Here is a 110,732-nt window from a genome sequence, read left to right as displayed (position 1 = left end):
GGCCGCCGAACAAGCCCTTGAGCCCTTCGCCCAGCCGATCGCCGATGTTGGCGCCCGCCCCGGTGCCCACGCCCGGCATCACCGCCGTGCCGATGGCCGCGCCCAGCAGCGCCGCGCGCGTGAGCGTCACCTGAGGGTCGTCCAGCGTGCCTCCCACCGCCAGCGGCACGCCCACCACGCCGGCCGTGGCCCCGCGGGTCACGTCCACGCGCACGCGGCCCGACAGCGCCCGGCCCGGCGAGATCGCCACCTCGCCCGTGGCCGCGAGCAGGCCCGAGTTCGCCACCAGGTTCGACAGCTGAATGGCCTTGCCGCGCGTGTTCACCTGGCCGGCCAAGGTGTCGAGTTCGGTCAGCCCGCCGCTGGACAGGCCCACGGTGCTCGCCGCCTTCAACAGGTCCAGCCCATGCAGCGTGGCACCGCTGACGGTGAAGCGCGTGTCGCTGTGCAAAGCGTTCACCAGCGCCTCGGCGCTCACGCGCTCGGGAAAGCGCGCATCCAGCGTGGTGTCGGCCTGCAAGCGGCCCGTGAGCGTCTTGCGCGGCGCGGTCAGCGCCGACACCTCCACGCCCTCGGTGCGCAGCCGGCCATCCAGCACCACGCGCCGATCCTTCGCGCCGGCGCCGGGCAAGGTCACCGCGACGGGACCCCGCACGCGGCCCCCGCCCACCCGCGCATCCAGCGCCCAGGTCGTAGCCTCGCCCTCGCGGCGCAGCGTGGCCGTGGTGCCGCGCAGCGCGCCGCCCACGATGGCCAGCTCGGCCTTGGCGGGCCAGCCGTCGTCGGCGAAGCGCAGTTCGGCGTTCACCGTGGTGCGCGCGCCGTCGGCCGCGAGCCAGCTCACCTCATCGAGCACCAGCTCGCGTGGCAACAGCGAAAAGTCGATGGCCTCGCCATCGGCCGGCGCGGGCGCCGGCGCGGCCCGCGCCCGCGCACCCAGCAGCGCGACCGTGGCCTCGGGCAGCACCGCCTGCCGCACCACCAGCGTCTGCACGCGCAACCGACCGCCCAGCAAGTCCCACCAGCGGGGCCGCAGCTCCACGCGCTGCAGCGACAAAGGCGTGCGCGCCTGGATGCTCAGCCCATCCACCGCCACGCCGGGCACCGGCCACAGCGCCAGACCGATGGCCTGCGCGCGCACCGGCGCGCCCAACACATCGCTCGCCTCGGCCGCCAGCCGCTCGCGAAAGGCCTCGCCCGCCACCCAGCGCTGCAGGGCCAGCAGCAGGGCCGCGAGCAGCAGCAGGGGCAGAAGGCACCAGAGGGCGATTCGAAGGGGTCGGCGCATGCCGAAATTGTGCCCAGCCTGTGGCGCTTACCCGGCGCGCGAGCCGCCGCTCACGCCACCGCCCCGCCCTCACAGCGGCCGCTGCCGCCAGGCGAACGCGGCCCCCAAGGCCAGCGCCGCGGACGAGAACACCAGGCCACGCGCCAGTCCGCCGGGGCCGTCGCTGATGAAACCCGTGAGCACCGGACCGACGATGTGCCCCACCGCGAAGCAGATGGTGAAGCCGCTGATGCCGCGCGCCCACTGGGTCGCTGGCAGGTTGTGGCGCACGAAAGCCGTGGTCGAGGCCACGACCGAGAGGAAACTCAGACCGAACAGCAGCCCCGAGGCCACGGCCACCATCCAGCCGCTGGCCAGCGCCGGCAGCAGCGCCGCCACCGCCAGCAGCGCGCTCAGGCGCGCAAAAGCCCCGCCACCGCGCTCGCGGTCGAACAGGCCGGCCCACACGCGCGGCGCCACGAACACCGCCACGCCCAGCAAGGTGAAGTAGCTGGTGATGCCCGCTGCCGACAGGCCCTGCTCGCGCAGCAGCGCGACGGAGAAGGTCATGTAGCCGATGTAGCCGGCGCCGAACAGGCCGTAGCCGAGCAGCAGCCAACCCATGTCGCGCAGGCGCGCGGGCGGCCGGCCCGGCGCCGCCGGGGCCGCGGCGTTCGACGGCCCGGACCGCTCGTCCAGCACCCGCGCGGGCCAGGCCATGAAGACCGAGGCCAGCGCGCACAGCAGCGCCAGTCCCCACCACGCCCAGGCCCAGGCATGCGCCTGCGCGGCGGCCGCGTGCAGCAGCGGTGGCACGGCCAGCGCCGAGGCCACGATGCCCAGTCCCGCGCCGCCGTAGTACAGGCCCAGCAGCAGGCTGCCGCGTTCGGCGTCGCGCGCGGCCAGGCGGGCCGCGAGCAGGCCACCCGAGATGAACTGGAAGGCGCTCAGCACGCCCGCCGTCAGTCGCTGCGCCAGCAGCGGCCCCGGCTCCACCAGGAAACCCGCCAGCGCCATCAACAGCGTGGCCAGCCAGCTCCCCCACAGGAACAGCCGCGACGGCCCCAGGCGGCGCATCAGCACCGGCGTCAGCAGCGCGCCCAACAGGTAGCCCACCGCGTTGACCGTGTTCATGGTGCCCGCCAGCGTGTAGCTCCAGCCCAGGTTGTCGCGCATGGGTGGCAGCAGCAGGCCGTAGGCGAAACGCGTCACCCCCAGCGACACCGCGGCGCCCAGCGACAGGACCAGGGCCAGGCGCATCAAGGGCAGCGGGTTTGGCGAAGGCATGGCGGGCATTGTGGGCGCAAGCCTTGGCGGGCCCTGTCGCGCCGGTCCTCCAGGCCCGCCGGTCACTGGACCTGTGCGGGCCGCGCCCCGCGCCGTAGAGTGACCCCATGAACGCCTTCGCCATTCCTTCCGAGCGCCTCGCGGCGCTCCACCGGTCCGAATCCGAGCGCTTCATCGCCACCCACCCGCGCTCCATGGCCCAGGCCGAAGCGGCACGCGCCCACTACCTCTTCGGCGTGCCCCTGCACTGGATGCGCGACTGGCCCGGCCCCGCCACGCTGGCCGTCGAGCGAGCGCAAGGCGCCGCGCTGTTCTGTGCCGACGGCCTGCGCTACAGCGACTTCTGCCTCGGCGACAGCGGGGCCCTCTTCGGCCACAGCCCCGAACCGCTGGCGCAGGCCATCGCGCAGCAGGCCGAGCGCGGCCTCACCTGCATGCTGCCGTCCACGCACGCGCTCGCCGTGGGCGAGGCCTTGCAGCGCGTGTTCGGCCTGCCGGTGTGGCAGCTGGCGCTGTCGGCCAGCGACGCCAATCGCTTTCTGCTGCGCTGGGCGCGCGCCGCCACCGGCCGGCCCCAGGTGCTGGTGTTCGACGGCTGCTACCACGGCGCGGTGGACGACACCCTGGTCGACCTCGACCCAGCCTCGGGCACCACCGTGCGCCGCCCTTCGGTGCTGGGCCAGGTGCACAACCACCACGCCTTCACCCGCGTGGTGCCCTTCAACGACCTGGCCGCGCTGGAGGCGGCGCTGTCGCGCGGCGACGTGGCCTGCCTGCTGGCCGAACCGGCGCTCACCAACTTCGGCCTGGTGCCACCCAACCGGGGTTTCTGGCCCGTCGCGCGCGAGCTCTGCCGCCGCCGCGGCACGCTGTTCGTGGTGGACGAGACGCACACGCTTTCCACCGCGCTCGGCGGCTACGCGCGCGCCCACGAACTGAACCCCGACGCTCTGGTGGTGGGCAAGGCCGTGGCCGGCGGCCTGCCCTGCGCGGTCTATGGCGTGACGGCCGAGCTCGCGCAGCGCATGGCGCGCGCCAAGGACAGCGCGCCCGAGGGCCACAGCGGCATCGGCACCACGCTGTCGGGCAATCCACTGACCCTGGCCGCGCTGGAGGCGGCGCTCACCCACCTGCACACCGAGGCCAACTACGCCCACATGCTGGCCATCGCCGCGCTGTTGCAGGATGGCCTGCTCAAGCGAGTGCACGCCGCCCACCGGCCCTGGACCGTGACGCGCCTCGGCGCCCGTCTCGAGCTGCAGTTCATGCCACGCACCCCGCGCCAGGCCCAGGACGTGCGCGAACACGCCCAGGGCGCGCTCGAATCCTTCACCCACCTGTTCATGCTCAACCGCGGCGTGCTGCTCACGCCCTTCCACTGCATGATGCTCGCCAGCCCGGCCACCACGCCCGCCGACGTGGAACGCCTGCTGTCGGTGTTCGACGAGCTGCTCGCGGCGCTCGCCGCCTGACCTCAGCCCACGCCCACCGGCGAGGGCGCGAGCCGCACGATCCGCGTGAACAGGCGATCAAAGGTGGGGTCTCGCTGGCCCTCGGGGCTCAGCGGGTCCACATGGCTGGAGAAGGCGGCATCCAGCGCGCGGCGGTCGGCTTCGTCCAGCAGTTGCTCCGCCGCCGGCAGCACCACCTGCTCCTCCAGCTTCATGTGGGCCAGGTAGAAGCGCACGTAGGCCTGGGCCTCGTCCACGAAAGCCTGGCGCCGGGGCTCGCCCAGGTACTCCCAGGCCATCAGCAGGTGCACCAGCTCGCGCACGCGGTCCTCGCCGCCCATGTGTTCCTTCTCCAGGCGCTGGATGGTCTCCAGCGTGTGCGGCGCGGCGCGCGCCACGCGTGGGAACAGCAGGTCCGACTCCTTCGGGTGGTGCAGCTTCTCGGGAAACTCGCCGATGTAGAACAGCATGGCCCGCAGCACATCGAAAAAGCGCTCGGGGCCATCGGTCTCGGGACCCCGATCGATCATCACCAGCATCGAGCGCAGCATCGCCGACAGGCTGGCGTGTTCGTCCCGGACGGTGCGCAGGGCGTCGGATTTCATGGCGGATCTCCTCGAGGGTGGAACCCCCGCAGCTTCCCACGCGGCGCCCGAACGCGCCTTGATGCAGGTCAAGGCCGCTCCGCGCCCCCAAACCCGTGCGCTTGACCTTGACACCGTGTCAAGCTTGAGAATGCCTCTACCCCAACACAGGAGCCTCTCCATGAACCAGACCTTCACCGTGCAAGGCATGACCTGCGGCCACTGCGAACGCAGCGTCACCAACGCCATCAAGCAGATCGACCCCGAAGCCGAGGTGCGCATCGACCGGCCGCAGAACCGCGTCGAGGTGCACAGCAGCCAGTCGCGCGAGAAGATCGCCGCGGCCATCCGCGAAGAAGGCTACGCGGTGGCGGGCTGATGGACACCCACACCACCGCCTGGCCGGTCAACATCGGCCAGGCCGCGCAGCTCAGCGGCATCTCGCCCAAGATGCTGCGCCACTACGAAGGCCTGGGCCTGCTCGGCGAGGTGCGGCGCACCGACAGCAACTACCGCCAGTACGCCGAATCCGACGTGCACACGCTGCGCTTCATCCGCCGCGCGCGCGACATGGGCTTCACGCTCGACGAGATCCGCGACCTGGTGAACCTCTGGCACAACCGGCGGCGCAGCAGCGACACCGTCAAGCGCATCGCGCAAAAGCACATCGGCGACCTGGCCGAGCGCATCGCCGCCCTGGAGGCGATGCGCCGCACCTTGGAAGACCTGGTGGTCCGCTGCCCCGGCAACGACCGGCCCGACTGCCCCATCCTGGACGACCTGGGCGGCGGCGCCGACAAGGATCTTTACAAGAACCACACAGAGCCTGCCACTTTGCTGCACAGATCCCGCCCACAGTGAGACCCACGCCACCAGCCGGTGGTCCCACCGTACCAAGGAGTGCCCCATGAAACCCTCGTTCAGCCGCCGCGCCTTTGCCGTGACCGCCGCTGCCACCGCCATCACGGCCCTGTCCTTCACCGCCGTCGCCCAAGGCGTTGGCGCACCGGCCCAGCCGGCCGCCGCCGCCAGCGCCGCCCAAACCCAGGCCCAAGCCCCCCGCCACGACCCGCAGCGCCACGCCCAGCGCATGGAACGCCTGCAGCAGCGGATGGCCGAGCACCAATCCCGCTTGAAGGACAGCCTGCAGCTGCGCCCCGAACAGGAAGCGGCCTGGAACGATTTCGTAGCGAAGATGAAACCCGCCCCCCAGCCCGCGGGTGAACGCCCCAACCGGGAGGACTGGGCCAAGCTCAGCACCCCCCAACGCCTGGACCGCCTGGACGCCATGAAGGCCGAGCGCGACCGCCAGGTGGCGCAACGCCACGACGCGATCCGCCGCTTCTACGCCCAGCTCACGCCCCCGCAGCAAAAGGCCTTCGACGCGCAGCGTGGCATGGGCCTGGGCGGCATGCGCCACGTGGGCCATCGCGGCCCCATGGAGCGTTTCGACCGAATGGGACACGGCGGCCAGGGCTTCAAAGGCCATGGCGAACCGCGCCAACCCCGCCTCTGACTTCTTCCTACTGAATCAATTTCTTAAATTAGTAGTAGTAGATAAGGGGCGCTGTCTTCTGTGGACAAGCGCCCCTTGTCCTTTGGCGACAAGGATTTTTCGATCCTGACAAGTCTGTGTGAAGCACCCGGCTGAACGCGGGTCGTGAATGGGGACAAACCGCGGTCACCCGCTCCTTCTGTGGACAAGTCATGGCTTGTTCCAGAATTACCCACAGCTTTGTTCCAAAGTCTGGTGACAGTTGCTCACGAAAGGCCTTGGCACCCGCTGCTACACTGCGCGGCTTTCGCCCGCCCGCCTTTCGTAATGCCCGTGTCCCTCGGCGGCCAAGCGCCCGCCAGCTTCGATCTCAAGAGCGTTCACCTGCCGCTGCTGGCGCTGCTGCTCAAGTCGGGCGACATGGAGTTGCTGCGCCGCGAGTTCGGCCAGCGCTACGGCGATCAGCCCGAGTTTTTCGACCACGACCCGCTGCTCATCGACCTGCAAGGCCTGAGTGGCGAGCAGGCCCTGCCCGATCTGATGCAGGTGAGCGAGTTGCTGCGCGCGCACCGCCTGCGCCCGGTGGCCGTGAACGCGGCCAGCGAGGCCCAGCGCGCCGCCGCCCAGGCCGCCGGCCTGCCGTTGGCCGACGCACCGCTGCTCACCCGCCAGGGCCACGCACCGGCGCCGTCCGCCAATGCGGCCCCGGTGGCCGCGCCACCGCCACCGCCGGTGCCTGCGCCGGGCGCCCTGGTCATCGACAAGCCCCTGCGCTCTGGCCAGCAGGTCTACGCGCGCGGCGGCGACCTGGTGGTCATGGCCATGGTGAACCCCGGCGCGGAGGTCATCGCCGATGGCCACATCCACGTCTACGCCCCGCTGCGTGGCAAGGCCATGGCCGGCGCACGCGGCCATGCGCAGGCGCGCATCTTTTCCCTGGCCATGGCGCCCGAGCTGATTTCCATCGCGGGCGTGTACCGCACCAGCGAGGTGCCGTTGCCCGAGGCCCTGCTGGGCCGGCCCGCCCAGGTGCGCCTGCACAGCACCGCCGACGGTGACCGCCTCGTCATCGACGCCCTGTCCACCTGAAACCGAACCACCGAATCTACGGAGCCATTCCATGACCCGAATCGTCGTCGTCACGTCCGGCAAGGGCGGGGTGGGCAAGACCACCACCAGCGCGAGTTTTGCCACCGGCCTGGCCCTGCGCGGCCACAAGACCGCGGTCATCGACTTCGACGTCGGCCTGCGCAATCTCGACCTCATCATGGGTTGCGAGCGCCGGGTGGTCTACGACCTGATCAATGTCATCCAGGGCGAGGCCAACCTCAACCAGGCGCTCATCAAGGACAAGCAGGTCGACAACCTGTACATCCTGGCCGCCAGCCAGACGCGCGACAAGGACGCCCTCAGCCAGGACGGCGTCAAGCGCGTGCTCGACGAGCTCTCAGGCATGGGCTTCGACTACATCGTCTGCGACTCGCCGGCCGGCATCGAATCCGGCGCGCTCATGGCCATGCACTACGCCGACGAGGCCCTGGTGGTGACCAACCCCGAGGTGTCCAGCGTGCGCGACTCCGACCGCATCCTGGGCATGCTGTCCAGCAAGACGCGCCGCGCCATCGAGGGCAAAGAAGCCATCAAGGAGCACCTGCTCATTACGCGCTACAACCCCAGCCGCGTGGCCGACGGCCAGATGCTCTCGCTGCAGGACATCCAGGACATCCTGCGCATCCCGCTGATCGGCGTGATTCCCGAGAGCGAATCGGTGCTGACCGCGTCCAACCAGGGCACGCCGGCCATCCACCTCAAGGGCAGCGACGTGGCCGAGGCCTATGGCGATGTGATCGACCGCTTCCTGGGCAAGGACAAGCCGCTGCGCTTCATCGAAGCCGAAAAGTCCGGCTTCTTCAAGCGCCTGTTCGGAGGGAAATAAGGCATGTCCCTGCTGTCTTTCCTGCTGGGTGAGAAGAAAAAGACCGCCTCGGTCGCCAAGGAGCGCCTGCAGATCATCCTGGCGCACGAGCGTTCCGGTCGCAGCGCCGCCGAGCCCGACTACCTGCCCGCGCTGCAGCGCGAACTGGTGGCGGTGATCGGCAAATACATCCGCATCAATCCCGACGACATCAAGGTCCAGCTCGAGCGCCAGGACAACCTCGACGTGCTCGAGGTCAAGATCGAGCTGCCCGAGCACCGTTGAGCCCAGGCCGGTAGAATCCTCAGGTTTCGCGCGCTCCGCAGCGCGCCCCGCCCGGACTCCCGCCCCGGGCCTGCCGCTGGCCATCGCCCTGATGGCCTTTTTCACGCACCCCTGCCCCGTGGCCGCCCGGCGGTCGCGCGATGGTTTGTTGGCGCGTGGCCGTCTCTGGAAAGGAACCGCATGGCCAAGGAAGAACTGATCGACATGATGGGTATCGTCAACGAGGTGCTGCCCGACACGCGTTTTCGCGTCACCCTGGACAACGGGCACCAGCTCATTGCCTATTCCGCCGGCAAGATGAAGAAGAACCACATCCGCATCCTCGCGGGTGACCGCGTGTCGCTGGAGCTGTCGCCCTACGACCTGACCAAGGGCCGCATCAACTTCCGCCACCTGGAAGGACGCGGCCCGGCGACGCCGCGCCGCCGCTGAAACCAAGAAAGTCATCAGCATGTCACGGTCGGGCCGTACAGCGCCCGATCGGCGGCATTCAGCGCACCGCTTGATTGGCCGAGAACATGGCCAGGGCTCCGCCGGAGCCGCCGTGTTCGAGGTCAGCCATGTGGGTGCGTTTCTCCCGTTTTTCTGGTCGGTGCCCAGCCCGTTCGGTGCTGCTGCTGGCCCTGGGCCTGCCGCTGCTGGCCTCTGCCGCCCCGGATGAGGCAGCGCCCCCGGCACCGGCCACGCCGGCGGCCCAGATCTGGATCAACGTGGGTGGCTTTTCGCGCCACTTCGACCGCAGCAAGCACCACAACGAGCGCAACTTCGGCTTCGGCATCGAGTGGCGCACCTCGCCCGAGCTGTCGTACATGGCCGGCGTCTACGACAACAGCGTGGGCAAGCATTCCCAGTACCTGGCGGCCAACTGGCAGCCCTGGAGCCTGGGCCCGGTCAAGCTGGGCGCGGCGGTCGGCCTCATGAACGGCTACCCGGCGATGAAGCGCGGCGGCACCTTTTTCGCCGCCCTGCCCATGGCCTCCCTGGAAGGCCGGCGCTTCGGCATCAACCTGGGCCTCATTCCCTCGATGAAGGACGTGGACGGCGCGGTGGTGCTGCAGTTCAAGCTGCGCCTGCACTGAATCGGGCCCCGGGCGGCGACCCGCGGCGGCGTGGGGCCGCCCGCCTGGCGCTAGCATTGCCGGCTTCGCCTTTCCCACCGAGCACCCACCATGGAATTCGCCACCTGGCTCGCCTTCTTCGCCGCCTCCTGGGCCATCAGCATCTCGCCGGGCGCGGGTGCCGTGGCCGCCATGAGCGCCGGCCTCTCGCACGGTTTCCGCCGCGGCTACCTCACCACCCTGGGCCTGGTGCTGGGCATCTGGACGCAGATGCTGGTGGTCTCGGTGGGTCTGGGCGCGCTGGTCACGGCGTCCGGCACGGCCTTCCTGGTCGTCAAATGGGCCGGCGTGGCCTACCTGGTGTGGCTGGGCATCCAGCAATGGCGCGCGCCCGCGCGGCCCCTGGCCAGCGGCGATGAGGCGGCCACCAGCCGGCGCGCGCGCGACCTCATCGCGCGCGGCTGGATCATCAACGCGCTCAACCCCAAGGGCACCGTCTTCCTGCTGGCCGTGGTGCCGCAGTTTCTCGACCTGGCGCAGCCGCTGGCGCCGCAGTACCTGGTGATTGGTCTGACCCTGGGCTTCACCGACCTGGTGGTGATGGCCGGCTACACGGCGCTGGCCGCGCGCCTGCTGCGCACGCTCAAGTCGACCGCGCACATCCGCGCGCTCAACCGCGTGTTCGGCACGCTGTTCGTGGTCGCGGGCGGCCTGCTGGCGATGTTCAAGCGCAGCGCCTGAGCGCCGCCCCACCGCTCAGTGCAGCTTCACCAGCGGTGTCGCCCGCTTCACCAGGAAGCGCGCCACCGCCAGCGTGGCCGTGCGCGCCGTGCCCAGCACCGCCTGGTGGTGCATCAGGTGCAGGCTGGTGTACATCACCCGCGCCAGCAGGCCCTGCACGAACCAGCTCGGGCCGAACAGCTTGCCCATGAGGCTGCCCACCGAACTCTGGGTGCCCAGCGACACCAGCGAACCGTGGTCGTGGTAGCGGTACGGCGTCGGGCTGGGTGGACGGCCTTCGGCCAGCTGGCGCAGGCGCTTGGCCAGGTAGCTGGCCTGCTGGTGCGCCGCCTGCGCGCGCGGCGGCACCAGGCCGCCGCCCGGCAGGGCGCAGGCCGCGCAATCGCCCAGGGCATGGATGGCCTCCTGGCCCTTCACGCGCAGGTCAGGTTCCACCTCCACCTGGCCTGATCGAGTGACCGGCAGGCCCTGCTCGCCCAGCAGCGCCGGCGCCTTGATGCCCGCGGCCCAGACCACCAGGTCGGCGGGAAAGCTCCGGCCCTCGGTGTCGGTCACGGCGTCGGGCGTCACGCCGGCCACGCGGCAGGACGTGACCACGTTCACCGCGCGTTCGCGCAACAGGGCCGTGGCCGAGGCCGACACGCGCTCCGGCAGCGGCGCCAGGATGCGGTCCGCGCCCTCGATCAGGGTGAGTTGCACGTCGCGCAGGCCGTCGAGGCGGCGAAAGCCGTAGCGCGTGTGCACCTGGCTGGCCTCGCGCAGCTCGGCCGCCAGCTCCACGCCGGTGGCGCCGCCGCCGATGATGACCACGCGCACCGCCGCCTCCACGCCCGCGCTCTTGCGCAACTCGGCCGCCGTCAGCAGCTTGAGCATGCGCTGGCGGAAACGCTCGGCGTCGGCCGGCTGGTTGAGTGACATGGTGTGCTCGGCCGCGCCGGGCACGTTGAAATGGTTGGCGGTGCTGCCCAGCGCCAGCACCAGCTGGCCATAGACCAGCGTGCGCTCGGGGATGAGCAGCTCGCCGTGCTCGTCGCGCACCGCGTCCACGGTGATCAGCCGCTGCCCGGCGTTCAGGCCCTTGAACGCGCCCAGGCAGAAGGTGAAGCGGTTGTCGTGCGCCAGCATCTCGTACGACAGACCCTCCTGGTGGATGTCCAGCGTGCCGGCGGCCACCTCGTGCAGCGAGGGCTTCCAGATGTGGAAGAGCTGGCGGTCGACCAGGGTCACGCGCTCGGGGCCAAGCTGGCGGCCCAGCTTGCAGGCGAGTTCCAGGCCGCCGGCGCCGCCGCCGACGATCACGATGGGGTGGTTCATGCCAAGGTCCTTCGCGGCAAAGGGCGCCGCACTGGGCCCATCATGCCAAAGGCCCGCCGCCGCCCATTGGCGCAGCAGCAGGGTTTTCATCGGGACCGGGTGCGAAGGGCCGGTCCCGATTGGACCAGAGCGCCCGCGGGGCCTTGAAATGCCCCGATCCACCCTGAAGTGGCTACAGTGTCGGCCACCGCCCGCCACACTGCCTCCAGGAGCCCGGCCATGCAGATCAAGGACCTCTCCCGCGCCACCGGCGTCGACATCGAAACCATCCGCTACTACGAGAAGCAGGGCCTGCTGCCCGAGCCCGCGCGGCGCGACAACGGCTACCGCGACTACGCCACCGAGCACCTGGAGCGTTTGGCCTTCATCCGCCACTGCCGCGCGCTGGACATGCCCCTGGCCGACGTGCAGCGCCTGCTGGGTTTCCTGGACGACCCCGATTCGCACTGCCGCCACGTGGATGGCCTGGTGGACGAGCAACTGGCGCGCGTGCGCGCCCGGCTCAAGAGCCTGCGCGCGCTCGAAAAGCAGCTGCTGCGCCTGCGCGAGCGCTGCCAGGACGGCGAGGGCGGCTCGAGTTGCGGCATCCTGGACGAGCTGGTGTCGGCCGCGCACGGCGAGGCCTGCGCCTGCCACGCCCAGGCGGCGGGGGCCTGAGATGGCGGCCCCCACCCTGCGCCGGCTCGGACCGGAGGACCACGCCCTGCTGTTGCGCCTGAACGCGATGTTCGCCGTGGCCTTTGGCGACGACGAGACCTACACGGGCGCCCCGCCCGACGAAGCCTGGGCGCGCGAGGCCCTGGGCCGCCCTGGCCTGATCGCACTGGTGGCGCTCGATGGCGAAACGGTGGTGGGTGGCCTGGTGGCCTACGAGCTCGACAAGCTGGAACGCCGCCGCCGCGAGGTCTACCTGTACGACCTGGCCGTGGCCGAGGCCCAGCGCCGCCGGGGCATCGCCACGCAACTCATCGACCATTTGCGCGCCATCGCGCGCGAGCGCGGGGCCTGGGTGGTGTACGTGCAGGCCGACCACGGCGACGAGCCCGCGATCGCGCTGTACACCAAGCTCGGTGTGCGCGAGGACGTCATGCACTTCGATCTGCCGCTGGACTGAGCGCGCGGCCCGGGGGGCTCAGACCCGCGAGCCGGTCGCCTGCTCGATCGCGTGCATCGCGGCCTTGAAGATGCGCTGGCGGTCGGCCAGCTTCACCTTGTGTTGCTCGTGCAGGTCGTTGAGGGCGATCGTCAGGTCCAGCATCAGGTTCTTCAGGGCCTTGCGGTCCAGCTCGTGGCCGATGCGGCCGTTGGGCAGGCGCACGCCCGGCCCCAGCGGCAGCAGGCACAGCAGCAGCACCGTCCACAGCTCGGGCACCGGCGCCAGGAAGTGCAGCCAGTACGGCCAGCGCTCGTGCAGGGCGCGCAGCATGTCGCGGCACTCGGGGATGGTGTGCACCTGGCGCGGGTCGCGGTCCAGTCCGCTGAAGGCGAAGTACACGCCCGCGGTGAGCTGCTCCACGCGGATGGTGTTGTCCGACAGGTGCAGCAGGTCTTCCACGCAGCGGCCCAGGCCCTCGCCGCTGCCGTCGGCCAGGTTGAGCGTGAGCACCAGGCGGTGCAGCTCGGTGGGCAGGGCGTCCAGCCCCGAGCCCAGCGCCAGGCGCTGGGGGGTGCCGTCGGGATCGTCGAGTGCCATGGGTCGCGATTCTGCGCTGAAGCCGGGCGCGCCCGGTCAGCGCCGTCCCGCCAATGGGGGAGGCAGCGGGTCGCCGGCCTGGCGGCGGCGAAACAGCGCCGCGCGCGCCAGCACGATGGTGGTGACCGGCGCGGTGATGGACAGCACGATGATGATCAGCCACACGTGCAGGGCCAGGCCCTCGGCGTGCGCGGTGAAGTGCACGATGGACGCCAGCGTGACGATCCAGGCCCCCAGCGTGGAGGCCAGCGCCGGCGCGTGCATGCGCAGGAAGAAGTCGGGCAGGCGCCACAGGCCCAGCGCCGCCACCAGCACCACCACGCCGCTGGCCAGCAGCAGCGCGGCGACCAGGATCTCGGTCCAGGGGGGGATGTCGGCGGCGCTCATTCGATGACCTCCCCGCGCAGCAGGAACTTGGCCAGCGCCACCGAGCCGACGAAGCCGAACAGCACCATCAGCAGCGCGCCCTCGAAGTACATGTCGCTGTCGTAGCGGATGGCCAGCACCAGCATCACCAGCATGCCCACCACGTAGAGAAAGTCGACCGCCAGCACGCGGTCCTGCGCGCTGGGGCCGCGCAGCAGCCGCGCCAGGCCCAGGCCCATGGCCAGCAGGTACATCACCACCGTGGCGGTGATCGCCATCGTCAGCAGGGAACTCATGGGGACACCTCCGCGCAGCGCGCCGCGGTGCGGGCCCCTTCGGGCGGCCGTGCCTTGCTCATCCAAAAACCTCCTTCAGGGGCAGTTCGTAGTCGGCCTTGTAGTGGGCGATGAAGGCCGCCTCGTCGTCCAGGTCGAACACGTGCAGCAGCAGCGCCGCGCAGTCGGGCGCGAGTTCGCACCACACGGTGCCGGGGATGACGGCGGTGATCATGGACAGCGCCGCCAGGCCGTGCACGTTGCGCAGGTCCAGAGGGATCACCACGAAGCGCCCGCGCGGCGGTTCGCGCCGCGAGCGCGCGACGCCCAGCGCCACGTCGATCGCCGAGCGCACCACGTCGCGGCCCACGCGAAGGATGAGGCGGATCAGCGTGCCCCAGTGCCGCAGCGGGCCGGGCGTGGGGCGCAGCGGCGCCATCAGCAGCGGCACCACCACCGCCACCAGCAGGCCCAGCCCGATCTGGCCCCAGCCCAGGCTGCGCGTGAGCAGCAGCCAGCCGCCGAACAGGCCCAGCGACAGCCAGGGGGACGGCAGGATCGCCGCCCGGACGCCCGAAGGCGCCCGCTTCGGGGCCGCGGGCGGCGCTGCATCGGTGAGGCGCTTCATGGCGTGCCTCCGCGAACGCTGGGGTGCGGCACGGTGATCGCGCCGCGCACCGCGTCGATGTAGCGCTGCGGCTCGTGCAGCGAGTCGGCCGTGGCGCGGGTGTAGCCCAGCACGGTCTCGGCCTGGCCCACCATCAGCAGGGCGGCGCCCAGCAGCGCGGCGATGGGCAGGGTCTCGGCCACGCGCAGGCGCGGCGCGGGCCGGTCCTGCGTGGTCCAGAAGTGGCGCATGCCCACGCGCATGAGCGAAATGGCCGCGAACAGGCCCGACACGATGAGCAGCGCGAACAGCGTCCAGGCGGCGGCGCCGCGCAGCTCCAGCAGCGCGCCCAGCATGGCCAGCTTGCTGACGAAGCCCGAGAACGGCGGCAGGCCGGCGATGACCATGGCGCACAGGGTGAAGGCCACGCCGAGGAAGGCCAGCGCGGCCGGAATGGCGCGGCCGATGAGTTCTTCCTCGTTGTCGTCGAGGTTGATGCCGCGCGGCGGCTCGGCGTCCAGGAAGGCGGGCAGCGCGTAGTTGCCGTCGTCCCAGTCCTCCGGGCCCTCCGGCACCTGGCGCGCGCGCTCCAGCAGCTCCACCAGCAGGTACAGCGCGCAGCCGGCCAGGGTGGAGCTGGCCAGGTAGAACAGCGCCCCGCTGCTGAGCGCGGGCGCGTCGAAGCCGATGGCCGCGACCAAGGTGCCGGAGGACGCGATCACGCTGAATCCGGCCAGCCGGTTGAGCTGCTGCGAGGCCAGCATGCCGATGGCGCCGAAGGCCAGGGTGGCCAGGCCGCCCCAGATCAGCACCGTGCCGCCAAAGCCGGCCGAGCTGCCGGCGTCGGCGGGGAAGCACAGCGTCCACAGCCGCAGCACGGCGTACACGCCCACCTTGGTGAGGATGGCGAACACCGCGGCCGCCGGCGCGCTGGCCGCGCCGTAGGCCGGCGGCAGCCAGAAGTTGAGCGGCCACAGCGCGGCCTTGGCCAGGAAGGCGATGGCCAGGATGGCCGCGCCCGCGTGCAGCAGGCCGCGGTCGCGATCGGCCACCAGGCTGAGCTTGTCGGCGATGTCGGCCATGTTCAGCGTGCCCGTGACGCCATACAGCAAGGCCACGCCGATGAGGAACAGCAGCGAGGCGAACAGGTTGATGGCGATGTAGTGCAGGCCGGCGCGCACGCGCGCGATGCCGCCGCCGTGCAGCAGCAGGCCGTAGCTGGCGGCCAGCAGCACCTCGAAGAACACGAACAGGTTGAACAGGTCGCCCGTGAGGAAGGCGCCGTACAGGCCCATCAGCTGCAGCTGGAACAGCACGTGGAAGTACACGCCCGCGTGCTGCCAGCGCGCCAGGGCATAGAGCAGCGCGGCCAGGCCCACCGCCCCCGCCAGCACCGCCATGAAGGCGGCCAGCGGGTCGGCCACCAGCACGATGCCGAAAGGCACCGGCCAGTTGCCCGGCAGATAGACGCCAAAGGCGGCCGGGCCGCCGGCCTGCACGCGCAGCAGCAGCCAGATCGCCAGCGCCAGGCCCAGCGCGGTGGAGGCGGTGTTGATCGCGGCCTTGGTGCGCCGGCGGCCCTCGCCCAGCATGAGCATGAGCGCGGCCGTGCCCAGCGGCAGCAACACGGGCGCCACCAGCAGGTGTTCGGTGGCGGCGATCATCGGATCACCCCCGCGCGGCGCATTGCGGTGCGCCCCCCTTCGAGCGGTCGTGCGGCGTTCATGGGCCCTCCTCCCGGCCATCGACGTGGTCGCCGCCGGACAGGCCGCGCAGCGCCAGCAGCACCACCAGGAACAGCGCCGTGGTGGCGAAGCCGATGACGATGGCCGTCAACACCAGCGACTGCGGCAGCGGGTCGGTGTAGTGCTGCAGGTCGGCCGGCAGGCCGGGGCGCACGATGGGTTCGGCGTCCACCGACAGGCTGCCCACGCTGAAGATGAACAGGTTGACGGCGTACGACAGCAGCGACAGGCCGATCAGCACCTGGAAGGTGCGCGGCCGCAGCACCAGCCAGACGCCCGCGCCGGCCATCACGCCAATGGCGATCGAGACGATCAGTTCCATCAGGGGGCTCCTTTCTCTTGCGCCTGCCCGGCGTCGTCGTCTTCCTGCGCCGCCTGCTGGCGGCGCGCGCGCAGCGACTGGTGGGCGATGGCCGTGAGCAGCAGCAGCGTGGAGCCCACCACCACCGTGAACACGCCGAGGTCGAACAGCGCCGCGCTGGGAACGTGCACCTCGCCCACCAGCGGCCAGGTCAGGTGCGCGGTGTGCGTGGTGAGGAAGGGGTAGCCCAGCGCCAGCGAGCCCAGGCCGGTGGCCAGTGCCACGGCCAGGCCGAAGGCGATCCAGCGCGGCGGCACCAGGCGCATGCGGTCTTCCACCCAGCGCGTGCCGCTCACCATGTACTGCGCGATGAAGGCGATGGCCACCACCAGACCGGCGACGAAGCCGCCGCCCGGCTCGTTGTGGCCGCGCATGAAGAGGTGAAAGGCGAACACCGCGGCCACCGGCAGCAGCAGGCGCACCAGCACGGCGGGCACCTCCAGGTAGCGCTGCGGCGTGTCGCCGTCCTCGCGCGTGACCAGGTCGCTTTCGATGTGCTGCGGCACCGCGCGCTGCTGCGCGGGGCGGTCGATCACCTCCACCGGCGGGCGGAAGCGCCGCAGCAGCGCGTACACGGTGATGCCCACGATGCCCAGCACCGTGATCTCGCCCAGCGTATCGAAGGCCCGGAAGTCCACCAGCATCACGTTGACGACGTTGGTGCCGCCGCCCTGCGGCAGCGCGTTGTCGATGAAGAAGGGCGAGATCGACATCGGCGCGGTGCGCGTGAGCATGGCGTAGGACAGCACGGCCAGGCCGGCGCCGATCAGCACCGCCACCACCAGGTCGCGGCGGCGGCGCCAGAAGGTGCGCCGCAGGTAGAGCGGGTCGTCTTCCTGCACGCGTTTGGGCATCCAGCGCAGGCCCAGCAGGAACAGCACCGTGGTCACCACCTCGACCGCGAGCTGGGTGAGCGCCAGGTCGGGCGCCGAGAACCAGGCGAAGGTGATGCACAGGCACAGGCCGACGACGCTGAGCATGATCAACGCCGCCAGGCGGTGGAACTTGGCCTGCCACGCGGCGCCGACGGCGCAGGTCACGCCGATCGCCCACAGCAGCACGAAGCCGGGCGTGGCCGGGATGCGCGGGCGGTCGCCCCAGCTCAGCGGCACCACCAGGGCCGAGCCCAGGCCGGCGAGGCCGGCGATCAGCACCATCCAGAACAGCTGCGGCTGCAGCCGCTGCGTGCCCAGCAGGCGCTGCAGCCAACGCGCCAGCCGGGTCAGCCCGGTCAGGGCGCTGTCGAACACGGCGCGCCCGTCCAGCCCCAGCAGGCCCGGTGCGCGGATGCTGTCGCGCCGCTTCAGCCACTGGCCGAACAGCAGGTAGGCCACCACGCCGCCGCCGGTGGCGATCAGGCTCATCACCAGCGGTGTGTTGAAGCCATGCCAGACCGCCAGGCTGTACGCCGGCAGGTCGCCGCCCACCACCGGCGTGGCGGCCATGGCCAGCAGCGGCCCCACGGACCAGGCCGGCAGCGTGCCCACCACGATGCAGGCCAGCACCAGCAGCTCCACCGGCACGCGCATCCAGTGCACGGGCTCGTGCGGCTGGCGCGGGCAGTCGGGCGGCGCGCCGAAGAACACGTCGTGCGCGAAGCGCAGCGAATACACCACCGCGAACACGCCGGCCAGCGTGGCCAGCGCGGGCAGGCCATATTCGATGACCGGGCTGGCGCTCACGAACACCGTCTCGGCGAAGAACATTTCCTTGGAGAGAAAGCCGTTGAGCAGCGGCACGCCCGCCATGGCCGCGCAGGCCACGATGGCCAGGGTGCCGGTGATGGGCATGGAGCGGAACAGGCCGTCCAGGCGGCGCATGTCGCGCGTGCCGGTCTCGTGGTCGATGATGCCCACCGACATGAACAGCGAGGCCTTGAAGGTCGCGTGGTTCATCATGTGGAAGACCGCCGCCACCGCGGCCAGCGGGCTGTTGAGACCCAGCAGCAGCGTGATCAGGCCCAGGTGGCTGATGGTGGAATAGGCCAGCAGGCCCTTGAGGTCGTTCTGGAACATGGCCGCGTAGGCGCCCAGCAGCAGCGTGGCCAGGCCCGCGCCGCCAACAATCCAGAACCACTCCGGCGTGCCCGCCAGCGCCGGCCACAGCCGCGCCAGCAGGAAGACGCCGGCCTTGACCATGGTGGCCGAGTGCAGGTAGGCCGACACCGGCGTGGGCGCGGCCATGGCGTGCGGCAGCCAGAAATGGAAGGGGAACTGCGCGCTCTTGGTGAGCGCGCCCAGCAGGACGAGCACCAGCGCCAGCGTGTACAGCGGGTGCTCGCGGATGCGCTCGCCGGCCGCCAGCACCACCTCCAGCTCCAGGCTGCCCACGATGTGGCCCAGCAGCAGCACGCCCGCCAGCAGCGCCAGCCCGCCGGTGGCCGTGACGGTGAAGGCCATGCGTGCGCCGCGCCGCGCGTCCTTGCGGTGCGTCCAGTAGCCGATCAGCAGGAAGGAGAAGACGCTGGTGAGCTCCCAGAACACCACCAGCTGCACCAGGTTGCCCGAGAGCACCACGCCCAGCATGGCGCCCATGAAGCCCAGCAGCAGCGAATAGAAGCGCGCCGCCGGGTCTTCGGCCGAGAGGTAGTAGCGCGCGTAGACGATGACCAGCAGGCCCATGGCGCTGACCAGCATGGCGAACATCCAGGCGAAGCCGTCGATGCGCACGATGAGGTCGATGCCCAGGGCGGGCAGCCAGCTCAATCGCTCGATCAGCACGGCGCCGTCGCGCACCTCGGGGTAGATCAGGACCAGCGGGATGGCCACCCCCAGGGCCACCAGCGCTGCCCAGGACGATTCGAGGTTGCGTGCGTTCGTCGGCAGCAGCGCCGCGACCACGCAGCCCACGAAGGGCAATATCAGCAGGAAAAACAAGGACATGGCCCAAGTCTAGGGGACGCCCGCGGCCCTCACGCGAAAAAACCGGGCGCGCGTTTCCCCTGTGTCAGACCGCGCCGCCCTCGCCGTCGCCGCCCTGCAGCTTCTTGCGCCGCTTCCACAGCGTGGTGCGCGAAACGCCCAGGCTCGCCGCGGCCTCGGCCAGGCGCCCGCCCGACTGTTCCAGCGCGCGCTCGATCTGCGCCAGCTCGGCGCGCTCGCGCGCGTCGGCCAGCGTGGCCGCGGGCCCGGGCTCGTCGAGCGCTCGCTCGGGGAACAGCTCGGCCGCGCCCAGGGCCAGTGCCTCGCTCAAGGCCATGGCGCGCTCGATGCGGTTGCGCAGTTCGCGCACGTTGCCGGGCCAGGCGTGCGCGCGCAGCGCGGCCTCGGCCTCGGCCGTCAGCGGGGGCGGCGCCAGGCCCTGGCGCTCGGCGGCCTGGCGCAGGAAGCCGCGCGCCAGCGGCAGCACCTCGTCCGGGCGCTCGCGCAGCGGCGGCACGCGCAGCTCGACCACCGCCAGGCGGTAGTACAGGTCCTCGCGGAAGCTGCGTTCGGCGATGCGCGCGCGCAGGTCCGCGTTGGTGGCGGCCACCACCCGCCCGCGGAAGCGCTGGTCCTGGCGCGCGCCGAGGCGGCGGAAATGGCCGTCCTGCAGCACGCGCAGCAGCGCGGTCTGCAGGCGCGGGTCGAGTTCACCGATCTCGTCGAGGAACAGGGTGCCGCCGCCGGCCTCCTCGAACCAGCCGGCGTGCGCGCCGCTGGCGCCGGTGAAGGCGCCGCGCTCGTGGCCGAAGAACTGGCTCTCCATCAGTTCGCGCGGCACCGCGCCGCAGTTCACCGCCACGAAGGGCTCGCCCGCGCGCGCCGAGCGCTCGTGCAGCTGGCGCGCCGCCACCTCCTTGCCGACGCCGGTCTCGCCCAGCAGCAGCACCGGCACGTCGCGCGCGGCCAGCCGCTCCAGGTCGCCCGCCAGGCGCTCGGTGGCGGGCGACAGGCCGAAACCCAGCGCCGGCCCGTCGCCGCCGGCCGCGGGCACCAGGGCGCGGATGCGCTCGACCAGTGCGTCGACATCGAAGGGCTTGGTGAGGTAGTCGTCGGCGCCCGCGCGCACCAGGCGCACGGCCTGGCCGACGTCGGCGAAGGCGGTGGCGAAGACGATGGGCGTGCGCCCCAGGTAGGGCAGCGCGCGGCGGTACAGCGCCTCGCCCGAGCCGTCGGGCAGGCGGATGTCGCTGAGCACGAAGTCGGGCCGCGCGCGGCGCAGCGCGGCCAGGGCCTGCGCGCCGTCGCTGGCGTGGACCACCTCGAAGCCCTCCAGCCGCAGGCGCTGCACCAGCGCGCCGCCGAGCACGGCGTCGTCCTCGATCAGCAGCACGTGGATGGCGGGGGGGGCGTGGGTCATGGCGCGGGCGGTGGGTCGGCGGGGCCGCCGCCGTCGAACGGCAGCTCGAGCGTGATGCGCGTGCCCCGGCCCGAGTGTGCCTGCACCGCCACGCGCCCACGCAGGCGCTGCACCAGGCGCACCACCACGGCCACGCCCAGGCCGGCGCCCGGCGCGGGGGCCTCGCCCCGCTCCAGGCTGGCGGCCAGCGGCCCCGGCAGGCCCGCGCCCTCGTCGGCCACCTCCAGCCACAGGTGGTCCTCGCGCGGCTCGCAGCGCAGCGTCACGCGCGCGCCCTGGGCCGAGGCCTGGATGGCGTTGAGCAGCAGGTTCAGCAGCACCTGGCGCACCTCGCCGCCGGCCAGCGGCACGGCCTCGCTCAAACGGGATTCGAGCACCAGCGCCACGCCCGCGCGGCGCGCCTGCGGCGCCAGCAGGCGCTGCACGTCCTGCAGGTCGCGCGGGTCGAAGGCGGGCTCCTTGGCGCTGGGGCGGTGCGTGGCCAGGGTGGCGTCGACCACGCCGCCGATCGCGCGCAGGCCGCGTTCCATGAAGTCCAGCGCCTCGGCGCGCGCCGCGGGGCGGTCGCCGAAGCGGCGCAGCGTGTCGACGGCGGTGAGCACGCCGGCCAGCGGGTTGCGCACCTCGTGCGCCAGCGTGGCCGACAGGCGGCCCAGCACGGCCTCGCGCTCCTGCTCGGCCAGGCGCGCGATCAGGGCCTCGCGCTCGCGCGCGGCGCCGGCCATGCGGTTGTAGGCGCGCAGCAGCCGCGCGTTCTCGCCGTCGTGGGGCGGGATGAGCGTCTCGGCCACTGGCTCGGGCCCGGCCTCGCCGGTGCGCTGCAGGTGGCGCGTGAGCAGGTCCAGCGGGCGCTGCAGCCGGCGCATCACCAGCACACCCAGCAGCGCGCAGACCGTGCCCAGGCCCAGGTTGAACACCACCACGCGCCACCACAGGCGCTGGCGCTCGGCCACGTAGTCGGCCAGGTCCAGGTTGGCCACGACGGTGAGCGCGCCCGCGCGTTCGCCGGCCAACAGGCGGTCGTCGCTGAGCGGGCGCCACACCCAGTAGCTGCCGTCGTTCGTATCGATCTTGTCGCCGCGTGTGTCCTCGGCGATGGCCTTGGGCAGCGGCGCCTCGGGCAGGCCCACGCGGTCGGCGCGCGCCAGGATGCGGCCGTCCGTGTCGAGCAGAAACAGGTGCCGGTCCACCAGGCCCTGGTGCATGCGCAGGGCTTCGTCGAGCGCGCGCTGGATGCCGGGTGCGTCGTTGGCGATCACCGGCGGCAGCAGCGCGGCGGCCAGGCCGTCGAGGTAGATCTGTCCGGTGCGCTCGATCTGGCGCTCCACCTGGCGCAGCAGGCCCTGCATGGCGATCTGCGTGGTGCCCAGCGCCGTGACCAGGATGACGGCGACGACCGCGAGGGACAGGCGCGCGGTCATGGGCAAGCGGTGGATCCAGCGGGTCATGGGCGATCGGGGCATGGAGCCCCCGATCGTAGGCCCGCGCTCAGCGCAGCACGCGCGGCGGCCGCAGGCCCGCCAGGTCCAGGCGGCTGGCCACGTCCACGCGCAGGTCCAGCACGCCCTGGTCGAACCAGCCCTCGGCGGCCACCGCGAGCACGGTGGCGTCGTCGCAGCAGGCGCGCAGTACGGTGTGCGGGCGGCCCTCTTCCAGCCGCGCCGACCAGGCCAGGCCGCTGGCGCGGGCGGCGGATTCGAAGCGCTCGATCACGTCGGCCGCCGCGTGGCGGGCCTGGGCGATGCGGTGCTCGCGCAGGCGCTGCGCGTGCCAGCCCGCGCCGATCGGCACCGGCCCCACGTTCTGCAGGCGCGGCAGGTCGATCACCGCCACGCCGCACAGCTCGGCGCCGTGGCGCCGCGCCAGCGCCACCGACTGAGCGATGGCGGCGTCGACGTGCGGCCCGGCGGCCAGCGCCAGCACCACGCGCCGGACCGGCGCCGCGTCCGCGGGACCCTGCTCGTCCAGGCCGCCGCGCGGCAACACGCCGCGCAGCGCGTCCTCGCGCGTGCCGCGCCACAAGGGCACGCCGCTCACATAGCCCGCGCGGCCGATGAGGTGGCCCGCCACCGGCGTGGTGAGCAGCAGGAACAGCACCGCCAGCGCGGCCTTGACCCAGGTCGCCGTGTCGCCGTGCAGCGCCGCCACGCCCAGCAGCACCAGCCCGCTGCCGGCCACGCCGGCCTTGGTGGCCGCGTGCATGCGCATGAAGAAGTCGGGCAGGCGCAGCACGCCCAGCGCCGCGAGCAGGCACAGCAGCGCGCCGCCCAGCAGCAGCGCCGATCCGATCCACCCGCTCATGGCCGTTCCTCCTCGGTGGGCCGCGCGGCGCGCGCGATGAAGCCGGCGAAGGCCACGGTGGCCAGGAAGCCCACCAGCGCCACGCCCAGGGCGATGTCCACGAAGGCCGGCGCGTCCGCCACCAATGCGGCCAGCCCGGCGGCGGCCACGCCGATCAGGCCCAGCATGTCCAGCGCGATCACGCGGTCGGCGGCGGCCGGTCCGCGCACGATGCGCACGCCCGCGGCCAATACCGCGCCCGCCAGCAGCAGCGCGCTGAGCGTCAGCACGCCATCGAACAGGGTGGGGTTCATTCCAGACACTCCTTCACGCGGCGCTCGAAGCCGCTCTGGATTTGCGCGACCGTGTCGTCGCTCAGGTTCATGGCGTGCACGTAGAGCACGCCCCTGTCCTCGGACAGGTGCAGGCTGGTGGTGCCCGGCGTGAGCGTCACCAGGTTGGCCAGCAGCGCGATGGCGGTGTCGCCCTGCAGGCTCAGCGGCACGGCGACGATGCCGCTGCGCTGCACGCGCGAAGGCCGCAGCACGGCGCGCAGCACCTCGTTCACCGACAGAGCGAGTTCGCGCGCGAACAGGCCGGACAGCACCAGCCAGGCGCGCGCGCGGCGCAGCAGAGGTTTCATGGGGCGGCTCCTTCGGGCAAGGGGGGCATGGGGGCCGGGGCGGGCGTGGCGGCGCCCAGCACGGCCTGGACATAGGCTTCGCGGCCCAGCATCTGCTCGGCCGCGCGCAGGGAGAAGTCCACGAAGGGCTCGGCCCACAGGCCGATCGTCAGCGTGATGGCGGTCAGCGCGGCGATGGGCAGCAGCATCACCGCGCGCGCCGCGCCGCGCGCGCGCCATTCGCCCGCGGCGCGCATCGACAGCTCGCTCGGCGCCTTCCAGAAGGCCTCGTTCCAGATCTTGAGCATGGAGTACAGCGTGATCGCGCCCACCACCAGCGCCACCGCGGCCAGCACCGCGTGACCAGCCTCCAGGCTGGAGCGGATGACCAGGAACTTGGCCCAGAAACCGGACAGCGGCGGCAGCCCCGCGAGCGACAGCGCGGGCACCACGAACAGCAGGGCCAGCAGCGGCGCGCTGCGGTGCAGGCCGCCGATGCGCCTGAGCTCGTACGAGCCGCCGGCCAGGCGGAGCGCGCCCGCGATCAGGAACAGGTTGGCCTTCACCACGATGTGGTGCAGCACATAGAGCACCGCGCCCGCGATGGCCAGCGGCGTGGCCACGGCCAGGCCCACCAGCATGTAGCCGATCTGGCTGATGATGTGGAAGGACAGGATGCGCCGCACGTCGTAGTGCGCCGCCGCGCCCAGCACGCCCGTGACCATGGTCAGCGCCGCCAGCGCGCCCACGATGGGGCCGATGAAGTCCAGCGTGCCGCCGAACACCAGCGTGAAGCAGCGCAGGATGGCGTACACGCCCACCTTGGTGAGCAGGGCCGCGAAGATCGCCACCACCGGCGCGCTGGCCGTGTGGTAGGCCGCCGGCAGCCAGAAGAACAGCGGGAACACCGCCGCCTTGGCGCCGAAGGCCAGCAGGAACAGCAGCGCCAGCGTGGCCACCAGGCCCTGGTTGCGCACCTCGGGCAGGGCCAGCGACAGGTCCGCCATGTTGAGCGTGCCCGTGAGTCCGTAGAGCAGGCCCACGCCCAGCAGGAACAGCGTGGTGACCAGCAGGTTGAGCACCACGTACTTCACGCCCGCGTCGAGCTGCGCGCGCGTGCCGCCCTGCACCAGCAGACCGAAGGACGCGATCAGCATGATCTCGAACCAGACGTAGAGGTTGAAGATGTCGCCCGTGAGGAAGGCGCCGGTGACGCCCAGCAGCAGGCCGTGGTACAGCGGATGGAACCAGGCCCGCTCGCGTTCCTTGGCGCCGCTGGCCAGCGCGTAGACCGACACCGCCACGGCCATGAGGCCGGTGATGACCACCATGGCGGCGGCGAAGCGGTCGGCCACGAAGCTGATGCCGAAGGGCGCGGCCCAGCTGCCGAACTGGGTGGCGAGCACGCGGCCGTCGAGCACGGCGCGCAGCAGCAGGCCGCTGGCGACCAAGAGGCCGGCGCTGCCGAGCAGGCTGATGGCGCGTTGCAACGCGGGCCTGGACTGCAGCAGGGCGCACAGGGCCAGCGTGGCCAGGGGGATGGCCACGGGCAGGGTGAGCAGCAGGTGGGGCGTCATCAGGCTCATGGCGCGGCCTCGCTGCGCGGCTCGGCCTCGCGCATGGCGTCGGGGTCCAGGGTGCCGAGGGCGCGGTGGGCGCGCTCGAACAGCACCACGGTGAAGGCGACGAGCGAGAAGGAGATGACGATGGCGGTGAGGATCAGCGCCTGCGGCAGGGGGTTGGCGCTGGTGGCGATGGCCAGGGCGCCCTCGGGCACCAGGGGTGGCGTGTTCGACGACAGCCGGCCGGCGACGAAGATGGCCAGGTTCACCGCATTGCCGAGCAGCAGCAGGCCCAGCACCATGCGCAGCAGCTGGCGCGACATGAGCAGGTACAGCGCGGCGGCCAGCAGGGCGCCGAAGCTCAGGGCGTAGAGGGTTTCCATCTCGTGTTCTCGTTGTTCGCGGGCTTGATGAACCGGCGCGTGTCCACACGGTGGTGGGCTTGAAGGGCAATGGGCTTGGGGGGCTGGGGCGATGTCTGGGGCGCTGAGCAAGGCAGGCTTGGGGCAGGCGCGCGCAGCGCGCTTCGTGAACGGATTGGCGGCGGCTGTTTGAGCGGAGTGGGCGAAGCCCACGCAGCGAGTTCCGCCGCACTGCCCCAAGCCGAGTAGCGCAAGGGAGTCGGCTCGCAGAGCCGACCGCGCCAGCCTGAGCCCTGGCCCCCCAAGCCCATTGCCCTTCGAGCAGAAGAAGCTTCGCGAGAGTAACGCTCAGACATCCGCGCCCTCCCCCAGGTAGTAGCCCACAAACGCGCACACCGCGCCCAGCACCGCGAGGTACACGCCGATGTCGAACACCAGCGCCGTGCCCAGCGCGAGACCGTTGTCCCAGAACTGCCACTGGTGCGTGAGAAAGGGCGTCTGCAGAAACAGCGCGGGCAGGCCGGACACCAGCGCCAGCAAGAGACCGCCACCAGCGATCGAGGCCGGTGGCCAGTGCAGCGCCTTCAGCAGGGCCGCGCGCCCGCGCGGCAGCGCGTGCACCGTGAAGCCGGCCGCCGCCACCAGGCCGCCGACGAAGCCGCCGCCGGGCGCGTTGTGGCCGCGCCAGAGCAGGTACAGCGAGAACAGCAGGGCCAGCGGCAGGAGCAGGCGCCCGGCCACGTTCAGGATGGGGGAGTTCATGCCGCGCCCTCCTCTTCGTGGGCGGCGTCGGTGGCCCGCGAGCGCCGCGTGCCCGCCAGCACCGCCGCCGCCGCCAGCGCGGCCAGCGCCAGCACCGTGATCTCGCCCAGCGTGTCCAGGGCGCGGAAGTCCACGATGATCACGTTCACCAGGTTGCGGCCATGCGCCTCGGGCACGCTCGCGGCGCGGAAGAAGTCGGACAGGCGCTCATCGAAGGGCGTGGCCAGCACCGACAGCAGCAGCAGCGAGGCCACCGCGCCGAAGCCGATGGCGATGGCCGCGTCCACCCGGCGCTGCGGCGCGGTGCGCGCGTCCTCGCGCGCGAAGGGCAAACGCCCCACGACGGCCAGCAGCACCACGATGGCCACCGCTTCCACCGAGAACTGGGTGAACGCCAGGTCTGGCGCGCCATGGAACAGGAACACCAGCGCCAGCCCGAAGCCCACCATGCCCGCCGCCACCACGCCGCGCAGGAAGCCGCGCGCCCGCACCACGGCCCAGGCCGCCAGCAGGAGCAGCGCCGGCAGCAGCGCGTACAGCGATGCCGCACCGTCCGGGCTGGGCCAGGCCAGCGCGCCGCGCGCGAACGCCGTCAGGCCCACCGCCCCGCCCACCACCACCAGCGTGGCGCCCAGGTAGCGGCGCAGGCTGCCCGACTGAATGGCCCGCGTCTGCCACAGGGCCAGACGCTGCAGCGCGGCCATGGCGCGGTCGTAGGCCGCGTCGGGGCCGTGGGTGGCGATGGCCTCGCGCGCCGCCAGCGCGCGGTGCAGGCGCTCCCAGCCGCGGTAGATCGCCAGGCCCAGGGCCAGGGTGAAGGCGCTCAGCGCCAGCATGGGCGTGAGGCCGTGCCACAGCGACAGGGTGGCCGCGGTGGCGTGGCCGGCCACGGCGCTCGCGGCGGCCTGCACCAGATCGCCGGCCAGCCCGGGCGCCAGGCCCAGCAGCAGGCCCAGCGCGGCCAGCAGCGCGGGGCCCAGGCCCATGGCCAGTGGCGGATCGTGCGGCGTGTGGGGCGTGGGGCGCAGCGGTCCCCAGAACGCGCGCACCGTGACCACGCCGGCCACCGCCACCATCACCGCATTGGCCACGATGGCCACCGCCACCGGCAGCCAGGACGCGCTGCCGCTGAGCTGGGCCTCGTACACCAGTTCCTTGGCCACGAAGCCCACGAAGGGCGGCAGCCCGGCCATGGACAGGCCGGCCAGCAGCGCCGTGGCCGCCGTCAGCGGCATGCGCCGCGCCAGGCCGCCCAGGCGCGTGCTGTCGCGCGTGCCGGCCTCGTGGTCCACGATGCCCGCCACCATGAAGAGGCAGGCCTTGTAGAGCGCGTGCACGATGAGGAAGGCCACCATGGCCGTGGCCGCCAGCGGGTGCGGCAGCGCGATCAGCGTGACCAGGGTGCCCAGCGACACCACCGTCGAATACGCCAGCACGCGCTTGAGGTCGGTCTCGCGCAGCGACAGCAGCGCGCCGGTGAGCATGGTGGCCAGGCCGGCCGTGAGCAGCAGGCCGGTCCACAGCGCATGCTCGCCGTACACCGGGTTCAGGCGCGCCAGCAGGTACACGCCCAGCTTGACCATGGTGGCCGAATGCAGGAAGGCCGACACCGGCGTGGGCGCCACCATGGCGTTGGGCAGCCAGGCGTGCAGCGGCACCTGGGCCGACTTGGCGAAGGCGCCCAGCGCCACCAGCGCGATCACCCAGGCCGCGTTCGGATGCGAAGCGAGCCCGTCCATGGCCAGGATTTCCGAGAGCCGGAACGTGCCCGCGGCCTGCCCCAGCAGGAGGGCGCCGGCCAGCAGCGCCAGCCCGCCGCCCACGGTGATCAGCAGGCCCTGCTGGGCCGCGCGCCGCGAGGCCGCCTGCTCGGGCGCGAAGCCGATGAGCAGGAAGGACGCCAGGCTGGTGAGCTCCCAGAACACCAGCAGCGCGATCAGGTCGTCGGCCAGCACCGCGCCCAGCATCGCGCCCATGAAGAGCGTGAGCCGCGCGAAGAAGCGCGCAATGTCCGCGTGCCCCGCGAGGTAGCGCGCGGCGTACAGGAAGATGAAGCTGCCGATGCCGGTGATCAGCAGCGCGAACAGCAGCGACAGGCCGTCGGCGCGCAGCGCCAGGGCGACGCCCAGGCTGGGAATCCAGGGCCTGACCTCCACGCGCGCGCCGCTGGCCAGCACCTCGGGCAGCAGGCCGGCAAAGCCGGCGCACAGCGCGGCCGGCAGCAGCCAGGCCAGCGCGGCCAGGGGCGCGCGCCAGCGCAGCAGCGCCCACAGCAGGGGCGCGGACAACAGGGCGGTGAGGACGAGCAGGGTGAGCGGCATGGGCTGGCGGGGTGAAGTCCCTGCCGGCTCTTGCGCAAGGGGCGTGCCGGGGCGTTCAGGGGGCCATGGCCCTTGTGAATCAAGCACTTGCGCGGGTCGTCGGCCCGCGGGTGTTCAGGAAACGGAACGTCGGCGCCGCGCCGCGTCGTTCAAAGTGAACGATACGCTATATTCAGTCGAATACAGCGAAACCCTCACCGAGCCACCGCATGAAGCACCGCCTGATCCGCCCCCTGGGCCTGGCCCTCGCCGCCGGCCTGTGCCTCGCCGCCCAGGCGGCCGACCTCACCGTCTCCGCCGCCGCCAGCCTGACCAACGCCTTCAAGGACATCGCGCCGCTGTTCGAAGCCGCCCACCCCGGCACCCAGGTGCAGCTCAACTTCGCGGCCTCGGGCGTGCTGCTGCAGCAGATCGCCAAGGGTGCGCCGGCCGACGTGTTCGCCAGCGCCGACCAGGAGACCATGGACCAGGCCCAGGCGCAGAAGCTCGTCCAGCCCGCGCAGCGCCGCGACTTCGTCTCCAACAGCCTGGTGGTCATCGTGCCCGCCACCAGCGCCAAGGCGCCCCAAGCGGTGGCCGACCTCACCCAGCCCGCCTACGCCCGCATCGCCATTGGCCTGCCCGCCAGCGTGCCCGTGGGCCGCTACACCAAGGGCGTGCTCGAAGGCGCGAACCTGTGGGGCGCGATCGAGCCCAAGATGGTCGGCGCCACCAATGTGCGACAGGCCCTGGACTACGTGCAGCGTGGCGAGGTCGACGCGGGCTTCGTGTACGCCACCGACGCCGCGCTGATGGCCGACAAGGTCAGGGTCGCCCTCACCGTGCCCACGCCCAAGCCCATTCTTTACCCCGTGGCGTCGCTGCCCGCGGGCCCGAACGCCGCCATGGGCGAGAAGTTCATCGAGTTCCTGTTCACGCCGCCGGCGCAGGCGGTGCTGGCCAGGTACGGCTTCGGCAAGCCCTGAGGCCGCGCGGCGGTGCCTGTCATGGCCGAGGCCTGGACCCCCCTGCTGCTCACCTTGAAGGTGGCGGGTTGGGCCACCGCGCTCAACCTGTTCCTGGGCACGGCGGTGGGCTACGCGCTGGCGCGCCTTCGCTTCCCCGGCCGCGACGTGCTGGACGCCGCGCTCACCCTGCCCCTGGTGATGCCGCCCACCGTGCTGGGCTACTACCTGCTGGTGGTCATCGGCAGCCAGGGCGTGATCGGCGCCTGGCTGCTGCAGCACTTCGGCGTCCGGCTCATCTTCACGGTGGAGGCGGCCATCATCGCCGCCACCATCGTGGCCTTCCCGCTGGTGTTCAAGGCCGCGCGCGCCGCCTTCGAAACGGTGGACCCGCAACTCGAAGACGCCGCGCGCACCTTGGGCCTCGGCGAATGGCCGATCTTCTTTCGCGTGACGCTGCCGCTGGCCTGGCGCGGCATCCTCGCCGGCCTGCTGCTGGCCTTTGCGCGCGCGCTGGGCGAGTTCGGCGCCACGCTCATGGTGGCGGGCAGCATCGTCGGCAAGACGCAGACCCTGTCCATCGCCGTCTACGAGGCGGTGCAGGCCGGGCAGGACGGCACCGCCAACTTCCTGGTGATCGTCACCTCCATCACCTGCCTGGCGGTGTTGCTGGGCGCGGGCCGGCTGGTGCCGGGCCGGGTGGTGGCGCGATGAGGGCCTGTCCATGATCTGGGACCTGTGCCTGCAGAAGACCCTGCGCCAGGGCCATTCGCGCTTCGACGTGGACCTCGCCTTTCGCTCGTCCGCGCAGCGCGTGGTGCTGTTCGGGCCCTCGGGCGCGGGCAAGACGCTGACGCTCAAGATGGTGGCCGGCATCCTGGCGCCCGACCGCGGCCGCATCGCCGTGGCCGGCCGTGTGCTGTTAGACAGCGAGCGCGGCATCCACAGCAGCGCGCAGCAGCGCCACCTGGCCTACATGTTCCAGGACTACGCCCTCTTTCCCCACCTCACCGTGCGGCAGAACGTGGCCTTCGCTGTGCGCCGGGGTCTGCGCAACCCGGCGAAGGACGAAGCCCACGAGGACGTGGACCGCTGGCTCGCCAGCTTCGGCCTGGAGGCCGTGGCCGGCCACTACCCGCATCAGGTCTCGGGCGGCCAGCGCCAGCGCACCGCGCTGGCCCGCGCCCTGGTCTCGCGGCCCGCGGCGCTGCTGCTGGACGAGCCCTTCGCCGCCCTGGACAAGGGCCTGCGCCAGCGCCTGCGCGATGAACTCAAGGACCTGCAGGCCGAGCTGCAGCTGCCGCTGCTGCTGATCACCCACGACGACGACGATGTGCGCCACCTGGCCCAGGACGTGGTCTGCCTGGACGCCGGACGCACCGTGGCCTGCAACGCCGCGCTGCAAAGCCGCTGATATCCTCGCCGCGGGCCCGAGGGGCGCAGGAGCAGCCACGATGGCGACGAAAAAACACAGGAGCAAGGACCCGCTGGAGGTGCATGGCGCCCTCTGGCTGTCGTCCGGCGGCGCAAGCCTCGCCGGCCATGGCCGCATCGAGCTGCTGCAGGCGGTGGCCGAGCACGGCTCCATCACGCGCGCCGCCAGGGCCTTCGGCATGAGCTACAAGGCCGCCTGGGACGCGATCGACACCATGAACCAGCGCGCCAGCGCGCCGGTGGTGGAGCGCGTGATCGGTGGCAAGGGCGGCGGCGCCACGCGGCTCACCGACTTCGGCCGGCGCCTCATCGAACGCTACGGGCAGGTGCACGCGGTGCATCAGCGCTTCCTTCGCCTCATCGAACAGGACGCCATGGACCTGGACCAGGAGTTTTCGCTGCTGAAGGTACTGAACATGAAGACCAGCGCGCGCAACCAATGGCTGGGCACCGTCGCGGCCGTGCGGGCCGGCGCGGTGAACGACGAGGTCGAACTGGGCCTGCCCGGCGGTCTGCGCCTGTCGGCCATCGTCACGCGCGGCAGCACCGAATCGCTGGCGTTGCGCCCGCAGATGGCGGTGATCGCCCTGGTGAAGTCCTCGGCCGTGCTGCTGGCGGTGGACCTGGCCGGCGCGCGCGTGTCGGCGCGCAACCGCTTCCCCGGCCGCGTGCAGTCGGTGACGCCCGGGGCGGTGAACGCCGAGGTGCTGCTGCGCTGCGACGGCGGCCTGGAGGTGGTGGCCGTGGTGCCGCAGGCCGCGGTGGCCGAACTGGGCCTGGCGCCGGGCGCCGAGGCCACGGCGCTGATCAAGGCCTCCGACGTGGTGCTGGCGGTGGTGAGCTGAGGCGGCCGCCTGGCCCCTAGCCCCGCACCGCCGCGTCCATCGCGCGGATCAGGTCCGACTGCGTGACGATGCCCACCAGCCGGCGCTCGGCGTCGATGATGGGCAGGTGGCGGTGCCCGCCGTCGGAGAACACCGGCACCAGCTCGGTGAGCGGTCGGTCGCTGCTGGCCACGCGCACCTGGCGCGTCATGATCTCGCCCACCGTGTGCCGGGGCGCCGGCCGGTGCATCTGGCGCAGCAGGGCGCGCAGGCGGAAGTTCACGCCCTCGTGCACGTCCATGTCCACCTGGCGCATGAAATCGGACACCGTGACGATGCCCACCAGGTGGTGCTGCCGGTCCACCACGGGCAGCGCCTTCACGCGGTGCTGGCGGATCAGCGCCCAGGCCTGGCGCAGCGGCATCTCGGGGCGCGCGGTCACGGGGTCGGGCGTCATCACGTCGGTGCAGCGCAACTCACCCATGGTGCGCTGGTAGGCCGCGGCCTCGGCGTACTGCATCAGGTCCTGCAGGTCTTCGCGGCTGATGTCGAGCACCTGGTTGTAGTGGGCCAGCGCGGCGTCGAGGTCGCGGCTGGTGAGGCGCGCGCCGCCGGGCTCGGTGGGCACCGGGTGGTGCACGTGCGGCCAGCGCCGCCGCGTGAGGTTGTTGTAGAGCAGGCCGGCCGCCACCATCAGCGCCGAGTCCAGCAGCACCGGTTGCAGTGCGACGCCGAAGTCGTGGCTGCCCATCAGCACCATCAGCAGGGCCGAGGCGCCACCCGGCGGGTGCAGGCAGCGCAGCGCCAGCATGAGCGCGATGGACAGGCCCACCGCCAGCGCCGCGCCCACGGCCGGGTGCGGCACCCAGAGGGCGCAGGCCACGCCCACCAGCGCCGACAAGGTGTTGCCCCCGATCACCGACCAGGGCTGGGCCAGCTGGCTCGAGGGCACCACGAAAACCAGCACCGCGCTGGCGCCCAGCGGCGCCACCAGCGCGGTGGCCAGCGCGGGGTGGCCGTTGCCGGGCGCCAGCCAGGTGGCGCCCAGGCCGGCGACGAGGATGCCCAGCGCGGCGCCGATGCAGGCGCGCCATTTCTCGCGCGCGTCGATGCCGGGCGCGGCGGGCCAGAGCGCGCGCAGCGAGAGCAGGAGTTCGGGCAACAGGCGCCGCAGCGCTTGCCGGCCCTGTCGCGCCGGCGTGTTCAACCCAGCGTGTCCGTCAGCATTTGCAGGCGCTGGGCGCAGGCGCGCAGCGCCGGGACGATGTGGCGCTCGATGTGCGAGACGCTCCAGGGCTGTCCGATCGAGCTGACGTTCAGGCCGAACCGGGCCTCGCCCGTGCACGAGGGGATCTCGATGGCGACGCCGAACAGGCCCGCCACCAGTTCGCTGTTGGCGAAGCTCCAGCCCCGCTGGCGCGCCAGCGCGAGCTCGGCGTTCAGCGCCTTGCGCTCGGTGACCGTGTGCTGGGAATGGCGGGCCATGGTGCCCGCGGGTAGGTGCTCGGCCAGCCGCTGGGGCGGCAGTTGGGCCAGCAGCGCGCGGCCCAGCGAGTGGGCGTAGGCCGGCAGGCGGTCGCCGGCCCGCAGGTCGAGCTTGATCGGCCGGTCGGCCTCGACGCGCTCGACGAACAACACGTCGGTGCCCGCCAGCACGCCGATCGCCGCCCCCACGTTCAACTGGCGCGACAGCTCCAGCAACTGCGGCCGCACCGCTGCCGACAGGCCCAGCGAGCGGAAATAGCGGTAGCCCAGTTCGATGGCCTTGGGCGACAGCTCGAAGTCGCGTTTGTCCTGGCGCAGGTAACCCAGCTCGCTGAGCGTCAGCAGGATGCGCCGCGAGGCGGCCCGCGTCACCCCCAGCAGTTCCGCCGCCGACTGGATGCTGAAGGCGCGCGTGTTCTCGTCGTACGCGTTCAACAGGCGAAGCCCGTTGGCCAGGGCATCGAGAAACTCCCGCTTGCCCTCGCTGTTGTCGTCCTGCACCTCTTTGTCTCGCATCTGCGCTCCACGCAATGAATCCGGCGCGCCGAATGTAGCGCGTTGACAGGCCGCGGCCGGTCCGGTAGATTAACTGGCGAACATTTGTTCGATAAATGAGGGTTTCAGTCCTATGCAAGTCCAGCCGCTGTCCGCGCGCTTCGGCGCCGAAGTGCGCGATCTCGACCTGTCGCGTGATTTCGACGACGAGGCGTTCGGCGCGATCCACCGCCTGTTCGTGGAGAGCAAACTGCTCTGCTTCAAGAACCAGAACCTGTCCGCCGCGGCGCAGCTGGCGTTCAGCAGCCGCTTCGGTCCCTTGGAAGTGCACGTCCTGTCCCAGTACAACCACCCCGAGCATCCGGAGATCTTCCGGCTGTCCAACCGGGTGGTGGATGGCAAGCCCATGGGCATCGCCGACGGCGGCTCGTACTGGCATTCCGATCTCGCCTTCCAGGAGCGTCCCGCGAAGGCGACCATCCTGAACGCGCTGGAGATCCCGCCGGAGGGCGGCGACACCCTGTTCGCCGACATGGAGGCCGCCTATGAGGCCTTGTCCGATGAATGGAAGGCGCGGCTGGACGGCCTGCGCGCGGTGCACCGCTACCGCCGCAAGGCGGACGCGGCGCAATCGACGCGGGTCGAGATGACCGAGGCGCAGAAGCAGCAGACGCCCGACGTGGACCATCCCCTGATCCGCACCAACCCCGACTCGGGCCGCAAGGCCATCTTCGCCCACCCGGGCATGACGGCCGAGGTGATCGGCCAGTCGCCGCAAGACAGCCGCGAGATCCTGGAGTTTCTGTTCGCCCACACGGTGCAGCCCCAGTTCCGCTACGACTTTCGCTGGAGCCCCGGCGACGTGGTGATGTGGGACAACCGCTCCACCATGCACAGCGCCACGACGCGGGACCTGCCGGCCGGCCAGTACCGCACGCTGTACCGGACCACCGTGCGGGGCGAAAGGCCGGTTTGATGGTGGACGCGCCCAGCGACGCTGGCATCCGCGAACTCGACCTGCGGCTTGCCGACGGTCGCGTGGTGCGCGCCCGCCTGGCCTACACGAGCCAGGGGCCCGAGGACGCGCCGGCCTACCTGCTGCTGCACGGCTACACCGGCAGCCACTTCGCGCTCGACCCGAGCGGCCCCGCCGCCGACGCCGGCTGGGCCGCGGCCTGGGCCGGGCCCGGCAAGGCGCTGGACACGCGGCGCCACCGGGTGATCACCATGAACCTGCCCGGCTCGGCCTATGGCTCCGGCTGGGACGGCGCCGACCGCACCCACGCCAGCGTGGCGGCCATGGCCGACGCGGCCTGTGGCCTGCTCGACGCGCTGGGCATCGCGCGCCTCGGCGGCGTGATCGGTTATTCCTTCGGCGGCTACCTCGCCCTGCAGCTGCGCGCCGCGTGGCCCTCGCGCGTGCGGCGCGCGCTGGCCTTGTGCAGCGCGCGCCAGGGCCGGGGCTCGCTGGACGGCCTCGATGCCTTGCGCCGCCTGGACGACCCGGACAAGCGCTATGCCTTTCGCGTCGAGACGCTGATGCGAAACGGCCTGACGCAATGGGCGCGCGACCAGGGACCGCAGGCGCTGGCGCGGGAGCTCGGCCGCGTGCGGCAATGGGCGCAGGAGTTCACGCCCGACGCGCTTTGGCGGCTGCGCGCCGCGGCCGCCACGTTCGCGCTGCCGGCCTGGCCCAGCGACACCACGGCGCTGCAGGCCGCGTCAGACGCGCTGTTTCCCCCGACCGCCGACCGCCCCGCGCGGGCGGCCACCGTGCCCACTCCCTATGGCCACCAGGGCCTGCTGCTCGACCCCGCCCCCTGGGTCGAGCCGATCGCCGCCTGGATCGATGGCCGCGACCTCTCTCATCCCACACACACAGGAGACACCCCATGAAACGCAAGACCTTTCTCGCCTCGCTGGCCGCTGGCCTGCTGCTGGGCAGCCACCTGGCCGCGCCGGCCTTCGCGCAGGCCGCGAAATGGCCCAGCAAACCGGTGCGCCTGATCGTGGCCTACCCGCCCGGCGGCGCCACGGACACGCAGGCGCGCCTGGTCGGCCAGAAGCTCTCGGAGCGCTGGGGCCAGCCCGTCATCGTCGAGAACCGGCCCGGTGGCAACACGGTCATCGCCACCGATCTCGTCGCCAAGGCCGCGCCCGACGGCCACACCCTGCTGCTGACCGCGATGCCCTTCGCGCTCAACCCCTTCCTGCTCGACAAGCTGCCCTACGACTCGGCCAAGGACCTCGCGCCCGTCACGGTGCTGGCGACCATCACCAACGTGCTGGTGGCGCACCCCTCGCTGGGCGTGAAGAACGTGCCCGAGCTGATCCAGAAGGCCAAGGCGGCGCCGGGCTCGATCAGCTTCGCCTCCACCGGCACGGCTGCCTCCACCCACCTCTCGGGAGAGCTCTTCGCCAGCATGGCCGATGTGTCGCTCACCCACGTTCCGTACAAGGGCAGCGCGCCCGCGCACCAGGACCTGCTGGGCGGGCGCGTGCCCATCATGTTCGACAACGGCGTGCTGCAGCACATCAAGGCCGGCAAGGTGGTGCCGCTGGGCGTCACCTCGGCCAAGCGCCTGCCCTGGCTGCCCGAGGTGCCTACCGTGGCCGAGCAAGGCCTGGCGGGTTACGAGACGGAGGCCTGGTACGGCGTCTTCACCACCGGCGGCACGCCCGGCGCCGTGGTGCAGCAGATCGCGAGCGACGTGACCTGGGCCGTGCGTTCGCCCGACGTGACGCCCAAGCTGGAGGCCATTGGCGCCAGCGCGGGCGGCGGCACGCCCGAGGAGTTCCGGCGCTACCTGGCCCGCGAGACCGAGCGCTGGGGCGCGCTCATCAAGAAGCGCGGCATCCGCATCGAGTGAGCGCCCGGGGCGTTGGCGGCGCGGGGGCGATGGCCGATCATCGCCCCCGCAGGAGCCCGCCATGAAACCCTACCTCTCCCTCATCACCCTGGCCGTCGCCGACCTCGAGCGCGCGCTGCGCTTCTACCGCGACGGCCTCGGCCTGCCCACCGAGGGCATCGTCGGCCAGGACATCGCGCACGGCGCCGTCGCGTTCTTCGACCTGCAGCCCGGCCTCAGGCTCGCGCTGTTCCCGCGCGAGAACCTGTGCCACGACGCCGGCATCCCGCCCGGGCCGCCCAGCCCATCGAGCCTGAGCCTGGCCCACAACGTGGGCTCGCGAGAGGCGGTGGGCGCCGTGATGCGCGAGGCCGAGGCCGCCGGCGCGCGCATCGTGAAGCCCGCCCAGGACACCTTCTGGGGCGGCCACGCGGGCTACTTCATGGATCCGGATGGCCACTTGTGGGAGGTGGCCTGGAACCCGGCCTGGCCACTGCCGGCGTGAGCGGCGCCGCTGGTCCATGATCGCGGTGTTTCCCCGCCCGAGGGCACCCCTCCATGACCCCCATCATCCACAGCCTGCTCGACACCGACCTCTACAAGTTCTCGATGTGGCAGGCCCTGCTGCACCGCCACCCCACCACCCAGGCCCGCTACAGCTTCGTCTGCCGCAACACCAGCGCCTACCCGCTCGCCGAACTGGTGCCCGAGGTGGACCGCGAGCTGGACCACCTGTGCTCGCTGAGCTTCCAGCCCGACGAGCTCGCCTACCTGAGGGGCCTGCGCTACCTCACCTCCGACTTCGTCGACTTCCTGCGCATCTTCCGCTTCCAGCGCGAGTTCATCGAGGTGCGCGCCCAGGGCGATTCGCTGGACATCGTGGCCCGCGGCCCGCAGGTGCACGTCATGGCCTTCGAGATCTTCGTGCTGGCCATCGTCAACGAGCTGTACTTCCGCCGCTTCGACGCCACGGCCGCGCTGGCCGAAGGGCGCCGCCGCCTGGCCGGCAAGCTCGATCTGCTGCGCGATTTCGCGCGCGAACCCGAGCGCCGTCACCCCTTCGAACTGTCCGACTTCGGCGTGCGCCGCCGCTACAGCGGCGCCTGGCAGCGCGAGGTGGTGAGCACGCTGCGCGACGGGGCGCCGCGCTTCTTCAAGGGCACCTCCAACGTGCTGCTCGCCAAGGAGCTGGACCTGGCGCCCATCGGCACCATGGCGCACGAGTACCTGCAGACCTACCAGACCCTGGGCGTGCGCCTGCGCGACTTTCAGAAGGCCGCGCTGGAAGACTGGGTGCAGGAGTTCCGCGGCGACCTCGGCATCGCGCTCACCGACGTCATCACCATGGACGCCTTCCTGGCCGACTTCGACCTCTACTTCGCCAAGCTCTTCGACGGCCTGCGCCACGACTCGGGCGACCCCATCGAATGGGGCGAAAAGGCCCTGGCGCACTACGCGCGCCTGCGCATCGACCCGGCCACCAAGCGCCTGGTGTTCTCCGACGGCCTGGACCTGCGGCGCGCGCTGGCCATCTACCGCCACTTCGCCGACCGCGCGCAGATGGGCTTTGGCATCGGCACCCACCTCACCAACGACATGGGCCTGGAGCCGCTGAGCATCGTGATGAAGCTGCGCTCGGCCAATGGCCAGCCGGTGGCTAAGATCTCGGACACGCCGGGCAAGGCCCTGTGCGACGACGCCACCTTCCTGGCCTACCTGCGCCAGGTGTTCCAGGTGCCGGCCGGCGCGCCGGGCCTCAGCCCGGCGCGCCCTGGCGAATGAGGGCGCGCGCCGCCGCCTTCTCCAGCTCGGCGACGACGAACACCCCCAGCCCGGCCGAGCCCACCGCGACCCACTCGCGCGCGCCCAGGGCCGTGGTGCCGAACACCGCCTGCAGCGGTGGCAGGTAGACGAAGGCCATCTGCAGCAGCAGGCAGGCGCCCAGCGCCCAGGCCACCACCGGGTTGCCGCTCAGGCCGGCGCGGCCCAGCGCGGGCGCCAGCACGAAGCGGCTGTTGAGCAGGTAGAACATCTCGGTCACCACGATGGTGCTGACCGCCATCGTGCGCGCGGTCTCCAGCGCGGTGCCGCGCTCCAGCTCCCACAGGAACAGGCCGAGCGCCGCCGCCATCATGAGCACGGACACCATGAGCACGCGCCAGACGAAAAAGCGCGAGAGCAGCGGCTCGCCCGGCGCGCGCGGCGGGCGGCGCATGAGGTCGCCCTCGCCCGGCTCGAAGGCCAGGGCCAGCCCGAGCGTGCTGGACGTGACCATGTTGATCCACAGCACCTGCGCGGGCGTCATGGGCAGCGTGAGGCCGAACAGGATGGCGGCGATCACCACCAGCGCCTCGCCGCCGTTGGTGGGCAGCATGAACAGGATGAACTTGCGGATGTTGTCGTACACCGCGCGGCCTTCGCGCACCGCGGCGGCGATGGTGGCGAAGTTGTCGTCGGCCAGCACCACGTCGGCGGCCTCCTTGGCGGCTTCGGTGCCCTTGCGGCCCATGGCCACGCCGACGTCGGCGCGCTTGAGCGCGGGCGCGTCGTTCACGCCGTCGCCGGTCATGGCCACCACCTGCCCGTGGCGCTGCAAGGCGTTGACCAGCCGCAGCTTGTGCTCGGGGCTGGCGCGCGCGAACACGTCCACGTCCAGCGCCACGCGCTGCAGGGCCTCGTCGTCCATCAGCTCGATCTCCGCGCCCGTGATGGCCGGCTTGCCCGTGCCGATGGCGAGCTGCGCGCCGATCGCGCGCGCGGTCTCGCCGTGGTCGCCGGTGATCATCTTCACGCGGATGCCCGCCGCGTGGCAGTCGGCCACGGCGCGCACCGCCTCCTCGCGCGGCGGGTCGGCGATGCCCACCAGCGCGAGCAGCGTGTAGCCGGCGGCCACGTCCTCGAAGGCCAGGCCCGAGCCCGCTGGGGCCGCGCGCTTGCAGGCCAGCCCGAGCAGGCGCAGGCCGCGCGCGGCCATGTCGGTGGCCATGCGCCGCCAGGTGTCGACGTCGATCGCCCGTTCGCCCTCGGGGCCCCATTCGCGCGCGCTGATCTCGAGCAGCTTCTCGGGCGCGCCCTTCACGAAGATCCAGGGGCGGCCCTCGTCGTCGTGGTGCGCCGTGGCCATGAAGCGGTGCTGCGACTCGAAGGGAATGGCGTCGGCGCGCGGCCAGGCGGCCTGGGTGTGCCCGTGCAGCAGACCGGCCTTGTGGCCCAGCACCAGCAGGGCGCCTTCGGTGGGATCGCCCACCACCGTCCAGTGCCCGGCCTCGCCGGCCATGCGCGCGTCGTTGCACAGCACGCCCGCGCGCAGCGCCAGCGCCAGCGCCGGGTGGTGATCGGCGTCGATCGCGCGCTCGCCCACGCGGAACTCGCCCTCGGGCGCGTAGCCGGCGCCGCTCACGCGCACGTCCAGTCCCGCGCACACCACGCGCTGCACCGTCATTTCGTTGCGCGTGAGGGTGCCGGTCTTGTCCGAGCATATGACGGTGACCGAGCCCAGCGCCTCCACCGCCGGCAGGTGGCGCACGATGGCCTGGCGGCGCGCCATGCGCTGCACGCCGAGCGCGAGCGTGATGGTCAGGATGGCGGGCAGGCCTTCGGGGATCGCCGAGGCCACCAGGGCCACGATCATCATGAACATGTCGGCCGCCGGGTGGCCGCGCAGCCATACGCCGATGGCGAAGGTGATCAGCGCCAGCGCCAGGATGGCCAGGGCGAGCGCGCGCCCGAAGCGGTCGATCTGGCGCAGCAGCGGCGTGGCGCCCGTGGCCACGCCGGCGAGCAGCTGGTCGATGCGGCCGATCTCGGTGTCGCGGCCGGTGGCCACCACCAGGCCGCTGGCCTGGCCGTAGCCCACCAGGGTGCCGGCATAGGCCATGCCCCGGCGGTCGCCCAGCGCCGCGTCGGCCGCCACGGCGCCGGTGTCCTTCGCCGCCGGCAGCGATTCGCCCGTGAGCGTGGATTCGTCGCAACGCAGTCCCTTGACCTGGATCAAGCGCAGGTCGGCCGGCACGCGGTCGCCCGAGGCCAGGAGCACCACGTCCCCGGGCACCAGCTCGGCCGCGTCGATGTCCTGCCGCAGGCCGTCGCGCAGCACCACCGCCCGCGGCGAGAGCATGGCGCGTATCGCCTCCAGGGCGGTCTCGGCCTTGCCTTCCTGGACAAAGCCGATGAAGGCGTTGATCAGCACGGCAACCAGCAGCACGCCCGTGTCCACCCAATGGCCCAGGAAGGCGGTGACCGCGGCCGCGCCCAGCATGACGTACAGCAGCACGTTGTGGAACTGCGCCAGCAGGCGTGCCCAGGGGCCGCGCCGGCGCGCGCCCTCCAGCCGGTTGGGGCCGTGGCGCGCCAGGCGTTCGGCCGCCTCGCGCGCGGACAGGCCCTCGCGCCGGGCCGACAGCCGCGCCAGCGCCGCCTCGGGCGTGCGGGCGTGCCAGTCGGGTGCCGCATGCGCCGGGGCCGTTCCATCTCGCCGATCCTTCACTGCCACCGCAGGTCCTCCTGCCGGCATGTTCGCCCGGTGCGCGCGGCGCCGCATCCCCAAAGGCGAGCGCCGCGCACAGTCTTTGCGCCGCCGCGCCGCCATTGCGTTATTGGTCGCGGCCATATCACGTATCCGTATTTCCGACTTGTCCCCGGCCGGGGTGGCTTCTAGTCTCCGTCGCCAATCGACACACAAGGCGGAGACAAGACATGAGCATCCCCATCCGGGCCGTGCCACTGGACGAGGGCACCGGCTACCAGCGCAAGCGCGTGTCCCACGATGGCCGGCTCACCGAGGTGGGCCGCGGCACGCCCATGGGCGAGTTGCTGCGCCGCTACTGGCACCCCGTGGGGCTGTCCTCGCACGCCACCGACACGCCGCGCGAGGTGCGCCTCCTCGGCGAGGACCTGGTGCTCTACCGCGACAAGAAAGGCCGCCCCGGCCTGCTGCACAACCGCTGCTGCCACCGGGGCACCACGCTCTACTACGGCCGCGTGGAGGAAGAAGGCATCCGCTGCTGCTACCACGGCTGGCTGTTCGACGCCGAAGGCCGCTGCCTGGACCAGCCCTGCGAGCCCGCAGGCGGCGCCGCGCACCGCGGCAAGGTGCGCCAGCCCTGGTACCCCGTGCAGGAGCGCTACGGCCTCATCTTTGCCTACATGGGGCCGCCCGAGCGAAAGCCCGTGCTGCCGCGCTACGACGCGCTGGAGGAGCTCGATCCGGGAGAGTTCATCGACGTGGACGACACCAGCATCGGCAGCGGCGGTGGCGCGGTCGCACCCTGCAACTGGTTGCAGCACTACGAGAACGTGATCGATCCGTTCCATGTGCCGATCCTGCACGGCAACTTCAGCGGCACGCAGTTCACGCCCACCATGAACCTCATGCCGCAGGTGAGGTTCGACCTCACCGAACGCGGCGTCAAGGTGTTCAGTACGCGCCAGCTCGACGGCGGCCAGGTGATGAAGCGCACCACCGAGGTGGTGCTGCCCACGCTGCGCGTGGTGCCCAACCCCTACGTGGGCAAGTACGGCAAGGTCGAGTCCATCGGCTGGACGGTGCCGATCGACGACACGCACTACCGCATCTACACCGCCGCGCGCGTGACGAAGAAGGGCGAGATCCTGCCGCGCGCGCCGGACGCCGCGACCCGCCCGCGCTGGGACCAGATGACACCCGAGCAGCGCCGCGACTTCCCCAACGACTGGGAGGCCCAGGTCGGCCAGGGCCCCATCACGCTGCACGGCGAGGAGCACCTGGCCACCACCGACCGTGGCATCGTCATGCTGCGCCGGCTGCTCGCGCGCCAGGTCGAGGCCGTCGAGCGCGGCGACGACCCTGTCGGCGTGCACTTCGACGAGGCATCGGCCTACGTCCGGCTCGAAGCGGGCCAGTACGTCGAGCCGGCCGAGCCGGCCAGGTGATCCCCGCGTTCCCGCCCCACCACAAGACACGACACGACACGACAGGAGACAAGCCATGCAACGACGCCAACTCATGGGGGCCGTGCTCGCGGCGGCCACCGCCTGCGCCGGCCTCATCGGCGCGAGCGCCGCCCACGCGCAGGGGCCGGTCACCTTGCGCTATGCCACCTTCCTGCCCCCAGGCGGCCTGTTCACCAAGGACGACGGCGTCATGGGCCGCTGGGCCAAGTCGGTGGAGGAGGCCTCGGGCGGCGAGGTGAAGATCCAGATCCTGCCGGGCGGCACCCTGGGCGCGGCGGGCCGCAACCCCGGCGCGCAGCTCAAGCTCGTCACCGACGGCATCGCCGACATCGCCTTCGTCATCCCGTCCACCACGCCGGGGCGTTTTCCCGACGACAACCTCTTCGGCCTGCCCGTGAGCGAGAGCGCGGCCGAGGGCTCGCTCACTTTTTGGAAGCTGCACGAGCAGGGCCTGATGCGCGGCTACGACGACAAGTCCTTCTACATCATTGGCCTGCTGGTGAACCCGCCCAACGTGCTGCACACCAAGGGCCCGGTGAAGAAGGTGGAGGATCTGCGCGGCCTGCGCCTGCAGGCCAGCGGCGCCGAGCAGCAGGAGCTGATCCGCGCCCTGGGCGCGACACCGGTGGGCACGGTGTCCGTGCGCGAGGCGGCCGAGGCCATCAGCCGCGGCGTGGTCGACGGCACGCCCAAGGACTGGCTGGCCCTGCATTCCTTTCGCATCGCCGACGCCACCGCGCACCATGTGAACATTCCCATGGGCGCCTCCACCATCATGTTCGCGCTCAACCGCGCCAAGTACGACAGCCTCTCGCCCAAGGCCCGCGCCGCCATCGACCGCTTCAGCGGCGAGCCCTTCGTGCGCATGGCCGGCAAGCTGTTCGACGAGTACACCGACGCCAAGCACAAGGAGACGGTGGACGACAAGAAGCGCCAGGTGATCACCCTGCCGCCCGAGGAGCGCGCGCGCTGGGACAAAGCCATGGGCACCGTGGTGCAGGACTGGCGCCAACGCGACGCCACCAACGAGCGCCTCTGGCAGGCCTTCACCAAGACCCGCGCGCAGGTGCGCGGCGAACTGGGCATGAAGTGATGGCCGCCGGGCGCGCGCCCGGCGCCGGCTCAGGCCGCCAGGGGGGCGGCGGCTTCGGCGGCGGCGGCGTGCGCCACCTGCCGGATTTCCTCGCGCAGCCAGCGCAGGCCCGGGTCCTGCTCGGTGCCCCGGTCCCAGTACAGACAGGAGCGGTAGCCCTCCAGGTGCACCGGCAGCGGCAGGGTCTGCAGCCGATCGCCGAACAGGCGGGCCAGCCGCGCGGGGAACACCGAGATCATGTCGCTGCGCGAGATCACGTCGGCCGCCTGATCGAAGCTGGGCATGGACAGGCGCACCAGGCAGTGGCGCCCGTGCCGCGCCACGCTGTCCTCCAGCACGCTCTCGATGTTGGGGTAACGGAAACCGAAGAACACATGTGGCCATTGGCAGAACGCTTCCAGCGGGTCTTCGCTGCCCGTGAACCCGGGGTGCCCCTTGCGCGTGACGAGCACGAAATGCTCCTCGAACAGCACGGCCGAGTTCAGGCCCGAGCGCATGCTCGGCTCGGGCGCGCAACCCAGGTCCACGTCGCCGCGGCGGATGCGCTCGAACAGCGTGTGAAACTGCGGCGGCTCCCAGGCGATGCGCACGCTCGCGTTGGTGGCGTGCAGCCGCGCCATCAGCGGCGCCAGGATCAGGCGGCTGCTGTAGTCGCTGCCCGCGATGCGGAAGATGCGGTCGGAACCCGTGGGGTCGAAGCTGTGGCCGTTCTCCAGCAGGCGGCCCATGCGCAGGAGCAGGTCGGCCACCGCATCGGCCATGGACAGCGCCAGCGGCGTGGGCGACACGCCATGGGGCGTGCGCTTGAACAGCGGGTCGCCAAAGGTGCGGCGCAGCTTGGCCAGCGAGCCGCTCACCGCCGGCTGGCTCAGGAACAGGCGCGCCGCCGCGCGCGACACGCTGCGCTCGCGCATCAGCGCGTCGAAGGTGCGCAGCATGCCGATGTCGAGGGCGCGCAGGTCGATGCGGGGGGGCTTGCTCATGCGGGCGCTGTCGTGTGGACCGTCGTGAGGGAGCGGCGATTCTGGACCGGGACCCCCATCGAAGGGCATAGGGCGTGACCCTGCCATCGCCCCACCACAGAACAGGAGACACCCCATGAACACCATCGACGCCGCGCTGCGCCGCTTCGCCTACCTGCTGGCGGCCGCCGGCCTGTGCCTGCTCTTTCTCAACGCCATCGCGACCGTGCTCGACGTGCTGGGCCGCACCCTGTTCGCCACGCCGATCGACCGGCTCAGCGACGTCTCGGGCCTGATCTACATCCTGGCCGCCGCCTGCTGCGTGCCCGCGGCCACCGCGCAGATGCGGCACATCACCATCAAGCCCTTCGAGGAGCGGCTCGCGCCGCGGCCCTACGCCGCCCTGGAGGGCCTGGCCGCGTTGCTGAAGCTGGCCGTGTGGGCGGTGCTGGCCTGGCAGCTCTGGGCCCACGCGGCCGAGATGGAGGCCACGCACCAGACCCTGTCGCAGCTGCGCGGCGTGCGGGTCGCGCCGTTCTGGACGTTCGTGGCGCTGGCCATGAGCTTCAACGCCCTGCTCGAAGCGCTCAACCTGCTGCGCTTCACCCGGGTCGCGCTCGGCGCGATGCCGCCCGACACCGCGGCGCCCGCCGAATCCGCCGAGCCCGCCAACATGCTTTGAGTCCAGGCCGCACACCATGTCCTCCACCACCATCATCCTGTTCGGCTTCGTCGGCCTGTTCGCGCTCATCCTCCTGCAGGTGCCCATCGGCGTGGCCATGATGGTCTCGGGCGCCGCGGGTTTCGCCGCGATCGTGGGCGTGCAGCCCGCGCTCTCGATGTTCGGCGGCGAAGTCGCGTCGTCCTTTGCCAGCGCCGACCTCGCGCTGATCCCCATCTTCCTGCTGATGGGCAACTTCGCCAGCGCGGCCGGCCTGTCCACCGACCTCTACCGCCTGGCCGACGCCTTCGTGGGCCATCGCCGCGGTGGCCTGGCCCTGGCCACCCTGGGCGGCTGCGCGGGCTTCGGCGCGCTGTGCGGCTCGTCGCTGGCCACCGTCGGCACCATGCACCGCGTGGCCTATCCCGAAATGCTGGCGCGCGGCTACCCGCCGCACTTCGCGGCCGGCACCATCGCCGTGGGCGGCACGCTGGGCATTCTGGTGCCGCCCTCCATCATCCTGGTGGTGTACTCGGTGCTGGCCGAAACCTTCGTCATCGACCTCTACATCGCCGCCCTGCTGCCCGCGCTGATGGCGGTGGCGTTTTACGGCGCGGCCGTGGTGCTGTACGGCATGACCCGCCGCGCCGCCATGCCGGCGGGGCCCCGCCTGAGCGGCGCCGAGCGGCTCGAGGCGGTGCGCCAGTCGCTGTTCGTCATCGCGCTCGCGGGCCTGGTCATCGGCGGCATCTACGCGGGCGTCTTCACCGCGCTGGAGGCGGCCTCGGTCGGCGCGGTGCTGTCCTTCGCCGCCTACCTGTGGCGGCGCGGCTGGCGGCGCGCCGAAGCCTTCAAGCTCATCGGCGACACCGCCTCCGTCACCGGCATGATCTACGTGATGGTGATCGGCGCTTCGGCGTTCAATTACTTCGTCACCGTCAGCGGCGTGGCCGACCTGTTCATGGCCGCCGTCAACGCCACCCACCTGCCGCCCTGGGGCGTGATCGCCCTCATCCTGGTGGTCTACATCGTGCTCGGAGCCTTCTTCGACGAAGTCGCCACCATGCTGATCACCCTGCCCTTCGTGCTGCCGCTGATCGTCTCCTGGGGGTACGACCCGCTGTGGTGGGGCATCGTCAACGTCACGGTCATCATGATCGGCCTGTTCTGCCCGCCCATTGGCCTGAACGTGATGGTGATGCACGGCCTGGTGCGCGACGTGCCCTTGCGCCGCATGTACCTGGGCGTGCTGCCCTTCCTGCTGGCCGATTTCCTGCGACTGGGCCTGCTGGTGGCCTTCCCGCTGATTGCCACCTGGTTGCCCGCGGCCCTGCGCTGAGCGCGCGCGGCGCGCCACAATCGCGCCGTCCCCGTTCTTCGACGCCGCCCCATGAGCCAGACCATCAACGGCCCCGATGGCCGCCCGCGCTGCCGCTGGTGCGCGGGCGCGCCCGAGTTCCTGCCCTACCACGACACCGAATGGGGCTTTCCGGTCGACGACGACCAGCGCCTGTTCGAGAAGCTCAGCCTGGAGGCGTTCCAGTCGGGCCTGAGTTGGCGCACCATCCTCGCCAAGCGCGAGAACTTTCGCGCCGCCTTCGAGGGCTTCGACTTCCACCGCGTGGCGCGCTTTGGCGAGCGCGACGTCGAACGCCTGCTGGCCGACCAGGGCATCGTGCGGCACCGCGGCAAGATCGAGGCGGTGGTTCACAACGCGCGCTGCGCGCAGGAGATGGTGAAGGCCGAGGGCTCGCTCGCCGCCTATTTCTGGCGCCACGAACCCGGGCCCGGCGAACTGGCGCCACCCCAGAGTGTCTCCACCTCGGCCACGTCCATCGCGCTGTCCAAGGACCTGAAGCAGCGCGGATGGAAGTTCGTCGGCCCGACCACCGTTTATGCCTTCCTGCAGGCCATGGGCCTGATCAACGACCACGCCGAAGGCTGCGTGGTGCGGGCCTCGGTGGACCGGGCGCGCCGCGCCTTCCGTCGCCCCGGCCGCTGAGTTCCACGTCGCGACACGCGACACCACGGGGTGTTCCAGCACGGAACACCCGGGCCTGGGGATTGCCCGAGGGTGCGCCCGCGCGGCGCCGGCGCGAACATGTCCATTCGCCCAGGAGAACCCCATGAGCGCCGCCGGCCCGTTTCCCTGGCGCCCAGCCCCGCAGTGCGCCGCACGGAGGTGAATACCATGAGCACCGAGACCGAATCCCTCGCCCGCGGCGCCAGCCAGCCGCCGCTGCGCGAAGACACCATTGGCGCCGCGCTGGACGCCACCGCGCGCGAGCACGCGAACCGCGAGGCGCTGGTGATTCCCCAGGAAGGCGTGCGCTGGACCTGGGCCGAGTTGCGCGAGCGCGCCGATGAATGGGCCGCCGGCCTGCTGTCCCTGGGCCTGCAGCCGGGCGACCGCGTGGGCATCTGGGCGCCCAACTGCAGCGCCTGGGCGCTCACGCAGTTCGCCACCGCGCGCGCCGGGCTCATCCTGGTCAACATCAACCCGGCCTACCGTGCCAGCGAACTGGCCTACGCGCTGCACAAGGTGGGCTGCCGTGCCCTGGTGCTGGCGCCCGCGATCAAGAGCAGCGACTGCCTGGCCATCCTGCGCGGCGTCGCGCCCGAGCTCGACCGCTGCGCGCCCGGCCAGCTGCAGGCCGCCGCTCTGCCCGAACTGCGCTGGGTGATCCGCCTGGGCGAGGCGCGCACGCCCGGCATGCTCAACTTCGCCGACGTGGGCGCGCGCGCCACGCCCGCGCTGCGCGAACGCCTGGCCGCCATCGGCCCGCGCCTGAAGGCGCGCGACCCGATCAACATCCAGTTCACCTCCGGCACCACGGGCCACCCCAAGGGCGCCACGCTCACGCACCGCAACATCCTCAACAACGGCTACTTCGTGGGCGAGGCCATCCGCCTGCAGGCGGCCGATCGGCTGTGCATTCCCGTGCCGCTGTACCACTGCTTCGGCATGGTCATGGGCAACCTGGCCTGCGTCACGCACGGCAGCACCATGGTCTACCCGAGCGAGTCCTTCGACCCGCAGGCGGTGCTGCGCACCGTGCAGGCCGAGCGATGCACGGTGCTCTATGGCGTGCCCACCATGTTCATCGCCGTGCTCGACCACCCGGACTTCGCCGGCACCGACCTGGGCACGCTGCGCACCGGCATCATGGCCGGCTCGCCCTGCCCCATCGAGGTGATGAAGCGCGTGCAGAGCCAGATGCACATGGGCGAGGTGACCATCGCCTACGGCATGACCGAGACCTCGCCGGTGTCCACGCAAAGCGCGGTGGACGACCCGTTGGAGCGGCGGGTGTCCACCGTGGGCCGCGTGCAGCCGCACCTGGAGATCAAGATCGTCGACACCGAGGGCCGCACCGTGCCGCGCGGCGCCGTGGGCGAGTTCTGCACGCGCGGCTACTCGGTGATGCAGGGCTACTGGGGCGACGCGGAGAAGACCGCCGAGGCCATCGACAGCGAGGGCTGGATGCACACCGGCGACCTGGCCACCATGGACGAGGCGGGCTTCGTCAACATCGTGGGCCGCCTCAAGGACATGGTGATCCGTGGCGGCGAGAACGTGTACCCGCGCGAGGTGGAGGAGTTCTACTACCGCCACCCCAAGGTGCAGGACGTGCAGGTGGTCGGCGTGCCCGACCCCAGGTACGGCGAGGTGCTGTGCGCCTGCGTGGTGCTCAAGCCCGGCCAGCAGGCCAGCGCCGACGAGCTGCGCGCGTTCGCGCAGGGTCAGATCGCGCACTACAAGGTGCCGGCGTACATCGAGTTCGTCGACGCCCTGCCCATGACCATCACCGGCAAGATCCAGAAGTTCGTGCTGCGCGAGCAGATGGCGAAGAAGCTGGGCCTGACAGCGGCGGCCACCGCCTGAACGGACCCCGCGCGCGGTGCCGCAGACCACCGACCCGCGCCGCTGACCCGGCGGCGCGGTGGCCTCAGCCCGCGCGGCCCGGCGGCTCGCGGTAAGCCTCGGCGATCAGGTCCGTCAGCAGGCGCGTGGCCTCGGCCAGGTCCGCGCGGTGCACGATGCCGATGTCGCGGTGGAAGGTGTGCGCGCCCAGGTCCAGCGCCCGCACGCCGGCCGGCCAGCGGCGCCGGTCGGTGGTCTGCGGCACCAGGGTCGCGCCCAGGCCCGCCGCCACCAGCCGCACGATGGCCTCCTGTTCGTCGAGTTCGCACACCTCCCGCACCGCCAGGCCCTGGGCGCGCAGGAAACGGTCCACCTGCCGGCCGCCGAAGGAGCTGCGGTCGTAGCGGATGAAGGGCAGGCCCGCGATCAGCGCGCGCCAGTCGCCCGGCGGCGCGGCGCGTGGCACCAGCAGGCGGAAGGGCTCGCGCGCCAGCGGCGTCCAGCGCAGGTCGCTGTGCAGCGCGAAGGGCGGGCGGATGATGAGCGCCGCGTCGAGATCGCCGGCGTCCACCGCGTTGAGCAGCGCGGTCGACACGCCGGGCACCACGCGCGTGCGGCTGCCCGGCAGCTGGCGGTGGAACTTCACCAGGGCCTGCGGCAGCACGGCCTGCTGCACCGAAGCGATGGCGCCCAGCGCCACGAACACCGCCGGCGCCTGGGTGCGCTGGCGCGAGCCCAGCTGGCCGTAGAGCTGGATCAGGGCCTGCGCCTGCGCCAGTGTCTGCCGTCCGCGCCGGTTCAGCCGCGCCGCGCGGCCGGTGCGGTCGAACAGGGTGAAGCCCAGTTCCTCCTCCAGCCGCTTCATCTGCGCGCTCACGGCCGCCTGCGTCAGGCCGATCTGCTGGCCGGCGGCGGCGAAGGTGCCCTCGCGGGCCACGGCAACGAAGGTCTTGAGTTCGCGGATCATGCACAAAGAATACTTGTGCTCGGTTCAAAAAACGATTGATTTTCTTTTGGCTCGGCAGGGCCTAGCATCGCGGCTTTCCATCCCAGCCACGAGACCGTCGATGAACACCGCCACCGCCGCCCCCGCTCCCACCATGCGCGCGCCCAGCACCAACCCCGCGCCGATGTCGCCCTTCCACCTCGCCTTCCCGGTGCACGACCTGGCCGCCGCGCGCCGCTTCTACGGCGACATGCTGGGCTGCCCCGAGGGCCGCAGCTCGCCCGAGTGGATCGACTTCAACTTCTACGGCCACCAGATCGTGGCCCACCTCGCGCCCGAGGCCTGCGGTGGCGCGGCGGTGAACGCGGTCGATGGCCACGGCGTGCCGGTGCGCCACTTCGGCATCGTGCTGCCCCTGGCCGACTGGGAGGCCATGGCCGAGCGCCTGAAAAGCCTGGGCACGACCTTCGTGATCGAGCCCTACATCCGCTTCAAGGGCCAGCCCGGCGAGCAGGCCACCATGTTCTTTCTCGACCCCTCGGGCAACGCCATCGAGGTGAAGGCCTTCGGCGACATCAACAAACTGTTCGCCAAGTGAACGTCAGCCGCTTCGAGCCCGTGCGGCCCGAGCACGCCAGCCGCCTCATCAACCACGGCCCCACCGTGCTGGTGACCAGCGCGCACGGCGGGCGGCGCAATGTGATGGCGGCGGCCTGGTCGATGCCCGTGGAATTCACGCCGCCGCGCGTCGCGGTGGTGATCGACAAAAGCACCTTCACGCGCGAGCTTGCGCAGGCCGGCGGCGGCTTCGGCCTGTGCCTGCCGGGCCTCGCGCTCGCGGACCTCACCTACAGCGTCGGCCAGCACAGCGGGCGCGAGGGCGACAAGTTCGCGCGCTACGGCATCGGCACCGTCACCGGTCCCGTGCTCGGCCTGCCCCTCATCGAGCACGGCTGCGCGGCCTGGCTCGAATGCCGCCTGATCCCCGAGCGGCACACCGAGGACGCCTACGACACCTGCTTTGCCGAGGTGGTGGCCGCCGCGGCCGACCCGCGCATCTTCGCCAAGGGGCGCTGGCTGTTCGACGAGCGCAACGCCGAACTGCACACCATCCACCACCTGGGCGCGGGCCTCTTCGTGCGCTCGGGCGGCACGGTGCAGGCCCGGGCGCTGTAAGCCCCGCGCCAAGACCCCCCGTTCTCGTCGGACGCCGCGTGTCCTGCACGCGGTGCTTGCATTCGACCAGCAATGCAAGTAGATTTGCGCAATCGATGGGCTTGCAAATTTCAAGTGCATCGTCTTGGTGCATCAGAAACTCCCCGTTTTGATGCGCGTTCCACCCCTTCCCGAGGATTCCCGCATGAAGACCCATCGCCGAGTTCTGCTCGCGGCCGCCCTGTGCGCCGCCTTGGGCGGCACCACCGCCCTCGCCCAGGCCCAGACCCTCGTGGTCGCCACCGACACCGCCTTCGTGCCCTTCGAGTTCAAACAGGGCGACAAGTACGTGGGCTTCGACATCGATCTGTGGGACGCCGTGGCCAAGGAGCTGGGCCTGAGCTACCGCCTCCAGCCCATGGACTTCAACGGCATCCTGCCCGCGCTGCAGACCAAGAACGTGGACGTGGCGCTCGCGGGCATCACCATCAAGGACGAGCGCAAGAAGGTCATCGACTTCTCCGACGGCTACTACGACAGCGGCTTCATGATCATGGTGCCGGCCGACAGCCAGGTGAAGGGCGCGCCGGACCTCAAGGGCAAGAGCCTGGCCATCAAGACCGGCACCTCGGCCGCCGACTACGCCAAGGCCAATTTCCAGGGCACCGAGCTGCGCCAGTTCCCCAACATCGACAACGCTTACCTCGAGCTCATGACCGGCCGCGTGGACGCCGCCATGCACGACACGCCCAACGTGCTGTACTTCGCCAACACGGCGGGCAAGGGCAAGGTCAAGGTGGTGGGCACGCAGATGATGGCCCACCAGTACGGCATCGGCTTTCCCAAGGGCAGCCCGCTGGTGCCCAAGGTGAACGGCGCGCTGGCCAAGATCAAGGCCGATGGCCGCTACAACGCCATCTACAAGAAGTGGTTCGGCACCGAGCCGCCCAAGCCCTGATCGCCCGGGCACGCGCACCTCACGCCAGAGCTTCACCATGGATTTCGACGTCTCGGTGATCGTCAACGCCCTGCCGGCGCTGCTGCAGGGCGCCAAGCTCACGGTGCTCATCACCGTGGCGGGCCTGCTGGGCGGCACCGTGGTGGGGCTGGTCTTCGGCCTCATGCGGGCCTACGGCAACCGACTGCTCAACACCCTGGGCTTCCTCTACATCGAACTGGTCCGCGGCACGCCCATCGTGGTGCAGGTCATGTTCATCTACTTCGCGCTGCCGGTGCTCGCCGACATCCGCGTCGACCCGATGACGGCGGCGATCACCTCGATCGTCGTCAACTCGGGCGCCTACATCGCCGAGATCGTGCGCGGCGCCTTCCTGTCGGTGCCCAAGGGCCTGCGCGAGGCCGGGCTGGCGCTGGGCCTGCCCTCGTGGCGCGTGCTGGCCTTCGTCATCGGCCCGGTGGCCTTTCGCCGCATGACGCCGCCGCTGGGCAACCAGTTCATCGTCAGCCTGAAGGACACCTCGCTGTTCATCGTCATCGGCGTGGGCGAGCTCACGCGCCAGGGCCAGGAGATCATGGCCGCCAACTTCCGCGCGGTGGAGATCTGGAGCGCCGTGGCCCTCATTTACCTGTGCCTGATCGGCGCGCTCACCTTCGCGCTGCGCACGGTCGAGAAACGGATGCGCATCCTATGAAGATGGTCGAGTTCCAGAAGGTCAGCAAACGCTTCGGCGCCACCGTGGTGCTCGACGGCGTCGACCTCAGCATCGGCCAGGGCGAGGTGGTGGTGCTCATCGGCCCCTCGGGTTCGGGCAAGTCCACGCTGCTGCGATGCATCAACGCGCTGGAGACCATCGACGGCGGCGACCTGATCGTCGACGGCCGCAGCGTGCGCGGCGGCCCGTCCACCGTGCGCGAGATCCGCCAGGAAGCCGGCATGGTGTTCCAGCAGTTCAACCTGTTTCCGCAGATGACCGCGCTGCAGAACGTGGCCTTCGGCCCGCGCCAGGTGCGTGGCACGCCGCGCGCGCAGGCCGAACAGGAGGCCCAGGCCCTGCTGAAGAAGGTGGGCCTGGCCGAGCGCCAGCACCACTACCCGAGCGAACTCTCGGGCGGCCAGCAGCAGCGCGTGGCCATCGCGCGCGCGCTCGCGGTCAAGCCCAAGCTCATGCTGTTCGACGAACCCACCTCCGCGCTCGACCCCGAGCTGCGCCAGGAGGTGCTGCGCGTGATGCAGTCCCTGGCCGAAGAGGGCATGACCATGATCGTCGTCACGCACGAGATCGCCTTCGCGCGCAAGGTCGGCACGCGCCTCATCTTTATGGAGCACGGCCACATCGCCGTCGACGGCCCGCCGGTCGAACTGATCGACCAACCCAGCAACCCCCGGCTGCGCGAATTCCTGCAGCACGTCGAATAGCGGACCGCATGCTCGCTCATCTGCAACTCGAAGGCTCCCCGTTCGAGGTGGGCCAGGCCCTGGGCCGCTTCGGCGCGGCCGCCCTGCACCGCTACGCGCAGGCATCGCCCGCGTGGGCCACGGTCATGCGCTGGCGCGGCCATCCGCGCGTGGCCGCCATGGCCGCGCTGGTGCGCGCCCACCACCCCGCCATCTGGCAGGAGCTGCAGGGACTGGCCGATGGCCTGGGCCTGCCCGCCGACGAGGTGTTCCTGTGGAACTGCCGCGGCGACCTCTGGGCCATGGCGCCGGACGGCTGCACCACCGTGCAGCTGCCCCCCGCCGCGCCCGGCGCCGCGCCCGTGGTGGCCCACAACGAAGACGGCGACCCGGCCTTCCAGGGCCACTGCGCCATCGCGCAGGTTGCGGTCCGCGGCGGCGCGCGCTTCGCCTCGTTCGTCTACCCGGGCTCGCTGCCGGGCCACACCTTCGCGGCCACGGCTGGTGGGCTGGTGATGACGGTGAACAACCTGCGCGCGCTGGAGGCGGGCACCGGCCTGCCGCGCATGGTGCTGACCCGCGCGCTGCTGGACGCGCCCGGCGTGGAGGCGGCGCTGGATGGCCTGCGCGCCGCGCCGCGCGCGGGCGGCTTTCACCTCACGCTGGCGCAGGCCGGGCGGCCCGGCATCGTCAGCGTGGAGTTCAACGACGCCCTGGTCTCGGTGCAGGCCGTGCAGCGGCCGGCGGTGCACGCCAATCACATGGTGCATGCGGCCATGGCGCACCGCCCGCAGATCGTCACCGGTTCGTCCGGCCACCGCCAGTTGCGCGGCGACGAGCTGCTGCGCCAGCAAGGAGCCGAAGCCATCGACCCGCTCGACATCCTGTTCGACGCCGAGGACCCGCGCTACCCGATCTACCGCGACCGGGCCGACGACAGCGACCACGAAAACACCATGGCCACCGCGAGCTTCACGCTCGGGCCCACGCAGGTGGACTGGGAGGTGCGCACGGGCGGCCACCGCGAAACCTCGTTTAGGATGCGCGACGCCCTTCGCCTGTAGCCTCTCACCGCGCCGTCCCCACCCATGCCGAAACCCGCTCCGCCCGTGGCGACCACCGTGGACGGGCTGCGCGCGCTCGTCGTCGCCATCGGCCGCGGCGACGCCAGCGTCTCGCTCGGCGGCAAGGCGCTCGCGGTGCTGGCGCGGCTGGTCGAGCAGCCCAAGGACGTGGCGCTCAGCACCATCACCGAGCTGGGCGAGCGCATGGGCGTGAACCCCTCCACCCTCACGCGCCTGGCCACCCGCCTGGGTTTTGCCGGCTTCACCGATTTCCAGGCCGTGTTCCGCGAGCACGCCATGCAGGGCGGGCCGCATTTCTATACGCAGCAGGCGCACCGCCTGCTGGAAGACGCCTCGGCCGACAGCCCGCGCACCGCGCGCGGCGTGGTGGCCAAGCTGGCGCAGGAATCCATCCGCAATGTCGACGCCTTCCTGGGCCAGCTCGACGAGGCCGAACTCGGCAAGGCGGCGCGCCTGCTGGCGCGCGCGCCGCACGTGCGCATTCTGGGCCTGCGGCAGATCCATTCCATCGCCAGCTTCCTCACCTACGGCCTGGGCATGCTGCGCGCCGAGGTCGCGCTGGCCGACGGCCCGGGCCTGGGCGTGGCCGAGAGCCTGGCCCAGATGTCGCCGGGCGACGCCCTCATCGTCTGCAGCGTGGCGCCCTACACCCGCATGGTGGCCGACGTGGCGCGCGCCGCCGCCGCCGCCGGCGTGCACGTCATCGCCATCACCGACACCCGCGCCTCGCCGCTGGCGCCGCCCGCGCGCCACGCCTTCTTCATCCCGCACGAGAGCAGCTTCATCAGCAACAGCATGGGCGCCTACGTGGTGTTCTGCGAAGGGCTGATCAACCTGGTGGCGCGCGAACTGGGCGACAAGGCCCTGCAGGCGCTGGCGCGCCGCGAGGGCTTCATCGAGAGCCTGGGGATCGAGACCGGCTGATCGATCAGCCGGTGGCCGAGAACGCCGCGTGGTACGCCACCTCGCCGCGCGGCACGGGGCCCGCGAACGCCAGGCCCATGAAGTACTCGGGCGGCACGCCAGGATAGGCCAGTCCCTCGTGCACCGCGAAGCCCCAGCGGCCGTAGTAGGCCGGCTCGCCCAGCACCACGCAGCCCTCGGCGCCCAGGGCCCGCAGGCGCGCCAGCCCTTCGTCCATCAGGCGGGCGCCGATGCCCGCGCGTTGCCGCGAAGGCCGCACCGCGATCGGCCCCAGGCCGTACCAGCGCCCGGCACGGCCGGCGATGGTGACCGGCGAGAACGCGACGTGGCCGACCAGGCCCTCGGCCCCGTCCACGGCCACCAGCGAGAGCGTGAGCGCGCCGGCCGCGCGCAGCTCGCGCACGATGGCCGGTTCGGTGCCGGCGCTGTGGGGGGTGCCGGCGAAGGCCTGGGCGACCAGCGAGGCGATGGCGGGGGCGTCGGTGGGCTGTTCGGGGCGCAGCTGCATGGGCTGCATTGTCGGGGCGGCGTCGGTGAGGCGCGCGCCCGGCAACGGGGCGTTCATCGGCAGGCCCGCTCCATCCTCACCCGCGCCACCTCCACCACCCGTTCAATCACCTCCCGCGCGTGCTCCAGCCCCATGAGCGCGAACAGCTCGGGCAGCAAGGCCTGACGAATGACGAAGCCGATGTTGTGCGGGTTGAGCGAGTGCTCGACCATGGCCCGGCCCACCACCGCGTCGATGGACAGGGCTTGCCTCGCCCAGGCGTCGGGTGGCGTGCGCGCGAACGCCTCTTCGCCCAGCACCAGGCGGCAGATGCCGCAATAGGCCCGCGCCAGCGGATGGGCCGCCAAGGCGTCGGGCAGGCCGTCCACCGTTCGCGCCGCGACCTGGTCTTCCAGGCGCACCAGCAGCATGTACTGCTTGAGCGGCTGATCGAACAAGGCCTGCGTCTGGGCGACGGCCTGTTTCAGCCGATCGGCGAACACCGTTTGCGCGTAGGGGTCGTCGGCCAGCGCCACCTGGATGGTCTTTCGCAGGCGCGCGCGCACCAGGTCGGCTTCGTTGCGGGCCTTCTCCGGGCTCCAGCGCTCGGGGGCGTCGGTCCGTGCCGGAGGGGTCAACAGGTACGCGCCCTCCGGTTCCCGCACCGCCAGCCGCTGCCAGCGCGGACCCGCGGCGTGGCGCAGGTGCTCGGGCCCGCTGTCGCTCCGGTCCTCGGTCTCCTGGGCGTCGCCTTGCGCGATGCGGCGCAGGCCGTTGAAAAAGCGCCGTTCGGCGCGGTAGGTGGCGATGGCCTGTTCGGACACCTGGGGGTCGTCGAAGAAGCTGCGCGAGGCCTCGGCCGTCTGCAGGCACTGCGTGAAACGCCGCAGGGCGGCGTAGAAGGCGTCGCGGCGCTGTTGTTGCGCGTCGAGGCCCTGCCCGCTGCCGCTGTCCACGAAGCGGGGCATCAGGGCCTGCCGGTACTGCTCCAGGTCGGACGGGTCCCGCACCTCGTCGAACAGGGCGCGCAGGGCCGCGTGCAGGGCCGGCAGCTGGCGGTACTCGGCGCTCACCGGTCGATAGAGGCCCGCGACGTCGTCGAGCTCGTAGCCCCCCTGGGTGCGCGCTTCCAGGTTCTGGTAGTCGCGCAAGGCGCTGTCCAGTTCGCGCAGGATGCCGCGGTAGTCCACCAGCAGGCCGTGGCGCTTGGCTTCGTGCGGGCGGTTGACGCGCGCCACGGCCTGGATCAGGTTGTGCGCCTTCAGTGGCTTGTCGATGTACAGCACGGCATTGCGTGGTTCGTCGAAGCCGGTGAGCAGCCGGTCGACAACGATCAGCAGCTCAGGCCCGCCGTCGCCACTGAAATCGCGCAGCACGCGGTGCTCGTGAGCCTGTGCGTCGCGGCCCACATGGGCGTCCCACCAGCGCTGCACCTCGAGCCGGCCCTGGTCGTCGATGGCGTCGTGGCCCTCGCCGTTGTCGGGCGGCGACATGATCACGGCGCTGCTCACCAGGCCCGTGGCCTCAAGGCAGCGGTGGTAGCGGATCGCGTCGAGCTTGCTCGCCGTGGCCACCTGGCCTTTGAGACCCAGGCGCTTGACGTGCCGCTCGAAGTGCTGGGCGATGTCCCAGGCGATGAGCTCGATGCGTTGGGGGGCGCCGTATACCGCGCGCCGGCTCGTGTAGCGGCCCTTGAGCTCCGCGGTCTGTTCGGGCGTGAGGCCGGCGCTGATCCGGTTGAACCAATGGTTGGCGGCGTCGTCGTCGACGCCCATCTCGGGCACGCGCTCTTCGTACAGCAGGGGCACCACGGTGCCGTCGTCCACCGCGCGCTGCAAGCTGTAGGCGTGCACGATGGGTCCGAAGCGTTGCGAGGTCTTTTCCTCCTTGAGCAGGGGGGTGCCCGTGAAGGCCAGGCAGGCCGCGCGTGGCAGCACCCGGCGCAGGCGCTCATGCAGTTGCCCGCCATGGCTGCGATGGCCCTCGTCGACCAGCGCCACGATGTCGGCCGAAGGGTTGTAGCACTCAGGCCGTTGCGTGGCGGTGGTGAACTTGTGGACCAGCGTGAACACGATGCGCTCGCTCCCCCGGCCGATGCGCCGCGCCAGCTCGCGCCCGCTGCCCACGCGGGCCTTCTCGCCATCCTTCTTCGCGGCCACGGCCGAGCCGAAGGCGCCGCCGTTCGTGAAATTGCGCGCGAGCTGGTCTTCGAGGTCGAGGCGGTCGGTGACGACGAGCACGCGGCAGGCCTGCGTGTCGGGGTGGAACACCAGGGCCCTGGCCAGGAAGACCATGGTCAAGCTCTTGCCCGAGCCCGTGGTGTGCCAGAGCACACCGCCCTGGCGAGCGCCGTCGGGGCGGCGCTGCTGAATGCGCTGGAGCATGGCCCGCACGCCGAAGTACTGGTGTGGCCGCGCGATCACCTTGCCCAGGCGGCGGTCGAACAGGACGAAGTGGCGCAGCAGCTCGAGCAGCCGCTCGGGCCGCAGCAGGGCGCGCACCGTCCGCTCGGGCTCGTTGGACCCAGTGCCGTCGCCGGGCTCCTCGCGCCAGCGCGCCCAGGCGCGCGGGGGCGTGCCCGTGGTGGCGTAGCGCGCCTCGCCCGAACCCAGGGCCAGCAGCAACTGGGCGTAGACGAACAGCCCCGGTGTCTCGTCGGGCCGCTGGTGGTGCAGCTGGCGCTGGATGGCCTCGTGCACCGGAGCCGCGCGGGGGTGGCCGCCCGATGCCGGGCCCTCGATGACCACCAGCGGCAGGCCGTTCACGTAGCCCAGCACGCCGGGTCGGCGCGGGTGCGCGCCGATGGTGGTGTGCAGTTCGGGCGATTCGATCGCGTCCCATTGGTTGGTGTCGGGGGCTTCCCAGTCGACCAGCGGCACCGTGGGCTGGTGCTTCTTGCCATCGGGCATGAACTCGGTGACCGTGACACCGAGCGTGAGCAGGCGGTAGAACCGCTCGTTGGCGGCGAGCAGGCCGTCGGCCAGGGACAGCCCCTCCACCTCGCGCACCACCTGGTCGATGCCACCGGCCGAGAGCGGGTAGCGCTCCCCCCGGTACTCGAAGCGGTGCGCCTGCAGGGCCTGGATCAGGCGTGGCCGCAGAAGGACGTCGTTCGGACCGCTGCGCCAGCGCGCCGCCTCGGCAGCGGGCCGGTGGCGCCAGCCCAGGCTCGCCAGCCAGCGCAGCGCGGCGTTCATGCCGGCGGCGCGACGGTCTGGGCCGGGGGCAGTCGCACGCGCCGGCGACCGCTGAAGAGCTCGCCCAGCAGCGCGCGCTTCTCCAGGCGCAGCGCCTCGATCTGGGCGGCGATGCTGTACTCCTCGGCTTCGGCCCCGCGCAGGATGGCCGCGATGCGGCGCTGCACATCCAGTGGCGGCAGGTGCAGCGGCAGCTTGAAGAAGTCCTTCAGGCTCACATTGAGCAGGCCATGGTTGCGAGCGCCTTCCTGCGCGATGCCGGTGATCGCCTCATTGAGCATGCCGGCCTCGAAGTAGAGGCGATAGAAATCGTTGTCCACCTCCGCGCCAGGGCGCTGGCGAAAGCAGATGTAGAGGCCGGAGACGACCCCCGAGTCGTAGGCCACCAGCGGCTTGATGGCTCCGACCGGGTAGCCGCAGGAGGCGCTGCGGTTGTAGGCGAAGTCGCCGGGGGCCAGCCGGGTGTAGCGGCTGAGGTCGTCGCTGGCGACGTTCTTGTTGAAGAACTCGCGCTGGCTCACCAGGCCGTGCTGGGCCGAGATCGTGAGCACATTGCTGTCGCCGTCCGTGTTCTTGCGGGTGATGCGCTCGAAGACGGCGTCGAAGTCCACCTGTGCCCAGTGCGCCCGCGCGTTCACCACCGAGCGGCGGTTGGACAGCAGCACGTGCATGAGGTCGCGCTTCTGGCGGCGGCTGTTGTCGAGCAGGCGTTCGGTGGTGGCGATGGCGCGGTCCCAGTCGCCGGCCATTCGCGCGATGCGCGCCTGTTCGCGCCGGGGTGGCAGAGGCAGGGGGATGGAGCGGATCAGCCCGGCGTTGAGGTTCTGCTGGGCGCCGGCGTTGCCCAGTTCGCGGATTTCGGCGTAGTGCGCGGCGAGAAACTGGTAGACGTAGTCGGGGTCGTGCTCGGCGTGCACCTGGATGGCGGCGCAGGCCTGGTTGGTGGTGGCGGCCAGGCCCAGGCGCGCCACTTGCCCGCGCGTGCGGCCCTGGCCGTACATGGCCATGAGCACGGTGCCCGCTGGAAAGAGCCTGGCCGAGGAGTGGCGCATGCCCTGCGGCGTGATCTTCTCGGCCGTGGCGGTGATGGTGTTGAACTGGATTTCGCCCGTCGTGACCCAGGGGATGTCGCCACCCCAGTAGCCTGGCCGGGAGCGGTCCGGTGTGCCGCCGGAGCCGATGCGGGCGATGTCACCCAGGGTGGCGCGAGTCCAACCCGTGGGCAGCTCAGTCATACCCCAGCTCCTTCAGATACCCCGCCATCTTCAACTCCAGCTCGGCGAGTTCTTCCTTGAGCTTCAGGCGCTCGGCCCGCACCGCCGGCAGGTCGGCGGTGGCCGTGTCTTCGAAGGTGTTGACGTAGCGCGGGATGTTGAGGTTGAAGCCGTGGCCGGCGATTTCCTCGCGCGTGGCGAGGTGGGCGTACTTGTCGATGGGCTGGCGCGCCTGCACGGCATCGATGATGGCCTGCACGTCCTGCGCGCGCAGCAGGTTCTGGTTCTTGCCGTCCTGGTAGGCGCGGCTGGCGTCGATGAACAGAACCTTGTCATCGACCTTGTTCTGGCGCAGCACCAGGATGGCCGCCGGGATGCCGGTGCCATAGAACAGCTTCTCCGGCAGGCCGATGACCACGTCCAGCAGGTTTTCCTCGATCAGCACCTGGCGGATGCGGCCCTCGCTGGCGCCGCGGAACAGCACGCCGTGTGGCACCACCACGGCCATGCGGCCGGTGCCAGGCCGCATGGTCTCCACCATGTGCAGGATGAAGGCGTAGTCGCCCTTGGTGCGCGGCGGAACGCCGCGGCGAAAGCGCTGGTGCGGGTCCTTCGCGGCGTTTTCGTGGCCCCATTTCTCCAGCGAAAACGGTGGATTGGCGACGACGACGTCGAAGCGGCGCAGGCGGCCATCGGCATCGAGCAGTTTGGGGTTGCGCAGGGTGTCGCCCCATTCGACGCGGTGGTTGTCCTCGGCGTGCAGGAACATGTTCATCTTGGCCAGCGCCCAGGTGCTGCCGATGGCTTCCTGCCCGTACAAGGCGTAGTGGCGGCGGCCCGTGCGCGAGCGGATCAGCTGCGCGCACTTCATCAGCAGCGAGCCAGAGCCGCAGGTGGGGTCGCAGATCTCCTCGCCTTCCTGGGGGTCCATCAGGCGCGCCATGAGCTGCGAGACCTCGGGCGGGGTGTAGAACTCGCCCGCCTTCTTGCCGGCCGTGGTGGCGAAGTTCTTGATGAGGAACTCGTAGGCGTTGCCGATCACGTCGAGCTGGCCGACGCGGCTTTCGCGCAGGTTCAACTCGGGCCGGGCGAAGTCCTCCAGCAAGTGGCGCAGGATGTCGTTCTTCTGTGCCTCGTCGCCGAGCTTGGTGGAGTTGAAGCTGATGTCCTGGAAGACGTCGCGCAGCTTGCCCAGGTTGGCTTCCTCGATGGCGTGCAGGGCGCGGTCGATGCGCTCGCCATTGCCGGGCTGGTGGCGGGCCTCGTGCAAGGCCCGGAAGTTCGCGCTGCGCGGCAGCACGAAACGTTCGTTTTTCAGCAGCTCCTCGATGAGCTCGGGGTGGGCGCCATGCGCGGCCTGGTAGCGCTCGTAGTGGTCCTGCCAGATATCGGAGATGTACTTGAGGAAGAGCATCGTCAGGATGTAGTCCTTGTAGATGCTCGGGTCCACGGTGCCGCGGAAGGTGTCGCAGGCGTTCCAGACGGCGGTGTTGATGGCGTCCTGGCTGATGACGGTGTCGTCGTTCATGTCGTTCTTGAAGGTTCGGCGGGATCAGGCCTGGCGCGCGGACGGGGCCAGCAGGCCCTGCGCGAGGGCGTCGATTTGTAGCTCACGGTTGCGGATCAGGGCTTCCAAACGCTGGCGCTCCTGCCGGGCGGCCTCGGCCAGATCGACCAGCAGGCGCTGGCGCGCCAGCCCGGGCACCGCGATGGGCATGTCTTCCAGCACCGGACGGCGGATGCTGAGCTGGTCCGTGCCCTCGGCGTTGTTGCGCAGGTAGCGCTGGCTGGGGGTGCGGTTGATGTGCCAGGCCAGGTACTCGGGCAACAGGCCCTCGGCCTTGCAGCGCAGCACAAAGAAGTACTGCGCGCACACCGTGGCGGGCGGCGTCTGGCTCAGGCACACGGCGTAGTTGCGCGTGCCGCGCGCGGCAAACAGGATGTCGCCGTCGCGCAGCCAATCCGGCGGCTTGCCGCGGCCCAGGTCCGCGCGCGAAAGGTTGGCCCAGGCCACGTCGCCGTCGGGGGAGATGTCGCGCATCTGGATGACCCGGGCCTTGCCGTGCGCCGCCACCGGCACGCTGCCTCGGAAGGGGTGGCCCGCCCGCACCTCGGCCAGCGCTTTCAATGACGAAATCATGATGCATCAATCTCTGTGATGCGAAATTTTGCTTGCCCCTTTCGGTCGAGACAAGTAAGCTAAATGTGTTCATGCATCAAAACACATGATGCATGAATAAGGGGAAGGACCACATGCGCGAATTCGAAATCAACTGCGCCAGCCGGCTCAACCGCCAGGGCGGGCACGAGCACATCACCCACCTGGGCCACATCGCCAACCACTGGCGGCTGTCGCTGGAATCCATGGTCCGGCGCATCGAGTCGGGGACCGAGGGGTACTACCTGCTCGATCGAAAGACGGGCGAGCGCCTGCGCCTCGCGGTGGTGCGCGAGCCGGGCCACACGCCCTACCTGCGCACGCAGCGGGCGGACGGCTGGACCGACCACCTGCTCGCGCTGCCGGAATGCGGGCGAAGCTGTGCGCTGATCGGTTGAGGCGGCTTACTGCAGCAGCCCGCCGGCCATGGCCCGCAGCTCGGGGCTCAGGTGCTCGGTCCAGCCCAGCTGCTCGGCCATGTGGCACACCACCCAGCGGGCCTCGGGGGGCGATAGCACGCTGTCGGGTTCTTCGCCCGCCAATTCGAGCAGGCCCTCCAGCACCTTGTCGATCACGTCGGGCTCGGTGATGCCGAGCTTGAACTGAACCTCCTGGGCGCGCGTGACGAGGGCGTTGGCCATGTCGTCGCAGACCTCGAAGCGGCGGGCGATGTGCTGGGCCAGCTGGGCGGCCCGCTGGCCCGGGCGCGTCTGCAGGCGAATGAAGCTCTCGGGTATGTGAATCTGGGAAGCGTCGTCCATGGCGCGAATCATGTCGGAATCGGCGCACGCCGTCACGGCGCGCGCGCCGACGGCGGGGTCGGACCTGTCCGACGCGCGGGCTGGTGTCGCGCAGAGACGATCAAGTCACACGGAACCCTTTTGTCCCAAGCACCACCTCAACGCCCGCATGACCCTCTTCGACGCCCTGCGCCAGAGCCACGAGCTGCAGCGCCGCCTGTGCCGCCGGCTCGTGCGCATCAAACCCCAGGACCGCGACACGGTATTCCTCACCTTGAAGGTCGAGCTCGAGGCCCATGCCGCGGCCGAGGAACGCTTCCTGTACGTGCCGATGCTGATGACCAATCCTGGCCTCAGCGCCTCGCGCCACGCCCTGGCCGAGCACCACACCATCGAAGAGCTGTGCGAGGACCTGAGCGTGCCCGACAAAGGCACGGCGGCCTGGCTGGCGACGGCGAAGCGGCTGAGCGACAAGGTGCACCACCACCTGCGCGAGGAGGAGCGCAAGTTCTTCCAGCTCGCGGGCAAGCTCATCAGCGACGCGGACAAGCTGACCCTGGGCCGCAGCTACCTCAAGGACCTGGTGCACATGCGCCAGCACTACGCGCAGGCCTACAAGAGCCTGGCCGTGGACCGCCAGGGCGCGGTGGTGCCGGCCGCCAGCTGAGGCGGCGCGCGGCGGGTCGCACCGCGCGCGGGGCGGGCGGGGGAAGCGTTCGGGCGTGGCATGCTCTGCCCCCTCGTCACTTGCGACGGTTTCTCCCCTCTCCCCCTCTCACTTGTCATGAACGCTCTCAACGCCCTCTTCGATCAACCGCGTTTCGGTGTGCTGCTGCTGCGCTGGACGCTGGCCATCCTCATGCTGTTCCATGGCTGGGCCAAGATCACGGGCGGTGTCTCGGGCATCGTGGGCATGGTCGGCGCGCATGGGCTGCCGGGCTTCCTGGGCTACGCCGTGTACCTGGGCGAGGTGGTGGCGCCGCTGATGCTGCTGGTGGGTTTCTGGGTGGTGCCGGCGGCGCTGGTGGTCGCCATCAACATGGTGGTGGCGCTGGTGCTGGTGCATTCGGGTCACTTCCTGGGCCTGGCCAGCAGCGGCGGCTGGCGCCTGGAACTGCAGGCCTTCTTCCTCGTGAGCGCGCTGGTGGTGGCGTTCACGCACCGGCTCGGGCCGCAGCGCTGAGCCGCCGTGGCGGGCCCGCGGGTGCCGCGCCCGCCGCGCAGAAAGCCCGGCCGATAATCCGGCGCACCGCACCCGCACCGCCGACCACGATGCCCGCCCCACGCCGCGCCGCCGCCCCCAGCCACCCCGACGCCGACAGCAGCGCGGCCCGCGCGGCCATCCTCGCGGCGGCTCGCGCGGAGTTTTCCGCCAAGGGCCTGACGGGCGCGCGCGTCAACGAGATCGCGGCGCGCGCAGGCGTCAACAAGCAGCTCATCTACTACTACTTCGGCAGCAAGGAAGACCTGTACCGCACGGCGCTGGAGGTGGTCTACACCGAGATCCGGACGCAGGAGCGCAGCCTGAACCTGGGCGACATGAAGCCCGAGGAGGCCATGGCTGCCCTCATCGGCTTCTCCTTCGACTACCTGGCGCAGCACCCCGACTTCATCGGCCTGCTCAACCACGAGAACGCGCAGGGCGCGCCCCACGTGCGCGACTCCAGCGCCATCCGCGACACCAACTCGCCCCTGATCGAGCTGATCGCCAAGACCCTGGCGCGCGGCATCCGGGCCAAGGTGTTTCGCCGCGGCATCGACCCGGTGGAGCTGTACATCTCGGTCGCGGGCATGTCGTACTTCTTCTTCTCCAACCGCCTCACCCTGGCCTCGATCTTCGACCGCGAGCTGCAGTCCGCGGCCGCGGTCAGCGCCTACCGCGCGCACGTCGTGGCCTTCGCCATGGCCGGCCTGCGCGTCTGATCCGGCAGGCCATCGCCGGGGACGGGCGTCCATGCTCGCATACCCCAACCCCAGATTTCAACCAAACGGTTGACGCCACCGAAGCGCGCCCATATGCTCATTCCATCGAGTTTGAGAAAGGGCGATTCCATGCACAGCCAGCCATCCGGGGGAACGCCCCAGCACCGTGTCGCGCTGCTGGACCCGGCGCAGCTGCCCGAGCGCTTCGAGTCGGTCGAGGCGCTGGAGGAGTTCCTGTCGCGGCCCAGCCAGGCCCTGATCGACGACCTCGCGCAGGTGGACGGCGACCTCATGATCCTGGGCGTGGCCGGCAAGATGGGGCCCACGCTCGCGCGCCTGGCCAAGAACGCCGCGCCGCACAAGCGCGTGATCGGCGTGGCGCGCTTCAGCGACCCCGAGGTGCGCCAGCGCCTGGAGGCCTGGGGCATCGAGACCATCACGGCCAACCTGCTGGACCGCGCCGCCATCGAGGCCCTGCCGCGCGTGCCCAACATCGTCTTCGCGGCCGGCCACAAGTTCGGGGCCAAGGACAACCAGGCCCTGACCTGGGCCATGAACACGCACGTGCCGGCCCTGGTGGCCGACACCTTCCGCGGCGCGCGCATCGTGGGCTTTTCCACCGGCAACATCTACCCGCTCACCACCGTGGGGCGCCAGGGCGCCAGCGAGAAGACGCCGCCCGCGCCCCTGGGCGAGTACGCGCAGTCCTGCATCGGGCGCGAGCGCATGTTCGAGTACTTCTCGGCCCAGCACGGCTCGCCCGGGCGCCTGTTCCGCCTGAACTACGCCATCGACATGCGCTACGGCGTGCTGTACGACATCGCCTCCAAGGTGCACCGCGGCGAGGCCGTGGACGTGACCATGGGCCACGTGAACGTGATCTGGCAGGGCGACGCCAACGCGCAGGTGCTGCGGTCCCTGCGCCACTGCACGGTGCCGGCCACGCCGATCAACTGCACCGGGCCCGAGACCCTGTCGGTGCGCTGGCTGGTGGACGAGTTCGCGGCGCGCCTGGGCGTGCCGGCCCGCGTGGTCGGCCAGGAAGCGGGCACCGCCCTGCTGTCGGACACCACGCTGGCCTGCCGCCTGTTCGGCTACCCGCTGGTGCCGCTGGGCGCCATGCTCGACTGGGTGGCCGACTGGGTGAAGCGCGAACAGCCCGCCTTCAACAAGCCGACCAAGTTCGAGGTCAGGGATGGCGCCTTCTGAGGCCCTGACCCTGGTCGTCCTGGGCCCGGCCGACGCGCCGGATGGCCTGGCCTTGTCGGAGGCGGCGGGCTGGAACCAGACCGCCGAGGACTGGCGCCTGTTCGTGCGCCAGGGCCGGGTTTTTGGCCTGCGCGAGCAGGAGGCGAACCGCCTGGTCGCCACCGCGGCCGCGCTGCCCTACGCCGGGGGCCTGGGCTGGATCTCCATGGTGCTGGTCGCGCCCGAGTGGCGCCACCAGGGCCTGGCCACCCAGCTCATGCAGCACTGCATCGCCCATCTGCGCGCGCTGGACGCGACGCCGGTGCTGGACGCCACACCGGCCGGTCAACCGGCCTATGCGCGCCTGGGCTTCGAGGCCGGCTTCGCGCTGGCGCGTTGGGAAGGCGTGTTGGCGGCCGCGCCGCCGGCGCCGGGCACCGGCCTGGCCGACGCGATCACCATCGCGCGCCTCGACGCGCTGGCCAATGGCTGCGATCGCGGCGTGCTGCTGATCGACTTCCTGCGCCGCCCCGGCACGCGCGCCTGGGTCGAGCCGGACGGCCATGGCTTCGCGCTGGCCCGCCAGGGCCTGCGCGCCACGCAGCTGGGGCCGCTGGTGGCGTGCGACGAGGCGTCGGCCCTGTCGCTGCTGCAGCGCGCGCTGGCCGATCTGCGCGGCCCCGTGTTCCTCGACGTGCCCGAGCGCTGGAGCGCGCTGACGGCCTGGCTGCAGCACAACGGCTTCGCCCGCCAGCGCGGCTTCGCGCGCATGGCGCTCGGCGCCGCCCCCATCGCTGACGTCCACCACCGGCTGTTCGTCGTCGCCGGTCCCGAATTTGGATGAGTCCCATGAGCCCCACCCGATCGCCCGAAGGGGCTCGCACCGCAGTGCACCGCACGGAGGTTACCCAGTGAGCCTGAGCGCCACCCAAGTCCAACACACCCGGGCGCTGCTGCAGCGCGGCCTGGCCATCCCGGCCCATCCGCTGGCGCTGAACGCGCAACGCCAGCTCGACGTGCGCCGCCAGCGCGCGCTCAGCCGCTACTACCTCGACGCTGGCGCGGGCGGCCTGGCCGTGGGCGTGCACACCACGCAGTTCGCGATCCGCGAGGTCGGCCTGTTCGAGGAGGTGCTGCGCCTGGCGATCGGCACCGCGCGGGACTGGGTGCCGGCCAGCCGCCCGCTGGCCATGGTGGCCGGCGTCTGCGGCCGCACCGAACAGGCCGTGGCCGAAGCCCGCCTGGCCCAGGGCCTGGGCTACAACGCCGGCCTGCTGAGCCTGGCCGCCATGAAGGGCCAGAGCGAAGACGCCCTGATCGCCCACTGCGAGGCCGTGGCGCAGGAGATCCCGCTGGTGGGCTTCTACCTCCAGCCCGCCGTGGGTGGCATGGACCTGAGCGCCGCCTTCTGGGCGCGCTTCGCCGCCATCCCCAACGTGGTGGCAATCAAGGTCGCGCCCTTCCACCGCTACCGCACGCTCGACGTGGTGCGCGGCCTGGTCGAAGCGCGCGCCGAAGACCGCGTGACGCTCTACACCGGCAACGACGACCACATCGTGCTCGACCTGGTGACCCCCTTCACCGTGCAGCGCGACGGCCAGCCGGTGACCGTGCGCTTTCGCGGCGGCCTGCTCGGCCACTGGTCGGTCTGGACCTCGGGCGCGGTGCGCTTGCTCGAGCAATGCCAGGCGGCGGCGCGCGAGCCGGCGGTCTCGGCCGAGATGCTGGCGCTGGACAGCCGCGTCACCGACTGCAACAGCGCATTCTTCGACGTCGCCAACAACTTCCACGGCTGCATCGCCGGCTGCCACGAGGTGCTGCGCCGCCAGGGCCTGCTCGAAGGCACCTGGTGCCTGGACCCCAACGAGGGCCTAAGCCCCGGGCAGAAAGAAGCCATCGACCGCGTCTGCGCCCAGCACGCCGACCTGGCCGACGACGCCTTCGTGGCCGAGGGGCTGAGCCGCTGGCTCGCCTGACGGCCGCGCCCACAGGAGCACCCATGAACCAGAACAAGGCCCTGCGCTGGACCCTTCACTACCTGCCCGCCATCGGCTTGTTCGCGGGCTTCATCCTGCTGTGGCAACTGGCGGTGTCGGTGTTCGGCATTCGCGAGTACCTGCTGCCCGGTCCCTATGCCGTGTGGCAGTCCATGCTCAGCGACGAGATCCCCTGGCTCAGCCACGCCTGGATCACGGGCGTGGAGATCCTCGGCGCCTTTCTCCTGGCCGGCGTGGCCGGCGTGGCGCTGGGCATGGCCATCGCGTGGTCGCAGGGCATCTCGCGCGCGCTCACCCCCTTCCTGGTGTTCGTGAACACCCTGCCCAAGGTGGCGATCGCGCCGCTGTTCCTCATGTGGCTGGGCTACGGCATCCTGCCCAACATGCTGATCGGCGCGCTCATCGGCTTCTTCCCGGTGGTCATCAACACCGCCGTGGGCCTGACCCAGATCGACCAGGACCTGGTGGACCTGGGCCGCGTGTTCAGCGCGCCCAAGTGGAAGGTGTTCCTGAAGATCCGCATCCCCAACGCCTACCCCTACATCCTGAGCGCGCTCAAGGTCACCGCCACTTCGGCGGTGGTGGGCGCCGTGGTGGGCGAGTTCGTGGCCTCGCAGAAGGGCCTGGGCTACGTGATCATCACCACGCAAAGCAGCATGAACACGCCGGCCGCCTTCGCCGCGCTGGTGTGGATCTCCGTGCTCGGCCTGCTGCTGTATGGCCTGGTGGCCCTGCTGTCGCGCCTGCTCGCGCCCTGGGCCGAAGAGGCGCCGCGCTGAATTCCGTCCGCCCCCCCCACCCACTCCCCGTCCCCCGAAAGGAAAGCACCATGACTCGCCGGATCGCTGTTCCCCTCGCCGCCGTCTGCTCGGCGCTGCTCGCGCTGATGCCCCTGGGCGCCAGCGCGCAGGCCAAGGAGAAGTTCACCTTCGCCCTCAACTGGTTCGCCGTCGGCGACCACGCCGCCTACTGGGTGGCGCTCGACAAGGGCTACTACGCCCAGCGCGGCCTCGACGTGACGCTGGAAAACTCCAAGGGCTCGGGCGACTCCATCGCCAAGGTCGACACCGGCCGCGCCGACGCCGGCCTGGCCGACGCGGTGCCGGTGATCTCGGCCAGCTCGCGCGGCGCGCGCGTGAAGATGGTGGGCATGGTGTTCGACAAGACGCCCATGACCTTCTTCAGCCACGCCGACAAGCCGCTGCTCAAGCCCAAGGACCTGGAAGGCAAGACCGTGGCCGCGCCCGCCGGCGACAGCCAGCGCCTGGCCTTTCCCGCCTTCGCGCGCCTGAACCAGATCGACCCGGCCAAGGTGACCTGGGTGAACATCGAGCCCACCGCCAAGGTGGCCTCGATCGCCGAGAAGCGGGTCGACGGCGTGGCCGACTACACCACCGGCCAGCCCTTCTACGACAAGGCCATGGGCCCGGGCAAGGCCGTGCGCCTGCAATGGGCCGACTACGGCTTCGACCTCTACGCCATGTCCATCATCGCCGGCGAGAAGACCATGGCCGAGAAGCCGCAGCAGCTCAAGGCCTTTCTCGAAGCCTCCTACATGGGCTGGCGCGACGTGATGGCCAACCCCAAGGAGGCCCTGGCCATCTTCAAGAAGCGCGTGCCCGAGATCGACGTGGCCATCATCGAGGCCAACATGCAGATGGGCTTTGACCTGATGCGCACCAAGAACTACGCCGACAACGGCATCGGCTGGATCGACGAGAAGAAGATGTGCGCGTCCACCGACATCGTGAACACCTACATGGGCCTGCCGAAGAAGGTGGACTGCAAGGACGTGTTCAACCCCGCCTTCTTCACCAAGGTGGCCATGCCCCTGGCGGTCAAGTGAGCGCAGTGAACGCACGGGTCCTCATCGAAGTCGACCAAGCGGGCATGGTCTACCAGGCCGACAGCGGCCCGGTGGAAGCCCTGCGCGACATCTCCCTGCGCATCCACGAGGGCGAGTTCGTCGCCCTCGTGGGCCCCAGCGGCTGCGGCAAGTCCACGCTGATGCGCGCCATCGCCGGCCTGCGCCCGGTGACCAGCGGGCGCATCGTGGTGGACGGCGTGCCGGTGGACAAGCCCATCCCGCAGGTGGGCATGGTGTTCCAGGCCGCGCTGCTGCTGAAGTGGCGCACGGTGCTGGACAACGTGCTGCTGCCGGTGGAGCTGTCCGGCGGCAACCCGGCGCAGTACCGCGAACGCGCCCACGCGCTGCTCAGGATGGTCGGCCTGGGCGACTTCGCCGACAAGCGCCCGGGCGAACTCTCCGGCGGCATGCAGCAGCGCGCCTCGCTGTGCCGCGCCCTCATCATGGACCCGCCCATCCTGCTGATGGACGAGCCGTTCGGCGCCCTGGACGCCATGACGCGCGACGAGATGAACATCGAGCTGCTGCGCATCTGGGGCGAAAGCGCCGGCGGCGGCGCGCGCAAGACCATCGTCTTCGTCACGCACTCCATCCCCGAGGCGGTGTTCCTCGCCGACCGCGTGGTCGTGATGTCGCCACGCCCCGGTCGCGTGGCCAACATCCGCGCGGTGGAGATCTCGCGCCCGCGCACCGCCGAAACGCGGGCCGACCCGGCGCTGGGCCGCCTGTCCTTCGAGCTCTACACCGAACTCTCGGGCGCCACCGGCCGGCGCGAGACCCGGGCCGGCCCGCAGTGGTGAGCCGCGCGCGGCGCTGAAGGACCGGCTCCGTGCGCCTTGCCCTGTGCAACGAGGTCCTCGCGCCCTGGCCCTTCGCGCGCCAGTGCGAATGGGCCGCGGCCCTGGGCTACCAGGGGTTGGAGCTGGCACCGTTCACCCTGGGCGAGGCCGCGTGGCGCCTGCCCGCCAGCGAACGCACCGCCCTGCGCCGCGCCGCCAGCGACGCGGGCATCCGGGTCTCGGGCCTGCACTGGCTGCTGCGCCAGCCCGAGGGCCTGTCCATCACCTCGCCCGACCCCGCCGTGCGCGCGCGCACGCTGCAGGTGCTGCGCGGCCTGGTCGATCTCTGCGCCGAACTCGGCGGCGAGGTGCTGGTGCACGGCTCGCCCGCGCAGCGGCGCCTGACGCCGGGCGACGAAGCCGGCGCGCGCGCACGGGCCACCGAGGTCTTTGCCACGGTGGCCGAACACGCCCAGGCGGCGGGCGTCACCTACTGCATCGAGGCCCTGGCGCCGCCTGAGGCCGACTTCATCCACACCCTGGCCGACGCCGCCGCCCTCGTGCGCGCCCTCGACCGGCCCGCGCTGCGCACCATGCTCGACTGCTGCGCCGCCGCGCGCGCCGAGGCCGAGCCGGTGCACGGGCTGCTGGCGCGCTGGCTGCCCAGCGGCCTGCTGGCCCACGTGCAGGTGAACGACCCGAACGGGCGCGGCCCCGGCCAGGGCGCGCTGCGTTTCGCCGACATCCTTCGCGCGCTGCGCCGGCACGGCTACGCCGGATGGGTGGCCGTGGAGCCCTTCGACCACCACCCCGATGGCCCGGCCGCCGCCGCGCGCGCCATCGGCTACCTGCGCGGCCTGCTGGAGGCCCTGGACTGAATGGAACACACGCCCGCCCCCCGCCTGACGGTGCTGTCCGTCGAGCGCTTCGAGTCGCCCTACCGGCTGCGCCTGCCGTTTCGCTTCGGCGTCATCACCGTGACCGAGGGCCGGCAGGCCATCGTGCGTGTGCGCGTGCGCCACGAAGACGGGCGCGAGGGCACGGGCTACGCCGCCGAGGCCCTGGGCGCCAAGTGGTTTGACAAGAACCCCGCGCTGAGCGACGCGCAGAACCTGGACCAGCTGCGCAAGGCCCTGGAGCTGTGCGAAGACGCCTACCTCGCGGCGCCCGCGCTCAGCGCCTTCGATCTGTACGCCGAGCACTACCGTCCGCTGCTGGACGCCGGTGCCGCCGTCGGCCTGAACCCGCTGGTCACCAGCTATGGCCCGGCCCTGCTGGACCGCGCCGTGCTCGACGCGCTCTGTCGCATCGAGGGCCTGAGCTTCTGGCAGGCCATGCGGCACAACCGACCCGGCCTGCGCGCGCACGCCATCGCGCCCGACCTCAAGGGCTTCGAGCCCACGCCCTTCCTGCGCGGCCTGGAACCGCTGAACACGCTGGCGGTGCGCCACACCGTGGGCCTGCTCGACCCCATCGTGGCGGCCGACCAGGCGAGCGGAGCGCGTGTCGACGACGGCCTGCCCGAAACCCTGGAAGAGGTGGTGGCCACCTACGGCAACCGCTACTTCAAGCTCAAGGTCTCGGGCCAGGCCGAGGCCGACCTGGAGCGCCTGCGCCGCATCGCCTCGGTGCTCGATCGCCTGGATGGGCCCTATTTCGCCACCCTCGACGGCAACGAACAGTACGGCGACGCCGAGGCCATCGCCGATCTGTGGCGGCGCATGGCGGCCGAGCCCGCGCTGCGCCGCCTGTGCGAGGCCACGCTGCTGATCGAGCAGCCCATACGGCGCCAGGTGGCGCTGGCCCAGCCGGTGGCGGCGCTGGCGCGCCACAAGCCGGTCATCATCGACGAGTCCGATGGCGATCTCGACGCCTTTGTGCGTGCGCGCGCCCTGGGCTACACCGGCGTCTCGTCCAAGGCCTGCAAGGGTTTCTACAAGTCGGTGCTGAACCTGGCGCGCTGCCGGGTGTGGAACCGGGCCGAGGGCCGGCCGGTGTACTTCATGTCGGCCGAGGACCTGACCACACAGCCCGGCCTTGCCGTCCAGCAGGACCTGGCGCTGGTGGCCCTGCTGGGCATCCCGCACGTGGAGCGCAACGCGCACCACTTCATCGACGGCTTCAACGGCCGCCCGCTGGCCGAGGCCCAGGCCTATGGTGCCGCCCACCCGGACCTGTACCACGAGCAGAACGGCCGTGTGCGCCTGCGCATTCGGCGCGGGCAACTGGCCCTGGGCTCGCTGGCGGCCGCGGGCTTCGGCTCCGCCGTCGATCCCGTGCTGGACGGCACCGCGCCCATGGCGCGCGCCGACTGGCCCCCCGCCGCGCCGGCGCACGCATGAGCCCCGCCGGACCGTTCCCCAGGGGCTCGGCCCCGCAGTGCGCCGCATGGAGGTGTGCCCAGTGAGCATCGACCGCTACGAAGAACACGACGGCCTGGGCCTGGCCGCGCTGGTGCGCCGGGGCGAGGTGGCGCCCCAGGAGCTGCTGGACGCCGCGCTCGCGCGCATTCAGCGCCACAACCCGCGGCTCAACGCCGTGGTCACGCCGCTATACGACGCGGCGCGCGCCGAGGTCGCGCGCGGCCTGCCGCCCGGTCCCTTCCAGGGCGTGCCCTTCCTGGTGAAGGAGCTGGTGGCCTCGGTGGCCGGGGCCGCCACCACCGCGTCCTCGCGCCTGTTCGCGCGGCAGATGCCGGCGGCCGACAGCGAGATCGTGGCCCGCATGCGCCGCGCGGGGCTGGTGATCGTGGGCAAGACCAACTCGCCGGAGTTCGGCCTGTCGCCGGCCACCGAATCGCTGCTCTACGGCGTCACCCGCAACCCCTGGGACACCGCGCTCACGCCCGGCGGCTCCAGCGGCGGCGCGGCGGCGGCCGTGGCCTCGGGCATGGTGCCGGCCGCCCACGCCACCGACGGCGGCGGCTCCATCCGCATCCCGGCCTCGTGCTGCGGCCTGTTCGGCCTCAAGCCCACGCGCGCGCGCATCAGCGCCGGGCCCGAAGGCGGCGAGGGCCTGAGCGGCCTGGCCCACCAGCACGTGGTGAGCCGCAGCGTGCGCGACAGCGCGGCCCTGCTCGACGCCCTGGCCGGGCCGATGCCGGGCGACCCCTACCAGGCGCCGCCGCCCGAGCGGCCCTACCTCGACGAAGTGGGCCGCGCGCCCGGGCGCCTGCGCATCGCCTTCGCCCGGACCGCGCCCACCGGCGTGCCCGTGGACCCGGCCTGCGTGGCGGCGGTGGAAGACGCCGCGCGCCTGTGCGAGCAGCTGGGCCACCACGTGGAAGAGGCCTCGCCCGACTTCGACGCCCCCGCGCTGGAGCGCGGCTTCGAAATGGTGTTCGCCACCAACACCATGGCCAACATCGCGCGCGCCACCGGCGGCGCATTGCCCGACCGCGAACTGGTGGAGCCGCTGACCTACGCGCTGGCCGAGGCCGGGCGCGGCGTGAGCGCGAGCGAGTACATCCTCAACCTGCACGCGCTGCACCGCCAGGCGCGGCGCATCGCCGGTTTCTTCGAGCGCCACGACATCTGGCTCACGCCCACGCTGGCGCAGACGCCGCGCCCGCTGGGCTGGTTCGACATCCGCTCCAGCGACGTGCGCGCCTGGATGGACCGGCTGGCCGCCTACCTGCCCTTCACCTACCCCTTCAACGTCACCGGCCAGCCGGCCGCCTCGGTGCCGCTGCACTGGACGCCCCAGGGGCTGCCGATCGGCTGCCAGTTCGCGGCCCGCTACGGCGAAGAGGGCCTGCTGCTGCGCCTGTGCGCGCAGCTCGAAGCGGCCCGTCCCTGGTTCCACCGGCGCCCACCGGTGAGCGGGCTGGCGCATGGACACTGAAGAGGTCGACCTGCTGGTCATCGGCGGCGGCGTGGCGGGGCTGACGGCCGCGCTGGTGGCGGCCATCGAAGGCCTGAGCGTGATGGTGTGCGAGAAGACCGGCCAGCTGGGTGGCACGGCGGCCAGTTCGGCCGGCACGGTGTGGGTGCCGGGCAGCAGCCAAAGCCAGCGCGCCGGCCTGGCCGACCCGCTGGAGGGCGCGCGCCGCTACCTGGCGGCCGAGATCGACACCGACAGCGGGGCCGAGCTGCGCGAGGCCTTCCTCGCCACCGGCCCGCGCGTGCTGGACTACCTGGAGCGGCATTCCGACGTGGTGTTCACGCCCGCCGCGCGCCACCCCGACTACCACGACCGGCATGCCGGCGCGGCCATCGGCGGGCGGGCCCTGGTGGCGCGCCCCTTCGACGGGCGCCTGCTGGGCGCCGACTTCGCGCGGTTGCGCCCGCCCATGCGCCACATGATGGTGCTGGGCGGCCTGTCGGTCAGCAAGGACGACGTCGCGCCGCTGCTGCGCCCGTTCGCCTCCTGGCGCGCGCTGCGCCATGTGCTGGCCCTGCTGGCCCGGCACGCGCGCGACCGCCTGAGCCACCCGCGCGGCACGCGGCTGGTGATGGGCAACGCGCTCATCGCGCGCCTGCTGCACAGCCTGCGCCAGCGCGGCGTCGACCCGCTCACCGGCGTGGACGTGCGCGCGCTGCACCAGGAAGGCGGCGCCGTCACCGGCGCCACGCTGACGCACGGCGGCCGCGAGCGCCGCGTGCGCGCGCGCCGTGGCGTGGTGCTGGCCTGCGGCGGCTTCGGGCACGCGCCCGACTGGCGCCAGCGCCTGCTGCCCCAGCCCGCGCACACGCATTCGCTGATGGCCGAGGGCAACACCGGCGACGGCTTGCGGCTGGCGCAGGCCGTGGGCGCCGCGGTCGACGAGGCCGGGCACCGCGCGCCGGCCTTCTGGGCGCCGGTGTCGGTGCGGCAGGGCGCGGACGGCGCGCCGCAGCGCTTCCCGCACTTCGCGCTGGACCGCGCCAAGCCGGGCCTGATCGCCGTCGACGCGCGCGGCCGGCGCTTCGTCAACGAGGGCGACTCGTACCACGACTTCGTGCTGGCCATGCAAGGCGCGTCGGCCGTGCCCGCGCACCTGATCTGCGACGCCCGCTTCCTGCGCCGCTACGGCCTGGGCCTGGTGCGCCCCGGTGCCTGGCGCCTGGGGCCGTTCGTGCGCGACGGCTACCTGCGCCGCGCGCCGACCCTGGCCGCGCTGGCGGCGCAGCTGGGCGTGGACGCCGAGGGCCTGCAGGCCACGGTGGCGCGCCACAACCGCTTCGCGGCCACGGGGGTCGACGGGGATTTCGGCAAAGGCACGAGCGAGCTCAACCGCTTCAACGGGGACCCGGACCACGGCCCCAACCCCTGCCTGGGCCCGATCGCCACCGCGCCGTTCTACGCGGTGAGCGTGTGGCCGGGCGACGCCGGCATGAGCGTGGGCCTGAGCACCGACGCCGACGCCCGGGTGCTGCGGCCCGATGGCCAGGCGATCAATGGCCTGTACGCCTGCGGCGCCGACATGGGCTCCATCATGCGCGGGCGCTACCCCGGGCCGGGCGTCACCCTGGGCCCGGCGCTGGTGTTCGCCTGGCGCGCCGTGAGGCACGCGGCGGCGGCGCCGGCCTGAACCGGCGCGCTGGCGCGGGCTCAGGCCGCGCGGGCGGCGGCCAGCGACTGGGTGTAGGCGGTGCCCGTCTTGAGCACGTGGCGGAACAGGATCTCGCCGGCGAAGCGCGCGTCGCGCAGCTCCATGGCCGACATCACCAGCTCGTGCTCCTTCACCGACTCGTCCCAGCGCCCGTCGGTGGTGATGGCGATGAAGCGCGGGCGCCGGGCGCGCGTCATCAGGTCGGCGTGCGTGCGGCTGAGCTGCGGGTTGTCCGCCATCTCGATGATGGTTTCGTGGATGCGGTGGTTGAGCTCGAAGTAGCGGTCGCGGTCGCCCGCGGCGTGGTGCCGCAGCATCTCGTCGTGCAGCGCGCGCAGCCGGGCCAGGGCCGGCGCCGAGGCCTGCAGCGTCACCGTCTCCACCGCCAGGCGCTCCAGGGCCGCGATCACCGCGAACAGGTTGACGATCTCGTCCGTCGAGGGGGTGGTCACGCGCGAGCCGCGGTTGGGCAGCAGCTCGACCAGGCCCTCGGCCGCCAGCACCTTCAAGGCCTCGCGGATGGGCGTGCGCGACACGCCCAGGGCCTCGCTGAGCCCCACCTCGTTGATGCGCTCGCCCGAGGCGAGCTCGCCGTGCACGATCAGGTCGCGGATGTGCCCGCAGACGTCGGCGTGCACGCCGCGCCGGCGCCGCTCCTCCGCGCCGGCCGGCTCTTCCGCGCCCGGCGCGGGGGCGGTCTCTCGCAGGGACCCAGTCAGAGGCTTGTCCACGGCCTTCCCCATTTGAATGCAAACCTGGCCAGATCGGCCAAAAGTGAATTATCTTGGTGCGAGGTTAAGGCAAATCGAGCCGGATGAGCACCAATTGAGTGCGTAAATACCCTGTTGACAGGGACATTGCCGAAAAGATAATGCACTTGCACGGTTCTTGCATTTTCCAGGTCGTCATCCCCTGTAACCCATCCGCTGACCCCAGCGAAGGAATTGCCATGAAGTTTCGCCGATCCCTTGTTCTCTCGGCCGTCGCCGCCCTGACCCTCGTGGGCCTTCACGCCCCCTCCATGGCCCAGCAGCGGCTGCGCGTGGCAGGCAACTTCCCCGCGGACCACACGGCCACCAAGGTGATGGAGATCTTCAAGAAGGAGGTGGAGGCGCGCACCAAGGGTGAACTGCAGGTCGACCTGTTCCCCAACATGCAGCTGGGCGGCGCGGCGGAGAACGTCGACCAGGTGCGCTCCGGCACGGTGTTCGCCATCGTCACTTCCATCGCCTACTTCACCCGCATCGTGCCGGAGTACGAAGCCGTCAGCCTGCCCTTCCTGTTCAGTTCGCGCGAGGCGGCCTTTCGCGTCATGGACGGCCCGGTGGGCAAGCTGTTCGACGAGCGCATGGCGCAAAAAGGCTTCATCAGCCTGGGTTATGGCGAACTGGGCTTTCGTCACGTGACGAACAACGTGCGGCCCATCACCTCCTCGGCCGACTTCAAGGGCCTGAAGATCCGCCTGCAGCCCAACGAAGTGCACCTGGACACCTTCCGCGCGCTGGGCGCCAACCCGGTCGCCATGGACGTCAAGGAGGTCTACTCGGCCATGCAGCAGGGCGTGCTGGACGGCCACGAGAACCCCTACAACATCATCGCCAGCCGCCGCTTCAACGAGGTGCAGAAGCACCTGTCCGACACCGGCCACTTCTACGACTTCATCAACGCGGCCGCCAACAAGCGCCTGTTCGAGCGCCTGAGCAAGCCGCAGCAGGAGGCGGTCATGGCCTCCATGAAAGAGGCCATGACCTGGCAGCGCGCGGAAGCCGCCCGCGAAGATGAGCGCTGGCGCCAGCAGCTGGTGAAGGCCGGCATGACCTTCACGCCGATCACCCCGCAGGGCCGCGCCGACTTCCGCCGCAGCACCGCGGGCGTGGTGGAGTCGCTCAAGAAGCGCATCGATCCCAAGCTGATCGAAGCGGTCGTCACCGAGGCCACCAAGTGACGCAGGGCGTGAGCGCCGCCGAGGCGGCCCCGCCGCCCGGCGACAACGGATGGCCCCCGATCTGGCCCGCCATCCGGCGCTGGGTCGAGGCCCTCGACCGCGTGTCGATGGTGGTGATCGTGCTGGCCATGGCCGCCATGACGCTGATGGTGTCCCTGCAGGTGTTCTGGCGCTACGTGCTGAGCTCGTCCATCGACTCGGCCGACGAGGTCTCGCGCCTGTTCTTCGTCTGGGTCATCTTCCTGGCGATCCCGCACGGCATCAAGTACGCGGTGCACGTGGGCATCGACCTGCTGGTCATGAACCTGTCGCCGCGCAACAAGGAGCGGCTGTTCCGCCTGGTCTGCGTGGCCAGCGCGGTGCTGATGGCGGCGATCTTCTGGGCCGCCTGGGTGGCCACGCTGGACAAGTGGCAGGAGCTGATGCCCACGCTGCCCATCACCGCCGGCATCTACTACGTCGCCGTGCTGATCTGCGCGGCCCATTCGTTCATCCACCTCGTGCTGCACGCCTGGCTGGGTTCGCGCATCTGGGAAGGAAGGTTGTCATGACCTGGCTCGTGATCATCGTCTTCTGCGTGCTCGCCTTCGCGGGCATGCCCCTGGCGTTCGCGCTGGGCTTCGCGTCCCTGGCCGCGCTGTATGCCGCCGACTTCGAGCTGGTGATGATGGCCCAGCGCATGCTGCACGCGGTGGACAACTTCCCGCTGATGGCGATCCCGCTGTTCATGCTGGCCGGCGAGCTGATGGTCAAGGCCGGCATGATGGAGCGGCTGGTGGCCTTCGCCAACAGCCTGGTCGGGCGCGTGCACGGGGGCCTGGCTCACGTCACCATCATCGCCGGCACCATCCTCGCTTCGGTCAGCGGTGCGGCCGTGGCCTCGGCCAGCGCCTTGGGCAGCGCCTTGGTGCCCGCGCTGCGCAAGCACTACCCGGACAGCTTCAACTGCGCGGTGATCGCCTCGGCGGCCAACCTGGGGCCGGTGATCCCGCCCTCCAACGCCATGATCGTCTACGCCCTGATGGCCGGCTCCTCGGTGTCGGTGGGGGGGCTGTTCATGGCCGGCATCGTGCCGGGCGTGCTGCTCGCATTGGGCTTCATCGGCATCGCCAGCTTCGTTTCCTGGCGGCGCAAGTACCCGCCCACGGGCGAGGCCTTCAACGCGCGCAACGCCTGGGTGCAGTTCCGCAAGGCGCACATCATCCTGTTCATGCCCATCATCGTGGTGGGCGGCATCATCGGCGGCGTGTTCACGGCCACCGAGGGCGCCGCCATCGCGGTGGTCTACTCGGGCGTGGTGGGCCTGCTGGTCACGCGCAAGCTGCGCCTGTCGGACCTGCCGGGCTGTCTGTTCCGCGCGGCCGTCACGGCCTCGATGGTGGGCGCGCTGATCGCGCTGGCCGCCACCGTGACCTTCCTGCTCACCGTGGACATGGTGCCGCAGCAGATGGCGGACTGGGTGAAAAGCATGACGGCCGACCCCATGGTGTTCGTGCTGCTGACCATGCTGCTGCTGGTGGTGGTGGGCATGTTCATGGAGTCGAACGCGGCCTACATCATGCTGGTGCCGCTGTTCGTGCCGATCGCCGACGCCTTCGGCCTGGACCCGCTGTGGTTCGGCTTCCTGTTCATGTTCAACCTGGTGATCGGGATGATGACGCCGCCGGTGGGCGTGCTGTTCTTCGTCATGAGCGGCATCACCCGGGTGCCCATGGGCGCGATCATCCGCGAGTCCATGCCCTTCGTGATCTTCCAGTTCGTGATGCTGCTGCTGTGCGTGGCCTTTCCGTCCATCGTCACGGCGCTGCCGCGCGCGCTGGGCTTCTAAGGGGTGGCCATGTCATTGAATGCATCTGCGGCGCCAGGCCCCCTGGACCTGCTGATCACCGGCGCCACCGTGGTGCACACGCGCCCGCAGCTGGAGGTCATCGAAAACGCGGTCATCGGCATCGCCGGCCCGCGCATCGCCTTCGTGGCCGGCGCGGCCGACGCGCCGCGCGTGGCGGCGCGCCGGACCGTCGACCTGCGCGGGCACCTGGTGCTGCCGGGCTTCGTCAACGTGCACACCCACACCATCCTCACCATGGTACGGGGGGTGGCCGAGGACATGGGCTTCGCGCCGGCCTACACGCCCGGCGTGCCGCATGGCCATGAGGTCACGCCGGACGAGGCCGTGGCCCTGGCGCGCCTGGGCGCGCTGGAGGCCCTGATGTTCGGCTCCACCGTCATCAACGACAGCTACGTGCACGCCGACCTGACCCTCCCCGCGATGGCCGACGTGGGCCTGCGCGCCTACGCCTGCGGGCGCATCCACGACGTGGACTTCTCCCGCGTGCACCTGGGCGAGTGGCGGCACGATGAGGCCATCGGCGAGCGCACCCTGGGCGAGGCATTGGCCCTGCACGCGCGCTGGCACGGCGGGCCCGAGGGCCGCACCGGCGTGCACCTCACGCCGCACGCGCCGGACACCTGCTCACAGGGCCTGTTGCGACGGGTCGCCGACCACCGCGAGCGCCACGGCGGCGTGGTCACCACGCACCTGTCGCAAAGCCGCATGGAGAACCAGCGCGTGCAGGAGCGCGATGGCTGCACGCCCTGCGAACTGCTGGAGCGGACCGGCCTGCTTGGCCCCTCGCTGATCGCCGCGCATGGCATGTACATGAGCGAGTCGGACATGCGCCGCGCCGGCGCGGCGCGCATGAACCTCGCGCATGTGCCCAAGGGCAACGCCACCGGCGGGCGCATCGCGCCCACGCGGGCCATGCAGGACGCCGGCATCCGCCTGGCGCTGGCCACCGACAACATGCACGCCGACATGATCGAGGTCATGCGCTGGGCGCTCAACCTCGGCCGCATACAGGCCGGCGGCATCGACGACGGCTGGCAGCCGGCGGACATGCTGCGCATGGCCACCTACAACGGCGCGCACGCCATGGGCCTGGGCGAGCACCTGGGCAGCCTGGAGGCCGGCAAGCTGGCCGACATGGTCTGCGTGGACATGCGCCGCCCGCACCTGGTGCCCAACATCAACCCGCTGGGCAACCTGGTGCACACCGGCCAGGGCCGCGACGTGGCCATGGTGCTGGTGCACGGCGAGATCGTGGTGGAAGGCGGTCGCGCCCTGCGCGTCGACCAAGACAGCATCCTGGCCGACGCCCAACAGGCGGCGGCCGCCTTGTGGGAGCGGGCCCGCGCGCAAGTCGAGCCCCGGAGAAACGCTTGAACATCCTCGTCATCAACCCCAACATTTCGCTCAGCGTCACCGAGCTGATCCACAACGAGGCGCGCCGCGCGGCCCTGCCCGACACGCGCATCACCATGGCCACGGCGCCCTTCGGCGTGGCCTACATCGAGACGCCGGGCGAGGCCGCCGTGGGCGCCTACGCCACGCTGCAGCTGCTGGCGCAGCAGCAGGCCGACCACGACGTGGCCGTCATCGCGGCCTTTGGCGACCCCGGCGTGGCGGCGGCGAAGGAGCTGCTGGACATTCCCGTGGTCGGGCTCACCGAATCGGCGGTGGCGGCGGCCTTCCTGCTGGGCGGGCGCTTCGCCATCGTGGGCATCTCGCAGCGCATTGGCGCCTGGTACGTGCAGACCGTGGAGCAGCTGGGCCTGTCCTCGCGCATGACCGGCTACCGCGGGCTCAAGCAGGGTTTCGCCAGCGTGGGCACGGTGCAGCATGAAGCGCGCGAGGTGCTGCGCGAGATGTGCCTGAGCTGCGTGGAGCAGGACGGCGCCGACAGCATCATCCTGGCCGGCGCGCCGCTGGCCGGCCTGGCGCGCGAGATCGCCGACGACGTGCCCGTGCCCCTGATCGATGGCGTGGGCAGCGCCATCCGCATGGCCGAGGCCCTGGGCCGCGCCGGCTACACACCCCGGCGCAGCGGCGCGATGTCGCCGCCGCCGATGAAGGCGCACCAGGGCCTGCAGGACGGCCTGGCCAGCTTGATCGGGCGCCAGCCATGAGCGATCGTCCGGCCTTCGACCTCGTCGTCCGCAACGCCCGCGTGGCGACCGCCTCGGACAGCTTCGTCAGCGACATCGGCATCCGCGATGGCGTGATTCAGCAACTGGGCCATGGGCTCGCCGCCGGCGCGCGCGAGATCGACGCGGCGGGCCGCGTGGTCACGCCGGGCGGCGTGGACGCGCACTGCCACCTCGACCAGCCCATGGCGCCGCCGGTGCGCATGGCCGACGACTTCGACAGCGGCACGCGCGCCGCGGCCTGCGGTGGCACCACCACCGTCATTCCCTTCGCGGCGCAGGTCAAGGGTCAGTCGCTGCGCGCCGCGGTGGACGACTACCACGCGCGCGCCCAGGGCCGCGCACACATCGACCACGCCTTCCACCTGATCGTGAGCGACCCCACGCCCGAGGTGCTGGGCCGCGAGCTGCCCGAGCTGATCCGCGAGGGCTACACCTCGTTCAAGATCTACATGACCTACGACGACCTCAAGCTCGACGACGGCCAGATCCTGGACGTGCTCGAGGTCGCGCGGCGCCACGACGCCATGGCCATGATCCACGCCGAGAACGCCGACTGCATCGCCTGGCTCACGCGCCGGCTGGAAGCGGCGGGCCGCACCGCGCCGCGCTTTCACGCGCACGCGCGGCCCATGCTGGTGGAGCGCGAGGCCACGCACCGCGCGATCTCGCTGGCCGAGCTGATCGACGTGCCCATTCTCATCGTGCACGTCTCGGGCCGCGAGGCGGTGGAGCAGATCCGCTGGGCGCGCGCCCAGGGCCTGAAGGTGTTCGCCGAGACCTGCCCGCAGTACCTCTTCCTCACCGCCGAGGACCTGGGCATCGACGACAGCTACAAGGGCGCGCGCTGCGTCTGCAGCCCGCCGCCGCGCGACAAGCAGAACCAGCAGGTGATCTGGGACGGCCTGAGCGACGGCCTGTTCACCGTGTTCTCGTCCGACCACGCGCCCTTCCGCTACGACGGCACCGAGGGCAAGAAGCCGAACGGCGAAGAGGTGGCCTTCCAGCACATTCCCAACGGCATTCCCGGCATCGAAACGCGGCTGCCGCTGCTGTACTCGGAGGGCGTGCTGGGCGGGCGCATCACGCTGCAGCGCTTCGTCGAACTCACGGCCACCAACCCGGCCAAGGCCTATGGCCTGCACCCGCGCAAGGGCACCATCGCCATCGGCAGCGACGCCGACCTGGTGATCTGGCACGAGGGCGAGCGCACGGTGCGCAACGCCGCCCTGCACCACGACGTGGACTACACGCCCTACGAGGGCATGGCCTTGCGCGCCTGGCCGGGCGTCACCATCGCCGGCGGCGAGGTGCTGTGGGACGGGCAGGCCTTCCACCCGCGCCGGGGCCAGGGCCGCTACCTGCGGCGCGGGCGGCCCAGCCTGCTGCCGGCCCGGCCTACTTCGCCCCGCCCACCCGCCGCGTGATTTCGGCGGCGCAGGCCAGCAGGGGCTTGGCGATGCGCCCGTTCCACGCGGTGTCGAAGGTGGCCGAGGGGCCCATCACCAGCACGCCGAGCACGATGTGGCCTTCGGCGTCGAACACCGGCGCGCACAGCGCGTCGATGCCCGGGATCGGCTGGCCGAGCGTGCGCGAGAGGCCGTGCTGGCGGATCTCGGCCAGCGTGGGCTCCAGGTCCTGGATGGTGTGCACCGGCTTGGGCGCGGTGCCGTAGTTCGAGCGCGCCAGGTCTTCCGCCAGCAGCCGCTCCACCACCTTGGGCGGCAGGTAGGCCGCGAACAGCCGGCCCGTGGCCGTGTTGGTCAGCGACATCACGGTGCCGGTGCGCAGGTTCACGTGCAGCGGCTGGATGGGTTCTTCCATGCGCACGATGGTCGGCCCCAGGTTGCCCCAGACCACCAGGGCCACGCTCTGCCCCGTGGTGTGCGCCAGCTGCTCCAGCACGGCCGACGCCTCTTTCACCGGGTCCATGCGCTGCAGCTTGATCAGGCCCAGCTGCAGGGCCAGCGGCCCCAGCTCGTACTGCCCGGCATCGTTCTGTGACACGAAGCCCACCTTGAGGAAGCTGACCATGTACGGGTGGGCCTTGCCCGCCGTCATGCCGGCCGCCTTGGCCAGGTCTTTCAGGGCCACCGGGCGCACCTTGCGCGCGAGTTCCAGCAGCAGGGCGCTGCCGATCTCGATCGACTGGATACCTCGACGGCTCTTTTCTTCCATGGGGACGTGGGCGGTGGGGGCGCGGGCAAGTGTATCCATAGGGTTTTCCCTGATCATTTCAAACGGCTACGACCCAATCAGACGAAAAGATATTATCAAACGCATTGACCATAATCAGATGTGGCTTCTAGAATCGCCCCCACTGACAAGGAGCAAGGCATGTCACAGGAGACACAAGCCGTCGACGTACTGGTGATCGGTACCGGCGCATCGGGCATGGCCACGGCCGTCACCGCCGCCGCGCAGGGGCTGCAGGTGCTGGTGGTGGACAAGCAGCCGCAATTCGGCGGTACCACGGCGCGCTCGGGCGGCTGGCTGTGGATCCCCGGCACCCACCTGGCCAAGGAGCAGGGCATCGAGGAGCCGCCCGGCGCGGCCAAGGCCTACCTGAAGCACGAGGCCACCACGCACTACGACGAGCGCCGCGTCGACGCCTTCCTGGAGAACGGCCCCAAGGCCATTGAGTTCTTCACCAGCCAGACGCCGCTGCGCTTTGACCTGCCGCCGGTCTTTCCGGACTACCACGCCGAAGCCCCCGGTGGCCTGCCGGGCGGGCGCTCCATGGTGACCCGGCCCTACGACGGCCGCGAGCTCGGCCCGCGCATCAAGCTGCTGGCGCCGCCGCTGCCCGAGCTCACGGTGTTCGGCATGATGCTGGGCTCGGGCCCCGAGATCCGCCACTTCATGCGCGTCTTCAAGTCGCCCACGTCCTTCTGGTACGTGACCAAGCGGCTGACGCGCCACTTCTTCGACGTGCTGTTCCACGGCCGCGGCATGACGCTGACCAATGGCAACGCGCTTGCGGGCCGCCTGGCCAAGGCCGCCATGGAACGCAACATCCCGGTGTGGTTGTCCTCGCCGGTGAAGCAGCTGCTGGTCGAGGGCGGCGCCGTCACCGGCGCGCTGGTCGAGCGCGAGGGCCGGCCGGTGCGCGTGCTGGCGCGCCGCGGCGTGGTGCTGGCCGCGGGCGGCTTCCCCTACGACGTGGAGCGCCGCCGCCAGCTGTTCCCCCACGCGCCCACGGGCCGCGAGCACTTCTCGCCCTCGCCCTCCACCAACACCGGCGACGGCCTGCGCCTGGCCGAGGCCGTGGGCGGGCGCGTGGACGGCACCATTCCCCACGCCGCCGCGTGGGTGCCCGCCTCCGTCACCACCCGCCAGGACGGCAGCGCGGGCGTCATGCCGCACTTCATCGACCGCGCCAAGCCCGGCGTGATCGCGGTCAACCCCGAGGGCCGGCGCTTCACCAACGAGGGCAACTCGTACCACGACTTCGTGCAGGCCATGGTCAAGACCTGCGAAGGCCAGCCCGAGGTCTTCGCCTGGTTGCTGTGCGACCACAAGGCCTTGCGCAGTTACGGCCTGGGTTGCGTGGCGCCCGCGCCCCTGCCCATCGGCCGCCACCTGCGCAGCGGCTACCTGAAGTCCGGCGCCAGCCTCGCCGAACTGGCCACGAAGCTGGGCATTGCGCCGGCCACGCTGGAGCAGACCGTGGCCGAGTTCAACCGCCACGCGGCGAAGGGCGAGGACCCGGCCTTCGGCAAGGGCAGCAAGGCCTACAACCGCTACCAGGGCGACGCCACGGTCACGCCCAACCCCTGCGTGGCCCCGCTGGAACACGGTCCCTACTACGCCATCAAGCTGGTCATCGGCGACATCGGCACCTTCGCCGGTCTGGTCACCGACGAGAAGACGCGCGTGCTGGACGCGGCGGGACAGCCCATCGCCGGCCTGTACGCGGTGGGCAACGACGCCGCCAGCGTGATGGGCGGCAACTACCCCGGCGCGGGCATCACCCTGGGGCCGGCCATCACCTTCGGCTACATCGCGGGCCAGGAGCTGGCCAAGGCCGCGCCGCTGGCGCCGCCCGCCGCCGCGCCCAGCGCGCGCGAACAACTGGCCCCCGCCGCCTGAGGAGACGCCATGCCCACCTACCCCGACACGCTCGCGCCGCGCCTGCTGCAGGGCCGCCTGGCCTTCGTCACCGGCGCCGGCCAGGGCAACGGCCGGGCCTTCTGCCTGGGCCTGGCGCAGGCCGGCGCGCGCATCGTCGCCACCGACATGAACGCCGTGGCCGTGGAAGAAACCGCGCGCCTGGTGCGCGAGGCCGGCGGCGAGGCCTGGTCCTTCGCGCTGGACGTGACCTCGGCCGAGGCCTGCCGCGAGCTCGCGGCCCGGGTCGCTCGCGAGGTGGGCGCCGTCGACCTGCTGGTGAACAACGCCGGCATCATCATCCGCGAGACCACCGCCAGCCCGCGCGCGGCCGAGAACTTCAAGAAGACCCTCGACGTGAACGTGCACGGCACCTTCAACGTCACGCACGCCTTCCTCGACGCCCTCAAGGCCACGCGCGGCTGCATCGTCAACATGGCCTCCATCGCCGCCTACGCGGGCCAGGGCGCCTCGCTCGGCTACGCGCCCTCCAAGGCGGCCATCAAGCTGCTGACGCAGTCGCTGGCGCAGGAGCTCGCGCCCTTCGGCGTGCGCGTCAACGCGCTGGCGCCGGGCGTCATCGAAACGCCCATGACCGCCGCCACGCGCGAGGACCCGACGCGCCTGCAGGGCTTCATGACGCGCATCCCCATGGGCCGCGTGGGCCAGACCGAGGACCTCGTCGGTCCGATCGTCTTCCTGGCCTCCGACATGTCCCGCTACGTCACCGGCATCACGCTGCCGGTGGATGGCGGTTTCCTCGCGGTGTGACGCCCGCGCCCAGCCACCTTTCCCGCCACCTCACTCGACCACAGGAGACAAGATGAACATCAAGCGTTATTGGGGCGCCGCGCTGTCGGCCATCGCCCTCGCGGCCTTCGCGGGCGGCGCCCAGGCCCAGGACATCAAGCTCGGCTACAACGGCGACCTCTCGGCCTCGCCCTCGGCGCAGAGCGGCCAGGCCGCCGTCATCGGCATGGAGGCGGCCATCGCCGACATCAACGCCGCCGGCGGCGTGCTGGGCAAGAAGCTGACGCTGGTGGTGCGCGACGACGCCTCGGCGCCGCCCAAGTCCATCCAGAACATGACCGACCTGATCGACAACGAGAAGGTCGTCGCCGTGTTCGGCCCCACCAACTCGGGCAACGCCATGGCCTGGAAGCACATCGCCAACCAGAAGAAGGTGCCGGTGATCGGCAACGTGGGCTCGGGCACCGCCATCACCGCGCCCATGGGCTCGGGCGACAACTACATGTTCCGCGTCTCCATGGTCGACCGTGAGCAGGTGGCCGCGCTCATGGCCTACGTGAAGAAGAACAGCGCCGCGAAAAGCGTGGGCCTGATGGCCGAGACCACCGGCTACGGCCAGGGCGGCCTGAAGGACATGCAGGAGCTGGCCGAGAAGCAGGGCATCAAGATCGTCGCCACCGAGCACTTCGGCGTCGGCGACACCGACATGACCTCGCAGCTCAACAAGATGAAGGCCGCCGGCGTGGACACCGTGGTGGTCTGGGCCCAGGGCACGCCCATCGCCCAGCTGGTGCGCAGCATGGAGAAGGTGAACTACTTCCCGCTCACGCTGACCTCCTGGGCGGCGGACAACATCACCTTCTACGACGCCGCCGGCAAGACCCTGGCCGAGAAGCCCATCTTCATGCGCACCGTGAGCGAGGAGAAGACGCCCGCGCAGCAGAAGCTGTACGACCGCATCGGCTCGAAACTGAAGGCCCCGAGCGCCTTCTCCTTCGCGCTGCACGGCTACGACTCGGTGCTGCTCTACGCCGCCGCCGCCAAGCAGGCCAACAGCACCGACGGCCCCGCCGTGCGCGCCGCGCTGGAAGACCTCAAGACCCCGGTGCAAGGCGTGCTCAAGACCTACAACAAGCCCTTCAGCAAAACCGACCGCGAGGCCCTCACCGCCGAGGACTTCGTCTGGATCCGCTGGAAGGACGGCAAGCTGCTGCCCTACAGCGACGCCATCCTGAAATCGCTGACCGCGGCCGACTTCAAGCAGTGAGCGCCCTGGCGATCGGGCCGGTGGCGGTCCGATCGCCTTTCTCCCGGAGACATACATGACAGAAGCGCTCTTGCAGGCGGTTCTCAGCGGGTTGTGCGTGGGCGGTGCCTACGCGCTGGTCGCGCTGGGGTTCAGCGTCACCTTCACGACCACCAAGACCCTCAACTTCTCGCACGGTGAGTTCGTGTCGGCTGGCGCCTTCGTTGGCATGAGCGTGCTGTTCCTGGCCATCGGCAAACCGCTGACGGCCACCAGCTTCGGTGACGCCGAGCCCGGCGCCGCGGCGCAGCTGATGGCCCTGCTTGGCGCCCTGGGCGTCATGGGCCTGCTCGGCTGGCTGCTCTACGCCATCGGCGTGCGGCCCTTCGCCGGGCGCCCCGGCATGGCCTGGGTCATGAGCACCCTGGGTTTCGGCGTCATCCTGCAAAGCATCGGCCTGGCCATCTGGGGCCCCAAGCCCGTGGTGGTGCCCAGCCCCGTGGGCGACCACATCATCCGCTTCATGGGCGTGGGCGTGCGGCCGCAGGAGCTGCTCACGCTGGGCCTGGCCGTGGTCGTGATGATCGGCTTCGACTTCGTCATGAACCGCACCCTGCTCGGCAAGGCCATGCGCGCGGTGGCCGCCAACGGCGCCGTCGCCAGCCTCATGGGCATCAACACCAAGGCGATCATGGTGATCGCCTTCGTCGTCAGCTCCGCGCTCGCGGGGCTCTCGGGCTTCCTGCTGGCCCCCATCGCCCAGGCCTCGCTCTTCATGGGCCTGACCGTCGGCCTCAAGGGCTTCTCGGGCGCCATGATCGGCGGCCTGAGCAACCCGCGCGGCTGCGTCATCGGCGGCTTCGCGCTCGGCGTCATCGAGTCGATGGTGAACCTGTGGCAGGCGCAGTGGCGCGAGGTGGCGATCTTCGCGCTCGTCATCCTGGTGCTGGCCTTCCGCCCGACCGGCCTGTTCGGCGCGCGCACGGTGGAGAAGGTATGAACCGCTTCCCGCACATCGCCGGCGTGCTGCTGGCCGTGGCCCTCGTGGTCGGCCTCACCTTCGCGCTGAACAACGACTACTACCTGCGCATCCTGTTCATGATGGGCGTGTACTACCTGTGCGCGGCCGGCATGAACGTGCTGGTGGGCTACGCGGGCCAGAAGTCGCTGGGCCAGGCCGGCCTGTTCGCGGCCGGCGCCTATGCCGTGGCCTTGCTGACCACACGCACCGAGATCAGCCCCTGGATCGCGCTGGCGCTCGCCGCCGTGGTTTCGGGCGTGTTCGGCGTGCTCGTCGCCCTGCCCTCGCTGCGCGTGAAGGGCCCCTACCTGGCGATGGTGACCCTGGCCTTCGGCATTGTGGTGGAAAAGCTCGTCAGCGAGTGGACCGAGGTGTTCGGCGGCGCGCAGGGCGTCTACGGCATCCGCCCGCTCACCTGGGGCGACAGCCCGCTGAGCACGCAGCAGTGGGTCTGGCTCACGGTCGCGCTGTGCGCCGTCACCCACCTGCTGCTGCGCAACCTGGTGGGCGGGCGCTTCGGCCGCGCCCTGCTCTCGCTGCAGGCCGACGAGATCGCCTCGTCCTCGGTGGGCGTGCGGGTCTACCGCGCCAAGGTCATTGCCTTCGTGGTGGCGGCCGTCACCTGCGGCATCGCGGGCGCGCTGGTGGCGCAGCAGAACCAGTACATCAACTCCGACTTCATCACCTTCCACCTCTCGATCTTCATCCTGCTGCTGGTGCTGTTCGGCGGCGCGGGCTCGCAGTACGGGCCGCTGGTGGGCACGGTGATCCTCACCGCCATCGACGCCGCCCTGGCGCGCTGGCCCGCCGCGCAGCACTTCCTCTACGGCTTCCTGCTGCTGTTCGCGCTGTACGCCATGCCGGGCGGCGTGATGGGACTGTTGAACGCCCTGTTCGCGCGCTGGCGCAAAACGCCCGAGCCGCCGCTCGACAGTCAGCCGCGCGCCTACCGCCCGGCCTCGGGGGACGCCACGGGCGACCTGCTGGTGGTCGAGAACGTGTCCAAGGCCTTCGGTGGCGTCAAGCCCGCGCAGGACGTGAGCTTTCGCCTGCAGCGCGGCCACGTGCACGCGCTGATCGGCCCCAACGGCGCGGGCAAGTCCACCATGATCAACATGGTCACGGGCGTGCTCGACCCCAGCGCGGGCACGATCTGCTTCCTGGGCCAGAACCTGGGGGGCCGGCCCGCGCACGCCATCTGCCAGTTGGGCATGGGCCGCACCTTTCAGAACCTGCGGCTGTTCGCCGAGCTCTCGGTGCTGGACAACGTCAAGCTCGGTCACCACACGCGCATGCGCAACGGCTTCTTCGCCTCGCTGCTGGCCCTGCCATCGGCTCGGCGGGAAGAGGCGCGCACCACCGAACGCGCGCTGCAACTGCTGGCGCTGGTGGACCTGCTGCCCCTGGCCCATTCGCCCGCCGGCAGCCTGCCCTATGGCCTGCAGCGGCGCGTGGAGCTGGCGCGCGCCCTGGCCACCGAACCGCAGCTGCTGCTGCTCGACGAACCCGCGGCCGGCCTCAACCCGCAGGAGACGGCCGAGCTGGGCCAGCTGCTGCTCAAGATCGCGCGCTGCGGCATCTCCATCCTGATGGTGGAGCACCACATGGACCTGGTCATGTCCATCTCCGACCACGTGATCGTGCTCGACTACGGCATCAAGATCGCCGAAGGCAAGCCCGCCGAGATCCAGAACAACCCGCGCGTGATCGAGGCCTACCTCGGCGTCGAGGACGGGGCCGCCGCGGCGGCGGCCTGAGGGAACACCACATGCTCAAGATTCACCAGCTCGAGGTGGCCTACGGCGCCATCCAGGCCGTCAAAGGCGTCAGCCTGGAAGTGAAGGCCGGCGAAGTGATCGCCATCATCGGCGCCAACGGCGCGGGCAAGAGCAGCCTGCTGCGCTGCATCGCCGGCCTGGAGCCGGCCGCCAGCGGCAGCATCCGCATCGCGGACACCGACTGCACACGCCTGGCGCCGCACAAGCGCGTGGGCCTGGGCGTGGCCCTGTCGCCCGAAGGGCGCGGCGTCTTCCCCGACCAGACCGTGCGCGAGAACCTGATGCTCGGCGCCTACGCGCGCCGCCAGGACAAGGCCGGCGTGGCGCGCTCCATCGAGCGCGAGTTCCAGCGCTTCCCGCGCCTGCGCGAACGCCAGGACCAGCTGGCCGGCACGCTCTCGGGCGGCGAGCAGCAGATGCTCGCGATCTCGCGCGCGCTCATGAGCGAGCCGCGCCTGCTGCTGCTCGACGAGCCCTCGCTGGGGCTGGCGCCGCTCATCATCAAGGACATCTTCACGGCCATCCGCCAGCTGCGCGAATCGGGCCTGACCATCCTGCTCGTCGAGCAGATGGCCAAGCAGGCCCTGGGCGTGGCCGACCGCGCCTACGTGCTGGAGACCGGGCGCATCACGCTGCAGGGATCGGGCGCCGAGCTGCTCAACGACCCGAAGGTGAAAGCCGCCTACCTCGGCTCGCATTGAGCGAACCCCATCCGGAGGACCGTCCCATGATCGTGCGAGCGGGTTTGATCAAGAAGCAACCAGGCTGGAGCGACGAGGACTTTCGCCGCCACTGGCGCGGCCACCACGGCGCCCTGGCGGCCCAGCTGCCCGGCCTGCGACGCTACGAGCAGAACCCTGTGGTCGACAGCCTGCAGCGCGGCTTCAGCTACCCGCGCGGCCCGGAACAGCTCGACGGCTTTTCCATGCTCTGGTTCGACAGCGAAGCCGCCATGCGCGAGGCGATGCGCACAGAGGCGGGCCAGGCGCTCATCGCGGACGAGAAACGCTTCATTGCCGACCTGCGCATCGTCACCATTCACCAGCTGGAGGTGATACCGCCGGAGGCGGGCCGCCCGTTGCTCAAGCGCATGTCGCTGCTGCGCCGGCGCGACGACGTCTCGCCGGAGGAGTTTCAGCGCGAGTGGCGGCAGGAGCACGCCCACCTGGTCAAGCGCGTGGCCGGCGTGCGCGGCTACCGGCAAAACCTCATCGTGGGCCGCGAGGCGCCCAAGGGCCACCCGGTGGAGCGCGAGGCCTGGCCCATCGACGGCATCGTCGAGCTCTGGTTCGACGACACCGACTCGCTGGACCGCGCCTTCGCCTCGCCCAAGGGCCAGACCCTGATGGCGCACGCGCGCGAGTTCATCGCCGAGATCACCACCTTCCTGGTCGAGCGCCACGTGGTGGTGGGCTGAGGTGGCCGGCGGCGCGGCGCCCGGGGCGAACGCCAACGCGCGCCTAAACGGCGGCGGCGAGGGCCGGCGCGCCTACGCCCTGCTGCTGGGCGCCATGGCCATCTGGGGCGTCAACCTCTCGGCGGTGAAGGCGCTCACGGGCTCGCTCGACGTGCTGACGGTGGCCGCGGTGCGCATGGTCGTCGCCACGCTCGCGCTCACGGCCCTGCTGTTCCTGCGGCGCGAGCGCCTGCCCGCGCTGAACGTCCGCGCCGTGCTCGCGCTCACCGGCTGCGCGCTGGTCATGGTCTACGGCAACCAGATCCTGTTCTCGGCCGGCCTGGCGCGCAGCACCGCCACCAACGGGGCCCTGATCATGTCGCTGGGGCCGCTGGTGTCGGCCCTGCTTGCCGCCCTGGTGTTCCGCGAAGCCCTGGGCGCGCGCCGCCTGGCGGGCGTGCTGATCGGCTTCGCGGGCGTGGCCCTGGTGGTGCTCAACCGGCCGGGCGCGCAACTGGGCAGCGGCTCCTGGGGCGACGCGCTGATCATCGCCTCGGTGGTGTGCTTCGCCTCGGGCGGCATCGCGGTGCAGCGCCTGTCCCGGGCCTTCACCGCGCTGCAGATCAGCTGGGTGGTGCACGTCATCGGCTCCACGCTGCTGGTGCTGCACGCGGCCCTGTCGCCGGATGCGCGCCTGTCCGACCTGGCCGAGGCCTCGGCGACCACCTGGTCGCTGATCCTGTACTCGGGCGTGCTGGCCACGGGCGTGGCGGCGCTGGTGTGGAACCTGTCCATCGCGCGGCTGGGCATCGCGCGCACGGCGATGGGCTTCTACTGGGTGCCGATCTTCGGCGTGGCCTTCGCGGTGCTGTTCATGGGCGAGGCACTGACGGCGTGGCACGCGCTGGGGCTGGGGAGTGTGATCCTGGGGTCGCGGCTGGGGTTTGCGCGCAGAGGCTGACACGAGGCCGGCGCCGCGTCGGCCCCCGCCAGCGCTTTGAACCCAGGGATTCCACCTGGCCTGGCACAAGATGTGCATACGGATGCATGGCCAGAGCGAAATCAATCCCAGGTTGAGCCCACGAGTTTCAATAATTGAGAACTTTAGGGTGAACTAGGGTAACTACCTGCGCCTTGAATGTGCATGCGCATTCACAATGGCGCACCTTTTTTTGCCCACCATGACCGCACTCCTCAGCTTTCGCCCCACCCCGCTGCCCGTTGCCGTCGGCGCGCGTGGTGCCTACATCTATGACGCCGACGGCCGCGACTATCTGGACGGCTCAGGCGGCGCAATGACCGTCAGCCTGGGCCACGGCGTACCCGAAGTCGTGCAGGCAATCCAGGCCCAGGCCGAGCGGCTGTGCTTTTCGTACCGCACCCAATTCGGCAATGAGCCGGCGCACGAGCTGGCGCAGGCCCTGGTGGAACTGGCCCCGTCCGGCATCGCTCATGCGTTCTTCGTCAACAGCGGCTCTGAGGCCTCGGAGCTGGCCATCCGCTCCTCAATCCAATACTGGCGCGAACGCGGGCAGCCGGCGAAAACCCTGATCCTGGGACGCGAGATCAGCTACCACGGCATGACGATGGGGGCGCTGTCCATGTCCGGCCACACGGCCCGCCGCAGCGACTACGCCAACTTGCTGCACCCCCTGGCCTTGGGCCCCAGCCTGCCCCGCCCCGGTGACGGCGCGGACGCCACCGTGGTGGAGGACCATCGCCGCCAATGGACCGAGGCCATCGGCTCCGTCGGGGCGGACCGCGTGGCGGCGCTGATCGTCGAGCCCATCGTGGGCGCGGCGGGCGGCGCGCTGACGCCGCCACCGGGTTACATGCGCATGCTGCGCGAGGTCTGCGACGCGCAAGGCGTGTTGTTGATTGCCGACGAGGTGATCACCGGCATGGGGCGCACGGGGCGCTGGTTCGCCTGCGACCACGACGGCGTCACGCCCGACGTGATCACCGTCGCCAAAGGCCTCACCAGCGGCTACACGCCCATGGGGGCGGTGTTGTACCGCGATACCGTGGTCGAGGCCATGCGTTCGGGCTCACGCAGCGCGCCCTTCGGGCACACCTTCAGCGGCAATCCCCTGAGCGCCGCCACGGCCCTGGCTGTGGTGCGCTACCTGCGGTCGCATGCGGTACTCGACAACGTGGCCGCCCGGTCGGAGCAGCTGCGCTCGGGCCTGCTGCAGCTTCAGGTTCGCCATCCGCAACTGATGGGCAACGTGCGCGGCCGCGGGCTGTTGCTCGGCTTTGACCTGTTCGACCCCGTGCGCGGGGGGGCGCCCGAGCCCTCGATGAACGCCAACAGCGCGTTCACCGACGACTGCCAGGCCGAAGGCCTGATCGTCTATCCGGCCGGCATCGCCCCGGCCAACCACGCCGCGATCGTCAGTCCGCCGCTCACCATCAGCGCCGAGGACGCCGCCGTCCTGCTGAGCCGGCTGGACGCCGGCTTGCGCCGATTCGCCGCCCGCTTTTCCCCCACCTGAGTGCCATCCAAAGGAGCTTCCCATGTCGAACACACCCCTCAGCCGTCGCGACGTCCTCAAAGCCTTGGCCGCTACCGGCGGCTCGATGATCGGTGGCGTCTCCTGGGCGCAGTCCGCCCAGGGCCCTTTGAACATCGCGGTCATCTCGCAGTTCAGCGGCAACTACGCCACCCTGGGCCCCTCGATCCTGCGCGGCGCCCAGCTCATGGTTGAGGAGCGCGGTGGCACCGTGCTGGGCCGCAAGATCAACCTGTTTCAGCGTGATGACGAAGGCAAGCCAGCCGTGGGCGTTCGCCGCCTCACCGAACTTGTGGAAAACGAGGGCGTGCGCTACTTCCTGGGCAACGCGTCCAGCGCCGTAGGCCTGGCCGAGGCCGACCTGGCCGCGCGCTCCAAGGTGGTGCAATTCGCTGGCGGCGGATCCGACGAGTTCACGGGTGCGCGCTGCAACGACTACACCTTCCAGTGGTCGGCGCACCCCTACACCGCCTGCAGCGCCACCTTGGAATACATCCGCAAGCAGTACCCAAAGGCCAAACGCATCTACACCCTCACTGCCGACTACGCCTTTGGCCATTCGCTGCTGAAGTACACGCAGGCCTTGGCGGGTGGCCTGGGCTTCGAGGTCGTCGCGGGCGACAAGCACCCGGCCGGCGAGCGCCAGTTCACGCAGTACTTCAACAAGGCCTTTGCGGCCAAGCCCGACGTCGTGCTGCTGCTCACCGCTGGTGCCGACTTCCTGGCCGCCGTGCGCCAGCTCCACAGCTTCGGCGCCAAAGACCTGGTGGTGGGGGCGCCTTGGGCGGCCGAGATCGATGACCTCAAAGAGCTCACGCCCGACATGCGCAGCGGTCTGGTGCTGGGCCTGAACTACCACGCGGGCATCGACAACCCCGTGAACAAGGCCTTCGTCGCGCGCGCCACCCAGAAATTCAAAACCCCGCCAACCTATCCCATGGCCATCGGCTACGACGGCTTCCGCACGCTGTTCTTGGCGATGGAGAAGGCCAACAGCGTCGATCCCACGGCGGTGGCCAAGGCCATGGAAGGCTGGCGCTATGACAGCGTGCACGGCAGCACGCTGATCGAGGCGCGCACGCACCAGACCACGCGCCCGTACTACATCGCGCGTTGCAAAGGCCCCGGCGAAATGAAGGGCCCCGACGACATCGCCGAGATCGTGTATGAGGGCAACAAGCCGCAGCCGGCCGAACTCAACGACTGCAAGCGGACTTGAGTCCAGGCTGTAACAGGAGAAGCCTCTTGAGTTCACTTGTGGCTGCGCAGCTCATCAACGGCTGCGCGATCGGAATGCTGTATGCGGTGATGGCCTTCGGTCTGTCCATCATCAAGGGGCTTCTCAACGTCCCGAACTTCGCGCATGGCGCCTTGTTCGCGGCAGGCGCCTACGTCTGCTTCGGGCTCAGCGGCCTGGGCCTGCCCTTCGGCGTGGCCCTGGCCTGCGCGTTTGCCGTGCCCGCACTGATCGGCGCGCTGCTGCAACGCTTCGGCCTGGAGAAGCTTGCCAAGGCCGACTACCTGTTGCAGGTGCTGTTCCTGTTCGGCGTTGCGCTGGCGCTGGAGCAGACCCTGGTCGTGATCTGGGGAACCTCGGGCGTGAGCCTGACGCCGCCCGACGCGCTGAGCGGCTCGTTCGACCTGGGCTTCATGCGGCTGCCCCGATACCTGGTGTTCGTGACCGTGGCCAGCGCGATCAGCATCGCCGTGTTGTGGTTTCTCATCGAGCGCACCAGGATCGGCTCCCAGGTCCGCGCCGGCATCGAGAAAAGCGAAATGGCGCGTTGCCTGGGCATCAACGTCAAGGGCCTGCTGGTGCTGGGCTTTGCGCTGGGCGCCGGCATGGCCGGTCTGGCCGGTGGCATCGCGCTGCCGCTGCTGGGCGCCAACAGCAGTTCGGGCAACGACATGATGTCGATCGCTTTCGTGGTGCTGGTGCTGGGCGGCCTGGGCTCGCTCTACGGATCGGTGGTGGCGGGCCTGCTGCTGGGCATCGTGCAGAGCCTCAGCACGCTGGTGGCGCCCACCATGAGTACCCTGCTGTTGTACGTCGTAATGACCCTGGTGCTGCTGGTGCGGCCCCAAGGCCTGTTCGGGGAGCGCTGAAGCCATGCGCATCAAACACTCAGGCTGGCGCGTGCCCGCGGTCCTCGCGGTTGTTCTGGCCATCGCGCCCTTCACCATGCCGGTGAACATCGCGAACGAAATCGTGGTCATGGCCATCTTCGCCATGGCCGCCAATCTCATCATCGGAGTCGCCGGGCTGTACTCGTTCGGCCACGCCACCTTCTTCGGCATCGGCGCCTACATGGGCGGCTACTTCCTCGCGCAATACGGCACCTCCACCCTCACCACGCTGGTGATCGCCACCGTGGCCGGTGCGGCATCGGCCGCGCTGATGGGCGCGATCGTCATCCGCCGCACGGGCTTCTACTTCATGATGCTCACTTTCGCCTTCAACCAGATGGCGTTCTACGTGGTGCTCACCTGGTCCAACGTGACCGGAGGCGAAGACGGCATGGGTGGCATCTCGCGTACCCCGCTGGGCCTGCCTGGCCTGGGTTCGATCAGCCTGGACGATCGCCATGTGTTCTACGCGCTGTGCGCGACGGTGTTCATCGCCAGCTTCTATGTGCTCAACCGCGTTAAGCGCAGCGCGCTGGGTCTGGTGTTGGAGTCGGCCAAGGAAAACCCGCGCCGCACCGCCTCGATTGGCTACTCGGTCTACCAGGCGCAGATCACCGCCTTTGCCATCTCGGGCGCCTTCGCCGGCCTGGCAGGCGCGCTCTACGCGCTGCTCTACCGCTTCGTGCCGGTGGACACCATCAGCCTGGCCATGTCGGGCAACGTGGTGTTCATGATCGTGATCGGCGGCCTGTCCTCCATGGTCGGTCCGTTGATCGGCGCGGCGGTGTTCGTCTGGCTGCAGGGCCTCTTCAGCCTGGTGTGGGCGCGCTGGGCTCTGCTGTTCGGCCTCTTCATCGTGCTGGTGGTCTTCACCATGCCCAAGGGCCTGGTGGGTGCGTTCGAGCAGCTGCGCACCGCGTGGGCGCAACGCAAGGGTGGGCGAGCATGAGCGCGCAGATTGCACTGGAGGCAGTGAACGTCACCAAGCGCTTCGGCAGCATGACGGCGGTTGACGACGTGTCGATCCGGTTCACGGCCGGGCGCCTGCACACCATCCTGGGACCCAACGGCGCGGGCAAGACCACGTTGTTCAATCTGCTCACCAAGGACTACAGGCCCGACGGCGGCGAGATCCGCCTGCTGGGCGAAGCCGTGACGTCGCTCAAGCCGCACGAAATCGCGCGCCGCGGTGTGGGTCGGTCTTACCAGATCACCAGCGTCATCCGCGAGCTGAACTTCTTCGAGAACGTGCTGCTGGCCGCCTACCGCGCCCGGCGCCAGGGTCGCTTCGGCGTCTGGCGCGAGGTGCGCGCCGACCCCATGTCCGCCGACGAAGCTCGCCGCCTGCTGGCCAGCCTGGGCCTGGAGCGCTTTGCCGAGCGCAAGGCGGCCGACGTGTCCTATGGCGACCAACGCATGCTGGAGCTGGCGGTGACGCTGGCCACGCAACCCCGCGTGTTGTTGCTCGACGAGCCCACCGCCGGCCTGTCGCAGCGCGAAAGCGAGCGCGTCAAGGACGTCGTGAATTCGCTCAAATCGCGCTACACCATCGTCATGATCGAACACAAGATGAACGTGGTGATGGACATCTCCGATGACGTGACCGTGATGGCCAGGGGCCGGGTCATTGCCTCGGGTTCCCCCTCGCACATCGCGAACGACGCCGCCGTCAAGGCCGCGTACTTTGGACTATGAAGACACTGCTGCACGTCGACGCCATCGAAACCTTCTACGGCAAGAGTCAGGCCCTGCATGGCGTGAGCTTCCACGTGGAAGAGGGTGAAACCGTGGCGCTGCTCGGGCGCAACGGCGCGGGCAAGACCACCACGCTGCGCTCCATCATGGCCCTCAGCCGCGTGGCTTCGGGCGCCGTGCGTTTTGATGGGCAGGACATCAGCGGCCGCGAAACGCACGAGATCGCGCGCCTGGGCATCACGCTGGTGCCCGAAACGCGCGACGCCTTTTCCCTGCTCACGGTCGAAGAGAACATCCTGCTCGGGTACCGGCCAGGATCGCCTTTCACGCTGGAGCGCATCCTCGATCTGTTGCCCATCATTCAGGAGTTCCGTGGCCGCAAGGGGGGCGAGCTCTCGGGCGGGCAGCAGCAGCTCATGGTGATGGCGCGCGGCCTGGCCATGGGCCCCCGGGTGCTCCTGCTCGACGAGCCGTCCCAGGGGCTGGCGCCCGTGATGGTGACCGCGGTGGCGGAGATTCTGCAGACGCTCAAGAAGGAGCGGCTCACGGTGGTGCTGGTCGAGCAGAATCTGCGCATGGCACTGGACGTGGCCGATCGCGTCGTGCTTCTGGAGGACGGGGCGACGGTCGACACCATGAGCAGCGCGCAGGCTCTGGCGGACCCTCCCCGGCTTGAAAAACACCTGGCCGTTCACTGAATAATCTCCCGCATGACCGCCTCGCGCTCCCACCTTCCCGTCACGCAAAAGGACGTCGCCAAACTTGCCCAGGTGTCGCAAGCGGCCGTGTCGCGCTGGACCTCGGGGCGGGGCTACGTCGCGGCCGATGTGCGCGAGCGCATCGAGAAGGCGGTGGCCGAGCTGGGCTACGCGCCGCATCCGTTGGCGCAGGGACTCAGCAGCGGCCAGTCCGACATCGTGGCCATCGTCATGGCCAACATCACGAACCCCTGGTACCCGGTGGTGCTGGAGCGCATCACGCACGCGCTTCAGGCGTTGCAGCTGCAGGTGCTGCTGTTCAACGCGACGCCGCCCCAGTCGGTGGACGATGTGGTGCCCGACGTGCTGCGCTACCGCGTGCGCGGAGCCATCATCACCACGGCTGCCCTGTCGTCGACGGCGGCGCAGCAGTTTGCCTCTCGAGGCATACCTGTGGTGCTGTTCAACCGCACCACGCGCACCGGCGGCGTGCATTCGGTGTCCTGCGACAACGCAGATGGCGGCCGCACAGCGGCGGACTGCCTGCTCAAGGCGGGCGCCCGCCACGTCGCGTTCATGGGCGGTGGGCAGGACGCGTCCACCAGCGCCGATCGGTTGCGTGGCTTCGTGCAGCAACTGCACGAGTGGGACCGGGCGCCGGTAGCCACCCTGGAGGGTGAGTTCACCTACGAATGGGGCTTCGAGGCGGTGCAGCAGCTCATGGCGCAGCATCCGGAGATCGACGGCATCTTCTGCGCGGACGACGAAATCGCGTCGGGTGCCATGGACGCGCTGCGCTTTCGCCTGGGCAAGCGCATCCCGCAGGACGTGCGTGTCCTGGGCTTTGACGATCACCCGATCGCGGCCAAGGCGGCCTACCAGCTCACCACCATTCGCCAGCCTGTGCAAGGAATGATCCAGCAGGCGATTGAGCTGCTGCTCAACGGCGAGATCGCCCAGCCCTCGACGCAGTTGCTCAAGGGCCAACTCATCATGCGCGGCTCGGTTTGAGCCTGTGCGCAGCCACTGGGGCGTTCCGCCCCGCGAGGACCTGACCATGTTCGATGTGATTTTCAAGAACGGCACCGTGTTCGACGGTTCCGGTGCGCGCGGTGAAGTGCGTGATGTCGGCGTGCGCGACGGGCGCATCGAGGCGATCGGGGCACTGGGCGAAGACGCCCGCCAGCTCGTGGATTGCAGCGGCCTCACCGTCGCGCCGGGCTTCATCGACATCCACACGCACTCCGATGCCACGCTGCTGTCCGACCCCGACGGCTACAGCCTGCTGATGCAGGGCGTGACCACGGAGATCATTGGCAACTGCGGCTTCTCCTGTGCTCCGTGCCTCAAGCGTGAACTGGTGGAGCGCTTCATGGTAGGGCGTCTGCCGGGCCAGGCCTTCACCTGGTCTTCCTTTGGGGAATACCTTGATGTGCTGCAGGCGCAGCGCCCTGGCCTGAACGTGGGCGCCTACGTGGGGCACAACACCGTGCGCCTGAACGTGGTGGGCAACGAGCCCAGGGGCGCCACGGACGACGAGCTGCAATACATGGGCAACATCATGCGTCGCTCGCTTGAGGAAGGCGCCATCGGCGTGAGTTCGGGGCTTGAATACAACCCCGGCTTCAACTCGGACCTGCGCGAACTGGTGGAAATGGCCAAGGTGGCCAAGGAGTTCGATGCCGTCTACGCCAGCCACATCCGAAACCGCGACTGGAACTACGAGATGGGCCTTGGCGAGGCGCTGGCCACGGCGCGGCTGTCACAGGCGCGTTTGCAGCTCTCCCACCTGGCGCCCAAGACCGGCGCCCCGGCCCACGCGGCCGAGCACATGCTGGAGATGATCGAATGGACGCGCCAGGGTGGCGCGGACGTGGGTTTCGATGTCATCCCGCACGAATGGGGGCCGACCTTCCTCTACACCATCCTTCCCAAATGGGCCTACGAAGGCGGGGTGCCCTCCATGCTGCAGCGCCTGGCAGACCCTGGCCAGCGCGCGGCCCTCAAGAACAACACCTTTCCCCAATGGAAACTGGTGGCGCAGAAGCGCTGGTCTGAACTGGTGCTGACCCGCTCAGCTGGTAACCGTGAGCTGGTCGGACTGGATTTCGCCGAGATCGGGCGCCGCCGTGGCGTGGACCCGCACGACGCCATCCTCGACATCCTGCTGGAGGAAGGCGAGGCCGTCGCCGACTGCACCTGGGCCGGCCGCATCTCCGAGGACCAGGACATCCGCCTGCTGATGTCGCAGCCCGGCTGCGCGGTGATTTCGGACGCCATCACCCTGAACACGAGCGGGCCGCTGAAGGACGTGCAGTTCGCGCCCACGGCCTTCGGCTGGACCGCGCGCTTCCTGGGCCACTACGCGCGCGACCTCGGCATGATGGACTTGGGCGAAGGCATCCGCCGGCTCACTTCGCTGCCCGCGCAACGCATGGGCCTGAAGGCGCGTGGCAGCTTGCAGAAGGGCTACCACGCCGACGTGGTGGTGTTCGACGCCCATCGGATCTCGGACCGCTCCTCCGTGCAGAACATGGCCAAAAGCCCGCAAGGCTTGTTGCACGTAATGGTCAACGGCCAATTCGCCGTGAAGGACGGCGCGCGGACGGCGGTTCGCGCCGGGCAGGTGTTGCGGCGCTGAGCGCCGGGGCGGCGTCGGCCAGGTGGGCCATTGGGGTGCGGGTGACGTGTTCCGGGCGGCGCTGTTCGGAACCTTGGCCTCGTGGGCTCACCTCCACGGGGCCAGGCCCTCAGTCATCGCAAGGCCTTGCAGTCCTTCATGCAGCGCACGGCCTTGGTGTCGGGCCGGTCGTCGACCATGAAGCCGTCGCGGTTGGGCATCTTGAGCGCCTTGAGCGTGGCAGCGTTCACCACCGCATCGGCCGGCAACAGGCCGTTGAGGTGCAGGATGTAGCCGGTGACGGCGTAGACCTCGTCGTTGCTCAGGGACTGCGGCTGGGTGAGCGGCATGGCCCGGCGCACGTAGTCGAAGAGCACGGGCGCAAACGGGTACATGCTGCCCGGGGTCAGGAGGCGGCGCTCGGTGGTGAAGGAGCCGATGCCGCCGACCATGGTGCCGAACATGGGCCCGCCCTCCGCCTTGGCGCCGTGGCAGGACGCGCATTTGCCGTCGTACACGGCCTGGCCCTGGGCGATGGTGCCGCTGCCGTCCGGCAGGCCCGCGCCGTCGGTGGTGCGGATGTCGATGTTCCAGCTGGCCAACTCGGCCTCGGTAATGGGTTGGCCGAACGCGGCCTTGACCGCGGGCGCCGCGGTGGCGTGCGCACCGGGGCCCTTGGGCTGAGCCGGCTGTGCGGCCTGCGCGGTGCCCGCCAGCAGCCAGGCGCAGGCCATGGCGCAGCCCAGGGGAATGAAGGTCTTAAGCGATGGCATTGCTCACCTCCCCGGCGGTGTTGATGGCCCAGGGGAAGATGCCGTTGTGGTGCTGCACGAAGCCGGTGATGGCGCGCACCTTCTGGATGTCTTCCACGGTGGGTTGCACATAGCCCGTCGAATCCACCGCGCGGCTGGCGATCTTGGCGGGCGAGCCGTCCCAGTTCCAGCGCAAGCGAAAGCGCGTCAGGCATTTGTCGAGCACCGGCTCTTCCAGCTCGGCCTTGCGCCAGGTTCGCCCGCCGTCCACGGTGACATCCACCGCGCGGATCTTGCCCAGGCCCGACCAGGCGAAGCCGATGATTTCCACCGGGCCGCGCTGCACCTTCATCGAGCCCGAGGGCGAGGTGATCACCGACTTGGCCTCCATGGCGAAGCTGAACTGGCGCCATTTGCCGTTGGGCATGGGGTCGGTGTAGCGCGCGGTTTCGCTGCGCAGGTGCCAGGGCTGGTCGCCCATCTTCAGGCGGCGCAGCCACTTGATGCTGACGTTGCCCTCCCAGCCGGGGATGAACAGCCGCAGCGGGTAGCCGTTCTCGGCGCGCAGCATCTCGCCGCCGGTGGCGTAGACCAGCAGCGCGTCGTCCATCAGCTTCTTGATGGGCAGGCTGCGGGCGTGGGCCGAGCCATCGGCGCCTTCGGCCAGGCCCCAGGTGGCCTTGGGGTCGACACCGGCCTCGTCCAGCAGCACGGACAGGGGCACGCCCGTCCACTGCGTGCACGAGAGCAGGCCGTGCGTTTGCTGAACGGTCTTGGCGGCCGGTTTGAGCCAGTCGGTGAGGCCGTTGCCCGAGCACTCCATGAAGTAGAAGCGCGATACCGAGGGGTAGCGCATGAGGTCGCTCATGGTGAACACCAGCGGCTGGCGAACCATGCCGTGGATCGCGAAGCGGTGCTGCTCCGGGTCGATCTCCGGCACGCCGTTGTGGTGGCGCTCGTAGATCAGCCCGTTGGGCGTGACGATGCCGTGCTGCTGGTGAACCGGCGTGAAGCTCCAGTCGGAGAAGTTCTGCTTGTTCACCAGCACGTCGGTGCGCCGGCGCTTGACGTGCGCCTCGAACTTGGACGGCATGCCGTACTCGTTCTCGGGGATCGGCGTGCCCGGGCGCAGGTTGGATTCCGGCACCGGCAGCGCGGCCCGGGCCTGGCCGGCCGCCGCCAGGCCCGCCAAGCCGGCGGCGGCCGCCGCCGTCTGCGCGAACAGCTGTCGCCGTGCGGGTTGCCGCGGGTGGGTGATGGACCGCGTGGTCGCCAGCTCCGATTGGGCCTGCCGCACCAAGCTCTGGCCTGGGTCTTCCTTGCTCACGGGTTGTCTCCGGTGGGGTGTTGGGGGATATCGACCGACCGATCGGTACAGACCACTATGGCGGCAATCGCCAAGGAAGATCACTGGGGTTTACCCGTGGAGGCCCCGGCCCGCCGCGTCAGGTGGCGCGCAGCATGCGCAGCGTCAGGTCGTTGAAGCGCTCGGCGATGGCCTGTGCGCCCTCGGGCCGTTGCGGCTTCATCCAGAGGTAGCAGTAGTAGTACATGCCGAGCACGCCCTTGAGCACGAGGGCATCGAAGGGCCGGAACACGCCGGTTTGCGCGCCTTCGATCATGGTGTCGCGCCACACCTGTTCGTAGCGGCTGTGCCAGCCCATGACCTCGTTGCAGCGCTCGGTGGAGAGCGACTGCACGTCCCGGAAGCAGACCGTCAGCTCGGCCTGGTGAGAGGCCACCTTGTGCACCAGGGTCGAGCCGAGCCGGGTCAGCCGCGCGACCGGGTCGCTTTCCTCGGCCTTGAGGCGCAGCGCGCTGTCGGCCAACTCGGTGATGTACTCACGGGTGACGTCGTACAGCAGGTCTTCCTTGCTGCGGATGTGGTGGTAGAGCGCCCCGCGGCCGAGCTTCACCGCGTCCTGGATGTCGCTCATGCCGACCGCGTGGTACCCCCGCTGCGCGAACAGCTGGGCCGCGATCTTCACGATGCGCGCCCGCTGAGGGAGGTCGGGGTAGTCGGTGATGTCCATGGCAGGACGGAGGGGCGGTGCCGGCGATCACAAGGCCGGTCAAACGTCGATGTTCCCCGCCCGCAGCGCGTTGGTCTCGATGAAGTCGCGCCGCGGCTCCACCTCATCGCCCATCAGCATGGTGAACACGCGGTCCGCCTCGATCGCGTCGTCGATCTGCACGCGCAGCAGGCGGCGCACCTCGGGGTCCATGGTGGTCTCCCAGAGCTGCTCGGGGTTCATCTCGCCCAGGCCCTTGTAGCGCTGGCGCGCGGTGGTGCGCTCGGCTTCGCTGATGAGCCATTGCATGGCGGTGCGGAAGTCGCTCACGCGCTCTTCCTTCTGCTTGTCGCCCTCGCCGCGCATGACCTTGGCGCCGTCGCCCAGCAGGCCACGGAAGGTGTTGGCGGCCTCGGCCAGGGCGGCGTAGTCGGCGCCGTGCACGAAGTCCTGCGTGATGACGCTGCTCTTGATGTTGCCGTGGTGGCGGCGGCTGATGCGCAGCACCGGCTTGTCGGTGCGCTGGTCGAACTCGGCCGTCACGGTGGCGGGCACGCCGGTGGTGCTGAGTTCGCGCAGCTTGGTCTGCAGGTCCTGCGCGCTGGCGGACGCGGCCTCCATGTCGTCCAGCCCAAGGGCCACGCCGTCGGCCACGGCGCGCAGCGCCTCGGCGTCCATGAAGGCCGACAGGCGCGCGATCACGTGTTCGGCCACCTGGTGCTTGCGAGCGAGCTCTTCGAGCGTGGCGCCTTCGAGGGTGGCGTTGGACGCGCCACCGGTCATCACCTTGGCGTCTTTCAGCGCGATGCGCAGCAGAAAGCCGTCGAGCGCGGCGGCGTCTTTGAGGTACAGCTCTTCCTTGCCGCTCTTGACCTTGTACAGCGGCGGCTGCGCGATGTAGATGTGGCCGCGCTCCACCAGCTCGGGCATCTGGCGGTAGAAGAAGGTCAGCAGCAGCGTGCGGATGTGGGCGCCGTCCACGTCGGCGTCGGTCATGATGATGATGCGGTGGTAGCGCAGCTTGGCCACATCAAAGTCGTCGGCGCCGCTCTTGCCATCGCCCGCGCTGCCGGCCTTGCCGATGCCCGTGCCCAGCGCGGTGATGAGCGTGAGGATCTCGTTGGAGCTCAGCAGCTTCTCGTAGCGCGCCTTCTCCACGTTGAGGATCTTGCCGCGCAGCGGCAGGATCGCCTGGAACTTGCGGTCGCGGCCTTGCTTGGCCGAGCCGCCGGCGGAGTCGCCCTCCACGATGTAGATCTCGCACAGCGCCGGGTCCTTCTCCTGGCAGTCGGCGAGCTTGCCGGGCAGGCCCATGCCGTCGAGCACGCCCTTGCGGCGCGTCATCTCGCGCGCCTTGCGCGCGGCTTCGCGCGCCCGCGCGGCCTCGATGATCTTGCCGCAGATGATCTTGGCGTCGTTGGGCCGCTCCTGCAGGTAGTCGGTCAGCAGGCGCGCCACCACGTCTTCCACCGGGCCGCGCACCTCGCTGGAGACCAGCTTGTCCTTGGTCTGGCTGCTGAACTTGGGCTCGGGCACCTTCACGCTGAGCACGCAGCACAGGCCTTCGCGCATGTCGTCACCGCTGACCTCTACCTTGGCTTTCTTGGCCAGCTCGTTTTCTTCGATGTACTTGTTGATGACGCGCGTCATGGCCGCGCGCAGGCCGGTGAGGTGGGTGCCGCCGTCGCGCTGCGGGATGTTGTTGGTGAAGCAGAGCACCTGCTCGTTGTAGCCGCTGTTCCACTGCATGGCCACCTCGACACCGATGTTGGTGCCCTGGTCGCTCTGACGGTCGCCCGTGGCATGGAAGATGTTCGGGTGCAGGACGGTCTTGCCCTTGTTGATGAACTCGACGAAGCCCTTCACGCCGCCCGCACCGGAGAAGTCGTCTTCCTTGCCGCTGCGCTCGTCGTGCAGGCGGATGCGCACGCCGTTGTTGAGGAAGCTGAGCTCGCGCAGGCGCTTGCTCAGGATCTCGTAGTGGAAGTCGTTGTTCTCTTTGAAGATCTCGGTGTCGGGCAGGAAGTGCACCTCGGTGCCGCGCTTCTCGGTGGCGCCGGTCACCTTCATGGGCGAGATCTCGACGCCGCTCTGGTCTTCCAGGATGCGGTTCTGCACGAAGCCGCGCGCGAACTCCAGTTGGTGCACCTTGCCTTCGCGGCGCACCGTCAGGCGCAGCCACTTGCTGAGCGCGTTCACGCAGCTCACGCCCACGCCGTGCAGGCCGCCCGAGACCTTGTAGCTGTTCTGGTTGAACTTGCCGCCGGCGTGCAGTTCGGTCAGCGCGATCTCGGCCGCGCTGCGCTTGGGCTCGTGCTTGTCGTCCATCTTCACCCCGGTGGGGATGCCGCGGCCGTTGTCGACCACGCTGATGGAGTTGTCGGTGTGGATGGTGACGACGATGTCGTCGCAGTGGCCGGCGAGCGCTTCGTCGATGGAGTTGTCGACCACCTCGAACACCAGGTGGTGCAGGCCGGTGCCGTCGGAGGTGTCGCCGATGTACATGCCCGGGCGCTTGCGAACCGCTTCCAGGCCTTCGAGGATCTGGATCGAGCCCTCGCCGTACCCCTCACTCGCCCCGGCCTGGTTCGGATCGATCTTGGGCTGGAAATTGGAGCTTTCGGGGCTCGTGGACTCGTCGGACATAGGAACTTTCTCGATCGCTAGAAACGCCAAACCCGCTGTTCAGCGGGTCGGGCTCGATATCGGGTCGGGAGCGCTGCGCTCAGATGCGCATCGGCATGACAACGTACTTGAAGGCGTTGTCGTCGGGGTTGGTGACGAGCGCCGAGCTGTTGCCGTCGGCCAGCTCCACACGGACCATCTCCTGGCCCATGTTCTGCAGCGCGTCGATGAGGTAGGTGACGTTGAAGCCGATCTCGATGGTGTCGCCACCGTAGTCGATGTCGAGCTCGTCGACCGCCTCTTCCTGCTCGGCGTTGCTGGAGGCCACGCGCAGCGTGCCGGGCTCCACGTTCAGGCGCACGCCCTTGAACTTCTCGCTCGTCATGATGGCGGTGCGCTGCAGGCTGGCCAGCAGCGGCGCGCGGCCCAGGGTGACGATGTTCTTGTGGTTCTTCGGGATGACGCGGTTGTAGTCGGGGAACTTGCCCTCGACCAGCTTGGTGACGAACTCCATGCCGTCGAAGCTGAACTTGGCCTGGTTGGCCGCGAACTGCATTTCGATGGCACCGTCCTTGTCGGACAGCAGGCGCTGCAGCTCCAGCACGGTCTTGCGCGGCAGGATGACCTCCTGCTTGGGCACTTCCACGTCCAGGGTGGCCGAGGCGAAGGCCAGGCGGTGGCCGTCGGTGGCCACCAGGCTGAGCTGCTTGCCTTCGGCCACGAACAGGATGCCGTTGAGGTAGTAGCGGATGTCGTGCACCGCCATGGCGAAGGACACCTGGCCCAGCAGGCCCTTGAGCGTCTTCTGCGGCACGCTGAACGCGGGGCCGAAGCTGGCCGATTCCTGCACCAGCGGGAAGTCTTCGGCCGGCAGGCTTTGCAGCGTGAAGCGGCTCTTGCCGCCCTTGAGGATGAGCTTGCCGCCGGTCTGCTCCAGGCTCACGGTTTGGTCGCCCGGCATGGTGCGCAGGATGTCGATGAGCTTGCGCGCGCCCAGGGTGGTGGCGAAGCTGCCGCTGTCGCCGTCGAGCTCGGCCGTGGTGCGGATCTGGATTTCCAGGTCGCTGGTGGTGAGCTGCAACTGCGAGCCCGTCTTGCGCAGCAGCACGTTGGCCAGGATGGGCAGGGTGTGGCGCCGCTCCACGATGCCCGACACCGACTGCAGCGCGGCCAGAACCTTGTCCTGCGAGGATTTGAAAACGATCATCTGCGGCTCTTTCGTTATTTGAAGGTGTCTCCCGGAGCGGGATCGGCGGGCCAAAACCCCCCTATTCTCGCCCTTTTTGAACGCTGTTTACCAGCTGTTGCACCAGGGGTGGGCTCAGCCTTTCAGGGTCTGCTCCAGCACGTGCAGCTGCTGGTTGAGTTCGGTGTTCTGCTGGCGCTCGCCGGCGATCTTGCGCACGGCGTGCAGCACGGTGGTGTGGTCGCGTCCGCCAAACAGTTCCCCGATCTCGGGCAGGCTCTTCTGGGTGAGCTCCTTGGCCAGGAACATGGCGATCTGGCGCGGCCGGGCGATGCTGGCCGGGCGCTTCTTGGAATACATGTCGGCGACCTTGATCTTGTAGAAGTCGGCCACCGTCTTCTGGATGTTTTCCACGCTGATCTGCCGGTTCTGGATGGACAGCAGGTCTTTCAGGGCGTCGCGCGCCAGCTGGATGGAGATGTCCTTCTGGTTGAAGCGCGAATAGGCCAGGATCTTGCGCAGCGCGCCTTCGAGCTCGCGCACGTTGGAGCGCACGTTCTTGGCGACGAAGAAGGCCACTTCCTCGGGCATCACGGCGGCCTCGGCGGCGGCCTTGTTGATCAGGATGGCCACCCGCATTTCCAGTTCGGGCGGCTCGATGGCCACCGTCAGGCCGGAATCGAAGCGCGAGATCAGGCGCTCGGTGATGTCGGCCAGGCCCTTGGGGTAGGTGTCGCTGGTGAGCACGATGTGGCTCTTGCGGGCCAGCAGCGCCTCGAAGGCGTTGAAGAACTCTTCCTGGGTGCGGTCCTTGTTGGCGAAGAATTGCACGTCGTCGATCAGCAGCAGGTCCAGCGAGTGGTAGCGGGCCTTGAACTCATCGAAGGTCTTGCGCTGATAGGCCTTAACCACATCCGAGACGAACTGCTCGGCGTGGATGTAGAGAACTTTGGCCTGCGGCCGCTCGGCCAGCAGGTGGTTGCCGATGGCGTGCACCAGGTGGGTCTTGCCCAGGCCGACCCCGCCGTAGATGAACAGGGGGTTGTACAGCTGGCCCAGGCTGCCGGCCACGTGCATGGCCGCGGCGCGCGCCATGCGGTTGGCCGAGCCCTCCACCAGCGAGCCGAAGGTGAGCGAGGGGTTGAGCCGGGTCTTGGGCGCGCTCGCGGGCTCCAGGGGGGCCACGTCGGCCATCTCGGCGAGCACGGGATCGGCCGGTGCGTCGAACACCGGGCGGTTGGCGGGCATTGTCCGCACGGGGGCTTCACGAGGAGCGAGCGCTAACTCAAGCGTGACGGGCGCGCCCCGAACACTTTCCAGCAACGCGCTGATGCGGGCGGCGTACTGGGCCCGAATCCAGTCGAGCTTGAAGCGGTTGCCCACGGCCAGGACGACCTTGGAATCGTCCGGCGCGACGGTGGCGCTCAGGGGGCGAATCCAGGTGTTGAACTGCTGCTCGGGGATTTCCTGGGCCAGGCGTTCGATGCACGCCGACCACAGCGAACGGTCGTCGCGCAGCGCGGCAGAAGGGGGGGTGCCCTCGGACAT

Annotated in this window: 109 protein-coding genes (1 of these 109 running past the window's edge); 70 read left to right on the top strand and 39 right to left on the bottom strand. The window is 70.6% G+C overall.

Translation table 11 applies throughout. From position 1 onward, the window contains the following. A protein-coding gene (locus SOM08_RS00545) for an AsmA family protein (protein ID WP_322469836.1) crosses the window boundary here: on the bottom strand, positions 1-1,288 show its 5' portion. It extends 17 nt beyond the left edge of the window; the window shows 1,288 of its 1,305 coding nt (coding positions 1-1,288); it begins with the start codon at positions 1,286-1,288; its stop codon lies beyond the left edge, outside the window. 69 nt (positions 1,289-1,357) lie between these two features. Further along, positions 1,358-2,554 (bottom strand): YbfB/YjiJ family MFS transporter, encoded by a 1,197-nt coding sequence (locus tag SOM08_RS00540; RefSeq protein ID WP_416186985.1) that lies wholly within the window; start codon positions 2,552-2,554, stop codon positions 1,358-1,360. 107 nt (positions 2,555-2,661) lie between these two features. On the opposite strand from SOM08_RS00540, the gene SOM08_RS00535 reads away from it, so the two are divergent. Then, entirely contained in the window at positions 2,662-4,026 is a 1,365-nt protein-coding gene (locus tag SOM08_RS00535; protein WP_322469835.1) for a transaminase, read from the top strand. A gap of 2 nt (positions 4,027-4,028) precedes the next feature. Here SOM08_RS00535 and SOM08_RS00530 read toward each other — a convergent pair whose 3' ends face one another. Then, positions 4,029-4,610: a hemerythrin domain-containing protein gene (locus tag SOM08_RS00530; RefSeq protein WP_116959039.1), complete on the bottom strand. Its 582-nt coding sequence runs from the start codon at positions 4,608-4,610 to the stop codon at positions 4,029-4,031. A gap of 160 nt (positions 4,611-4,770) precedes the next feature. Between SOM08_RS00530 and SOM08_RS00525 the strand changes: the two genes are divergently transcribed. The 9 genes from SOM08_RS00525 (at position 4,771) to SOM08_RS00485 (ending at position 10,083) form a co-directional block, all read left to right on the top strand. Continuing rightward, positions 4,771-4,968: a heavy-metal-associated domain-containing protein gene (locus SOM08_RS00525; RefSeq protein WP_116959040.1), complete on the top strand. Its 198-nt coding sequence runs from the start codon at positions 4,771-4,773 to the stop codon at positions 4,966-4,968. Then, positions 4,968-5,450, top strand: a complete 483-nt coding sequence (gene cueR, locus SOM08_RS00520) for a Cu(I)-responsive transcriptional regulator (RefSeq protein ID WP_116959042.1) — start codon at positions 4,968-4,970, stop codon at positions 5,448-5,450. Before SOM08_RS00525 ends, cueR begins: the two co-directional genes overlap by 1 nt. A 46-nt stretch (positions 5,451-5,496) precedes the next feature. Next, the gene (locus SOM08_RS00515) at positions 5,497-6,105 is read left to right on the top strand and encodes a Spy/CpxP family protein refolding chaperone (protein ID WP_116959044.1); all 609 of its coding nucleotides are present in this window, start codon (positions 5,497-5,499) and stop codon (positions 6,103-6,105) included. A gap of 306 nt (positions 6,106-6,411) precedes the next feature. Then, positions 6,412-7,173, top strand: a complete 762-nt coding sequence (minC, locus tag SOM08_RS00510) for a septum site-determining protein MinC (RefSeq protein WP_322469834.1) — start codon at positions 6,412-6,414, stop codon at positions 7,171-7,173. A 31-nt stretch (positions 7,174-7,204) separates the two neighbouring features. Next, complete coding sequence (minD, locus tag SOM08_RS00505) at positions 7,205-8,020, top strand: septum site-determining protein MinD (protein WP_322469833.1); 816 nt, start codon at positions 7,205-7,207, stop codon at positions 8,018-8,020. A 3-nt stretch (positions 8,021-8,023) separates the two neighbouring features. Next, positions 8,024-8,284, top strand: a complete 261-nt coding sequence (minE, locus tag SOM08_RS00500; protein WP_070399603.1) for a cell division topological specificity factor MinE — start codon at positions 8,024-8,026, stop codon at positions 8,282-8,284. A 180-nt stretch (positions 8,285-8,464) separates the two neighbouring features. Beyond that, positions 8,465-8,716, top strand: a complete 252-nt coding sequence (infA, locus tag SOM08_RS00495; protein WP_035622498.1) for a translation initiation factor IF-1 — start codon at positions 8,465-8,467, stop codon at positions 8,714-8,716. A 176-nt stretch (positions 8,717-8,892) separates the two neighbouring features. Beyond that, positions 8,893-9,363: a hypothetical protein gene (locus SOM08_RS00490; RefSeq protein WP_322469832.1), complete on the top strand. Its 471-nt coding sequence runs from the start codon at positions 8,893-8,895 to the stop codon at positions 9,361-9,363. 90 nt (positions 9,364-9,453) lie between these two features. Then, positions 9,454-10,083, top strand: a complete 630-nt coding sequence (locus SOM08_RS00485) for a LysE family transporter (RefSeq protein WP_116959052.1) — start codon at positions 9,454-9,456, stop codon at positions 10,081-10,083. A 15-nt stretch (positions 10,084-10,098) separates the two neighbouring features. Here SOM08_RS00485 and SOM08_RS00480 read toward each other — a convergent pair whose 3' ends face one another. Beyond that, positions 10,099-11,397 (bottom strand): NAD(P)/FAD-dependent oxidoreductase, encoded by a 1,299-nt coding sequence (locus SOM08_RS00480; RefSeq protein ID WP_116959054.1) that lies wholly within the window; start codon positions 11,395-11,397, stop codon positions 10,099-10,101. A 219-nt stretch (positions 11,398-11,616) separates the two neighbouring features. Between SOM08_RS00480 and cadR the strand changes: the two genes are divergently transcribed. Beyond that, entirely contained in the window at positions 11,617-12,054 is a 438-nt protein-coding gene (gene cadR, locus SOM08_RS00475) for a Cd(II)/Pb(II)-responsive transcriptional regulator (protein ID WP_322469831.1), read from the top strand. Between the two features lies 1 nt (position 12,055). Further along, entirely contained in the window at positions 12,056-12,511 is a 456-nt protein-coding gene (locus SOM08_RS00470; protein WP_322469830.1) for an AAC(3)-I family aminoglycoside N-acetyltransferase, read from the top strand. 18 nt (positions 12,512-12,529) lie between these two features. On the opposite strand, the gene SOM08_RS00465 is transcribed toward SOM08_RS00470, so the two are convergent. From SOM08_RS00465 to mbhE, 16 genes are all read right to left on the bottom strand, one after another. Continuing rightward, positions 12,530-13,090: a hypothetical protein gene (locus SOM08_RS00465; protein ID WP_116959062.1), complete on the bottom strand. Its 561-nt coding sequence runs from the start codon at positions 13,088-13,090 to the stop codon at positions 12,530-12,532. 36 nt (positions 13,091-13,126) lie between these two features. Beyond that, positions 13,127-13,477: a Na+/H+ antiporter subunit G gene (locus tag SOM08_RS00460; protein ID WP_116959064.1), complete on the bottom strand. Its 351-nt coding sequence runs from the start codon at positions 13,475-13,477 to the stop codon at positions 13,127-13,129. Further along, entirely contained in the window at positions 13,474-13,752 is a 279-nt protein-coding gene (locus SOM08_RS00455) for a K+/H+ antiporter subunit F (protein WP_116959066.1), read from the bottom strand. The genes SOM08_RS00460 and SOM08_RS00455 overlap by 4 nt, the downstream gene beginning before the upstream one ends. 58 nt (positions 13,753-13,810) lie before the next feature. Beyond that, positions 13,811-14,359, bottom strand: coding sequence for a Na+/H+ antiporter subunit E (locus SOM08_RS00450; protein WP_322469829.1), 549 nt, complete (start codon positions 14,357-14,359; stop codon positions 13,811-13,813). After that, the gene (locus SOM08_RS00445; protein WP_116959076.1) at positions 14,356-16,002 is read right to left on the bottom strand and encodes a monovalent cation/H+ antiporter subunit D; all 1,647 of its coding nucleotides are present in this window, start codon (positions 16,000-16,002) and stop codon (positions 14,356-14,358) included. Before SOM08_RS00445 ends, SOM08_RS00450 begins: the two co-directional genes overlap by 4 nt. A gap of 58 nt (positions 16,003-16,060) precedes the next feature. Then, complete coding sequence (locus tag SOM08_RS00440) at positions 16,061-16,405, bottom strand: Na+/H+ antiporter subunit C (RefSeq protein WP_070399613.1); 345 nt, start codon at positions 16,403-16,405, stop codon at positions 16,061-16,063. After that, positions 16,405-19,326 carry a monovalent cation/H+ antiporter subunit A gene (locus SOM08_RS00435; RefSeq protein ID WP_116959078.1) on the bottom strand — a complete coding sequence of 974 codons (2,922 nt, stop codon included), beginning with the start codon at positions 19,324-19,326 and terminating at the stop codon, positions 16,405-16,407. The genes SOM08_RS00440 and SOM08_RS00435 overlap by 1 nt, the downstream gene beginning before the upstream one ends. Positions 19,327-19,390: 64 nt before the next feature. Continuing rightward, on the bottom strand, positions 19,391-20,725 hold the full coding sequence (locus SOM08_RS00430; RefSeq protein ID WP_322469828.1) for a sigma-54 dependent transcriptional regulator: 1,335 nt from the start codon (positions 20,723-20,725) through the stop codon (positions 19,391-19,393). Continuing rightward, on the bottom strand, positions 20,722-22,173 hold the full coding sequence (locus tag SOM08_RS00425; RefSeq protein ID WP_181936482.1) for a sensor histidine kinase: 1,452 nt from the start codon (positions 22,171-22,173) through the stop codon (positions 20,722-20,724). The genes SOM08_RS00430 and SOM08_RS00425 overlap by 4 nt, the downstream gene beginning before the upstream one ends. 40 nt (positions 22,174-22,213) lie before the next feature. Continuing rightward, on the bottom strand, positions 22,214-23,026 hold the full coding sequence (gene mnhG / locus SOM08_RS00420) for a monovalent cation/H(+) antiporter subunit G (RefSeq protein WP_147326223.1): 813 nt from the start codon (positions 23,024-23,026) through the stop codon (positions 22,214-22,216). Continuing rightward, positions 23,023-23,319, bottom strand: coding sequence for a monovalent cation/H+ antiporter complex subunit F (locus SOM08_RS00415; protein ID WP_116959084.1), 297 nt, complete (start codon positions 23,317-23,319; stop codon positions 23,023-23,025). Before SOM08_RS00415 ends, mnhG begins: the two co-directional genes overlap by 4 nt. Beyond that, complete coding sequence (locus SOM08_RS00410; RefSeq protein WP_116959086.1) at positions 23,316-23,648, bottom strand: Na+/H+ antiporter subunit E; 333 nt, start codon at positions 23,646-23,648, stop codon at positions 23,316-23,318. The genes SOM08_RS00415 and SOM08_RS00410 overlap by 4 nt, the downstream gene beginning before the upstream one ends. Next, positions 23,645-25,213, bottom strand: a complete 1,569-nt coding sequence (locus SOM08_RS00405) for a Na+/H+ antiporter subunit D (RefSeq protein WP_245980945.1) — start codon at positions 25,211-25,213, stop codon at positions 23,645-23,647. Before SOM08_RS00405 ends, SOM08_RS00410 begins: the two co-directional genes overlap by 4 nt. Continuing rightward, positions 25,210-25,572, bottom strand: coding sequence for an NADH-quinone oxidoreductase subunit K (locus SOM08_RS00400; protein WP_116959089.1), 363 nt, complete (start codon positions 25,570-25,572; stop codon positions 25,210-25,212). The genes SOM08_RS00405 and SOM08_RS00400 overlap by 4 nt, the downstream gene beginning before the upstream one ends. 327 nt (positions 25,573-25,899) lie before the next feature. Beyond that, entirely contained in the window at positions 25,900-26,313 is a 414-nt protein-coding gene (locus tag SOM08_RS00395) for an MnhB domain-containing protein (protein WP_322469827.1), read from the bottom strand. Beyond that, entirely contained in the window at positions 26,310-28,634 is a 2,325-nt protein-coding gene (gene mbhE, locus SOM08_RS00390; protein ID WP_322469826.1) for a hydrogen gas-evolving membrane-bound hydrogenase subunit E, read from the bottom strand. Before mbhE ends, SOM08_RS00395 begins: the two co-directional genes overlap by 4 nt. A 209-nt stretch (positions 28,635-28,843) precedes the next feature. On the opposite strand from mbhE, the gene modA reads away from it, so the two are divergent. From modA to SOM08_RS00370, 4 genes are read left to right on the top strand one after another with little or no spacing between them, the layout of a single operon-like run. Further along, the gene (gene modA, locus SOM08_RS00385) at positions 28,844-29,599 is read left to right on the top strand and encodes a molybdate ABC transporter substrate-binding protein (protein ID WP_322469825.1); all 756 of its coding nucleotides are present in this window, start codon (positions 28,844-28,846) and stop codon (positions 29,597-29,599) included. Positions 29,600-29,620: 21 nt separating this feature from the next. Further along, entirely contained in the window at positions 29,621-30,292 is a 672-nt protein-coding gene (gene modB, locus SOM08_RS00380; protein ID WP_322470722.1) for a molybdate ABC transporter permease subunit, read from the top strand. 4 nt (positions 30,293-30,296) lie between these two features. Next, complete coding sequence (locus tag SOM08_RS00375) at positions 30,297-30,992, top strand: sulfate/molybdate ABC transporter ATP-binding protein (RefSeq protein ID WP_416187027.1); 696 nt, start codon at positions 30,297-30,299, stop codon at positions 30,990-30,992. A 40-nt stretch (positions 30,993-31,032) separates the two neighbouring features. Beyond that, the gene (locus SOM08_RS00370; RefSeq protein WP_322469824.1) at positions 31,033-31,857 is read left to right on the top strand and encodes a TOBE domain-containing protein; all 825 of its coding nucleotides are present in this window, start codon (positions 31,033-31,035) and stop codon (positions 31,855-31,857) included. A gap of 16 nt (positions 31,858-31,873) precedes the next feature. Here the strand turns inward: SOM08_RS00370 and SOM08_RS00365 are convergent, their stop codons facing one another. Further along, the gene (locus tag SOM08_RS00365; protein ID WP_416186984.1) at positions 31,874-33,043 is read right to left on the bottom strand and encodes an HPP family protein; all 1,170 of its coding nucleotides are present in this window, start codon (positions 33,041-33,043) and stop codon (positions 31,874-31,876) included. Next, the gene (locus SOM08_RS00360) at positions 33,040-33,837 is read right to left on the bottom strand and encodes an IclR family transcriptional regulator domain-containing protein (protein WP_116959102.1); all 798 of its coding nucleotides are present in this window, start codon (positions 33,835-33,837) and stop codon (positions 33,040-33,042) included. Before SOM08_RS00360 ends, SOM08_RS00365 begins: the two co-directional genes overlap by 4 nt. 112 nt (positions 33,838-33,949) lie before the next feature. Here SOM08_RS00360 and SOM08_RS00355 point away from each other — a divergent pair, with 112 nt between their 5' ends. The 5 genes from SOM08_RS00355 (at position 33,950) to pncB (ending at position 38,447) form a co-directional block, all read left to right on the top strand. Continuing rightward, complete coding sequence (locus SOM08_RS00355) at positions 33,950-34,792, top strand: TauD/TfdA family dioxygenase (RefSeq protein ID WP_322469823.1); 843 nt, start codon at positions 33,950-33,952, stop codon at positions 34,790-34,792. Beyond that, entirely contained in the window at positions 34,792-35,712 is a 921-nt protein-coding gene (locus SOM08_RS00350) for an alpha/beta hydrolase family protein (RefSeq protein WP_322469822.1), read from the top strand. The genes SOM08_RS00355 and SOM08_RS00350 overlap by 1 nt, the downstream gene beginning before the upstream one ends. Continuing rightward, a complete protein-coding gene (locus SOM08_RS00345) occupies positions 35,709-36,686 on the top strand; it encodes a tripartite tricarboxylate transporter substrate binding protein (RefSeq protein WP_116959109.1) in 978 nt (325 codons plus the stop codon). The genes SOM08_RS00350 and SOM08_RS00345 overlap by 4 nt, the downstream gene beginning before the upstream one ends. Before the next feature lie 61 nt (positions 36,687-36,747). After that, positions 36,748-37,170, top strand: a complete 423-nt coding sequence (locus tag SOM08_RS00340; protein ID WP_322469821.1) for a VOC family protein — start codon at positions 36,748-36,750, stop codon at positions 37,168-37,170. Positions 37,171-37,223: 53 nt separating this feature from the next. Then, positions 37,224-38,447 (top strand): nicotinate phosphoribosyltransferase, encoded by a 1,224-nt coding sequence (gene pncB / locus SOM08_RS00335; RefSeq protein ID WP_116959113.1) that lies wholly within the window; start codon positions 37,224-37,226, stop codon positions 38,445-38,447. On the opposite strand, the gene SOM08_RS00330 is transcribed toward pncB, so the two are convergent. Beyond that, a complete protein-coding gene (locus SOM08_RS00330; RefSeq protein ID WP_416186983.1) occupies positions 38,422-41,178 on the bottom strand; it encodes a cation-transporting P-type ATPase in 2,757 nt (918 codons plus the stop codon). The two genes, pncB and SOM08_RS00330, sit on opposite strands and share 26 nt — an antisense overlap. 182 nt (positions 41,179-41,360) lie before the next feature. Here SOM08_RS00330 and SOM08_RS00325 point away from each other — a divergent pair, with 182 nt between their 5' ends. Next, positions 41,361-42,575, top strand: a complete 1,215-nt coding sequence (locus tag SOM08_RS00325) for an aromatic ring-hydroxylating dioxygenase subunit alpha (RefSeq protein WP_116959117.1) — start codon at positions 41,361-41,363, stop codon at positions 42,573-42,575. A 55-nt stretch (positions 42,576-42,630) separates the two neighbouring features. Next, positions 42,631-43,689 (top strand): TRAP transporter substrate-binding protein, encoded by a 1,059-nt coding sequence (locus SOM08_RS00320; RefSeq protein WP_322469819.1) that lies wholly within the window; start codon positions 42,631-42,633, stop codon positions 43,687-43,689. Positions 43,690-43,718: 29 nt separating this feature from the next. Here SOM08_RS00320 and SOM08_RS00315 read toward each other — a convergent pair whose 3' ends face one another. Beyond that, positions 43,719-44,672: a LysR family transcriptional regulator gene (locus SOM08_RS00315; protein ID WP_181936483.1), complete on the bottom strand. Its 954-nt coding sequence runs from the start codon at positions 44,670-44,672 to the stop codon at positions 43,719-43,721. Between the two features lie 115 nt (positions 44,673-44,787). On the opposite strand from SOM08_RS00315, the gene SOM08_RS00310 reads away from it, so the two are divergent. The 4 genes from SOM08_RS00310 to SOM08_RS00295 all read left to right on the top strand — a co-directional run bounded on the left by SOM08_RS00310 (position 44,788) and on the right by SOM08_RS00295 (position 49,198). Further along, the gene (locus tag SOM08_RS00310) at positions 44,788-45,333 is read left to right on the top strand and encodes a TRAP transporter small permease subunit (RefSeq protein ID WP_116959123.1); all 546 of its coding nucleotides are present in this window, start codon (positions 44,788-44,790) and stop codon (positions 45,331-45,333) included. A 16-nt stretch (positions 45,334-45,349) separates the two neighbouring features. Further along, entirely contained in the window at positions 45,350-46,651 is a 1,302-nt protein-coding gene (locus tag SOM08_RS00305; RefSeq protein WP_116959125.1) for a TRAP transporter large permease, read from the top strand. 51 nt (positions 46,652-46,702) lie between these two features. After that, positions 46,703-47,314, top strand: a complete 612-nt coding sequence (locus SOM08_RS00300) for a DNA-3-methyladenine glycosylase I (RefSeq protein WP_322469818.1) — start codon at positions 46,703-46,705, stop codon at positions 47,312-47,314. Between the two features lie 189 nt (positions 47,315-47,503). Further along, positions 47,504-49,198: an AMP-binding protein gene (locus SOM08_RS00295; protein WP_116959129.1), complete on the top strand. Its 1,695-nt coding sequence runs from the start codon at positions 47,504-47,506 to the stop codon at positions 49,196-49,198. A 64-nt stretch (positions 49,199-49,262) separates the two neighbouring features. On the opposite strand, the gene SOM08_RS00290 is transcribed toward SOM08_RS00295, so the two are convergent. Then, the gene (locus tag SOM08_RS00290; protein WP_116959132.1) at positions 49,263-50,144 is read right to left on the bottom strand and encodes a LysR family transcriptional regulator; all 882 of its coding nucleotides are present in this window, start codon (positions 50,142-50,144) and stop codon (positions 49,263-49,265) included. A 133-nt stretch (positions 50,145-50,277) separates the two neighbouring features. On the opposite strand from SOM08_RS00290, the gene SOM08_RS00285 reads away from it, so the two are divergent. From SOM08_RS00285 to SOM08_RS00255, 7 genes are all read left to right on the top strand, one after another. Continuing rightward, on the top strand, positions 50,278-50,721 hold the full coding sequence (locus tag SOM08_RS00285; protein ID WP_070399851.1) for a VOC family protein: 444 nt from the start codon (positions 50,278-50,280) through the stop codon (positions 50,719-50,721). Continuing rightward, a complete protein-coding gene (locus tag SOM08_RS00280; protein WP_322469817.1) occupies positions 50,718-51,299 on the top strand; it encodes a flavin reductase family protein in 582 nt (193 codons plus the stop codon). The genes SOM08_RS00285 and SOM08_RS00280 overlap by 4 nt, the downstream gene beginning before the upstream one ends. 184 nt (positions 51,300-51,483) lie before the next feature. Further along, a complete protein-coding gene (gene glnH / locus SOM08_RS00275) occupies positions 51,484-52,236 on the top strand; it encodes a glutamine ABC transporter substrate-binding protein GlnH (RefSeq protein WP_116959136.1) in 753 nt (250 codons plus the stop codon). A 37-nt stretch (positions 52,237-52,273) separates the two neighbouring features. Next, positions 52,274-52,930, top strand: a complete 657-nt coding sequence (glnP, locus tag SOM08_RS00270; RefSeq protein WP_116959138.1) for a glutamine ABC transporter permease GlnP — start codon at positions 52,274-52,276, stop codon at positions 52,928-52,930. After that, entirely contained in the window at positions 52,927-53,655 is a 729-nt protein-coding gene (gene glnQ, locus SOM08_RS00265) for a glutamine ABC transporter ATP-binding protein GlnQ (RefSeq protein ID WP_116959140.1), read from the top strand. Before glnP ends, glnQ begins: the two co-directional genes overlap by 4 nt. 8 nt (positions 53,656-53,663) lie before the next feature. Further along, on the top strand, positions 53,664-54,698 hold the full coding sequence (locus SOM08_RS00260) for a C45 family autoproteolytic acyltransferase/hydolase (RefSeq protein ID WP_116959142.1): 1,035 nt from the start codon (positions 53,664-53,666) through the stop codon (positions 54,696-54,698). Between the two features lie 24 nt (positions 54,699-54,722). Then, complete coding sequence (locus SOM08_RS00255; RefSeq protein ID WP_116959145.1) at positions 54,723-55,643, top strand: MurR/RpiR family transcriptional regulator; 921 nt, start codon at positions 54,723-54,725, stop codon at positions 55,641-55,643. Between the two features lie 4 nt (positions 55,644-55,647). Here the strand turns inward: SOM08_RS00255 and SOM08_RS00250 are convergent, their stop codons facing one another. Genes SOM08_RS00250 through SOM08_RS00230 form a run of 5 tightly spaced genes read right to left on the bottom strand, consistent with a single transcriptional unit; the run spans position 55,648 to position 62,681 of the window. Further along, positions 55,648-56,151, bottom strand: coding sequence for a GNAT family N-acetyltransferase (locus SOM08_RS00250; protein ID WP_116959283.1), 504 nt, complete (start codon positions 56,149-56,151; stop codon positions 55,648-55,650). 53 nt (positions 56,152-56,204) lie between these two features. Further along, entirely contained in the window at positions 56,205-59,327 is a 3,123-nt protein-coding gene (locus SOM08_RS00245) for an HsdR family type I site-specific deoxyribonuclease (RefSeq protein WP_322469816.1), read from the bottom strand. After that, positions 59,324-60,562, bottom strand: coding sequence for a restriction endonuclease subunit S (locus SOM08_RS00240; protein ID WP_116959147.1), 1,239 nt, complete (start codon positions 60,560-60,562; stop codon positions 59,324-59,326). The genes SOM08_RS00245 and SOM08_RS00240 overlap by 4 nt, the downstream gene beginning before the upstream one ends. Continuing rightward, complete coding sequence (locus SOM08_RS00235; protein ID WP_322469815.1) at positions 60,555-62,069, bottom strand: type I restriction-modification system subunit M; 1,515 nt, start codon at positions 62,067-62,069, stop codon at positions 60,555-60,557. The genes SOM08_RS00240 and SOM08_RS00235 overlap by 8 nt, the downstream gene beginning before the upstream one ends. Positions 62,070-62,093: 24 nt before the next feature. Next, the gene (locus SOM08_RS00230) at positions 62,094-62,681 is read right to left on the bottom strand and encodes a restriction endonuclease subunit S (protein ID WP_116959152.1); all 588 of its coding nucleotides are present in this window, start codon (positions 62,679-62,681) and stop codon (positions 62,094-62,096) included. 113 nt (positions 62,682-62,794) lie between these two features. On the opposite strand from SOM08_RS00230, the gene SOM08_RS00225 reads away from it, so the two are divergent. Beyond that, the gene (locus SOM08_RS00225) at positions 62,795-63,097 is read left to right on the top strand and encodes a DUF3892 domain-containing protein (protein WP_116959154.1); all 303 of its coding nucleotides are present in this window, start codon (positions 62,795-62,797) and stop codon (positions 63,095-63,097) included. A 6-nt stretch (positions 63,098-63,103) separates the two neighbouring features. Here SOM08_RS00225 and SOM08_RS00220 read toward each other — a convergent pair whose 3' ends face one another. Continuing rightward, positions 63,104-63,460: an ATPase with chaperone activity gene (locus tag SOM08_RS00220; RefSeq protein ID WP_116959156.1), complete on the bottom strand. Its 357-nt coding sequence runs from the start codon at positions 63,458-63,460 to the stop codon at positions 63,104-63,106. Positions 63,461-63,608: 148 nt separating this feature from the next. Between SOM08_RS00220 and SOM08_RS00215 the strand changes: the two genes are divergently transcribed. The 13 genes from SOM08_RS00215 (at position 63,609) to SOM08_RS00155 (ending at position 76,705) form a co-directional block, all read left to right on the top strand. Then, complete coding sequence (locus tag SOM08_RS00215; RefSeq protein ID WP_116959158.1) at positions 63,609-64,106, top strand: hemerythrin domain-containing protein; 498 nt, start codon at positions 63,609-63,611, stop codon at positions 64,104-64,106. 117 nt (positions 64,107-64,223) lie between these two features. After that, on the top strand, positions 64,224-64,622 hold the full coding sequence (locus SOM08_RS00210) for a DoxX family protein (protein ID WP_322469814.1): 399 nt from the start codon (positions 64,224-64,226) through the stop codon (positions 64,620-64,622). Between the two features lie 89 nt (positions 64,623-64,711). After that, positions 64,712-65,362 (top strand): TetR/AcrR family transcriptional regulator, encoded by a 651-nt coding sequence (locus SOM08_RS00205; RefSeq protein ID WP_070399669.1) that lies wholly within the window; start codon positions 64,712-64,714, stop codon positions 65,360-65,362. Positions 65,363-65,491: 129 nt separating this feature from the next. Continuing rightward, positions 65,492-66,571 carry an NAD-dependent epimerase/dehydratase family protein gene (locus SOM08_RS00200; protein WP_116959162.1) on the top strand — a complete coding sequence of 360 codons (1,080 nt, stop codon included), beginning with the start codon at positions 65,492-65,494 and terminating at the stop codon, positions 66,569-66,571. Beyond that, complete coding sequence (locus SOM08_RS00195) at positions 66,558-67,394, top strand: GNAT family N-acetyltransferase (RefSeq protein WP_322469813.1); 837 nt, start codon at positions 66,558-66,560, stop codon at positions 67,392-67,394. The genes SOM08_RS00200 and SOM08_RS00195 overlap by 14 nt, the downstream gene beginning before the upstream one ends. Before the next feature lie 67 nt (positions 67,395-67,461). Continuing rightward, the gene (locus tag SOM08_RS00190; RefSeq protein WP_116959166.1) at positions 67,462-68,526 is read left to right on the top strand and encodes a dihydrodipicolinate synthase family protein; all 1,065 of its coding nucleotides are present in this window, start codon (positions 67,462-67,464) and stop codon (positions 68,524-68,526) included. A gap of 23 nt (positions 68,527-68,549) precedes the next feature. Further along, complete coding sequence (locus SOM08_RS00185; protein WP_070399671.1) at positions 68,550-69,326, top strand: ABC transporter permease; 777 nt, start codon at positions 68,550-68,552, stop codon at positions 69,324-69,326. Between the two features lie 50 nt (positions 69,327-69,376). Then, positions 69,377-70,393, top strand: a complete 1,017-nt coding sequence (locus tag SOM08_RS00180) for an ABC transporter substrate-binding protein (protein ID WP_322469812.1) — start codon at positions 69,377-69,379, stop codon at positions 70,391-70,393. 5 nt (positions 70,394-70,398) lie between these two features. After that, positions 70,399-71,214, top strand: coding sequence for an ABC transporter ATP-binding protein (locus SOM08_RS00175; RefSeq protein WP_245980947.1), 816 nt, complete (start codon positions 70,399-70,401; stop codon positions 71,212-71,214). A gap of 29 nt (positions 71,215-71,243) precedes the next feature. Beyond that, positions 71,244-72,071: a sugar phosphate isomerase/epimerase family protein gene (locus SOM08_RS00170; protein ID WP_116959170.1), complete on the top strand. Its 828-nt coding sequence runs from the start codon at positions 71,244-71,246 to the stop codon at positions 72,069-72,071. Continuing rightward, positions 72,072-73,535: a mandelate racemase gene (locus tag SOM08_RS00165; protein WP_322469811.1), complete on the top strand. Its 1,464-nt coding sequence runs from the start codon at positions 72,072-72,074 to the stop codon at positions 73,533-73,535. Between the two features lie 61 nt (positions 73,536-73,596). Continuing rightward, on the top strand, positions 73,597-75,036 hold the full coding sequence (locus SOM08_RS00160) for an amidase (protein WP_322469810.1): 1,440 nt from the start codon (positions 73,597-73,599) through the stop codon (positions 75,034-75,036). Continuing rightward, positions 75,026-76,705, top strand: coding sequence for an FAD-dependent oxidoreductase (locus SOM08_RS00155; RefSeq protein WP_322469809.1), 1,680 nt, complete (start codon positions 75,026-75,028; stop codon positions 76,703-76,705). The genes SOM08_RS00160 and SOM08_RS00155 overlap by 11 nt, the downstream gene beginning before the upstream one ends. A gap of 20 nt (positions 76,706-76,725) precedes the next feature. Here the strand turns inward: SOM08_RS00155 and SOM08_RS00150 are convergent, their stop codons facing one another. Next, positions 76,726-77,457, bottom strand: coding sequence for a GntR family transcriptional regulator (locus SOM08_RS00150; RefSeq protein WP_181936484.1), 732 nt, complete (start codon positions 77,455-77,457; stop codon positions 76,726-76,728). Between the two features lie 218 nt (positions 77,458-77,675). On the opposite strand from SOM08_RS00150, the gene SOM08_RS00145 reads away from it, so the two are divergent. From SOM08_RS00145 to hydA, 6 genes are read left to right on the top strand one after another with little or no spacing between them, the layout of a single operon-like run. Next, positions 77,676-78,671, top strand: coding sequence for a TRAP transporter substrate-binding protein (locus SOM08_RS00145; RefSeq protein ID WP_116959180.1), 996 nt, complete (start codon positions 77,676-77,678; stop codon positions 78,669-78,671). Further along, the gene (locus tag SOM08_RS00140) at positions 78,668-79,222 is read left to right on the top strand and encodes a TRAP transporter small permease (RefSeq protein WP_116959183.1); all 555 of its coding nucleotides are present in this window, start codon (positions 78,668-78,670) and stop codon (positions 79,220-79,222) included. The genes SOM08_RS00145 and SOM08_RS00140 overlap by 4 nt, the downstream gene beginning before the upstream one ends. Continuing rightward, positions 79,219-80,499 (top strand): TRAP transporter large permease, encoded by a 1,281-nt coding sequence (locus SOM08_RS00135; protein WP_116959185.1) that lies wholly within the window; start codon positions 79,219-79,221, stop codon positions 80,497-80,499. The genes SOM08_RS00140 and SOM08_RS00135 overlap by 4 nt, the downstream gene beginning before the upstream one ends. Positions 80,500-80,508: 9 nt before the next feature. After that, positions 80,509-81,894, top strand: a complete 1,386-nt coding sequence (locus tag SOM08_RS00130; RefSeq protein WP_116959187.1) for an amidohydrolase family protein — start codon at positions 80,509-80,511, stop codon at positions 81,892-81,894. Then, positions 81,891-82,637, top strand: a complete 747-nt coding sequence (locus SOM08_RS00125; RefSeq protein WP_116959190.1) for an aspartate/glutamate racemase family protein — start codon at positions 81,891-81,893, stop codon at positions 82,635-82,637. The genes SOM08_RS00130 and SOM08_RS00125 overlap by 4 nt, the downstream gene beginning before the upstream one ends. After that, complete coding sequence (hydA, locus tag SOM08_RS00120; protein WP_322469808.1) at positions 82,634-84,082, top strand: dihydropyrimidinase; 1,449 nt, start codon at positions 82,634-82,636, stop codon at positions 84,080-84,082. Before SOM08_RS00125 ends, hydA begins: the two co-directional genes overlap by 4 nt. On the opposite strand, the gene SOM08_RS00115 is transcribed toward hydA, so the two are convergent. After that, on the bottom strand, positions 84,054-84,833 hold the full coding sequence (locus tag SOM08_RS00115) for an IclR family transcriptional regulator (RefSeq protein WP_245980951.1): 780 nt from the start codon (positions 84,831-84,833) through the stop codon (positions 84,054-84,056). The genes hydA and SOM08_RS00115 overlap by 29 nt on opposite strands. 159 nt (positions 84,834-84,992) lie before the next feature. Here SOM08_RS00115 and SOM08_RS00110 point away from each other — a divergent pair, with 159 nt between their 5' ends. The 16 genes from SOM08_RS00110 to SOM08_RS00035 all read left to right on the top strand — a co-directional run bounded on the left by SOM08_RS00110 (position 84,993) and on the right by SOM08_RS00035 (position 102,630). Then, complete coding sequence (locus SOM08_RS00110; protein ID WP_322469807.1) at positions 84,993-86,747, top strand: FAD-dependent oxidoreductase; 1,755 nt, start codon at positions 84,993-84,995, stop codon at positions 86,745-86,747. Between the two features lie 9 nt (positions 86,748-86,756). Continuing rightward, positions 86,757-87,536, top strand: coding sequence for a glucose 1-dehydrogenase (locus SOM08_RS00105; RefSeq protein ID WP_322469806.1), 780 nt, complete (start codon positions 86,757-86,759; stop codon positions 87,534-87,536). Positions 87,537-87,588: 52 nt separating this feature from the next. Continuing rightward, entirely contained in the window at positions 87,589-88,782 is a 1,194-nt protein-coding gene (locus SOM08_RS00100; RefSeq protein WP_116959199.1) for an ABC transporter substrate-binding protein, read from the top strand. 55 nt (positions 88,783-88,837) lie between these two features. Then, the gene (locus SOM08_RS00095; RefSeq protein ID WP_116959201.1) at positions 88,838-89,761 is read left to right on the top strand and encodes a branched-chain amino acid ABC transporter permease; all 924 of its coding nucleotides are present in this window, start codon (positions 88,838-88,840) and stop codon (positions 89,759-89,761) included. Next, entirely contained in the window at positions 89,758-91,539 is a 1,782-nt protein-coding gene (locus tag SOM08_RS00090; RefSeq protein WP_116959203.1) for an ABC transporter permease subunit, read from the top strand. Before SOM08_RS00095 ends, SOM08_RS00090 begins: the two co-directional genes overlap by 4 nt. Before the next feature lie 11 nt (positions 91,540-91,550). Then, positions 91,551-92,261, top strand: coding sequence for an ABC transporter ATP-binding protein (locus tag SOM08_RS00085; RefSeq protein WP_116959205.1), 711 nt, complete (start codon positions 91,551-91,553; stop codon positions 92,259-92,261). Between the two features lie 26 nt (positions 92,262-92,287). Beyond that, the gene (locus SOM08_RS00080) at positions 92,288-92,977 is read left to right on the top strand and encodes an EthD family reductase (RefSeq protein WP_322469805.1); all 690 of its coding nucleotides are present in this window, start codon (positions 92,288-92,290) and stop codon (positions 92,975-92,977) included. Position 92,978: 1 nt separating this feature from the next. Continuing rightward, the gene (locus SOM08_RS00075) at positions 92,979-93,917 is read left to right on the top strand and encodes a DMT family transporter (protein WP_322469804.1); all 939 of its coding nucleotides are present in this window, start codon (positions 92,979-92,981) and stop codon (positions 93,915-93,917) included. 220 nt (positions 93,918-94,137) lie between these two features. Beyond that, positions 94,138-95,451, top strand: coding sequence for an aspartate aminotransferase family protein (locus tag SOM08_RS00070; protein WP_322469803.1), 1,314 nt, complete (start codon positions 94,138-94,140; stop codon positions 95,449-95,451). Positions 95,452-95,473: 22 nt separating this feature from the next. Further along, on the top strand, positions 95,474-96,688 hold the full coding sequence (locus tag SOM08_RS00065) for an ABC transporter substrate-binding protein (protein WP_322469802.1): 1,215 nt from the start codon (positions 95,474-95,476) through the stop codon (positions 96,686-96,688). Between the two features lie 26 nt (positions 96,689-96,714). Continuing rightward, positions 96,715-97,575 (top strand): branched-chain amino acid ABC transporter permease, encoded by an 861-nt coding sequence (locus SOM08_RS00060; protein ID WP_322469801.1) that lies wholly within the window; start codon positions 96,715-96,717, stop codon positions 97,573-97,575. A 4-nt stretch (positions 97,576-97,579) separates the two neighbouring features. Continuing rightward, a complete protein-coding gene (locus tag SOM08_RS00055; RefSeq protein WP_322469800.1) occupies positions 97,580-98,545 on the top strand; it encodes a branched-chain amino acid ABC transporter permease in 966 nt (321 codons plus the stop codon). Then, positions 98,542-99,291, top strand: a complete 750-nt coding sequence (locus SOM08_RS00050; RefSeq protein ID WP_322469799.1) for an ABC transporter ATP-binding protein — start codon at positions 98,542-98,544, stop codon at positions 99,289-99,291. Before SOM08_RS00055 ends, SOM08_RS00050 begins: the two co-directional genes overlap by 4 nt. Continuing rightward, a complete protein-coding gene (locus SOM08_RS00045) occupies positions 99,288-99,989 on the top strand; it encodes an ABC transporter ATP-binding protein (RefSeq protein WP_322469798.1) in 702 nt (233 codons plus the stop codon). Before SOM08_RS00050 ends, SOM08_RS00045 begins: the two co-directional genes overlap by 4 nt. 12 nt (positions 99,990-100,001) lie before the next feature. After that, positions 100,002-101,000, top strand: a complete 999-nt coding sequence (locus SOM08_RS00040) for a LacI family DNA-binding transcriptional regulator (protein ID WP_322469797.1) — start codon at positions 100,002-100,004, stop codon at positions 100,998-101,000. Between the two features lie 46 nt (positions 101,001-101,046). Beyond that, on the top strand, positions 101,047-102,630 hold the full coding sequence (locus tag SOM08_RS00035) for a D-aminoacylase (RefSeq protein WP_322469796.1): 1,584 nt from the start codon (positions 101,047-101,049) through the stop codon (positions 102,628-102,630). A 113-nt stretch (positions 102,631-102,743) separates the two neighbouring features. Here the strand turns inward: SOM08_RS00035 and SOM08_RS00030 are convergent, their stop codons facing one another. The 6 genes from SOM08_RS00030 to dnaA all read right to left on the bottom strand — a co-directional run bounded on the left by SOM08_RS00030 (position 102,744) and on the right by dnaA (position 110,732). Next, positions 102,744-103,382, bottom strand: a complete 639-nt coding sequence (locus SOM08_RS00030; RefSeq protein ID WP_322469795.1) for a cytochrome c — start codon at positions 103,380-103,382, stop codon at positions 102,744-102,746. Continuing rightward, entirely contained in the window at positions 103,369-104,688 is a 1,320-nt protein-coding gene (gene soxC / locus SOM08_RS00025; protein ID WP_245980955.1) for a sulfite dehydrogenase, read from the bottom strand. The genes SOM08_RS00030 and soxC overlap by 14 nt, the downstream gene beginning before the upstream one ends. 118 nt (positions 104,689-104,806) lie before the next feature. Then, a complete protein-coding gene (locus SOM08_RS00020; protein ID WP_116959213.1) occupies positions 104,807-105,394 on the bottom strand; it encodes a TetR/AcrR family transcriptional regulator in 588 nt (195 codons plus the stop codon). Positions 105,395-105,433: 39 nt separating this feature from the next. Then, the gene (gyrB, locus tag SOM08_RS00015) at positions 105,434-108,019 is read right to left on the bottom strand and encodes a DNA topoisomerase (ATP-hydrolyzing) subunit B (RefSeq protein ID WP_116959214.1); all 2,586 of its coding nucleotides are present in this window, start codon (positions 108,017-108,019) and stop codon (positions 105,434-105,436) included. Between the two features lie 79 nt (positions 108,020-108,098). After that, complete coding sequence (gene dnaN, locus SOM08_RS00010) at positions 108,099-109,205, bottom strand: DNA polymerase III subunit beta (protein ID WP_116959216.1); 1,107 nt, start codon at positions 109,203-109,205, stop codon at positions 108,099-108,101. Between the two features lie 114 nt (positions 109,206-109,319). Next, positions 109,320-110,732, bottom strand: coding sequence for a chromosomal replication initiator protein DnaA (gene dnaA / locus SOM08_RS00005; protein WP_116959218.1), 1,413 nt, complete (start codon positions 110,730-110,732; stop codon positions 109,320-109,322).

This window comes from Hydrogenophaga sp. SNF1, assembly GCF_034421675.1.
Lineage (GTDB): Bacteria > Pseudomonadota > Gammaproteobacteria > Burkholderiales > Burkholderiaceae_C > Hydrogenophaga > Hydrogenophaga borbori.
Note: the sequence above shows the minus strand (reverse complement) of the source record. Positions and strands in the feature narration are given on the sequence as shown.

Bases quoted from the DNA above. Each gene is read 5' to 3' on its own strand.
- SOM08_RS00215 (WP_116959158.1), top strand. From the start codon at position 63,609: ATGACCCTCTTCGACGCCCTGCGCCAGAGCCACGAGCTGCAGCGCCGC.
- gyrB (WP_116959214.1), bottom strand. From the start codon at position 108,019: ATGTCCGACGAGTCCACGAGCCCCGAAAGCTCCAATTTCCAGCCCAAG.
- glnH (WP_116959136.1), top strand. From the start codon at position 51,484: ATGAAGACCCATCGCCGAGTTCTGCTCGCGGCCGCCCTGTGCGCCGCC.
- SOM08_RS00540 (WP_416186985.1), bottom strand. From the start codon at position 2,554: ATGCCTTCGCCAAACCCGCTGCCCTTGATGCGCCTGGCCCTGGTCCTG.
- mnhG (WP_147326223.1), bottom strand. From the start codon at position 23,026: ATGAGCGGGTGGATCGGATCGGCGCTGCTGCTGGGCGGCGCGCTGCTG.
- SOM08_RS00370 (WP_322469824.1), top strand. From the start codon at position 31,033: ATGGCGACGAAAAAACACAGGAGCAAGGACCCGCTGGAGGTGCATGGC.
- SOM08_RS00535 (WP_322469835.1), top strand. From the start codon at position 2,662: ATGAACGCCTTCGCCATTCCTTCCGAGCGCCTCGCGGCGCTCCACCGG.
- SOM08_RS00485 (WP_116959052.1), top strand. From the start codon at position 9,454: ATGGAATTCGCCACCTGGCTCGCCTTCTTCGCCGCCTCCTGGGCCATC.
- SOM08_RS00515 (WP_116959044.1), top strand. From the start codon at position 5,497: ATGAAACCCTCGTTCAGCCGCCGCGCCTTTGCCGTGACCGCCGCTGCC.
- SOM08_RS00415 (WP_116959084.1), bottom strand. From the start codon at position 23,319: ATGAACCCCACCCTGTTCGATGGCGTGCTGACGCTCAGCGCGCTGCTG.
- SOM08_RS00260 (WP_116959142.1), top strand. From the start codon at position 53,664: ATGCTCGCTCATCTGCAACTCGAAGGCTCCCCGTTCGAGGTGGGCCAG.
- SOM08_RS00155 (WP_322469809.1), top strand. From the start codon at position 75,026: ATGGACACTGAAGAGGTCGACCTGCTGGTCATCGGCGGCGGCGTGGCG.
- SOM08_RS00220 (WP_116959156.1), bottom strand. From the start codon at position 63,460: ATGGACGACGCTTCCCAGATTCACATACCCGAGAGCTTCATTCGCCTG.
- SOM08_RS00110 (WP_322469807.1), top strand. From the start codon at position 84,993: ATGTCACAGGAGACACAAGCCGTCGACGTACTGGTGATCGGTACCGGC.
- SOM08_RS00325 (WP_116959117.1), top strand. From the start codon at position 41,361: ATGAGCATCCCCATCCGGGCCGTGCCACTGGACGAGGGCACCGGCTAC.
- SOM08_RS00310 (WP_116959123.1), top strand. From the start codon at position 44,788: ATGAACACCATCGACGCCGCGCTGCGCCGCTTCGCCTACCTGCTGGCG.
- SOM08_RS00425 (WP_181936482.1), bottom strand. From the start codon at position 22,173: ATGACCCGCTGGATCCACCGCTTGCCCATGACCGCGCGCCTGTCCCTC.
- SOM08_RS00320 (WP_322469819.1), top strand. From the start codon at position 42,631: ATGCAACGACGCCAACTCATGGGGGCCGTGCTCGCGGCGGCCACCGCC.
- minC (WP_322469834.1), top strand. From the start codon at position 6,412: ATGCCCGTGTCCCTCGGCGGCCAAGCGCCCGCCAGCTTCGATCTCAAG.
- glnQ (WP_116959140.1), top strand. From the start codon at position 52,927: ATGAAGATGGTCGAGTTCCAGAAGGTCAGCAAACGCTTCGGCGCCACC.
- SOM08_RS00295 (WP_116959129.1), top strand. From the start codon at position 47,504: ATGAGCACCGAGACCGAATCCCTCGCCCGCGGCGCCAGCCAGCCGCCG.
- SOM08_RS00340 (WP_322469821.1), top strand. From the start codon at position 36,748: ATGAAACCCTACCTCTCCCTCATCACCCTGGCCGTCGCCGACCTCGAG.
- pncB (WP_116959113.1), top strand. From the start codon at position 37,224: ATGACCCCCATCATCCACAGCCTGCTCGACACCGACCTCTACAAGTTC.
- SOM08_RS00100 (WP_116959199.1), top strand. From the start codon at position 87,589: ATGAACATCAAGCGTTATTGGGGCGCCGCGCTGTCGGCCATCGCCCTC.
- infA (WP_035622498.1), top strand. From the start codon at position 8,465: ATGGCCAAGGAAGAACTGATCGACATGATGGGTATCGTCAACGAGGTG.
- SOM08_RS00525 (WP_116959040.1), top strand. From the start codon at position 4,771: ATGAACCAGACCTTCACCGTGCAAGGCATGACCTGCGGCCACTGCGAA.
- SOM08_RS00055 (WP_322469800.1), top strand. From the start codon at position 97,580: ATGCGCATCAAACACTCAGGCTGGCGCGTGCCCGCGGTCCTCGCGGTT.
- SOM08_RS00345 (WP_116959109.1), top strand. From the start codon at position 35,709: ATGAAACGCAAGACCTTTCTCGCCTCGCTGGCCGCTGGCCTGCTGCTG.
- SOM08_RS00020 (WP_116959213.1), bottom strand. From the start codon at position 105,394: ATGGACATCACCGACTACCCCGACCTCCCTCAGCGGGCGCGCATCGTG.
- dnaA (WP_116959218.1), bottom strand. From the start codon at position 110,732: ATGTCCGAGGGCACCCCCCCTTCTGCCGCGCTGCGCGACGACCGTTCG.
- SOM08_RS00445 (WP_116959076.1), bottom strand. From the start codon at position 16,002: ATGATCGCCGCCACCGAACACCTGCTGGTGGCGCCCGTGTTGCTGCCG.
- SOM08_RS00180 (WP_322469812.1), top strand. From the start codon at position 69,377: ATGACTCGCCGGATCGCTGTTCCCCTCGCCGCCGTCTGCTCGGCGCTG.
- SOM08_RS00080 (WP_322469805.1), top strand. From the start codon at position 92,288: ATGATCGTGCGAGCGGGTTTGATCAAGAAGCAACCAGGCTGGAGCGAC.
- SOM08_RS00460 (WP_116959064.1), bottom strand. From the start codon at position 13,477: ATGAGCGCCGCCGACATCCCCCCCTGGACCGAGATCCTGGTCGCCGCG.
- SOM08_RS00355 (WP_322469823.1), top strand. From the start codon at position 33,950: ATGCAAGTCCAGCCGCTGTCCGCGCGCTTCGGCGCCGAAGTGCGCGAT.
- SOM08_RS00085 (WP_116959205.1), top strand. From the start codon at position 91,551: ATGCTCAAGATTCACCAGCTCGAGGTGGCCTACGGCGCCATCCAGGCC.
- SOM08_RS00315 (WP_181936483.1), bottom strand. From the start codon at position 44,672: ATGAGCAAGCCCCCCCGCATCGACCTGCGCGCCCTCGACATCGGCATG.
- SOM08_RS00195 (WP_322469813.1), top strand. From the start codon at position 66,558: ATGGCGCCTTCTGAGGCCCTGACCCTGGTCGTCCTGGGCCCGGCCGAC.
- SOM08_RS00435 (WP_116959078.1), bottom strand. From the start codon at position 19,326: ATGTCCTTGTTTTTCCTGCTGATATTGCCCTTCGTGGGCTGCGTGGTC.
- SOM08_RS00285 (WP_070399851.1), top strand. From the start codon at position 50,278: ATGCGCGCGCCCAGCACCAACCCCGCGCCGATGTCGCCCTTCCACCTC.
- SOM08_RS00230 (WP_116959152.1), bottom strand. From the start codon at position 62,681: ATGATTTCGTCATTGAAAGCGCTGGCCGAGGTGCGGGCGGGCCACCCC.
- SOM08_RS00400 (WP_116959089.1), bottom strand. From the start codon at position 25,572: ATGGAAACCCTCTACGCCCTGAGCTTCGGCGCCCTGCTGGCCGCCGCG.
- cadR (WP_322469831.1), top strand. From the start codon at position 11,617: ATGCAGATCAAGGACCTCTCCCGCGCCACCGGCGTCGACATCGAAACC.
- SOM08_RS00090 (WP_116959203.1), top strand. From the start codon at position 89,758: ATGAACCGCTTCCCGCACATCGCCGGCGTGCTGCTGGCCGTGGCCCTC.
- SOM08_RS00105 (WP_322469806.1), top strand. From the start codon at position 86,757: ATGCCCACCTACCCCGACACGCTCGCGCCGCGCCTGCTGCAGGGCCGC.
- hydA (WP_322469808.1), top strand. From the start codon at position 82,634: ATGAGCGATCGTCCGGCCTTCGACCTCGTCGTCCGCAACGCCCGCGTG.
- dnaN (WP_116959216.1), bottom strand. From the start codon at position 109,205: ATGATCGTTTTCAAATCCTCGCAGGACAAGGTTCTGGCCGCGCTGCAG.
- modA (WP_322469825.1), top strand. From the start codon at position 28,844: ATGAAGCACCGCCTGATCCGCCCCCTGGGCCTGGCCCTCGCCGCCGGC.
- SOM08_RS00165 (WP_322469811.1), top strand. From the start codon at position 72,072: ATGGAACACACGCCCGCCCCCCGCCTGACGGTGCTGTCCGTCGAGCGC.
- SOM08_RS00395 (WP_322469827.1), bottom strand. From the start codon at position 26,313: ATGAACTCCCCCATCCTGAACGTGGCCGGGCGCCTGCTCCTGCCGCTG.
- SOM08_RS00250 (WP_116959283.1), bottom strand. From the start codon at position 56,151: ATGCAGCTGCGCCCCGAACAGCCCACCGACGCCCCCGCCATCGCCTCG.
- SOM08_RS00450 (WP_322469829.1), bottom strand. From the start codon at position 14,359: ATGAAGCGCCTCACCGATGCAGCGCCGCCCGCGGCCCCGAAGCGGGCG.
- SOM08_RS00200 (WP_116959162.1), top strand. From the start codon at position 65,492: ATGCACAGCCAGCCATCCGGGGGAACGCCCCAGCACCGTGTCGCGCTG.
- SOM08_RS00360 (WP_116959102.1), bottom strand. From the start codon at position 33,837: ATGCGAGACAAAGAGGTGCAGGACGACAACAGCGAGGGCAAGCGGGAG.
- SOM08_RS00135 (WP_116959185.1), top strand. From the start codon at position 79,219: ATGACCTGGCTCGTGATCATCGTCTTCTGCGTGCTCGCCTTCGCGGGC.
- cueR (WP_116959042.1), top strand. From the start codon at position 4,968: ATGGACACCCACACCACCGCCTGGCCGGTCAACATCGGCCAGGCCGCG.
- SOM08_RS00470 (WP_322469830.1), top strand. From the start codon at position 12,056: ATGGCGGCCCCCACCCTGCGCCGGCTCGGACCGGAGGACCACGCCCTG.
- SOM08_RS00035 (WP_322469796.1), top strand. From the start codon at position 101,047: ATGTTCGATGTGATTTTCAAGAACGGCACCGTGTTCGACGGTTCCGGT.
- SOM08_RS00185 (WP_070399671.1), top strand. From the start codon at position 68,550: ATGAACCAGAACAAGGCCCTGCGCTGGACCCTTCACTACCTGCCCGCC.
- SOM08_RS00240 (WP_116959147.1), bottom strand. From the start codon at position 60,562: ATGACTGAGCTGCCCACGGGTTGGACTCGCGCCACCCTGGGTGACATC.
- SOM08_RS00300 (WP_322469818.1), top strand. From the start codon at position 46,703: ATGAGCCAGACCATCAACGGCCCCGATGGCCGCCCGCGCTGCCGCTGG.
- SOM08_RS00070 (WP_322469803.1), top strand. From the start codon at position 94,138: ATGACCGCACTCCTCAGCTTTCGCCCCACCCCGCTGCCCGTTGCCGTC.
- SOM08_RS00430 (WP_322469828.1), bottom strand. From the start codon at position 20,725: ATGACCCACGCCCCCCCCGCCATCCACGTGCTGCTGATCGAGGACGAC.
- SOM08_RS00235 (WP_322469815.1), bottom strand. From the start codon at position 62,069: ATGAACGACGACACCGTCATCAGCCAGGACGCCATCAACACCGCCGTC.
- mbhE (WP_322469826.1), bottom strand. From the start codon at position 28,634: ATGCCGCTCACCCTGCTCGTCCTCACCGCCCTGTTGTCCGCGCCCCTG.
- SOM08_RS00145 (WP_116959180.1), top strand. From the start codon at position 77,676: ATGAAGTTTCGCCGATCCCTTGTTCTCTCGGCCGTCGCCGCCCTGACC.
- SOM08_RS00440 (WP_070399613.1), bottom strand. From the start codon at position 16,405: ATGGAACTGATCGTCTCGATCGCCATTGGCGTGATGGCCGGCGCGGGC.
- SOM08_RS00115 (WP_245980951.1), bottom strand. From the start codon at position 84,833: ATGGAAGAAAAGAGCCGTCGAGGTATCCAGTCGATCGAGATCGGCAGC.
- SOM08_RS00130 (WP_116959187.1), top strand. From the start codon at position 80,509: ATGTCATTGAATGCATCTGCGGCGCCAGGCCCCCTGGACCTGCTGATC.
- SOM08_RS00455 (WP_116959066.1), bottom strand. From the start codon at position 13,752: ATGAGTTCCCTGCTGACGATGGCGATCACCGCCACGGTGGTGATGTAC.
- minD (WP_322469833.1), top strand. From the start codon at position 7,205: ATGACCCGAATCGTCGTCGTCACGTCCGGCAAGGGCGGGGTGGGCAAG.
- SOM08_RS00330 (WP_416186983.1), bottom strand. From the start codon at position 41,178: ATGCCGGCAGGAGGACCTGCGGTGGCAGTGAAGGATCGGCGAGATGGA.
- SOM08_RS00245 (WP_322469816.1), bottom strand. From the start codon at position 59,327: ATGAACGCCGCGCTGCGCTGGCTGGCGAGCCTGGGCTGGCGCCACCGG.
- SOM08_RS00290 (WP_116959132.1), bottom strand. From the start codon at position 50,144: ATGATCCGCGAACTCAAGACCTTCGTTGCCGTGGCCCGCGAGGGCACC.
- SOM08_RS00045 (WP_322469798.1), top strand. From the start codon at position 99,288: ATGAAGACACTGCTGCACGTCGACGCCATCGAAACCTTCTACGGCAAG.
- SOM08_RS00255 (WP_116959145.1), top strand. From the start codon at position 54,723: ATGCCGAAACCCGCTCCGCCCGTGGCGACCACCGTGGACGGGCTGCGC.
- glnP (WP_116959138.1), top strand. From the start codon at position 52,274: ATGGATTTCGACGTCTCGGTGATCGTCAACGCCCTGCCGGCGCTGCTG.
- minE (WP_070399603.1), top strand. From the start codon at position 8,024: ATGTCCCTGCTGTCTTTCCTGCTGGGTGAGAAGAAAAAGACCGCCTCG.
- SOM08_RS00205 (WP_070399669.1), top strand. From the start codon at position 64,712: ATGCCCGCCCCACGCCGCGCCGCCGCCCCCAGCCACCCCGACGCCGAC.
- SOM08_RS00405 (WP_245980945.1), bottom strand. From the start codon at position 25,213: ATGAGCCTGATGACGCCCCACCTGCTGCTCACCCTGCCCGTGGCCATC.
- SOM08_RS00065 (WP_322469802.1), top strand. From the start codon at position 95,474: ATGTCGAACACACCCCTCAGCCGTCGCGACGTCCTCAAAGCCTTGGCC.
- SOM08_RS00305 (WP_116959125.1), top strand. From the start codon at position 45,350: ATGTCCTCCACCACCATCATCCTGTTCGGCTTCGTCGGCCTGTTCGCG.
- SOM08_RS00350 (WP_322469822.1), top strand. From the start codon at position 34,792: ATGGTGGACGCGCCCAGCGACGCTGGCATCCGCGAACTCGACCTGCGG.
- modB (WP_322470722.1), top strand. From the start codon at position 29,621: ATGGCCGAGGCCTGGACCCCCCTGCTGCTCACCTTGAAGGTGGCGGGT.
- SOM08_RS00410 (WP_116959086.1), bottom strand. From the start codon at position 23,648: ATGAAACCTCTGCTGCGCCGCGCGCGCGCCTGGCTGGTGCTGTCCGGC.
- SOM08_RS00030 (WP_322469795.1), bottom strand. From the start codon at position 103,382: ATGCCATCGCTTAAGACCTTCATTCCCCTGGGCTGCGCCATGGCCTGC.
- SOM08_RS00530 (WP_116959039.1), bottom strand. From the start codon at position 4,610: ATGAAATCCGACGCCCTGCGCACCGTCCGGGACGAACACGCCAGCCTG.
- SOM08_RS00095 (WP_116959201.1), top strand. From the start codon at position 88,838: ATGACAGAAGCGCTCTTGCAGGCGGTTCTCAGCGGGTTGTGCGTGGGC.
- SOM08_RS00480 (WP_116959054.1), bottom strand. From the start codon at position 11,397: ATGAACCACCCCATCGTGATCGTCGGCGGCGGCGCCGGCGGCCTGGAA.
- SOM08_RS00465 (WP_116959062.1), bottom strand. From the start codon at position 13,090: ATGGCACTCGACGATCCCGACGGCACCCCCCAGCGCCTGGCGCTGGGC.
- SOM08_RS00225 (WP_116959154.1), top strand. From the start codon at position 62,795: ATGCGCGAATTCGAAATCAACTGCGCCAGCCGGCTCAACCGCCAGGGC.
- SOM08_RS00210 (WP_322469814.1), top strand. From the start codon at position 64,224: ATGAACGCTCTCAACGCCCTCTTCGATCAACCGCGTTTCGGTGTGCTG.
- SOM08_RS00040 (WP_322469797.1), top strand. From the start codon at position 100,002: ATGACCGCCTCGCGCTCCCACCTTCCCGTCACGCAAAAGGACGTCGCC.
- SOM08_RS00050 (WP_322469799.1), top strand. From the start codon at position 98,542: ATGAGCGCGCAGATTGCACTGGAGGCAGTGAACGTCACCAAGCGCTTC.